The sequence below is a fragment of the Thermoleptolyngbya sp. C42_A2020_037 genome (assembly GCF_015272455.1).
Lineage (GTDB): Bacteria > Cyanobacteriota > Cyanobacteriia > Elainellales > Elainellaceae > Thermoleptolyngbya.
In genome coordinates this window covers 1-114,798 of the sequence record NZ_JACYLP010000051.1, presented here as the reverse complement: position 1 = coordinate 114,798, position 114,798 = coordinate 1, and the positions used below count along the sequence as shown (strand labels likewise).

96 protein-coding genes, 3 tRNA genes, 1 other RNA gene and 1 pseudogene are annotated in these 114,798 nt (G+C 56.5%); 44 read left to right on the top strand and 57 right to left on the bottom strand.

The window, feature by feature from the left end; genetic code table 11:
* Positions 1 to 327 precede the first annotated feature (327 nt).
* Entirely contained in the window at positions 328 to 918 is a 591-nt protein-coding gene (locus tag IGS16_RS18915) for a hypothetical protein (protein ID WP_297088113.1), read from the top strand.
* Positions 919 to 990: 72 nt separating this feature from the next.
* On the opposite strand, the gene IGS16_RS18910 is transcribed toward IGS16_RS18915, so the two are convergent.
* From IGS16_RS18910 to IGS16_RS18900, 3 genes are all read right to left on the bottom strand, one after another.
* Positions 991 to 1,959 carry a YsnF/AvaK domain-containing protein gene (locus IGS16_RS18910; RefSeq protein ID WP_297088111.1) on the bottom strand — a complete coding sequence of 323 codons (969 nt, stop codon included), beginning with the start codon at positions 1,957 to 1,959 and terminating at the stop codon, positions 991 to 993.
* Between the two features lie 173 nt (positions 1,960 to 2,132).
* A complete protein-coding gene (locus IGS16_RS18905; protein ID WP_297088109.1) occupies positions 2,133 to 3,194 on the bottom strand; it encodes a YsnF/AvaK domain-containing protein in 1,062 nt (353 codons plus the stop codon).
* Between the two features lie 1,900 nt (positions 3,195 to 5,094).
* Positions 5,095 to 5,394, bottom strand: coding sequence for a hypothetical protein (locus IGS16_RS18900; protein ID WP_297088107.1), 300 nt, complete (start codon positions 5,392 to 5,394; stop codon positions 5,095 to 5,097).
* Positions 5,395 to 5,796: 402 nt separating this feature from the next.
* Between IGS16_RS18900 and IGS16_RS18895 the strand changes: the two genes are divergently transcribed.
* Complete coding sequence (locus tag IGS16_RS18895; protein WP_297088105.1) at positions 5,797 to 7,368, top strand: AAA-like domain-containing protein; 1,572 nt, start codon at positions 5,797 to 5,799, stop codon at positions 7,366 to 7,368.
* Here IGS16_RS18895 and IGS16_RS18890 read toward each other — a convergent pair.
* On the bottom strand, positions 7,343 to 8,146 hold the full coding sequence (locus IGS16_RS18890; RefSeq protein WP_297088104.1) for a DUF6816 family protein: 804 nt from the start codon (positions 8,144 to 8,146) through the stop codon (positions 7,343 to 7,345). The two genes, IGS16_RS18895 and IGS16_RS18890, sit on opposite strands and share 26 nt — an antisense overlap.
* 707 nt (positions 8,147 to 8,853) lie before the next feature.
* Here IGS16_RS18890 and IGS16_RS18885 point away from each other — a divergent pair.
* Both IGS16_RS18885 and IGS16_RS18880 read left to right on the top strand, forming a co-directional pair.
* The gene (locus IGS16_RS18885) at positions 8,854 to 10,680 is read left to right on the top strand and encodes a diguanylate cyclase (RefSeq protein WP_297088102.1); all 1,827 of its coding nucleotides are present in this window, start codon (positions 8,854 to 8,856) and stop codon (positions 10,678 to 10,680) included.
* A 538-nt stretch (positions 10,681 to 11,218) separates the two neighbouring features.
* A complete protein-coding gene (locus tag IGS16_RS18880) occupies positions 11,219 to 11,506 on the top strand; it encodes a hypothetical protein (RefSeq protein ID WP_297088100.1) in 288 nt (95 codons plus the stop codon).
* 348 nt (positions 11,507 to 11,854) lie between these two features.
* Here the strand turns inward: IGS16_RS18880 and IGS16_RS18875 are convergent, their stop codons facing one another.
* Both IGS16_RS18875 and IGS16_RS18870 read right to left on the bottom strand, forming a co-directional pair.
* Complete coding sequence (locus IGS16_RS18875) at positions 11,855 to 12,838, bottom strand: alpha-ketoacid dehydrogenase subunit beta (protein ID WP_297088098.1); 984 nt, start codon at positions 12,836 to 12,838, stop codon at positions 11,855 to 11,857.
* Between the two features lie 189 nt (positions 12,839 to 13,027).
* Complete coding sequence (locus IGS16_RS18870) at positions 13,028 to 15,475, bottom strand: M48 family metalloprotease (protein ID WP_297088095.1); 2,448 nt, start codon at positions 15,473 to 15,475, stop codon at positions 13,028 to 13,030.
* A 446-nt stretch (positions 15,476 to 15,921) separates the two neighbouring features.
* On the opposite strand from IGS16_RS18870, the gene IGS16_RS18865 reads away from it, so the two are divergent.
* Positions 15,922 to 17,199 (top strand): efflux RND transporter periplasmic adaptor subunit, encoded by a 1,278-nt coding sequence (locus IGS16_RS18865; RefSeq protein ID WP_297088093.1) that lies wholly within the window; start codon positions 15,922 to 15,924, stop codon positions 17,197 to 17,199.
* Between the two features lie 127 nt (positions 17,200 to 17,326).
* Entirely contained in the window at positions 17,327 to 20,500 is a 3,174-nt protein-coding gene (locus IGS16_RS18860; RefSeq protein WP_297088091.1) for an efflux RND transporter permease subunit, read from the top strand.
* 55 nt (positions 20,501 to 20,555) lie between these two features.
* Here IGS16_RS18860 and IGS16_RS18855 read toward each other — a convergent pair whose 3' ends face one another.
* Both IGS16_RS18855 and IGS16_RS18850 read right to left on the bottom strand, forming a co-directional pair.
* Positions 20,556 to 21,266, bottom strand: a complete 711-nt coding sequence (locus IGS16_RS18855; RefSeq protein ID WP_297088089.1) for a Uma2 family endonuclease — start codon at positions 21,264 to 21,266, stop codon at positions 20,556 to 20,558.
* 114 nt (positions 21,267 to 21,380) lie between these two features.
* Positions 21,381 to 21,887 carry a thiol-disulfide oxidoreductase DCC family protein gene (locus tag IGS16_RS18850; protein WP_297088087.1) on the bottom strand — a complete coding sequence of 169 codons (507 nt, stop codon included), beginning with the start codon at positions 21,885 to 21,887 and terminating at the stop codon, positions 21,381 to 21,383.
* Positions 21,888 to 22,081: 194 nt separating this feature from the next.
* On the opposite strand from IGS16_RS18850, the gene IGS16_RS18845 reads away from it, so the two are divergent.
* Entirely contained in the window at positions 22,082 to 22,972 is an 891-nt protein-coding gene (locus tag IGS16_RS18845) for a 4-hydroxybenzoate solanesyltransferase (RefSeq protein ID WP_297088084.1), read from the top strand.
* A gap of 208 nt (positions 22,973 to 23,180) precedes the next feature.
* On the opposite strand, the gene IGS16_RS18840 is transcribed toward IGS16_RS18845, so the two are convergent.
* A complete protein-coding gene (locus IGS16_RS18840; RefSeq protein ID WP_297088082.1) occupies positions 23,181 to 24,188 on the bottom strand; it encodes an SDR family oxidoreductase in 1,008 nt (335 codons plus the stop codon).
* A gap of 254 nt (positions 24,189 to 24,442) precedes the next feature.
* On the opposite strand from IGS16_RS18840, the gene IGS16_RS18835 reads away from it, so the two are divergent.
* Positions 24,443 to 24,826 carry a helix-turn-helix transcriptional regulator gene (locus tag IGS16_RS18835; protein ID WP_297088080.1) on the top strand — a complete coding sequence of 128 codons (384 nt, stop codon included), beginning with the start codon at positions 24,443 to 24,445 and terminating at the stop codon, positions 24,824 to 24,826.
* 167 nt (positions 24,827 to 24,993) lie between these two features.
* Here the strand turns inward: IGS16_RS18835 and IGS16_RS18830 are convergent, their stop codons facing one another.
* On the bottom strand, positions 24,994 to 25,098 hold the full coding sequence (locus IGS16_RS18830; RefSeq protein WP_068507045.1) for a PetM family cytochrome b6-f complex subunit 7: 105 nt from the start codon (positions 25,096 to 25,098) through the stop codon (positions 24,994 to 24,996).
* 271 nt (positions 25,099 to 25,369) lie between these two features.
* On the opposite strand from IGS16_RS18830, the gene pdxA reads away from it, so the two are divergent.
* Together pdxA and IGS16_RS18820 are read left to right on the top strand one after the other, a co-directional pair.
* Complete coding sequence (pdxA, locus tag IGS16_RS18825; RefSeq protein WP_297088078.1) at positions 25,370 to 26,428, top strand: 4-hydroxythreonine-4-phosphate dehydrogenase PdxA; 1,059 nt, start codon at positions 25,370 to 25,372, stop codon at positions 26,426 to 26,428.
* Positions 26,429 to 26,672: 244 nt separating this feature from the next.
* Positions 26,673 to 26,894, top strand: coding sequence for a DUF4327 family protein (locus tag IGS16_RS18820; RefSeq protein WP_084781909.1), 222 nt, complete (start codon positions 26,673 to 26,675; stop codon positions 26,892 to 26,894).
* 155 nt (positions 26,895 to 27,049) lie between these two features.
* Here IGS16_RS18820 and IGS16_RS18815 read toward each other — a convergent pair whose 3' ends face one another.
* The gene (locus tag IGS16_RS18815) at positions 27,050 to 27,583 is read right to left on the bottom strand and encodes a tetratricopeptide repeat protein (RefSeq protein WP_068507054.1); all 534 of its coding nucleotides are present in this window, start codon (positions 27,581 to 27,583) and stop codon (positions 27,050 to 27,052) included.
* Between the two features lie 363 nt (positions 27,584 to 27,946).
* Here IGS16_RS18815 and IGS16_RS18810 point away from each other — a divergent pair, with 363 nt between their 5' ends.
* The 7 genes and pseudogenes from IGS16_RS18810 to IGS16_RS18780 all read left to right on the top strand — a co-directional run bounded on the left by IGS16_RS18810 (position 27,947) and on the right by IGS16_RS18780 (position 37,508).
* The gene (locus IGS16_RS18810) at positions 27,947 to 29,104 is read left to right on the top strand and encodes a histidinol-phosphate transaminase (protein WP_297088076.1); all 1,158 of its coding nucleotides are present in this window, start codon (positions 27,947 to 27,949) and stop codon (positions 29,102 to 29,104) included.
* A 349-nt stretch (positions 29,105 to 29,453) separates the two neighbouring features.
* Positions 29,454 to 29,603: a hypothetical protein gene (locus IGS16_RS18805; protein WP_297088074.1), complete on the top strand. Its 150-nt coding sequence runs from the start codon at positions 29,454 to 29,456 to the stop codon at positions 29,601 to 29,603.
* Positions 29,604 to 29,974: 371 nt separating this feature from the next.
* On the top strand, positions 29,975 to 31,357 hold the full coding sequence (locus tag IGS16_RS18800) for a hypothetical protein (protein WP_297088072.1): 1,383 nt from the start codon (positions 29,975 to 29,977) through the stop codon (positions 31,355 to 31,357).
* 119 nt (positions 31,358 to 31,476) lie between these two features.
* Positions 31,477 to 32,829: a hypothetical protein gene (locus tag IGS16_RS18795; RefSeq protein ID WP_297088070.1), complete on the top strand. Its 1,353-nt coding sequence runs from the start codon at positions 31,477 to 31,479 to the stop codon at positions 32,827 to 32,829.
* Between the two features lie 362 nt (positions 32,830 to 33,191).
* Positions 33,192 to 34,094, top strand: a complete 903-nt coding sequence (locus IGS16_RS18790; RefSeq protein ID WP_297088068.1) for a fatty acid desaturase — start codon at positions 33,192 to 33,194, stop codon at positions 34,092 to 34,094.
* Between the two features lie 183 nt (positions 34,095 to 34,277).
* Positions 34,278 to 34,967: an SDR family oxidoreductase gene (locus tag IGS16_RS18785; protein ID WP_297088067.1), complete on the top strand. Its 690-nt coding sequence runs from the start codon at positions 34,278 to 34,280 to the stop codon at positions 34,965 to 34,967.
* A gap of 161 nt (positions 34,968 to 35,128) precedes the next feature.
* Positions 35,129 to 37,508 (top strand): annotated as a pseudogene (locus IGS16_RS18780) (dynamin family protein).
* Between the two features lie 48 nt (positions 37,509 to 37,556).
* Here the strand turns inward: IGS16_RS18780 and IGS16_RS18770 are convergent.
* Both IGS16_RS18770 and IGS16_RS18765 read right to left on the bottom strand, forming a co-directional pair.
* A complete protein-coding gene (locus tag IGS16_RS18770) occupies positions 37,557 to 37,838 on the bottom strand; it encodes a Crp/Fnr family transcriptional regulator (RefSeq protein ID WP_297088061.1) in 282 nt (93 codons plus the stop codon).
* An 81-nt stretch (positions 37,839 to 37,919) separates the two neighbouring features.
* Positions 37,920 to 38,090, bottom strand: a complete 171-nt coding sequence (locus IGS16_RS18765) for a hypothetical protein (RefSeq protein ID WP_297088059.1) — start codon at positions 38,088 to 38,090, stop codon at positions 37,920 to 37,922.
* A 692-nt stretch (positions 38,091 to 38,782) separates the two neighbouring features.
* Between IGS16_RS18765 and IGS16_RS18760 the strand changes: the two genes are divergently transcribed.
* The gene (locus IGS16_RS18760; RefSeq protein ID WP_297088057.1) at positions 38,783 to 40,093 is read left to right on the top strand and encodes a pitrilysin family protein; all 1,311 of its coding nucleotides are present in this window, start codon (positions 38,783 to 38,785) and stop codon (positions 40,091 to 40,093) included.
* 24 nt (positions 40,094 to 40,117) lie between these two features.
* Positions 40,118 to 40,987 carry a fructosamine kinase family protein gene (locus IGS16_RS18755; protein WP_297088055.1) on the top strand — a complete coding sequence of 290 codons (870 nt, stop codon included), beginning with the start codon at positions 40,118 to 40,120 and terminating at the stop codon, positions 40,985 to 40,987.
* Positions 40,988 to 41,059: 72 nt separating this feature from the next.
* Here the strand turns inward: IGS16_RS18755 and IGS16_RS18750 are convergent, their stop codons facing one another.
* Positions 41,060 to 43,159 carry an amylo-alpha-1,6-glucosidase gene (locus tag IGS16_RS18750; RefSeq protein WP_297088053.1) on the bottom strand — a complete coding sequence of 700 codons (2,100 nt, stop codon included), beginning with the start codon at positions 43,157 to 43,159 and terminating at the stop codon, positions 41,060 to 41,062.
* Positions 43,160 to 43,428: 269 nt separating this feature from the next.
* On the opposite strand from IGS16_RS18750, the gene IGS16_RS18745 reads away from it, so the two are divergent.
* The 3 genes from IGS16_RS18745 (at position 43,429) to rimM (ending at position 45,375) form a co-directional block, all read left to right on the top strand.
* Positions 43,429 to 44,031 (top strand): peroxiredoxin, encoded by a 603-nt coding sequence (locus tag IGS16_RS18745; protein WP_172355573.1) that lies wholly within the window; start codon positions 43,429 to 43,431, stop codon positions 44,029 to 44,031.
* 290 nt (positions 44,032 to 44,321) lie between these two features.
* Positions 44,322 to 44,804, top strand: coding sequence for a hypothetical protein (locus tag IGS16_RS18740; protein ID WP_297088051.1), 483 nt, complete (start codon positions 44,322 to 44,324; stop codon positions 44,802 to 44,804).
* A 49-nt stretch (positions 44,805 to 44,853) separates the two neighbouring features.
* The gene (gene rimM / locus IGS16_RS18735; protein ID WP_367185825.1) at positions 44,854 to 45,375 is read left to right on the top strand and encodes a ribosome maturation factor RimM; all 522 of its coding nucleotides are present in this window, start codon (positions 44,854 to 44,856) and stop codon (positions 45,373 to 45,375) included.
* 108 nt (positions 45,376 to 45,483) lie between these two features.
* On the opposite strand, the gene IGS16_RS18730 is transcribed toward rimM, so the two are convergent.
* On the bottom strand, positions 45,484 to 46,830 hold the full coding sequence (locus IGS16_RS18730; protein WP_297088047.1) for an aspartate aminotransferase family protein: 1,347 nt from the start codon (positions 46,828 to 46,830) through the stop codon (positions 45,484 to 45,486).
* 257 nt (positions 46,831 to 47,087) lie between these two features.
* Here IGS16_RS18730 and ssrA point away from each other — a divergent pair.
* Positions 47,088 to 47,479: a transfer-messenger RNA gene (gene ssrA, locus IGS16_RS18725) on the top strand.
* A gap of 97 nt (positions 47,480 to 47,576) precedes the next feature.
* On the opposite strand, the gene IGS16_RS18720 is transcribed toward ssrA, so the two are convergent.
* From IGS16_RS18720 to IGS16_RS18710, 3 genes are all read right to left on the bottom strand, one after another.
* A complete protein-coding gene (locus IGS16_RS18720) occupies positions 47,577 to 48,209 on the bottom strand; it encodes an exopolysaccharide biosynthesis protein (RefSeq protein ID WP_297088045.1) in 633 nt (210 codons plus the stop codon).
* Positions 48,210 to 48,294: 85 nt separating this feature from the next.
* On the bottom strand, positions 48,295 to 49,569 hold the full coding sequence (ahcY, locus tag IGS16_RS18715) for an adenosylhomocysteinase (RefSeq protein WP_297088043.1): 1,275 nt from the start codon (positions 49,567 to 49,569) through the stop codon (positions 48,295 to 48,297).
* A 317-nt stretch (positions 49,570 to 49,886) separates the two neighbouring features.
* Complete coding sequence (locus tag IGS16_RS18710; RefSeq protein WP_297088042.1) at positions 49,887 to 50,135, bottom strand: hypothetical protein; 249 nt, start codon at positions 50,133 to 50,135, stop codon at positions 49,887 to 49,889.
* A 2-nt stretch (positions 50,136 to 50,137) separates the two neighbouring features.
* Between IGS16_RS18710 and IGS16_RS18705 the strand changes: the two genes are divergently transcribed.
* The gene (locus IGS16_RS18705) at positions 50,138 to 50,380 is read left to right on the top strand and encodes a hypothetical protein (protein WP_297088040.1); all 243 of its coding nucleotides are present in this window, start codon (positions 50,138 to 50,140) and stop codon (positions 50,378 to 50,380) included.
* Between the two features lie 23 nt (positions 50,381 to 50,403).
* On the opposite strand, the gene IGS16_RS18700 is transcribed toward IGS16_RS18705, so the two are convergent.
* Positions 50,404 to 51,366, bottom strand: a complete 963-nt coding sequence (locus IGS16_RS18700; RefSeq protein ID WP_297088038.1) for a homogentisate phytyltransferase — start codon at positions 51,364 to 51,366, stop codon at positions 50,404 to 50,406.
* 436 nt (positions 51,367 to 51,802) lie between these two features.
* On the opposite strand from IGS16_RS18700, the gene IGS16_RS18695 reads away from it, so the two are divergent.
* Complete coding sequence (locus IGS16_RS18695; protein WP_297088037.1) at positions 51,803 to 53,095, top strand: hydroxymethylglutaryl-CoA reductase; 1,293 nt, start codon at positions 51,803 to 51,805, stop codon at positions 53,093 to 53,095.
* Between the two features lie 50 nt (positions 53,096 to 53,145).
* Here IGS16_RS18695 and IGS16_RS18690 read toward each other — a convergent pair whose 3' ends face one another.
* Positions 53,146 to 53,559 (bottom strand): secondary thiamine-phosphate synthase enzyme YjbQ, encoded by a 414-nt coding sequence (locus tag IGS16_RS18690; protein WP_068513654.1) that lies wholly within the window; start codon positions 53,557 to 53,559, stop codon positions 53,146 to 53,148.
* 68 nt (positions 53,560 to 53,627) lie between these two features.
* A complete protein-coding gene (locus IGS16_RS18685) occupies positions 53,628 to 53,936 on the bottom strand; it encodes a hypothetical protein (protein WP_297088034.1) in 309 nt (102 codons plus the stop codon).
* Positions 53,937 to 54,227: 291 nt separating this feature from the next.
* Here IGS16_RS18685 and IGS16_RS18680 point away from each other — a divergent pair, with 291 nt between their 5' ends.
* Positions 54,228 to 54,626 (top strand): SpoIIE family protein phosphatase, encoded by a 399-nt coding sequence (locus IGS16_RS18680; protein ID WP_297088033.1) that lies wholly within the window; start codon positions 54,228 to 54,230, stop codon positions 54,624 to 54,626.
* 183 nt (positions 54,627 to 54,809) lie between these two features.
* Positions 54,810 to 55,925 (top strand): bifunctional diaminohydroxyphosphoribosylaminopyrimidine deaminase/5-amino-6-(5-phosphoribosylamino)uracil reductase RibD, encoded by a 1,116-nt coding sequence (gene ribD, locus IGS16_RS18675; RefSeq protein WP_297088031.1) that lies wholly within the window; start codon positions 54,810 to 54,812, stop codon positions 55,923 to 55,925.
* On the opposite strand, the gene cofG is transcribed toward ribD, so the two are convergent.
* Positions 55,910 to 56,917 (bottom strand): 7,8-didemethyl-8-hydroxy-5-deazariboflavin synthase subunit CofG, encoded by a 1,008-nt coding sequence (gene cofG, locus IGS16_RS18670; protein WP_297088030.1) that lies wholly within the window; start codon positions 56,915 to 56,917, stop codon positions 55,910 to 55,912. The genes ribD and cofG overlap by 16 nt on opposite strands.
* A 205-nt stretch (positions 56,918 to 57,122) precedes the next feature.
* On the opposite strand from cofG, the gene IGS16_RS18665 reads away from it, so the two are divergent.
* Entirely contained in the window at positions 57,123 to 57,953 is an 831-nt protein-coding gene (locus IGS16_RS18665; RefSeq protein WP_297088028.1) for a metallophosphoesterase, read from the top strand.
* 164 nt (positions 57,954 to 58,117) lie between these two features.
* Here the strand turns inward: IGS16_RS18665 and IGS16_RS18660 are convergent, their stop codons facing one another.
* From IGS16_RS18660 to IGS16_RS18630, 7 genes are all read right to left on the bottom strand, one after another.
* A complete protein-coding gene (locus IGS16_RS18660) occupies positions 58,118 to 58,555 on the bottom strand; it encodes a peroxiredoxin (RefSeq protein ID WP_297088026.1) in 438 nt (145 codons plus the stop codon).
* Positions 58,556 to 58,608: 53 nt separating this feature from the next.
* Entirely contained in the window at positions 58,609 to 59,871 is a 1,263-nt protein-coding gene (locus tag IGS16_RS18655; protein ID WP_297088024.1) for a SufS family cysteine desulfurase, read from the bottom strand.
* A gap of 29 nt (positions 59,872 to 59,900) precedes the next feature.
* Entirely contained in the window at positions 59,901 to 61,256 is a 1,356-nt protein-coding gene (sufD, locus tag IGS16_RS18650) for a Fe-S cluster assembly protein SufD (protein WP_297088022.1), read from the bottom strand.
* Between the two features lie 14 nt (positions 61,257 to 61,270).
* On the bottom strand, positions 61,271 to 62,056 hold the full coding sequence (sufC, locus tag IGS16_RS18645) for a Fe-S cluster assembly ATPase SufC (RefSeq protein WP_297088020.1): 786 nt from the start codon (positions 62,054 to 62,056) through the stop codon (positions 61,271 to 61,273).
* A gap of 46 nt (positions 62,057 to 62,102) precedes the next feature.
* On the bottom strand, positions 62,103 to 62,723 hold the full coding sequence (locus tag IGS16_RS18640; protein ID WP_297088018.1) for a restriction endonuclease subunit R: 621 nt from the start codon (positions 62,721 to 62,723) through the stop codon (positions 62,103 to 62,105).
* 19 nt (positions 62,724 to 62,742) lie between these two features.
* A complete protein-coding gene (gene sufB, locus IGS16_RS18635) occupies positions 62,743 to 64,179 on the bottom strand; it encodes a Fe-S cluster assembly protein SufB (protein ID WP_297088016.1) in 1,437 nt (478 codons plus the stop codon).
* 133 nt (positions 64,180 to 64,312) lie between these two features.
* Positions 64,313 to 64,666, bottom strand: coding sequence for a ferredoxin-thioredoxin reductase catalytic domain-containing protein (locus IGS16_RS18630; protein ID WP_297088014.1), 354 nt, complete (start codon positions 64,664 to 64,666; stop codon positions 64,313 to 64,315).
* Between the two features lie 139 nt (positions 64,667 to 64,805).
* On the opposite strand from IGS16_RS18630, the gene sufR reads away from it, so the two are divergent.
* The 3 genes from sufR (at position 64,806) to IGS16_RS18615 (ending at position 66,365) form a co-directional block, all read left to right on the top strand.
* A complete protein-coding gene (gene sufR, locus IGS16_RS18625) occupies positions 64,806 to 65,453 on the top strand; it encodes an iron-sulfur cluster biosynthesis transcriptional regulator SufR (protein WP_172355613.1) in 648 nt (215 codons plus the stop codon).
* Between the two features lie 240 nt (positions 65,454 to 65,693).
* Complete coding sequence (locus tag IGS16_RS18620) at positions 65,694 to 66,155, top strand: PPC domain-containing protein (protein ID WP_068513685.1); 462 nt, start codon at positions 65,694 to 65,696, stop codon at positions 66,153 to 66,155.
* A 137-nt stretch (positions 66,156 to 66,292) separates the two neighbouring features.
* Positions 66,293 to 66,365: transfer RNA gene (locus tag IGS16_RS18615), tRNA-Phe, on the top strand.
* 128 nt (positions 66,366 to 66,493) lie between these two features.
* On the opposite strand, the gene IGS16_RS18610 is transcribed toward IGS16_RS18615, so the two are convergent.
* Complete coding sequence (locus IGS16_RS18610; protein WP_297080670.1) at positions 66,494 to 67,033, bottom strand: LuxR C-terminal-related transcriptional regulator; 540 nt, start codon at positions 67,031 to 67,033, stop codon at positions 66,494 to 66,496.
* Positions 67,034 to 67,406: 373 nt separating this feature from the next.
* Between IGS16_RS18610 and IGS16_RS18605 the strand changes: the two genes are divergently transcribed.
* Positions 67,407 to 67,559 (top strand): hypothetical protein, encoded by a 153-nt coding sequence (locus tag IGS16_RS18605; protein ID WP_297088010.1) that lies wholly within the window; start codon positions 67,407 to 67,409, stop codon positions 67,557 to 67,559.
* A gap of 429 nt (positions 67,560 to 67,988) precedes the next feature.
* Here the strand turns inward: IGS16_RS18605 and IGS16_RS18600 are convergent, their stop codons facing one another.
* The 5 genes from IGS16_RS18600 to IGS16_RS18580 form a co-directional block, all read right to left on the bottom strand.
* The gene (locus IGS16_RS18600; protein ID WP_297088008.1) at positions 67,989 to 68,561 is read right to left on the bottom strand and encodes a LuxR C-terminal-related transcriptional regulator; all 573 of its coding nucleotides are present in this window, start codon (positions 68,559 to 68,561) and stop codon (positions 67,989 to 67,991) included.
* Positions 68,562 to 69,048: 487 nt separating this feature from the next.
* The gene (locus IGS16_RS18595; RefSeq protein ID WP_297088006.1) at positions 69,049 to 69,951 is read right to left on the bottom strand and encodes a DUF2232 domain-containing protein; all 903 of its coding nucleotides are present in this window, start codon (positions 69,949 to 69,951) and stop codon (positions 69,049 to 69,051) included.
* A gap of 114 nt (positions 69,952 to 70,065) precedes the next feature.
* A complete protein-coding gene (locus tag IGS16_RS18590) occupies positions 70,066 to 71,124 on the bottom strand; it encodes a polysaccharide biosynthesis/export family protein (RefSeq protein ID WP_297088004.1) in 1,059 nt (352 codons plus the stop codon).
* 197 nt (positions 71,125 to 71,321) lie between these two features.
* Positions 71,322 to 74,180 (bottom strand): EAL domain-containing protein, encoded by a 2,859-nt coding sequence (locus IGS16_RS18585; RefSeq protein ID WP_297088002.1) that lies wholly within the window; start codon positions 74,178 to 74,180, stop codon positions 71,322 to 71,324.
* A gap of 173 nt (positions 74,181 to 74,353) precedes the next feature.
* Complete coding sequence (locus tag IGS16_RS18580; RefSeq protein WP_297088000.1) at positions 74,354 to 74,632, bottom strand: hypothetical protein; 279 nt, start codon at positions 74,630 to 74,632, stop codon at positions 74,354 to 74,356.
* Between the two features lie 933 nt (positions 74,633 to 75,565).
* Between IGS16_RS18580 and IGS16_RS18575 the strand changes: the two genes are divergently transcribed.
* Positions 75,566 to 78,259, top strand: coding sequence for a DEAD/DEAH box helicase (locus IGS16_RS18575; RefSeq protein ID WP_297087998.1), 2,694 nt, complete (start codon positions 75,566 to 75,568; stop codon positions 78,257 to 78,259).
* 914 nt (positions 78,260 to 79,173) lie between these two features.
* The gene (locus IGS16_RS18570; RefSeq protein WP_297087997.1) at positions 79,174 to 81,213 is read left to right on the top strand and encodes an elongation factor G; all 2,040 of its coding nucleotides are present in this window, start codon (positions 79,174 to 79,176) and stop codon (positions 81,211 to 81,213) included.
* A 55-nt stretch (positions 81,214 to 81,268) separates the two neighbouring features.
* Here the strand turns inward: IGS16_RS18570 and leuS are convergent, their stop codons facing one another.
* The 5 genes from leuS to IGS16_RS18545 all read right to left on the bottom strand — a co-directional run bounded on the left by leuS (position 81,269) and on the right by IGS16_RS18545 (position 88,413).
* On the bottom strand, positions 81,269 to 83,839 hold the full coding sequence (gene leuS, locus IGS16_RS18565) for a leucine--tRNA ligase (protein WP_297087994.1): 2,571 nt from the start codon (positions 83,837 to 83,839) through the stop codon (positions 81,269 to 81,271).
* A gap of 204 nt (positions 83,840 to 84,043) precedes the next feature.
* Complete coding sequence (gene arsJ / locus IGS16_RS18560) at positions 84,044 to 85,297, bottom strand: organoarsenical effux MFS transporter ArsJ (RefSeq protein WP_297087990.1); 1,254 nt, start codon at positions 85,295 to 85,297, stop codon at positions 84,044 to 84,046.
* A 59-nt stretch (positions 85,298 to 85,356) separates the two neighbouring features.
* On the bottom strand, positions 85,357 to 86,391 hold the full coding sequence (locus tag IGS16_RS18555) for an ArsJ-associated glyceraldehyde-3-phosphate dehydrogenase (RefSeq protein WP_297087988.1): 1,035 nt from the start codon (positions 86,389 to 86,391) through the stop codon (positions 85,357 to 85,359).
* 100 nt (positions 86,392 to 86,491) lie between these two features.
* Entirely contained in the window at positions 86,492 to 87,619 is a 1,128-nt protein-coding gene (locus IGS16_RS18550; protein WP_297087986.1) for a PstS family phosphate ABC transporter substrate-binding protein, read from the bottom strand.
* Positions 87,620 to 88,092: 473 nt separating this feature from the next.
* Positions 88,093 to 88,413 (bottom strand): helix-turn-helix transcriptional regulator, encoded by a 321-nt coding sequence (locus IGS16_RS18545; protein WP_297087984.1) that lies wholly within the window; start codon positions 88,411 to 88,413, stop codon positions 88,093 to 88,095.
* Positions 88,414 to 88,880: 467 nt separating this feature from the next.
* Here IGS16_RS18545 and IGS16_RS18540 point away from each other — a divergent pair, with 467 nt between their 5' ends.
* Positions 88,881 to 90,308, top strand: coding sequence for a DEAD/DEAH box helicase (locus IGS16_RS18540; protein ID WP_297087982.1), 1,428 nt, complete (start codon positions 88,881 to 88,883; stop codon positions 90,306 to 90,308).
* 8 nt (positions 90,309 to 90,316) lie between these two features.
* On the opposite strand, the gene IGS16_RS18535 is transcribed toward IGS16_RS18540, so the two are convergent.
* The 3 genes from IGS16_RS18535 to IGS16_RS18525 all read right to left on the bottom strand — a co-directional run bounded on the left by IGS16_RS18535 (position 90,317) and on the right by IGS16_RS18525 (position 92,668).
* Positions 90,317 to 91,582, bottom strand: a complete 1,266-nt coding sequence (locus IGS16_RS18535) for a murein hydrolase activator EnvC (RefSeq protein WP_297087980.1) — start codon at positions 91,580 to 91,582, stop codon at positions 90,317 to 90,319.
* A complete protein-coding gene (locus IGS16_RS18530) occupies positions 91,507 to 92,142 on the bottom strand; it encodes a LysE family transporter (RefSeq protein ID WP_297087979.1) in 636 nt (211 codons plus the stop codon). Before IGS16_RS18530 ends, IGS16_RS18535 begins: the two co-directional genes overlap by 76 nt.
* Before the next feature lie 64 nt (positions 92,143 to 92,206).
* Positions 92,207 to 92,668, bottom strand: coding sequence for an Lrp/AsnC family transcriptional regulator (locus tag IGS16_RS18525; RefSeq protein WP_297087977.1), 462 nt, complete (start codon positions 92,666 to 92,668; stop codon positions 92,207 to 92,209).
* Between the two features lie 488 nt (positions 92,669 to 93,156).
* On the opposite strand from IGS16_RS18525, the gene IGS16_RS18520 reads away from it, so the two are divergent.
* The 6 genes from IGS16_RS18520 to IGS16_RS18495 all read left to right on the top strand — a co-directional run bounded on the left by IGS16_RS18520 (position 93,157) and on the right by IGS16_RS18495 (position 96,319).
* The gene (locus tag IGS16_RS18520) at positions 93,157 to 94,032 is read left to right on the top strand and encodes a M48 family metallopeptidase (RefSeq protein WP_297087975.1); all 876 of its coding nucleotides are present in this window, start codon (positions 93,157 to 93,159) and stop codon (positions 94,030 to 94,032) included.
* Positions 94,011 to 94,092: transfer RNA gene (locus IGS16_RS18515), tRNA-Leu, on the top strand. The genes IGS16_RS18520 and IGS16_RS18515 overlap by 22 nt, the downstream gene beginning before the upstream one ends.
* A 196-nt stretch (positions 94,093 to 94,288) precedes the next feature.
* On the top strand, positions 94,289 to 94,948 hold the full coding sequence (locus IGS16_RS18510) for a Uma2 family endonuclease (protein ID WP_297087973.1): 660 nt from the start codon (positions 94,289 to 94,291) through the stop codon (positions 94,946 to 94,948).
* A 23-nt stretch (positions 94,949 to 94,971) separates the two neighbouring features.
* Entirely contained in the window at positions 94,972 to 95,568 is a 597-nt protein-coding gene (locus IGS16_RS18505; RefSeq protein WP_297087971.1) for a Uma2 family endonuclease, read from the top strand.
* Between the two features lie 196 nt (positions 95,569 to 95,764).
* Positions 95,765 to 96,010, top strand: coding sequence for a hypothetical protein (locus tag IGS16_RS18500; protein WP_297087969.1), 246 nt, complete (start codon positions 95,765 to 95,767; stop codon positions 96,008 to 96,010).
* Positions 96,011 to 96,082: 72 nt separating this feature from the next.
* Complete coding sequence (locus IGS16_RS18495; protein ID WP_297087967.1) at positions 96,083 to 96,319, top strand: hypothetical protein; 237 nt, start codon at positions 96,083 to 96,085, stop codon at positions 96,317 to 96,319.
* 151 nt (positions 96,320 to 96,470) lie between these two features.
* On the opposite strand, the gene dusB is transcribed toward IGS16_RS18495, so the two are convergent.
* The 3 genes from dusB to gltX form a co-directional block, all read right to left on the bottom strand.
* Positions 96,471 to 97,529, bottom strand: coding sequence for a tRNA dihydrouridine synthase DusB (gene dusB, locus IGS16_RS18490; protein ID WP_297087965.1), 1,059 nt, complete (start codon positions 97,527 to 97,529; stop codon positions 96,471 to 96,473).
* A 95-nt stretch (positions 97,530 to 97,624) separates the two neighbouring features.
* Positions 97,625 to 98,332: a hypothetical protein gene (locus IGS16_RS18485; protein WP_297087963.1), complete on the bottom strand. Its 708-nt coding sequence runs from the start codon at positions 98,330 to 98,332 to the stop codon at positions 97,625 to 97,627.
* 55 nt (positions 98,333 to 98,387) lie between these two features.
* Positions 98,388 to 99,842 carry a glutamate--tRNA ligase gene (gene gltX / locus IGS16_RS18480; RefSeq protein WP_297087961.1) on the bottom strand — a complete coding sequence of 485 codons (1,455 nt, stop codon included), beginning with the start codon at positions 99,840 to 99,842 and terminating at the stop codon, positions 98,388 to 98,390.
* A 227-nt stretch (positions 99,843 to 100,069) separates the two neighbouring features.
* Between gltX and IGS16_RS18475 the strand changes: the two genes are divergently transcribed.
* The gene (locus tag IGS16_RS18475) at positions 100,070 to 100,363 is read left to right on the top strand and encodes a hypothetical protein (RefSeq protein WP_297087959.1); all 294 of its coding nucleotides are present in this window, start codon (positions 100,070 to 100,072) and stop codon (positions 100,361 to 100,363) included.
* 2 nt (positions 100,364 to 100,365) lie between these two features.
* Here the strand turns inward: IGS16_RS18475 and IGS16_RS18470 are convergent.
* From IGS16_RS18470 to IGS16_RS18455, 4 genes are all read right to left on the bottom strand, one after another.
* Positions 100,366 to 100,439: transfer RNA gene (locus IGS16_RS18470), tRNA-Asp, on the bottom strand.
* Between the two features lie 126 nt (positions 100,440 to 100,565).
* Positions 100,566 to 102,269 carry a TM0106 family RecB-like putative nuclease gene (locus IGS16_RS18465; protein WP_297087957.1) on the bottom strand — a complete coding sequence of 568 codons (1,704 nt, stop codon included), beginning with the start codon at positions 102,267 to 102,269 and terminating at the stop codon, positions 100,566 to 100,568.
* A gap of 388 nt (positions 102,270 to 102,657) precedes the next feature.
* On the bottom strand, positions 102,658 to 103,608 hold the full coding sequence (locus IGS16_RS18460) for a sulfotransferase (protein ID WP_297087954.1): 951 nt from the start codon (positions 103,606 to 103,608) through the stop codon (positions 102,658 to 102,660).
* 24 nt (positions 103,609 to 103,632) lie between these two features.
* Entirely contained in the window at positions 103,633 to 104,226 is a 594-nt protein-coding gene (locus IGS16_RS18455) for a DUF3177 family protein (protein WP_297087952.1), read from the bottom strand.
* Between the two features lie 644 nt (positions 104,227 to 104,870).
* On the opposite strand from IGS16_RS18455, the gene IGS16_RS18450 reads away from it, so the two are divergent.
* Positions 104,871 to 105,755, top strand: a complete 885-nt coding sequence (locus tag IGS16_RS18450) for a phosphate ABC transporter permease (RefSeq protein ID WP_297087950.1) — start codon at positions 104,871 to 104,873, stop codon at positions 105,753 to 105,755.
* A 101-nt stretch (positions 105,756 to 105,856) separates the two neighbouring features.
* On the opposite strand, the gene IGS16_RS18445 is transcribed toward IGS16_RS18450, so the two are convergent.
* Positions 105,857 to 106,162 (bottom strand): 30S ribosomal protein PSRP-3, encoded by a 306-nt coding sequence (locus tag IGS16_RS18445; RefSeq protein ID WP_367185824.1) that lies wholly within the window; start codon positions 106,160 to 106,162, stop codon positions 105,857 to 105,859.
* A gap of 136 nt (positions 106,163 to 106,298) precedes the next feature.
* On the opposite strand from IGS16_RS18445, the gene IGS16_RS18440 reads away from it, so the two are divergent.
* Positions 106,299 to 107,117, top strand: coding sequence for a TIGR01548 family HAD-type hydrolase (locus IGS16_RS18440; protein ID WP_297087948.1), 819 nt, complete (start codon positions 106,299 to 106,301; stop codon positions 107,115 to 107,117).
* On the opposite strand, the gene IGS16_RS18435 is transcribed toward IGS16_RS18440, so the two are convergent.
* The 6 genes from IGS16_RS18435 to IGS16_RS18410 all read right to left on the bottom strand — a co-directional run.
* The gene (locus tag IGS16_RS18435; RefSeq protein ID WP_297087946.1) at positions 107,099 to 108,349 is read right to left on the bottom strand and encodes a hypothetical protein; all 1,251 of its coding nucleotides are present in this window, start codon (positions 108,347 to 108,349) and stop codon (positions 107,099 to 107,101) included. The two genes, IGS16_RS18440 and IGS16_RS18435, sit on opposite strands and share 19 nt — an antisense overlap.
* Before the next feature lie 182 nt (positions 108,350 to 108,531).
* On the bottom strand, positions 108,532 to 109,656 hold the full coding sequence (locus IGS16_RS18430; protein ID WP_297087944.1) for a hypothetical protein: 1,125 nt from the start codon (positions 109,654 to 109,656) through the stop codon (positions 108,532 to 108,534).
* Between the two features lie 181 nt (positions 109,657 to 109,837).
* Positions 109,838 to 111,532 (bottom strand): hypothetical protein, encoded by a 1,695-nt coding sequence (locus tag IGS16_RS18425; RefSeq protein WP_297087942.1) that lies wholly within the window; start codon positions 111,530 to 111,532, stop codon positions 109,838 to 109,840.
* Positions 111,533 to 111,538: 6 nt separating this feature from the next.
* Complete coding sequence (locus IGS16_RS18420) at positions 111,539 to 112,900, bottom strand: hypothetical protein (RefSeq protein WP_297087940.1); 1,362 nt, start codon at positions 112,898 to 112,900, stop codon at positions 111,539 to 111,541.
* Positions 112,901 to 112,978: 78 nt separating this feature from the next.
* Complete coding sequence (locus IGS16_RS18415; protein WP_297087939.1) at positions 112,979 to 113,809, bottom strand: hypothetical protein; 831 nt, start codon at positions 113,807 to 113,809, stop codon at positions 112,979 to 112,981.
* Between the two features lie 71 nt (positions 113,810 to 113,880).
* Positions 113,881 to 114,798: hypothetical protein (locus IGS16_RS18410; RefSeq protein ID WP_297087937.1), on the bottom strand; the 918-nt coding region annotated here is incomplete at its 5' end.

The window sequence follows — 114,798 nt, the reverse complement described above, 5'->3', positions numbered from 1 at the left end:
AACATTTCCTAAAAGTTAGCTGGTTGCAGGCACTCCCATCAGGGGGTGCCTTTTCTTATGCCGATTCCTCGGTATCGAATGAAATACGGTAAACACCGTCACAATTTATAGATTTTTGCAAAGTTCCGCAAATCCTCGCCGTGCTTCTGCTGCTAATTTTTTAGAAAAAATTAATCTTTAGCCTTAATAATGTGATCCAGACAACAATGATGGGCATAATGCTAGTTAACATACGGTTAACCCTCCTATATACAGCAGTGCCTTAGCTAAGGAGGACTGCATCTTGGAGGTCGTTCACCTGACCGGACTGACTTAACTGTTGCAACGATGAAGTATCAAGACTTTGGTCTGATTACCGTAGGACAACGCCACACCCGATCGCTAGATGCAGAGGGAGCCGAGTTTACCTGGCGTTCCGACTGGGTAGAACTGACCCTAACCTTTCGCAATCCCTCCCTGGCTGAACAATGGGCCGTCGAGTCTGGCGTTTTTGAGGTTGCCCTTAACGTCGTCGAACAAGTTCCTTTTCTCTGCTTTCGGATTTTCCAGGTTGACAAGTACGCCGGGCCCGGACGAACAAAGCCCGCAACCCTGGTTCTCCCTTGGCAGGAATGCCCATTTCACCTCTGTCAACTCCATCCAGAGCAACTGCCTAACTTTGACCCTGTCTTGCACAATCCCAACTTTCAACTGCCCCTGGCGGTGGTGCTGACTGATTTGGAAACCAAGCGAGTGAGAGCTGTGCGGCAATTTGCCCTCGGTTCTTTTCTGTCTCGCTCCTTTGTGGAGGCTTTGCTAAAAACATTCCCTCACTACACTCGCCTCTCCTACCCAAACGCCGTTGACCGCATCCTGGCAAAGCATCAGATAAACACGATTGGTGATAGCGCCCGGATTCGATGTCGTTCAGAGCAGTAGCGCGGCAGAAAGCACGAATCGTTGCACGACAATGCCGCACAACGATTCACTCTAGAGGAGACGTTTCAGGTTCTAGCGAGCGCTACGAACTTTTTCCCAGGCGTAGTGAATTACCGCTTTGCTCTGATCCCAGGTGCCGGGGTTCTTCTCTTCCCAAATGCGGCGAGCGTCTTGCTCCACGGCAGACCAAGGGCTGCTGCGGAAGGGTTCGCGAGTAGCCAGGCTATAGCCATAATTCAGCGCCGGGCGGAGCTCATCATACTGAACGCCCTTGTTGGACAGCTTCTCGTTGTAGAAAGCGCGGAAATCGGCATCATAGTCAGCAAAAGGACGGGCTGCCGGGATTTCCTCGATCTCTACATCCTGACGACGAAGCGTTTCCTTGATGGTTTCAATCTTCTCGGCAACTTCCTTACCCAGAACAATCTCTTCAACCACCCGAGCAGTTTTGCCAACCAGGGCGATTTCATCCATCTCCACCATCTCGAAGGAGCGCTCCTGGAACAAATCAGGGCGAATTTCGACCTGGCGATTCACCGGGCGACGGCTGACGCGCAGGGTCTCATCGCGCAGAGCCACATTCTGAGAGACTTCACGCTCAGTGACAACAGAATAAATCCGCATCCGACCGCGCTCAACGGCAGTCTTACCAACTTGCAGATCTTCTTCGATCACTTCTAGAACGTTTTCATCCCGTGCAGGATCGCTGAGGGTCAGGTTCGGATTTACCTTCTTAAGCTCGGCAACGCGATCAGCAATCACAACCATGTTGAAGTTGGACATGATTTCGGCTGCGCGAGTAGCAGTACTGTCGGTCACGTTTGCAGTGATAATCGTGCCGCCTTGACGAACCCCTTCCAAATACACTTCGGCATCGGAAGCGGGTAGATTTCTGCGAAGATTCTCCAGCTTGGGCACGTCATCTTCGTCGTCGTTGGTCAGAATGTCTAGGTCTGCCAAGGCAAATCCTTCATCATGCAGAGCGGTATAAGCACGCATCCCTTCTTCGCGATCATCAAACAAACCAATAACAGTTTTCATGAATTCGTCCTTTCGTGACTAACGATATGGGGTCAAAACGTAACCGAATCCCCTGTTCTCGCTACAGAGGCTACCTTAGATAGGCTTACCCAGCCCATCTCAACCGCGGAGAAAGCTCGTACCATCGATCTTCTAAAAAACTTCTACTCTCACTAGAAACTGTAGAGGAATAGCTATTCGCCACTCTCCTCAACGCTGATCTGCTCGATATCTGCGACTTCATAGCGCAAAGTGATTACCTGAGGAATACTCTCCGTGACTCGACGCTTTGAAATTCGCACCTCTTCTCGAAGCAAAAGCTGCTTTCTGCTCACCAATACTTCTTCCAAGATGGGGATAATTTGTACACCGTTTTCTTCGCGAATTTGCGGTGGGTCACCTTGGATGGGCTGGTTTCTAGGAATATGTTCAACGATCAATTCCTCACGCATCACTGGTGATTCAAGGACTTGCTCTACTGTGTCAAATATTGTGTGTACCTGTACCTTGCCGCGAGTGACTTGTTGAACAGTTAAAGCCGCTTCTTCGGCCATTATCGGTATGACAATCTCTTCATCAGGAATAGCCTCACGATTAGAAACGGCATTAGAAATTGGAGGCTGATTGGACTGAAATGGCACGCTTGAAGCAACGGCTAAAGTCTCTTCGGGTGTTGTACGAACTTGAGTCTCTACTTGGGTTGCTGCTCCTGCTGACCGTGCTTCGTGATTGATTGAGGCATTCGTTTGAGGCGCTACTTGAAAGTCTACTGCGGGCTGAACATAGTTGGGTGGCTCATTCTCAAACGCGGTACGTTCAACTTCAACAGAGCCTCTTTGAACTGCTACTACTTGCTGGACGACCGTTGTAACCAGCCTTTTAGAGATCCGCACTTCTTCCCGTAAAATAAGCTGCCTTTCGGCAACAGCAACTTCCTCAAAAATGGGAATAATATGAACGTCGTTTTCATCCCTTTCTGTAGGGATCTCTCCCTCGATCACTCGATTGAATGGAACCCGCTCTACGATGACTTGTTCATGCACAAGGGGTGCATTGACTATCTCCTCGCGACTTTCTACTCGCTTATTAACTCGAATTTTGCCCCGCTCAACCTGCTGCTTGCTAACAGACACCTCTTCTTGAATAACCGATAGGACTTCCTGCTCAGCAGGAAAAACTTCTCGCTCAGTATCAGTACTGGAGGTAAAGTCAGGTGGTGTAGGAGTTAAATCGGGCAAGTTAGATGTTTCTTCCATGAGAGAGTTGATCGTAGAATCGCTTGCTGCGGACTGCTGACTGGCAGGCTGATGGCTGGAATAGGGAGCCTCGGCTGAGGAGTCTCTTTGCTGCGTATGTTGCCGTCGAGACCGTAGCAGAATGAGCAGCAATAACCCTAGAAAAGGTAACAGTAGCCATAGCCAAAAGGGGAAACCCACAAGTAGCTGATTGCTGGGGTCTGCGGGTAAAAACCTGCTCTGTGGACTATTTCCTGGTTCCATAGAAACTGATACGCCGTCCGTTGCTGGTAAATTTGCGATCGCCCAGGGAGCTATCTGCACCTCAGAAGCTTTTAGGAGGAGAGCTTTCCTTTTAAGAACAGTTTGATGCTTACAGCATTTTCTTGCGGGGTGAGGCACACGCTGCCCTCACGAGGCAAGGGCTTATTGACCATCCGTGTGCCTCACTAGCTTCAAAAATGCTGTAGCCTGATTCTGGAATACGAATGGATAGGTCGTCGCAATCACAGCTTCTAGCCCAGCGGAGCCAAGACGCACATTTGCAGATGTAAGCATTGCAGCCACATTGTCTTTGTAATGGGCGATCGCAGTAATGGAGCCATAAATCCTATAGATGCTTACCAAAGCTAGTAGGGACGCCGGCAACGGAATGAGATCACTGCTCCAACAGTCCACGCACACTCTTGTCGCACAACATCACTCCAAGGAGCATCACTGGCTAACAGTTAACCTGCTGCTCTATGGGATATGTCTATGGAACATGCAGGCTAATCAGTTGAATGGAATCTCGATATCAGCCCCAGACCAAGCCGTAATACTAAACCCCTGAAGTTTCCAGAAGGAACCAGGCTTCTGGCTCAAACATTCTAAACAACATCAGGACTTAAGAACCGTTCATGAAATCTAGCGAAACCAGAGTTGCTGAAGCTTTGAATATTAAAACCATACTTATCCTCAAGTGGTATGTTTTCCAGGCTACTTAAGAACAATCAAGGATCAGACTCGACAGCAGAACACCTCGACTGCACTACATTTCAGCGCTGCAAGTACGCAATGCAAAGACACCCTGAGAATGAAGCAAACTACGGTGTTCTCTTAAGGACTCCAAACCCTATTCGAGGCTAGCCTATTACGGCAAAAAAGCAAGGTTTGGTGGCGCACAATTTGTGAGTATGCACCTGCACATTTTGAGCAAACTTGTGCAGCAGCTAGCATTTCTCGCTCTGTAGCAAACTAAACTTGCCTGAGATCAAAGTCTTTCAGACAGGTGCATAAAGGTGGATAAAAATCAAGTTCAACGAGAGATCGCATAGTCGGAACCGGAGAACCGAGAACAGGGTGAGATGATTGTGATGATCTGAGACTGAATGGCTCTAATCAACCCGTAATAGACAAGGATCTGATACAGGGTTTGCGATATATCCTTGCTTCAAAAGCGCTTTTTTTTAGAATGTGACGAATGGAGGAATGATTGAGAGCTAAGCGAATTCAGCTTGAAACTAACGCGCCAGGGTTCAATTGTTTTCTGGCTCTATATTTTTGTATGGAAATGTGTAGAACTCTTGTGTTGTTGTGTTGGCAACTGGAACAGTCGTGTCAGACGTTTGTATTGAAATCCGTGCATCATGCGAGCCGTACTTGTTACGGGCAGAATTACGCCCAGAAAATTTTATTGTTTTAAGGGACTTCAAGCCTCCTTTACGGGCGCATCCCACTTTTGTAGCCCTCACCCTAAATCCCTCTCCCAAAGCGGGAGAGGGACTTCCAATCCAGCTCCCCTTCTCCTTATTTTGGGAGAAGGGGCTGGGGGATGAGGGCAGATTGAAAGTTGCACATTGCGTGGGATTTTGGATTTTGGATAGGCAGACTGAACCGCCAAAATCCAAAATCCAAAACCCAAAATCGACCTTATCTGTTCTTACTCATTCACGCCAGGGTTGCTCCGCATTTCGCGGTGCAGGCAGCGCAGCACTTCGCCGGGTTGCTCGGCATTGAGGACGATGCCGTTGGGCGGAAATTCCAGGGCACGGGTCCACTCGAAGCGTTCGGCATAGCGGAGCAGGTGCAGGCGGTCGATCGCCAGTTGCGCGTCTTCGGGCAGGCCGATGATGTAGTGGCGCAGGCGGCGACGGTGGGGCAGTTCGCAGGTGAGCGGGGGCAGCGAAAACTGGGTCGCCTCCGAGCGTGGGGACGACCAGGTGTATTGAACTGTCAGCATTTGGGGTTTCCTCCTGGAAACGAGTGGGGTAGGAAACCCCGAAATGTTGGCCGCCCCCGGAGGTGAAGCACTGGGACAGGGCGGCCTACAATGGACGCAGCCCTGAGACAGGCTGGATCTGTCGAGGGGTCAGGCGTTGGTGGGTGCTGGACACACCTGCCAATGCCGTGGATGACTAAACGACCAAAATTTCGGGGGAAAGGTAAGCCGCGCTGACTTGGGGTCATTCACAGCTTGATGGTTGATTGTAAGGGATGCGATCGCCCCTGGCAAGAATAAAGTTTCATAGGTTCAACATTAAGCACAACGAGTACAACATCATTGAGTAAACCTGTAATTAGTTGCCGCAGCGAGAAAATAGCTTGATACTGAAAGAGAATCCCGACGTGCTGAGACGCTGCTATGAGTGCCTCCTCTGCCTATGAATATCAGGTTGGCGGCAGGCTGCCCGCAGGCGCACCCAGCTACGTGGTGCGACAGGCAGACGACGAGCTATATCGGGCGCTCAAGGCTGGCGAGTTTTGCTATGTGCTGAACTGTCGGCAGATGGGCAAGTCTAGCCTGCGCGTGCGGACGACCCAGCGCCTCCATGCGGAGGGCTGGAGTTGCGGCGTGGTGGATCTGTCGAGTATTGGCAGCCGCGACATTACGCCCGATCAGTGGTATGCCGACTTGATTATGCGCCTGTTGCGGAGTTTTCAACTTGCCAAGCAAGTGCCCCTGCGGCAATGGCTGGCAGAGCGTCAGGACTTGTCGCCAGTCAATCGGCTGGGCGAATTTTTGACCGAAACGCTGCCTGCGCTGGTGCCATCGCCGATTGTGATTTTTGTGGATGAGATTGACAGCATCCTCAGTTTGTCGTTCAACACGGACGATTTTTTTGCGCTACTGCGGGCTTGTCATGATGCGGGGCAGTTGACCTTTGCGCTGCTGGGCGTGACGACACCCTCTGACCTGATTGCTGATAAGACGCGCACGCCGCTGAATATTGGTCGGGCGATCGCCCTCACTGGGTTCCATCTCGACGAGGCCGAGCCGCTGCTGATGGGGCTGGAGGGCAAGGTCGATCATCCCAGAGCCGTCCTGCGCGAAATCCTTGCCTGGACAGGCGGGCAGCCGTTTCTGACGCAAAAGGTGTGTCAACTGGTGGCCCAGCACAGCCAGCTAAACGCCACACCTGGCCGCGCCCCGTGGGAAGCGCCCGATTTGCAAACGCCGTTTTTGCAGCAGCTCGTGCGCGAAATTTTGATCAATCACGGCGCTGAGTCGGTGCAGGTGGCGGCAATTGTGGAATCTAAGGTGATTGAAAACTGGGTTGCCCAGGACGAGCCACCGCATTTACGCACCATTCGCGATCGCCTCTTGAACAACGAGCGGCGGGCGGGCCGCTTGCTGGGGCTTTATCAGCAGATTCTCCAGCAAGATCCTGCAACCCTGTCGGTATCCCCGCACTCTATGTTTTCACACCCAGGCGGCGGGCGCTCCACAACCCTGGCCGACGACAGCCGCGACTCGGTGGAACTGCTGCTGTCGGGGCTGGTGGTCAAGCAAAACGACCGCTTGCAGGTTTACAACCGGATTTATGAGCGCGTGTTTAATGCGGCCTGGGTCGAAAAGCAACTCTCGGCGCTGCGTCCCTACGCGGCAGCGCTGGATGCCTGGTTGCAGTCGGGTGGACTGGACGAGTCGCGGCTGTTGCGCGGGCAGGCGTTGGCCGATGCCCAAACCTGGTCGGCTGGAAAAAACCTGCCTGCCGATGACTACCGATTTTTGGCGGCCAGCCAGGCCCTCGACCAGCGGGATATGCAAACGGCGCTGCGGGCCGCAGAGCAGGCTAATGAAATTTTACAAACTGCCCAGTTGCAGGCGCGGCGAACGCTTCAGCGGGGGATTGTGCTGCTGCTTTTGGCAGGAGTGGGGTTGGCGGCAGCGGCGATCGCCCTTTCGGTTAGTCTATGCCAGGTTCGGGGCTAAACTCTAGCCGATATCGGTAGAGCGCAACGGGGCGATCGCCCGCCGCAAAGTAATCGGGGTCTTGGGGCGACAGATAAATTGCCGTCACTTGGTCAGCGGTGATGCGGGGCAGTTCATCGGGATGCAGTTGATAGGCCGTGCTGGTTTCTACCGTATTGAAGTAGATTTGCGACGATCCTAAAAACTCCTGCTGAAAGACCTCTGTCGTGATGAACTCCAGCGGGCTAGGCGTTTCCACTCCCCGCGCCACCACCGTAGACACCAGTTCCCTGGCCCCCAGCACGCTGTCTTCGGACTCGTCGCGCAACAGCGTAATCTGACGGTTGGGATTTTTGGGATCAACCTTCACCGCTAGCACTGGACTTTTTTCACCGGGCTTGTCCAGATACGCTTTGGCCAGGTTCAGCCCGTTAAACGCGCGATCGGCAACAATTTGCGGCTTGCCCAACAGCGACGGCGGCAGCGGCAGCCCCCCAAAGCGATTAGGCAGCGTTGCCACAAACCGCGCCTGAAATGGCACTGGCTGGTTGAGATACTGCCGATTGCCCTCAAACCCAGGGGTTGTGATCTCTGGGGCCAGCGGCGCGACCAGATCCACCAGCGTCGTGGTTACGTCCCAAGTGCCCTCAAACCAGTCGGGATAGACCAGATCGCCCTTGGCGCTGGGCAAGAGTGGCTTGCTTTGCCAGTCGGGAAACCGGGCCAGGCGATCGCCCAACGGCCCTGCCTGCGCGGTTCCCGCTGCTCCCAGCCCAACCCACAGCAGCAGCAGCGCCACCGCCAGCCCTATATATCGAACGCAGCACCGTCTCCTAAAAACTTTCTGGCCCGCCGCCGCTTTCCGGGATAAGAGGCCTGCTGGCGTTTTAAGAAGCCTCAAAGATTGCCCCCCTGCACGCGCGAATGCCCTCAGAGATTTTACGGAGGAGGGTATGAGGCGCAGCATGAGACCAGGTATCAGAACGAGTGTTAGCAATTTTGCGGAGACCCCTGCCAGAGGTTTTGCAACGCGGGGAGCGATCGCTCTTGGTTGAGATACCGGCTTGGCCGGGCACCTTCCTATGGGTATCGGCTTTTGGGGATAGGCTTTGTGCAAAGCTAACATACAATAAAAGTCTAAGTTTAAGGGGATTTTTAGCAGATTGTTAGAAGCTTCTGCAAGCGCTCTGGGTGCCTACGCTCAATGCAGAACGCTCGCCACAATTCTGGGAAGTTTTGAGAAACTCAGGATAATTACTGGGAGCATGACCCAGTAAATCTCAGCAACCGCTCGGCACATCGCCGATAAATTACCGAGATGAATCTAATCTGAGTATTAAAATCTAATTTTCTAAAATTCTGCCCAAATCGACTCTTTGGGAACAATACAGAAGAACAAGCTTGCTCTATATAGGAATTAAGGCTGCTTCATTCGAGCGAAGACGAGCGAAGATGCTGGATTAGTCGTTTTTATTACCAGGGGTATGTATCCGCCGAGTGCGGTCTATGAATCATTCTCAGTTTGAACAGTGGCTCCGGGCACTCTCGTGCGATCGCCCTCCTGATGGCAATCTAGCAAGTCCACTCCTGCAATCCGTTGCTGCTCTGGGTGACCCTTCGCAGGTGTCTGTATGGCTCGATCACTTGCCGCTGGGCATTGCAATTTATCAACAAGATGGCCGCGCTGCGTTTCTGAATCGAATGGCGCGGGAAATGCTTGGCGTGTCTCTAGACCCCTTTTCAGAAGACACCCGTCCAATCTTGCAGGCCGGCACAGGGCGGCTGTATGCGACCCAAGCATTGCCAAGCTCTCGCGCCCTGCGTGGCGAAAGCTGCACAGCCGACGATTTGGAAATACGCCGTGCAGAGCGATCGCTGCTGCTGGAAGCGCGGGCCGCGCCATTGTGCAACAGCCAAGGCGAGGTGGTGGGCTGCATTGTCGTGTTTCAAGACATCACCCTGCGACGGCAGATCGAGCGATCGCTCGTCACCCAAAACCACGCCCTGCGGTCGGAAATCACCCAAAAAACAGAGGCCTTGCAGCGCCAAGAATCGGAAACACAGGCCTTGCTCGATGCCATTCCCGACCTAATTTTTCGCGTTAGTCCCCAGGGCATTTATCTGAGTTATCTCAAGACGAATTATTTGATAGATATTATCCCACCAGATATTAACCCGGTGGGAATGCATATTTCCCAGCTTTTGCCGCCAGAGGTCGCCCAGCGCAAGCTGCACCACCTAGAAAAAGCCTTTGCCACGGCCCAGATTCAGGTCTATGAGCAGCAGGTTTGGTTTGGCGATCGCCTCCAGCATGAAGAAGTCCGCATTGTGCCCTATGGCCCCACCGAAGCGCTGACGATGATTCGCGATGTCACCGACCGCAAAGCCTCAGAAGACGCGCTGCGCCAGAGCGAGGCCAGGTTTCGCGCCGCCTTTGACCACAGCGCCGTGGGCAGTTCCATCACCGCTCTCAGCGGACAAATCCTGGCGGTCAACGCTGCTTGTTGCGATCTGCTGGGCTATACCGAAGACGAACTGCGATCGCTCACGTTCCAGGCCGTTTCCCATCCTGAAGACCTGCCGACTGATTTGGCCCTAGTGCAGGAATTAATCGACGGCAAGCGAACCTCTTTTCAGATGGAAAAGCGCTATATCCGCAAAGACGGAGAAATTGTTTGGGCACTGCTGAGTGTATCGCTGGTGCGAGATGCACGACAGAACCCGCTCTATCTGCTGGCGCAAATGCAAGACATTACCCGGCAAAAACAGGCCGAAGAGATGCTGATTCGAGCCAATCAGGAGTTAGAAGCCCTCGTCAACATTGACGGACTCACGCAAATCGCCAACCGCCGCCGCTTTGACCAGCACCTCAACCAGGAATGGAATCGGCTCTTGCGAGACCAGCAGTTTCTCTCGCTGATTTTGTTTGATGTAGACGAGTTCAAGCGCTATAACGATTGCTACGGTCATCAGGAAGGCGACGACTGCTTGCGAAAAATTGCCCAGGCAGCCAAGTGCTTGGTGCAGCGTCCAGCCGATTTGGTGGCCCGCTATGGCGGTGAAGAGTTTGGCGTGATTTTGCCCAACACAGATTTAAAGGGAGGGCGGGCGATCGCCGAAAAGATTCGCCTCGGCATCCAGGCGCTGGGCATCCGCCATGAGTATTCTCGCGTGGCCCAGGTCGTGACGGTTAGCGTCGGCGTGACCAGCCAGATTCCTACCTCTACGCAAACCATCGATGTCCTGATGGCGCAGGCCGACCAGGCGCTCTACAACGCAAAGCGACGGGGACGAAACCGCACGGTGGTCTATCGGGACTTCGACATGCCCTAATCAGGCTTCGCAGATGCAGCAACTCTAGTAGGACAAATGAGTACCGACGGTAGTATTTGCACAGATTGCTTAATTTAAGCGAACTCAAGTAAGCGAACTCAAGATATTACGAAGTTTATTGGTATTCGTGAAATTTATTTACAAATTGAAATATAAAACTTCGTGACGAAAATGAAAGCAAGGTTCCGATTTTTAGGGATTCATTTCTTAAAGAAACAAGTCTATATTGTTACGTTTCATCACTTCAGAGAAATCTTCAGAAGTCCTTGCGCCAAGACTGTTTCAGGCTGTTTGAAACCCCTCTTTTAGGAATTCATGCATTAAATCTTTTTGCAATCCATCGTTTGAGTTTTTGATCTGCGCTTGAATGAAAGCATTGAAGAGAAGCGCCGCTGCGCGGTCTCCCTGGGTGTTTCGCAAGCTCATTGGTTTTACCGTTGGTTCTACCGAAGGGTGGCATCAAAGAGGATTGGGCGATCGTTAGGGAGCCGTTGCAGGTGCGTCGCCTTAATAAGTCCATCTTTAGGGGTTCGCTGCAATGAACTGGTTTGCCCAACTCACTCGACTCATCCTCGACTTCTATCGAGAGAACCCGGCTGAACTACGACAGTTGCAGGGGCTAAAGGCATGCCGACTGTCTCGCCGCTGGGGCGTGCTGCGAATCGAGTGTCGCGATCGCCAGGTCGCTGAAACCCTCCTTGCTGCTCAAGACTTGCTCAAGGAGCCGATTTCGGAACTCCGCATTGCCCACCAGATTAACATTCTGGTGAAGGGGGTCTTGATTAGCAGCTTAGTCGTTGATCCGTCCAAGCTCACTTTTTCGTAGGCTGTTTCGATCTGGGGCTTTGTAGCCAGCCTTGTGGCAGTGTTCAAGGCTTTTTGATTCGTTCAAGGCTTTTTGATTCGCTAACCTCTCTAATGCTGTTCTTACTCGCTGGGCGATCGCCCCACCCACTCTGCGTTTCAGAAGCCACAAAAGGAAAACTCTGTTTGGGCGATCGCCCAACTGTCACTGCGTCGGGGCGCTGTCACACGCCAGTCTTCTTCTGCATTTCACCGGAATGGATCACGCAGACTGCCCTGAAAGCTTCTCGCTGCTCAAGCTTTCAGGACATACACAGGACATACGCTGTGGTTCTGTTTCAGTGGGTTGTTTTAGCAGGAAGCGCGATCATTAAACCTTCAGCGCTACCAGTTTTTGCACCGCTTCCACAATCTGAGGAGGCTGCACAATCGTCAGATTCTCCAGCGTGCCGTTGTAGGGCGTGGGGATATCCTGCGACGCAAGGCGAATCACAGGCGCATCGAGTTCATCAAAGAGGCGGTCGTTAATCGATGCCGTAATTTCTGCGCCGATGCCGCCCGAGCGCATACATTCTTCCACGATGATCACGCGATGGGTCTTGCGAATCGACGCACCAATCGTCTCAAAGTCCAGTGGCTTCAGCGAAATCAGGTCAATCACTTCCGGGTCAAACCCCTCTTTCTCCAGGGTCTTCACCGCCTGCATCACGTGGTGGCGCATCCGCGAATAGGTCAGGATGGTCACGTCGCTGCCTTCGCGCACGGTCTCCGCTTTGTCCAGCGGCAGCAGGTATTCTTCTTCTGGCAAATCCTGCTTCAGGTTATAGAGCAGCACATGCTCAAAGAAGATCACAGGGTTGTCATCGCGAATAGCAGACTTTAACAATCCCTTGGCATTGTAGGGAGTCGAGCAGGCCACCATCTTTAGCCCAGGCACGCCCTGAAAATAGGCCTCTAGCCGCTGGGAATGTTCTGCGCCGAGCTGCCGCCCCACGCCGCCCGGCCCGCGCACCACCAGCGGAATCTTGAAGTTGCCGCCGGAGGTATAGCGCAACATTCCGGCGTTGTTGGCAATCTGGTTAAACGCCAGCAGCAAAAAACCCATGTTCATCCCTTCGATGATGGGACGTAGCCCCGTCATCGCCGCCCCGACGGCCATCCCCGTAAAGGCGTTTTCGGCAATTGGCGTATCCAGCACACGCAAATCGCCGTATTTCTTGTACAGGTCTTTGGTGACTTTGTAGGAGCCACCATAGTGCCCCACGTCTTCGCCCAACACGAACACGGACGGGTCACGCGCCATCTCTTCGTCAATTGCTTCACGCAGGGCGTTGAACAGGAGGGTTTCTGCCATTGGAATTGCTAATTTTGGTAAATCACTCAATCTAGAATCATACCCTGGTTGTCTCTCATCTTTTTGCAAGCGATGCACTTTTAGACGAGAGAAGCGACCGAGGCTTGACTGGCTAGCCAAACTCGCCAATCCAAAATCGCCAATCGGTACAAGATAGATTCCCGCCAGCGTTGCCGCCTGCGCCGCGCTCTAGGCCAGCACCGACGGCAGCACAAACGCCAGCCCAATCAGCAGCGCCCCAAACAGCAGATTCCAAAAGCGGTGATAGCTGCGAACCGTCCACTTAGCAGGGCAGTCTAGCCGAATCAGGTCTACCCAGGGCATCATGCCGCGTCGGAACCAACCCAGCGCATGGACGGACTGGTGAATGAAGCTTTCGGCCTGACTTGCGCCAAACAAGAAGTTGCCCAAGGGCCCAAAGCGGGACGAATAGCGCAGCAAGATCATCCCCGTCGGGTCTTGCAGCTTGAGTTCTGAACCATAGGCATAGCCAGAGTCGCCTTTGCCAATAATTTCGCCCCTTAGCTTGACCGGACGACCCCGCAGCGGGCTGGCGTAGGGGTCAGACATGAGGGTGAGTATGTCCATCGCCGGGGCGCGGTTGAAGTCGGGATACATGACGAAGGTTTTGAACAGCAGCCCGATGCCGCCACCCAGCAGTGCAGGCGCGGCGATCGCCCCCAGGTTGCTCGCACCGCTTTGGTAGAGGGCGATCGCCACGATCAGCCCCAGCCCAAAGCCAATCCAGTCTGCCCAATACAGCAGCACATCCAGCACAAAGTTGCCATAGAGCCGCGTCTTGTTTAGCCCGCGCCCTTCACGCACCACCTGCGCCATGTCAAACTCTGCACCCAGCCCAAGCTGTTCGGCGTAGGTGCTGAGGGCGCGGACGCGCTTGCCCGTCAGCGGGTGAGTGGAATTTAGCTCCATCCAGGCCGCCCAGGGGTTAAACATATCCCAGAGAAAGACGCGCCCCACCTGCACCGGGCTTGCCGCCACACGGTAGGCCGTGCCCGTGAATCCGGCACTGCTGCTGTCGGCAATGCCCAGCGTGCGAGTGCCTTGCAGCACCTTGCTGGGCTGGGGGTTGCGCTGTCCCTCTTCCACAATGCCGTAGGCGATTTTCACCAGCGCCCGCGACAGGCCGTTGGGGTTGCCCGTCACCTCGGCGGCAAAATGGTCGGCGTAATATTCTCGCGTGCGCGACAGATACAGCACCAGATATTCGCCTAGAACATAGAACACGTAGGCGGCGATCGCCACACTCCGCGTCCCCAGCTTGAGCCGTCGCGCCATTTCGCTGTCGCCCAGCCAGTCCTGCGCCTCTCGCAGATACACGTAAATTAGATACGTAATCTGCACCAGCGTTGCCGCTAGCGTCATCACGGCAAAGTCCCAATGCACGACATGGCCCAGTTCGTGGGCGTAGACCGTGGCCACTTCGTCATCGTCCAGGTACTTAAACAAGCCCTGGCTCACCACCAGCCGCGCCGTGTTGGGCAGCGAGCCGTAGGTAAAGGCGGTGGGGTTGTCGTCGGGAATCAGCCCCAGGCGCGGCTGCGAAAGCTTCTTTTGCTGGCAAACGGTGCGGATGACGCGGCCCGCTTCTGGACTGCGCCGCTCAATATCCGACAGCGAGACCCAGCGCGTGCCATAGAGCCAGCCCTGCACCACATCCATAATCAGCGGCGACAGGAAAAAGATAATGGCGTTGAACAGCAGCGTCGCCCCCAGCGCCAGACCCAGCCCCGCCGTGGGGTTGTCGCTGCCATGCAAAAACAGCAGCGCCAGGCACAGCGCAAACACCATGCCAAACAGCAGCGTGATCGTCATGCCCGATGCCAGGGCCAGGCTGCTGGCCACGCCTTTCATCACCAGCGAGACTCCACCGCGAGGGGCGCGGGTTTTGGTGGGGCTGAGGGCGGACGGTTGGGCATCTTGGGTTTTGGAGTTTGGAGTTTGGATTTTGGGATGCAGGCTGGCTGCGTTGGTGAGGGGTGCTTCGAGTTGGGTTGCTTCGGCTTCGGGTTCGGGAGCCAGCGTGTTGAGGTATTGGCGGGCCCAGAGCTGCACGAATTCTTTTTCGTGGTGCAGCAATCGACGGCAGAGGGCGATCGCCGTCTCGATTTGCCCATTGCCGTTGTAGGCTTTTACCAGCCACATCTGCGCCTGGGCGAAATCTTTGTGATGGGGATTGGCGGATCGGCAGTACGTTTCTAAATGCTCGACGGCTTCGGCAAAGCGCTTGGTTTTCAGCGCATGGTTGCCCCGATTGAACAGGTCGAGGGCTTCTTCGGCGCTGAGCTGGGGCAGGTCGGCGGTGGGGGCATCGGTGGCGGCCGATCCAGCGGTGTCCGGGCCGATTGCAGGCGCAGCGGATAGCGTGGGCAACAGGTTTCTGGCCCAGGTTTGCACTTGGGGCGGCGCGTCGGTGCTGAGCTGCTGACAAAGGGCGATCGCCCGCTCTGCCTGCCCACTGTCGTAGTAAGCCCGTACCAGCCACATCTGCGCCTGGAAATAGAGCTTGGACTGGCGATCGGTGGACTGGCAGCAAGCCATCAGCGCTTGAATCGCCGCTGCATGTTGCTGCTGTTTGACTGCTTGAATGCCCGATTTCAGGAGGTTCTCGGCCGTCATGACTCGTACTCCTCAAAAAACAATGAGGTATCAAATTGAACACGACACCTCTAGGGTTCCCATCTGAGAATCTTCCGTATTCTTCATCGCCAAAACTTGCGTTCCCGGAGTCTGCCCCAACCCCAAAGCCTGATGGGAGTAACCCGATTGGAGGATGCCTCAGCAGGGCGATCCCGCTAAATTACTAAACCATTCCCGCGATACATGAACCCGTATTTAGAGTTTTCAAAGGAAATCCTGAAAATTGCTGTAAAGATGCCGAATGCATCGCTTTGAAGCTTCTGGGTTTGCAGGTTGTGAGATAGTTTCTGATTAATTTTCTGATTACTCTCTACTGATTGCTATTGATTGCTATGGCTTGAGGTTGGCGGCGCTGTGCCAGCAGCAGTTCACGTTTGGCAAGTTTGGGTTGATTTGGCTGATTTCGGGATTTAGCAGGTTTCAATATGAGCGTGAAGGTGTTGCGTCGGGGTTCGCTGTTTAGTGCCGCGCTGCTGCTGTCGGTGGCGGCTGGGGCCTGCCAGGGCGGCCCACCAGGAATGCAGGGTGGGCCGCCGCCGATGCCCGTAGAACTGCAAACGGTGCAGGCTAGCACGGTGGTAGAAACTTCAGAGTTTGTCGGAGCACTGGAGGCGGAAGATCGGGTTGTGCTGCGCCCCGAAGCCGATGGGCGTGTGGTGGAAATTTTTGTGCGTCCGGGGGATGTAGTGCAGGCGCGAACCCCGATTGTGCAACTGCGGGCTGATCGCAGCCGCGCAGAGGTGAGCGGGGCGATCGCCGATCTGGAAGCGGCACAGTCATCTCGAAATACAGCCATTGCACGGCTGCGAGCGGCCGAAGCAGATGTTGCCCGCGCAGCAGCGGATGTCACGCTGGCGGAGTCAGATTATCGCCGCATCGAATCGCTGGTGTCGGCCGGCGCACTGTCGCGGCAAGAGCTAGACCGAGCGCGAAATAACCGCGACACGGCGATCGCCAGCCGTCGGGCAGCCGAAGAAAACGTGCGGGCTGCCGAAGCCTCGCTGCGCGAAACCGAGTCCCAAATTGCCCGCGCCCAGGCAGATCGCAACGTTGCCGTAGAGGATTTGCAAGATCGGCAGGTGATTTCGCCAATTGCGGGCGTGGTGGGCAATATCCCGGTGAAGGTGGGCGATCTGGTAACACCTAGCACCACGCTCACCAGCATTATTCAGAACGGCACGCTGGATTTGAACATTGCCGTGCCCATCGAGCGATCGCGCCAACTCCGGGTCGGACTTCCGGTCGAAATGCTGGATGAACAGGGCCAACCTGCCCTGCGCGGTCGCATTAGCTTCGTTTCGCCGGAGGTCAGCAGCGGCGAACAGTCGGTCCTCGCCAAGGCCAGCTTTACGAACGACGGCAGCCTGCGCGATGGGCAACTGGTTCGCACCCGCGTCGTCTGGAGCAGCCAGCCCGGTCTGCTAGTACCCACTGCCGCCGTTACCCGCATCGCCGGACAGACCTTTGTTTACGTGGCTGAACAGGCCGAAGCCAATCCCGATCAGCCTGCGCCGGCCAATGGCGCACCCGGACAGCCGCCCATGCAGGTTGCCCGCCAGCGGCTCGTGCAACTGGGCAGCATCCAGGGCAACAGCTATCAGGTCATTTCCGGCGTGCAGCCCGGTGAGCAGGTCGTTGTGTCGGGCGTGTTAAACCTTACCGAGGGCGCACCGATTATGCCTGCTCAGGCGATGGCGCAGTAGGGGTTCAGGGTTTGGGATTCGGGGTTCGGTTTTGCATGAACGCTAGCATTCCAACCAGCCCAAACTCTCCTCTTGTTGCGACTTGTATGCCTGACCCCTGACCCCTGACCCCTCATTCCCACCCCTCATGTTTGCCAACTTTTTCATCAAACGACCCGTTTTTACGCTAGTTTGCGCCATCATCACGGTGTTTTTGGGGTTGGTGGTGCTGCCGACGCTGCCGATCGCCCAGTTTCCCGACATCACGCCGACGCAGGTGGTGGTGACGGCAAACTATCCGGGTGCAGATGCAGAAACGGTCGAAAGCGCCGTGACGAATATCCTGGAGCGGGAAATCAATGGCGTGGACGGGCTGCGCTACATGAGTTCTAGCAGCGGCAGCGACGGCACCAGTCAGATCACCGTCACCTTTGCGGCGGGGCAAGATCCGGACATTGCGGCGGTGAACGTGCAGAACCGAGTGGCGCGGGCCGAGCCTCGTTTGCCAGAACTGGTAACCCGAACGGGGATTACCGTAGAGCAGTCGTCCAGCAACTTCCTGATGGCGATCGCCCTCTACCCCACCAACGGCGAATACGACAGCCTCTTCCTCAGTAACTACGCCGACCTGTACATGGTGGAAGCGCTGCGGCGGATTCCGGGGGTGGGGTCGATCCAGATTTTCGGCGAGCGCAAGTTTGCCATGCGCCTCTGGCTTGATCCGGCGCGGCTAGCAGCACGGGGGCTAACGGTGCAGGATGTCACCAGCGCCATTCGCGAACAAAACCTCCAGGTGGGTGCAGGGCAACTGGGGCAACAGCCTGCTGATCCGAATCAGGAATATCAAATCAACCTACGGGCCGATAGCCAGCTCCAGTCCGTCGAAGAATTTGAAAACCTGGTCTTGAAAACTGGTGAAGGCGGCAACCTGGTACGTCTGAAAGATGTGGGTCGGGCGGAACTGGGTGCAGAGAATTATGGAACTTTCTTGACCTATAACGATGTCGAATCCATCGGTTTAGGCATCACGCAGCGTTCCGGTTCCAATGCGCTGGAGACAACGGCCGCTGTTCGCAAAGAGTTGGAAAACCTGAAGCGATCCTTTCCGCCTGGCATTGACTACGCCGTGGCGTTTGACATTACCAGCTTCGTGCAGATTTCCCTGCAAGACGTGGTGTATACGCTGATCACTGCCATCCTGCTGGTGGTGCTGGTGCTGTTCATTTTTCTGCAAGATTGGCGCACTACGCTGGTTCCGGCGATCGCCATTCCGGTTGCGCTAATTGGGACTTTCGTGTTCACTCGCATTTTCGGCTTCTCGATCAACACGCTGACCTTGTTTGGTCTGACGCTGGCGACGGGTGTGGTGGTGGACGACGCGATTGTGGTGGTGGAGGCGATCGCCGCCAAGGTGCAAGATCGCGGCATGAACCCATTCCGCGCAGCGGCCGAAACCATGAAAGAACTGTCTGGCGCGGTGATTGCGACTTCGCTGGTGCTGATGGCAGTATTCGTTCCGGTGGCGTTCTTCCCTGGCACGACGGGCGCAATCTACCGCCAGTTCGCACTGACGATTGCCTTTTCCATCGTCGTGTCTACCTTCAATGCGCTGACCTTTTCGCCTGCGATGTCGGCGCTGCTGCTGCGGCCCCGTTCCGACCACCAGGGCTGGCTGGGGCGACAGTTTGAGCGCTTCAACGGATTTCTGGACAAGGTGCGGCAGCGCTATCAGCGATCGCTCACGGTGTTGTCTCAGTTGAAGTATTGGGTGCTGGCCGGGTTTGTGCTGGCGCTGATGGCCACGGCCTGGGTCTATCGCACGGTTCCCGGAGCCTTTTTGCCAGAGGAAGATCAGGGCTATTTCATTACGCTGGTGCAGGCTCCCGAAGGCGTGTCGCTCAACTACACCAAGAAAATTCTGGATGAAGCCTCGGCTGAGGTACGCAAGATTCCTGAAGTAGAGTCGAACTTTGCCGTAACGGGCTTTAGCTTTGCAGGTGTTGCGCCCAACCAAGGTATTATGTTCACGCTGCTGAAGCCTTGGGAAGAGCGCAAAGGCCCGGGGCAATCTGTCCAAGAAATCATCGGGCAAATCCAGATGAAGTTCTTCGGAATGCCCAAAGCCCGAATTTTCTCGCTGAACCCGCCCTCAATTCAGGGATTGGGCAACTTCGGCGGTTTCCAGCTAGAAATGCAGGATCGCCGGGGCAATATGCCCCTGAATGAGTTTGTGGGCTATCTCTACGCGCTGATGGGGGCGGCGAATCAAAATCCCAATTTGCAGGCGGTGTTTTCTACCTATTCTGCCAGCACGCCGCAACTGGTCGTGAACGTAAACCGCGATCGCGCTAAGGCGTTGGGCATCGACCTGAATGACATTTTCTCGACCCTCCAGAGTTTCCTGGGGTCGGATTATGTCAACGACTTCACGCTGGATCGGCGCAGCTACCGCGTTTATGTGCAGGCCGATGAGCAATTTCGCGCCCAGCCGGAAGACGTGAACCAACTCTACGTTCGCTCTGCTGCCGGAAACATGGTTCCCCTAGGCAACTTGGTAACGCTGACCCCGACCACCAGCGCCCAGTCGATTACGCACTACAACCTGCTGCGGTCGATTTCGGTGCAGGGCGACGCGGCGCCGGGCAGAAGCTCTGGACAGGCGATCGCTGCGATGGAGCAAGTCGCCCAGCAGGTGTTTCCACCCAGCCTGGGGTTTGAGTGGACTGGCAGCGCTCTGGAGGAAATCGAGTCAGGCGGGCAAGCACCGCTGCTCTTTACCCTGGGGCTGTTGATGGTGTATCTAGTGCTGTCGGCGCAATATGGTAGCTTTGTCGATCCGGCAATTATCTTATTTGCCGTGCCGCTGGCGGTGTTGGGGGCGCTGGGGGCGCAGTTTCTTCGAGGACAAGCCAACGACGTGTATTCCCAGGTGGGTCTGGTGATGCTGATTGGTCTGGCGAGCAAAAACTCAATTCTGATTGTGGAATACGCCAACCAGTTGCGCGAGAAAGGTTTGCCGATTACCAAAGCGGCCATCGAGGCGGCGCAGGAACGGTTGCGACCCATTTTGATGACGGGCTTCTCCAGCTTGGTGGGCTTTTTCCCGCTGATGATTGCCACCGGAGCCGGAGCCGCCAGCCGCCGCTCAATTGGGACGGCTATTTTCGGTGGTTACCTGCTGTCTACGTTCCTCAGCCTGTTCATGGTTCCCGTGCTGTACATCATCGTGAAAAAGCTGACGGATCGCTTCATGCCTGCGCTGCCTGCACCGCCTGCCGATTTTGAAGATTTGGAGGAACCGCTGTCGGCAACGCAGAAATGAGAGTGTCGTGAAACGCGGTAAGTCGTGCAACTCGCTTTTCTTGCAACTCGCTTTTCTAGGTTGCACGATTTTTGGGCGATCGCCCCTCCAGTTCCTCCACAAAGGCCTGATGCACCGGATCAGCCAGCCCTGCCTGTAGCACATTCAGCACCTCGATCATCCGCCCCTCCAGCAGCGCGGACACCGCCAGCCACAGCCCTGGAAACACGCTGCTGCGAATAATGCCGTCTGCATCCGGCTCCAGCAGGACATACTCCTCTGCCTGCAAGCAAAACCAACTGAGCCGGTTCTCGAAGGTTTGCCAAACCAGATATTCTTGCACCCCGTTGCGGCGATAGGCATTTTGCTTGGCGCCCAGGTCAATCGCGGCGCTGCTGGTGGCAATTTCTGCGATGAGTTCCGGTGCGCCTTCGATATAGCCGTCATCGCTAATCGTGGAGGTTCCGCCCACCTCAATTCGCAGCAGCGCATCCGGCTGGGGTTCGTTGTCCATGTCCAGCCGAGTGGTCGTATTGTCTGAGCCGCTGACACCCGGCGTTGCTACGCTATAGACCCCTAGCCAAGTGATGAGATTGAAATGCGGGTTGCCATGAAACGTTCGGACTGGAGATGCCACGTAAACGACTCCTTCGATCAGTTCTGCTTTGAAATGCTCTGGGGTTGCCTGATAGCGGCGCTCAAACTCGGCGCGGGTGAGGCGATCGCCACTTTCTAGCGGCGGCATCGGCACAGAGCGGGCAGGCTGTTGAGGATGTTGCAACACCATTGGCTACTCTCTAGGGCACTCTTGAAGCGGCACTCTCGAAGCATCGAAGGAGATGGCGCTATTCTAACGAACGGCTTGGGCCATTCTAGATTTTAGATTGGCAATTTTGGATGGCTAGTTCGAGCTGCCGGCGGTGTCTGGCTGGGGTAGATCTGGCTGCAAGTTGCAGTCGCCCAGCCCGCAAATCGGATAGGCAGACTGATACAGGCGATCGCGCTTGCCAAACAGGGCATAGCGGTTGTCGCGGACTTGTTCATAGAGGCGATCGCCCGCCCACTTCACCCCTGGCAGCGCCCGATAGGCCGCGATAAATCCGTTGCCCAGCGGCAGCAGTCGCCCAATTTCTTCCGCCGCGTCGCTGCCCTGCCAGCGTACCTCCGGCGCATCCGCCCGCAGCAAAATCATCCCCAGTTCGCAATCCCGTGGAGTAATACCAAACTGCGCCAGCGTCGGTTCATCCTGCATTGGCGCATATCGAAACATCTGGCCGCGATCCAGCGATTCCAGCAGTTTCACCAGATTGACGCAGAGATTGCAGTTGCCGTCGTAAATCACGAAATAGGGTGCGCTGGCTGACGAACTCGTAGCATCTGGGAAGGAAGGATTGCGAACGTCAGTCATAGCGCTCCGATAACTTGATGAATTTGTCGTTATCTCTATTCTAGAAACTGAATATCTAGAAACTGAGTGGGGGCGAATCTGGTTCCAGACTGGATTCTCGACTTCCTCATTTCTTCATCTTTCCGCCATCGCCTGCGACCCTGTAGGCTAAGGATAAATGCATTCATTCCCCAACGCTCTTGGCAACTCAACCTATGGTGACTCATCCCTCGCCCCAACCCCAACCCACTTGGCTGAAGGTGGTACGCCTCTTGCGTTGGGACAAACCTGCTGGACGGCTGATTTTGATGATTCCGGCACTGTGGGCGGTGGTGTTGGCGGCGCGGGGCAATCCGCCGCCGATTTTAATTGGGGTGATCGTGCTGGGGACGCTGGCCACCAGCGCGGCAGGCTGCGTCATTAATGACCTGTGGGATCGCAACATTGATCCACAGGTGCAGCGCACCAAAACCCGGCCCCTGGCCTCGCGAGCGCTGTCGGTGCGGACGGGCATTGCGGTGGCGCTGGTGTCGATGCTCTGCGCCTACGGATTGTCGCTGTATCTAAACCCGCTCAGCTTTTGGCTCTGCGTGGCGGCGGTTCCGGTGATCGTGCTATATCCGCTGGCAAAGCGGGTGTTTCCGGTGCCGCAGTTGGTGCTGTCGCTGGCCTGGGGCTTTGCCGTGCTGATTAGCTGGAGCGCGGTAACAGGCACATTGGAGCCAGAAACCTGGCTGCTGTGGGGCGCGACGGTGCTGTGGACGCTGGGGTTTGACACGGTTTATGCCATGGCCGACCGGGAAGATGATTTGCGAGTCGGGGTCAACTCCAGCGCGATTTTCTTTGGGCGATATGCGGCGCAGGCGGTGGGCGCATGTTTCACAGCGACGGCGGTGCTGCTTGGAAAGCTCGGTAGCTTAATGGCGCTAGGCTGGGTCTATTGGATGGCGCTACTAGGGGCGATCGCCCTCTGGGTCTGGCAATACCTCCGCCTCCGCCACACCCGCACCGCTGCCCCAAACCCCGCTCTTTTCGGTCAAATCTTCCGGCAAAATGTCTGGGTTGGCTTTGTGCTGCTGTTAGGCATGGCCCTCGGCTTTCTTTGAGATTTTTGGTTTCGAATTTTGGATTTTGGATTTTTGATGGCCCGTCGAGCGTCTGTGGGGCTTCCGGCAAGTTCATTCGGAGTGCCCTAAGGAAAATTGAGATAACACCAGATAACTTTTGGGGCGGAAACCCCGAAAAGGGTTAGGAAGCTGATTCCCAACCCCCCTTCTGCGCGGGTGCTGCAAAGTGATGCCTTCTAAACCCTCACTAGGGCTTGGGTTCTTCGACTTTTTTGAAGGGCGATCGCTTCATTTTGCGCTTCATCGCCTTTTCTTTCGCCTTTTCCTTCTCGTATTCTGCCTCCTTCAGCTTTTTCATAATCAAGCTGAAGTATTCCTGCATATAGCCTTCCAGGGTCGTCAGTTCCTTCGGGTCAATGCCAAAGACTTGATAGGTTTCTTCCATCGGCGCGGTCAGCGGTTTGCCCGTTGCCAGCACTTCAGTAAAGGCGAGGCGATCGGCCTGGTTCCAGCCCCACTGAAAGAAGCGGGCAATCTTGCGGGCGGCCCGCAGCAGTTCCAGCGGCATCCGAGACACCTTGGATTCCTGCCCCGACAAACGCTCACACAGGCGGATAATCTCATACGCGCCCCAAGCCCGCGACCCCACGACTGGGAAAGTGCGGTTAGCGGTTTCCGGCACCTTCAGCGCCTGCACCGCAAACTTGGCTAAATCCTGCGTGTCGATGTAGGCGATCGGCGAGGTCTCCCCCGTCACCCAGACGGCCTGCTTTTCCAGAATGGGAATGGCATACTGCCCGATTAGCCCCTGCATAAAGCCAGCCGTCCGCAGAACCGTATAGTTCAGCCCCGACTCTGCCAAAAACTGCTCGGTGCAGTGCTTGATTTCCATCAGCGGCACGTCGGGATATTTCTCGGCATCTAGGATAGAGAAGAAGATAAAGCGCTCGACTCCGGCCGGCTTGGCCGCCTGAATCAGTGCCACCTGCCCTTCCCAATCGACCTGGCGCACGCTGAGGGAATCCGTCGCACGAGCCGTTGCCGCGTCAATGACCGCCGTTACCCCGTCAAAGGCAGGGGGCAATGTCTCCGGTTCGCACAAATCTCCCAGCACCAGTTCTGCGCCCCATTCCCTGAGAAACGAAGCTCTGCGGAAGCTTCGCACCAGACAGCGCACTGGATAACCTTCATCCAATGCGCGACGAACGACCTGTCTGCCCAGGGTGCCTGTTGCACCGACCACGAGTAACGTCATTATAGACTTCGTCCGAAATCGTTAACTTTTTATAAGATACACCTTTCATTCTCTAATATTTCGGCCCGCTAGAGAATCCGTTTTTTTGCGAGACGCGCTGAATAGCGAGCAAATTGCTAGGCTAGAGAGAGATTCACCTGTGTCTTGCAGGCGGCAAAGCGGCTTGCAGTTTGTCAAATCTTTATCAAAGCCCAGACCTCAGACCTATGCCCAAAGCAGTGTCCCAGAGGAATTCCTCTCCGATCCGAGCAGCGGTGAGCGAGTCTTTTCCTGAAAATAGCCCCAGTTGCGCGACGGAGCATCCGGTCGATCTGGAGCATGTGCGGCAGGCGCAGCGGGGGCTGCTAAGCGTCGAAAAGGCGCAGCGGATGGCAGAATTTTTTGCGCTGCTGGGAGATGCCAATCGGCTGCGGATTGTGTCGGCGCTGGCGCAGCAGGAGCTATGCGTCTGCGACTTGGCAGCGGTGGTCAAGATGAGCGAGTCGGCGGTGTCTCATCAGTTGCGATCGCTCCGATCGCTCCGACTGGTCAGCTACCGCAAGCAGGGGCGCAATGTGTTCTATTACCTGAAGGATAGCCACGTCCTCAATCTATACCGTGAAGTGGCAGAGCATCTGGACGAGCCGGAGGATAGCTAAGGCGCTGGATTTTAGATTTGCGATTTTGGGTTTGCGATTTTGGGTTTTGGGAAAGGTTGGGTAGGGCTGCCTGGCCTGGTTTCTCGTGGGCGGTGTTTCGTGACTAATCGACGGAAACCGCGCAATCTTCAAACGAACCAGGCCAGCCAACCTGAAATTACTCTAAATTACTCTTCGCCGCCCTGGAGCTTAAGCAGCGCAAAGCCTAAAGCCAGCCCCACCAAAATTAGGGTAAAGGACAGAAAGGTTGCATTCAGCATTTCACCGCTCATGTTTTCGGTATCTCCTTAATTAAGTGCGATTGAGTGGGTCTGGGAGCCTCTGGCTTGGCAGCAACTTGCCCGCAACGACCTTGAGCGAAATGCTGCATAAATAGAGCTGCCTGGATCAGGGTTCAGTTTTGGGCAAGTGTGCCAAGGCTTGCAACATGCATTTTAAGGCAGTTTGCAGCCCGTTTGGTGGATTGGTTTTGGGTTTTCGTCGGTTTTTGGAACAACGGTTGCCGTTTGGGGCAGGATTTGTAGCGTTTATCAGGAGAAGAAAATGGTGCAGCCAAGAGTGGCGATCGCCCTGGGAGATCCGGCGGGAATTGGTTTAGAAGTCGTCCTGAAGGCACTGATGGACTTGACAACCGAGCCACCAGAACAGCCCAGCAAAATCACGCTGGTCGGCAGCCGCGCTTTGCTGGAGCAGGCGTGCGATCGCCTTGTGCAGGCAGGATGTTCCCACCTCCCCGACCTCTCTACGCTCGACCTGCTGGAGGTGCCGCTCGACTCGGCGCTGATGTCCCAAATTGCGCCCGGAGCGGAAAGTGCTGCCAGCGGCGAGGCCAGTTTTCGGTTTTTGCAAACGGCGATCGCCCACACGTTAGCAGGTGAGTTTGACGGCATTGTCACTGCGCCCATTGCCAAGTCTGCCTGGAAAGCGGCGGGTCACGTCTATCCGGGGCAAACGGAGCTGCTGGCAGAGCAGGCGGGAGCAACGCGGTTTGGCATGATGTTTGTCGGGCGATCGCCCCACACAGGCTGGATGCTGCGGGCGCTGCTGGCAACGACGCACATTCCCCTGCGGCAGGTGCCCGATGCGCTCTCGCCCGATCTGATGACGCGCAAGCTGGGGCTGCTGATTGACAGCCTGCGGGACGATTTTGGAATTTTGCAGCCGCGAGTGGCGATCGCCGGACTGAACCCCCACAGCGGCGAGCAGGGCCATCTCGGGCGCGAAGAATTGGAGTGGCTGACCCCCTGGATTCATCAAATGCGGCAGCAGCATCCCCACCTGACACTAGACGGCCCCATTCCGCCAGACACGCTCTGGGTGCGGCCAGGGCAGGCGTGGTTTGGCTCGTCGCGTCCGGTGCAGACCCATGACGCTTACCTGGCGCTGTATCACGATCAGGGGCTAATTCCCGTCAAGCTGATGGCGTTTGATTGCGCCGTCAACACCACAATCGGGCTGCCCTTTGTGCGGACCTCGCCCGACCACGGTACAGCCTTCGACATCGCGGGTCGGGGCATTGCCGATGCCAGCAGCATGAAAGCGGCAATTCGGCTAGCGATCAGCCTATCCGCACAACGGCTGATCTTTCAAAATCAGTCTTGAATTTAGTAAGTTCGTATCACCAAAATGTTATGGTTTCGTGACTTTTTAACATTTTTTAATCTCATTACCGGGGAACTGGCGTGAGAATAGATATGGTTCAGTATACTGAAATACAAAAGGTAACACTGACTGTAAATAAACGCTAACTTTTGATACAGAGTGTTTCGTTGAGTGTTCCTACGTAGGTCAGTCATGCTTGAAGCACTCACGACGTTTCGATAGTTCTAGCGCAGAGGTCGAAATCATGCTCCAAACCGTTCAATACTCTATGGATCTCCTTCAAGACGAAGCCCGTCAACTGGTTCAAAAAGGGATTGTCAGCCGTCAGCAGCCCATCTACGTCCTCTGCAAATATATTCCTGCCCGCGAGTGGGCCTGCGTTGAGTGCGAGCTTGAAAAATGTGACTTTCTGTTGCGCGATCGCATCGGCGATCTACTTGGCCATGAGGAGTGGGACAACGACTAGGCAAACCTGGCTCCAGAACCTTCTGGAGTGGCCCTAGCGGCACAACCGTGTAACTACGGAACATAAAAAAGCCAACCGGGGATCTCTACGCATAATGGCGGAGTGCCCCGGTTTTTTGTTCAGCACGAAACGGAACCAAGTTCGGTCAGCACAGACTAGGCAGGCGTGGCGACGCGCCGCTTGAGGGACTCGGTGCGCCGCTTGGCAGTGCCGTTTTTCGGGTCAATGGCCAGCGCTTGCTCATAGGCCTCGATCGCCTGCGTGACCAACTGCTTTTTCTCGTAGGCAAAGCCCAGGTTATTCAGGGCAGTCACATACTTGGGCTGCTTTTCTAGAGCCTCTTTGTATTGGCGAATGGCCAGGTCATATTGCTCCTGAGCGGCGTAGGCATAGCCCAGCGCGTTGTAGACCAAGGCAGCGTTTTCGGGTTCTGTCAGGTCTTTGGACTTGAGCGCTTTTTGGAACTGGGCGATCGCCTGCGAGTAAAGCTTCTTATCCAGATAAATGCTGCCCAGTTCATAGTATTCCTGCGCTGTGCCAGGGCCCTTGGTGAGCTTGTTTTGCAGGCGCGTCAGGGCAGTTTCGACCTTGCGCGTTCTGAGCACCTGGCGAAACAGGAAGATACCCGCGATCGCCAGCAGCGCCACCAGCACACTGAGATAGACAACGGGCAGCAAGCTATCGTCCATAACCTTTAACTTCGACTAAAAGAAAACTAAAAGAAAACTAAAAGAAATTCAGATTCAACTCGATCGAGCGCGGCCATGATCAGGCGGCCAGTATCCGATTGAAACGCGGGTACAAAACCTCTTTACGAAACCGCTTAGAGACGCTCAGACCGCTTTCTTCAGCCTACACCATCGCGCCGATGCATCGAGGGGCGATCGCCGCTAATCCCTAAGATCTTTATGAGTAGGGGCTTTTCGGGTTCAGCGCTGCCGAGCGACCGTCCATCGCTCTGCATCAAGCCGAACGGCAACAGACCACTGCTCGAAAATCGTATGCTATGAGAGGTGGTTTTAGGCTGTGTGCTTGCAGCGGTAGGCGGGTTTATGCTTCCCTTTTTGCGATCCGATTTGGCTCAGTTGGTGTCCTATACGCCCCATCCCGGCGGTGCAGAGGCGGCGGTGCATGGCTCCCCGACGCAGCCTGCGCGGGTCGATCGGTTGGATACCAACGAAAGCCCCTACGATTTGCCAGACGACCTGAAGCAAAAACTGGCCTGGGCCTATCAGCATGAACTGGAGGCAAACCGCTATCCCGACGGAGGTCATGCGGCGCTGAAAGGGGCGATCGCCCAATATGCCAACCAGTCCGCGCACCAGTCTGCTCAATCCACCGCAAGCTGGGTCACCTCGGCCCATATTTCCGTCAGCAATGGGTCTGACGAACTCATCCGGTCGCTGCTGATTGCCACCTGCCTGCGGGCAGAAGGCTCGGTGCTGGTGGCCGACCCCACGTTTTCCATGTATGCCATCACGGCCAACACGCTGGGCGTTCCCGTGGTGCGAGTCGGTCGAAACGCGCAAACCTTTGAAACCGACCTCGCTGCGGCCAGCCATGCGATCGCCACGCCTGCCGCCGGACAGCCCGCCATCCGCGTCGTGTTTATGGTGCATCCCAACTCGCCCACGGGCAATGCGCTCACCCCTGCCGAGATGGACTGGCTGCGGAGTCTGCCCCCCCACATTTTGGTGGTGATTGACGAAGCCTATTTTGAATTCAGTCAGCAAACCGTGCTGGCGGAACTGCCCCAGCATCCCAACTGGGTGATTTTGCGAACCTTTTCTAAGGCGTTTCGACTGGCATCGCATCGCGTTGGCTATGCGATCGCCCATCCCGAACTCGCCGCCACGCTAGAGAAAATTCGCCTGCCCTATAACCTGCCCAGCCTCTCGCAACGCGCCGCTGAGCTAGCGCTGGCCCACCAGGATGTGCTGCTGGCCGCTATCCCTACGCTGCTGTCAGAGCGCGATCGCCTCTTCCAATTCCTTGCCACGCTACCAGGAATCACCGTCTGGCCGAGCGCCGCCAACTTCCTGTTCCTGCGGCTCCAAAATGATCCGGCGGCTGAAACGCTAGAGAACTTATTTCAAAGCCTGAAAGCTGCCGGGACGCTGGTTCGCAAGACCTGCGGTGGGCTGCGAATCACAGTTGGCACGCCTGAAGAAAACCAGCGCACCTGCGATCGCCTCAGCAGCCTGCTGTAGCAAGGGTCTGCGATCGCTCGGTTGATATCGCTCTGTTAAGCAAGCCGCTCTAGCGATGTCTGATTTGCTTGTGATCCCGCTTTAGCCCTGGGTTGGGGCGGCGCTTTAAGCCATTCATCCAAAGTTAGAAATCCTCGCGGTCATCTTTGGCGTGTCCGCGAGGACAATCGCCTTTGGCGCATCTGCCTTTGGCCCATCTATCAGGATGTTTGCCTCAGCGTGTCCACCAGGACAATCGCCTCTATCACCCTACCCATCACACCTATTCCATCCGGCAAAACGCCTGATTTGGCTGCATTTCAGGCAATGACTATAATTGTGGGCAGATGTTCGCTCCTCTGTGCTTTCTATGTCTCAGCAGCCCACCCACTGCCCCCACAACCCGCACCCGCTCTCGACGCTACGGACGGAACTGGTGTGGGAGGGCAAGGATGACGAGTATGGCAACCGGCGGGAGGTGTATTGCTGGGTGTGCCATGCCGTATTGCAGCAAGATTGAGAGCATTGATGAACCGCGAGAACCAGCGGTTTCTCGTGCTGCTACAGCGTGTGCATAGGAGGAGTGTTCTACAGAAAATTGTCACTCTAGATTTTCTTTGTCCACAGTGATAAAAGAAGGGTTATCTGTGGGCGTCAAAAGGGATTTTTGGCAGATTACCTTGATCGATCACTCCATCGCGAAAGGCTGCTGCCCCTAGACAGAACCCTGCAAACAGTTCATAATAAGGACGAGTTTACAAATCTTAAGAAATAGTTAAGAATTTTCCTTTCCATAAATCCGGTTAGGTCGCTGCGACCATTCACGACGATTCGCTTTCTGAATGCCCCATAGAAAGCTCTAGAAGGCTTCCTACCGCTTGAGGACGATCGATGCCCGGATTGACCCTGCCCCTTGCCCCCGCGCCGCCAAGTGCAGCCTTGCTGTCTCAGGCCGTCACCCAGTTTGGAGCGCCGCTTTATCTATACGACTTGGCGCTGATTGAATCCCGATTTGCGGATCTCAACCACAGCCTCCCTCAGAACTTTCGCCTGCACTACGCACTCAAGGCAAATAGCAATCTTACCCTCTCGCACCTGCTGGCGCGGCGGGGCGCAGCCGCAGAGGTTAGCTCTCTGGGTGAATTCATCGCCGCTCTGAAGTCGGGCTATCCTGCTGAGGAAACGGTCTTCACGGGCCCTGGAAAAACCAATGATGAACTGGCGGAGGCCCTCAATTACCATATTGGGCTGATTGTCGTAGAGTCGGCCAATGAAGCGCGACGGCTGAACCAGATAGCGGCGGAGCGGGGAAAACAGCAGCCCATCCTGCTGCGAATTAACCCCCAGTTTCGCACGCTGAATAGCTGTGATTCTGGCTGTGCGATCGACGCGAAGACGAATCGCGTTGTACATGCTGACGAGAATTTCAAAGCAGTTTCCGAAGCAATCTCTGAAACGAATAGCAGTCACAATGGCGACACGCTAAAACCCATTGCTATGAATGGGCAGGGCGCGAGTAAGTTTGGCGTAGATGAGGCGCAGGCAGCAGACGAACTGTTGCAGATTCAGTCGCTCAGTCATGTACGGCTTCAGGGAATTCATGTGTTCACCGAAAGCAACGTGCTGGATTATCGGCAACTGATTGATGCGTGGCAAAACACTGTGGCGATCGCCCACCGACTGCGATCGCAGGGCTTTGACATTAACATTATCGACTTTGGCGGCGGTATTGGTGTGCCCTACAACTCGGTCGATGCCGCGTTTGATGTGCCTGCGTTTGGGGCGGCCCTGCAAGCCCTGTTTAGCCACGAGCCGTTTCATTTCATTTTGGAAATGGGGCGCTATCTCGTTTGTGAGGCAGGGATGTATTTGACAGAGGTGCTGGACATTAAGGAATCGCAGGGCAAACGGTTTGCGATTCTCAACGGCGGTGTTCACCATCTCTACCGCACCCCCGCGATGCAAAACGCCAGCAAGTTTCTGCGCGTCCTGGGAAAAGAGTCATCCGACACAATGCCCACCACGATTGCGGGTCAGTTGCCAACGCCTATCGATGTGGTGGTGCGCGATGCGCTACTGCCTGTGGATTTGGAAATTGGCGATCGCCTGGTCATCCGCAACTGCGGGGCTTACGGCTTCAATCACTCGCTAACCAACTTTGCGCTACACCCTGCCCCCGCAGAGGTCGCCATTTGGGGCGATCGCTTGGAGCTAATCCGGGCCCGCAGTCGCTACGAGGACTTCTTCCAGCATCAGCGATTGATTCAGTTTTAAGTCTCTAGGTTTGAAACCGCCGAGTTGATTTTTGACTCGACTCTGTTGAACTCTTCGCAGGTCTAATTCTGCACTGAGATGTGCAAAATTCTGTGTAATGAACTGATTCAAAAGGTGTCATGACTGATCCAAGCTACGTAACAATTGGCATTCGTCGAGAGAATGAAGATCGCAAGTTTGAGGCTAGAGTTCCACTAGTTCCGACTGACATAAGCCGTTTGAAAGGGCAATTGGGCGATCGCGTTCGGTTTATTGTGCAGCCAGCGCGACTGCGGACGTTCTCTGATGCTGAATTTGTGGCGGCGGGAGCCATCCTTCAAGAAGACTTATCCGAAGCAGATATGATTTGCTGCGTCAAAGAGCTATACCCAGAGCAACTGCTGGATGGCAAAACGTACCTGGTGTTTGCCCATGTAATCAAGGGACAGCCCGACAATATGCCCCTGCTGCAACAACTGCTCGATCGCCGCATGACGCTGATCGACTATGAATGCATCACCGATGAAGAAGGGCGGCGGACGGTGTTTTTTGGGCGATCGGCTGGACAAACGGGGATGTTTGAGACGCTGCGAGCCTTTGGACAGCGCTGTGTGGCGTTGGGCAAGCCCTGCGTGTTTGCAGACCTGAAGCCTGTGTATGAGTACGTAAACCTGTCTGAAGCGAAGGCGCATCTACGAATTCTGGGCGATCGCCTCCAGCAAGATCCGGCGCTGCTGGGCGTGACGGACTATCCGCTGGTGGTGGCGATCGCCGGATTGGGCAACGTCGGCCAGGGCGCGATGGAGATTTTGCAACTGCTGTCGCCCCAAACAGTTTCGGCAGAGGCGTTGCCCGCGCTGTTTGCCTCTGGTCGCACAGGGCTGTTTCAGTGCCCCCTGCAAAAGTCCGACACGCTCCGCAATGGGGACGGTCTTTTCGACAGTGCCGAGTATGCAACCTTCCCTGAGCGCTACAGCAGCCGCATCCCCGATTTATTACCTTATGTATCCATCTTGCTGAACTGCGTTTTTTGGGCCCCGCAATATCCGCGCATCTTGCCCCACGATGCATTTCAAGCCGCATGGCGACGGGGTAATCATCGCCTGCAAGTTGTCGGGGATCTGAGCTGCGATCCGCCTGCGGGCAGCGTCGCCTGTACGGTGCAATCGGGTGATTTATACAACCCGGTGTTTGGCTATGATCCGATCTCGCGGGCAGTGCTGGAGCCATTTCCTGAAAGCGGTATAACCGTGATGGCGGTAGACAACCTGTCGGCTGGTCTGCCTCATGATGCGTCTGTTGCCTTTAGCGCAATGCTGCGCGATTGGATTCCGCCGCTGGTTGCTGCGAAGCTGAGTGGAGCCAACTGGGTAGATGCGCTTCCCCCGGCCCTACTGCGGGCTATGGTAACGCATCAGGGCCGCCTGACGAAGAATTTTCAGAGGTTACAGCCTGATCTGGAACGGTATGGTTCTGTCGTTCAGCCCGTGTAGCGTTTAGGAAGTTTAAGCAGCGATCGCCCGTGAAGATTTCTCGACTTCTAGCGTGCGATCGCTGCTCATTCCCACCTGCATTTATCTACCCTAATTACCTTCTCTAGCTTGACAAGTGTTCTGATTTGTCAGGTTTATTTTGCGTGAAAACTTGGCTCCTCTCAACATGCTGCCTCAGTGTTCTAAAAAATCCTAAAAAATTCTCGCTGAATGTTTTCTAGATATCATCGGAAGCGCTTTGGCTAATTCTAAAATTAAGATTAAGTTTTATTAAGCATTCACTATCATATTCACCGTCGATACGACTCGGCTTTTCAATTCTGGATTCCTTCTGAATCTTCCCGTCCGATGGAGTGCGTATCGTGACCCTATCTGTTTCTACTGCAAGCTTTCTGAAAAAGCTGGCGATTTATGGAGCGATCGCCGCTGTCACTATCCCCTGCATCCTCCTGTTCCCATTTCCGTTCAAGCTGCCGTTCCAGTTCGTGCTGGGCGTGATGTTTGCCCACGGGGTCGAGCTTTCTCATGAAATGATTCACCAGAAGCACTTTGGGCGACACTGGGGCGGGGCGATCGGCTTCCTGCTGGGGCTACCTATGGGAGTGGAGTTTACCCGCTACAGCATCACTCACAGCTATCACCACCGGGCCGTGGGCACGCCCGAAGACGAAGAATCCTTCTCCTATGACTTTGGTAAGCTGAGCGCACCGCTGAGCTTTTTGCTGCACCTGTCTATGCTGAGTCACTACCGCACGGTAGTCCGCGGCTTGCTGGGTTCTTTATTGGGCAATGAAACTGCGATTCGGGCCAGCATGGGCCCGGCAGGCACAACAGCACTCCGCTGGGCGATCGCCAACGTGATGCGTGGCTATCGAGTCATGGCGCTGCTGCTATTCGGCATGGGGCTAATAACGGCCGTTCTGCAAACTCCTGTGTTCGTTCATCTCTGGCTCGTGCCGCTGCTGTTTGCTGGCCCCGTTCATGCGCTGATCGAACTGCCGGAACACTGGGGCTGTCAGCGAGATACCACAGATATGATGGTCAACACGCGCACGATCTTACCGAGCCGCTTTGCCGACTGGCTGACCAATGGCAACTGCTGGCACGTCGAACACCACTACAAGCCTGCCCTGCCCATGGCTGACCTCCCTAGACTGCATGAGGCGATCGCCCCCCAGATTAAATATCTGAACTTGGGCTACGGCGAGTTTTATCGCGAGTTTTTCACCGAACTATGGAGATCGCCAGTTGCCCCAACTGATTGAAGCCTATCGCAATCTTGGTCGCCTGACATTTCGCCAAGCAGTGAGGGACTGGGTTGAACGACAGATAGAACAAGAGTCAGCACAGGATTATACCGTGTAATCCAATTTTTAGAGCCTTTTGCGTGATTTTTTTGTGTATGGCAGCGGTACAGGTTTAGCCTATCTCTGGAAACGCAAGAGCGAATGCAAAAACGAATTGCTATTACAGGCGTTGGGCAGGGGCTAGGGCGATCGCTCGCGCATCGGTTCATCACGCTGGGGCATACGGTCTGTGGCTGTGATCTGAATGGAGGGGCGATCGCCCAGTTGCAGCAGCAATATGCAGCCCTGCATCAGCTTCAGAACCACCAGTTTCAGAGCGTGGACGTAACCCGACCTGATCAGGTCAATACTTGGGCGGAATCGGTCTTAGAGCAGGGCGCACCAGATTTGCTGATTAATAATGCGGGCTATACGCCGCCGATGGCTGCTTTTTGGGACTTGCCCGCTGCCGAGTTTGACCGGACGCTGGCGGTCAACGTGCAGGGAGTTGCCAATGTGCTGCGGGCGTTTCTTCCGGCAATGGTGGCGCAGCGGCGGGGCATTATTGTGAATCTGAGTGCCCGCTGGGGCCGACAGGGAGCCGCCAACGCCGCCGCCTATTGCGCCAGCAAGTGGGCGATCGAGGGGCTGACCCAGGCGATCGCCCTGGAATTGCCGGCTGGGATGGCAGCGGTCACCTTTTCGCCCGGAGCCGTCCACACCCACGCGCTGGAAGTGGTTTACGGTGCAGAAAAGGCTGCGACCTATCCCAGTCCCGATGAATGGGCAGAGCAGGCCGCTGAAACCCTGCTGGCGATCGCCCCAGAACAAAACGGTCAAGCCCTGCCCTGAGCGCAAAATCCTGCCGCCAACTCAAAGATTTAAAGATTTTCTGGCAAACACCGTGATTTCCGAAGTGTGGCAATCCGAACTGATCGGGTTGCGAAGCGTTGCGAAATGGGAATCCTGTCGTTGGAATCCACCTATGTACCAATTACTGGATTGTCACAGTTATGACTGCTCCTTCACCCCAGGGCCAATCGCTACAAGTCCCGGTTACTCGTTTAATAGAATTGCTGCGCCAAGAGCCAGCGCTGCGATCGCACCTCGACACGACTCAGGCCGAAGCGTCGCTGGCAAAGGCGATCGCCCCGACGTTTGAAATCGTCTTTGCAGGAGCCTTCAGCGCCGGAAAATCCATGCTGATCAACGCCCTGCTAGAGCGCGAATTGCTCTATAGCGCCGAAGGTCATGCCACCGGAACGGAATGTCGGATTGCCTATGCCGAAGCGGGCCAGGAGCGCGTCGTGCTGACCTTCATGAGCGAGGCAGAAATCCGCGAACAGGCGGCGGCGCTGTGCCAGCGGCTAGGCGTGACGGCTCCGGCAGACATTCGCCAGCCCGATGTGGTCAGCCTGCTGCAAGGGCTGTGCCGCGACGTGATTGCCACCGAGGGCGGCGAGAGCAAGTCGGAACGGGCTAAGCAGGCCAGTGCGCTGAATTACCTGCTGGACGGGTTTGTCGCCAATGGCGATCGCATCCACCCGACGCAAAACCAGACCTATTCGATGGAGCAGTTCCAGTTTGCTACGCTCCAGGAAGCCGCCGCCTACGCCCGCCGGGGAGCCAACAGCGCCGTCCTCAAGCGGATTGAATACTACTGCCATCATCCGCTGCTGCAAGACGGAAACGTGCTGGTGGACACGCCGGGAATCGATGCGCCCGTAAAGCGCGATGCGGAACTGACCTACCGCAAGATCGAAAATCCCGATACGTCCGCCGTGGTGTGCGTGCTAAAGCCTGCTGCTGCGGGCGACATGACCAGCGAAGAAACGGAACTGCTGGAGACGACCCGCAGTAATCCCGGCGTGCGCGATCGCGTCTTTTATGTGTTCAACCGGATTGACGAAACCTGGTATAACACGCAGCTTCGCCAGCGGCTCGATCGCCTGGTGCAGGAGCAGTTTCAGGACACCAACCGAATCTATCGCACCAGCGCCCTTTTGGGGTTCTATGGCAGCCAGATTCGCAATACGAGCGCGGGCGATCGCTACGGGTTGGATTCTCTCTTTGCCGACAGCATTCGCATCAGCGGAGAGATTGAAGACACGCCGCAATTCGTGAATGAATTCAACCGCTACTGTGCGAACTCTGGCAAACTGCCTGCCGACCGCTTTCGCATTGACGTGCGGAGCTATGAATCGCCCAATGAAAACTACGTGCGAATCCTGAACGAACAGGGGCGATCGCTCATTGACCAACTGATTCATGACAGCGGCATTGAAACCTTTCGCAGTGCCATCACTCGCTATCTGACCGAAGAGAAGCGTCCCCAACTCCTCGCCACGCTGGCAGACGACTTGCAGCCCCTCTGCATCGCCCTCCGCAAAGCCTATCTGGACGCATGGCAGCATATCGGTAGCCAGCCCCGCGACCTGGAGGGCATCAAGGCAATGGAACTGCGCCAGCTGAGCCACGACCTGAAGCGCGTTGGCGAAGCCTTTCAGCAGGATATCGAAGCCTCGGTAAATGAAGCCGTTGCTAGCAGCCTCAACACTGCCTTTGAAGGCGCAAGCCAGCCACAAGCGCAATTCCGTCGTGCCGCTGTCGGGCATTCTGGCAGAGGCGTTCTATTACCTGGCAAACGGGCTAGAAGAGGTGCTGCTGGAATCGTCGCAAGACCTGATGGGGCGCTTCTTTCAGCGGCTGATCGACCGGGTGCGCCAGCAGGACTATTACCGCGATTTGTATCGACTGCTGGGCAACGACGGCGGCATCGAGCAAGCCCTGCGCCGACTGCGCGACCAAGCGACCTTGGCACTGGAAAACGAAGCCAGGACGGAGTGCGATCGCTATGTGCGGGAACGCCCGGAGTTCTACACCGAGGGCACCTGCTCGATCTGGCAACTGCGGCAAACGCTGCAACAGGCCTGTCGCGGCTACGACTACCAGACCATGATCGAGGCAGAACCTGCCATTCGCCAACTGCTCAAGCTCGACTTTGAGCAAAAGGTGAAGGACACTATCACCCGCACCTTCCGCCAGACGATTAACCAAACGCTGAACGCGCACCTGCTGCCCAGCGCCCAGCAACAGGCAGACCACATCCTCCAGCAATACGACGCGGCCCGCGCCTATCTGGCCCGCGTGCTGGAAAAGGAAGCCGAGGAAAAAATTCGCCAGCTCGATCGCCAAAAGGCAGACCTAGAGCAGCACATCGCCACCTACAACGAGGCGATCGCCACGTTCAACCAGCATCTAGAAGCCATGCAGCTTGACCGCAAGGCGCTGCCTGGTATCAGCGAGGCAGATCTGGTCATTTTGCCCGTCGAGGAACCCGCCGAGACGCTAGAAACACCGCAAGTTGCGGCAGAAGAAGGGGCGATCGCCTAACTTCAGCACTTTGGGGAACCCGGTCGTTCTAGACGGGCGATCGGGGTTCTACCCAGCTTTAGGGATTGATTTTTCACGTAAAGCTATCATCTCTTGCTCAAACTGATTGAGTAAGCGAGTCACTGTCACCCGTGTTGTGCCCAGTGCATCGGCTATGTCTTGATGGGTCAGTCGCAGATTAATTAGTTTCCCTTGCTCGTGTGTTTCTCCAAATTGATTTGAGAGCCACTCTAGCAAACGCTGAAGCCTCAGATGAATTTGTCCACTGCGAATACCAATTAGCTCTTGCGCTTGATGAAGATGGGAAAGCAGCGTTTGGGGCAAGTTCACGCAGTCATCCAGGGCGATCGCCCTAGCCTGCACCTCAGTCAGGCACTCCAATTCATAGGGCTGAATGCAGGTCAGATGCTGTCAGACCTGATTGCCTGCTCCCCAAAATCCCAAACCGACAATCGTGCCGTCTCCCATCAGCGTATAGGCTCGCACCGCACCGCTTTCTATCAGCCAGAGGTGCTGCGGACATGCGGGGAGAGACTCCCGACGCTTGAATGAGCGCTTGGTAGCCGGATTAAGCTTTAGCATGGTTAGGGTCAACGATAGGCGGGGCTGGAGCAAACGATTCAGTGGGCAACTGCCTGTTCAAGCAGTTCTGCTATGGAACTTAACTCAGTGAGCTTGCACCTGTTTCACACCCTAATGGCGCAGGGTGATCGCGCACCTTGGGCAGGATTCTCAATTGCTGGGGCAAAGCTCGGCATTTCTTGTCGGCAACTTGGACAGAACCAATACACTCCTGAGCTACGAAAATGGCGCAATAGGCTTGTGTTGCAGCAGAGACATCGGCTCATAGGCTGTTTACTCTTCGTGGGGCTTGTGAAATCGAGCAATGCGCCTAGGTAGACGGGTCACACCCAATCCAGAGATTGGCGCGACTTATTCACCCTATTTTTGACATAAATTCTCAATAAGTCAAGCGAAAGTAATCCAGACTCGCAGAGAAAACCTAGGCGAAAACTGAGACAAGGGCAGAGCAACAGGCTACCCTATGTGCCTTTCCCTAACCGCGAGTTTCGCTTCACGAAGTCCGAATCCCGCGAATTGCTGGATTCCCTGGAGCGCTCCGGAAAGTGAAGTCTGCTCAGGGATTGAGGTCAGCGATTGAGCGTAATTGAGAGGGGGATGGGTAGGATGAAACTAGGAAAACTAGAGCGGCAATGCTGTTTTCAATGGTTCAGACGATTAAGATAGATTAAGAACTGTTTGTCTGTTACCCAATGACTCCAATTCCGACTGTGCTAGAGGCGAGCAAACCGCCTCGTCTCAATGCGCCAACGGTTCACCAACTCCCGGATGGGTTAACCATTGTTGCCGAACAAATTCCTGTAGAAGCTGTGAACCTGAGCCTATGGCTGGGGGTGGGGTCTGCGGTTGAAACAGATGCCATCAACGGCATGGCGCATTTTCTGGAGCATATGGTGTTTAAGGGCACGGCCCGCCTCCAGAGTGGCGAATTTGAACGGCTGATCGAACAGCGCGGCGCAGTCACCAATGCCGCCACCAGCCAGGACTACACCCATTACTACATCACCACGGCTCCGCAGGATTTTGCAGCGCTAGCCCCGCACCAGATCGAGGTAGTGCTGAACGCCGCGATTCCCGATGAAGCCTTTGAGCGAGAGCGCCATGTGATTTTGGAAGAAATTCGCCGGGCAAACGACAATCCCCAGCGACGCACGTTCTACCGGGCGATGGAGATGACTTTTGGGCGATCGCCCTATCGCCGCCCGGTTCTCGGTCCTGCCTCTGTGATTGAAGCGCTCACAGCCCAGCAGATGCGCGACTTTCACCAGACCTGGTATCAGCCGCAATCCATGACTGCCGTGGCGGTCGGCAATTTGCCCGTTGAGCAATTGGTGGAGATCGTCGCGGAGGGCTTCGCGCAGACCCAGGCGCATTGGGCCCAGCCCGCCCCCCCGACCCTGCAAGAGCCGCTGCACACCGAGCCAGAGCCGCCGTTTCAGTCTATCCATCGCTATGAGCAGACCGATCCCACCCTCCAGCAAGCCCGACTGGTGATGACCTGGCGCGTGCCAGGGATGGACAGCCTGCCCCAGACCTACGCGCTGGATGTGTTGGCATCGGTGCTGTCGCAGGGACGAACCTCGCGGCTAGTGCGCGATCTGCGGGAAGATCGGCGGCTGGTGTCGGGCATTTCTGCCAGCAACATGACCTACACCCATCAGGGCGTGTTCTACATTTCTGCCCAGTTGCCCGCTGAGAATCTGGACGACGTGGAAGCGGCGATCGCCCAACACATCCGCCGCCTACACAGCGAACCCGTCACCGACTTCGAGATTCAGCGCATCCGCACGCTGGTCGCCAACCGCTTTATCTTTGGCAACGAAACACCGGGCGATCGCGCTGGGCTGTATGGCTACTATCATTCTGTCGTGGGCGATTTGCAGCCGGCCCTGCTCTATCCCACGCACATTCAATCTGTCGAAGCCGCAGACCTGAGGGCCGCCGCTCAGCAATACCTCTCCCCTGATGCCTACAGCGTGGTCATCCTCAAGCCCGAAGCCTAATTCCCAACTTCTGACCCCTCCTGCATGTGGAATGCGATCGCCGACCATATCCGCCAAGTTACCGGAGCGCCATTGGGCAGCCTGCGGCAGCGTCCCGTTGGCGGCGGCAGCATCAACCAGGGCTATGCGCTGACAGATGAGCGCCACGCCTATTTCGTTAAGCTGAACCAGGCAGCTCGCGTGGCGATGTTTGAGGCAGAAGCTTTGGGCCTGCGCCAGATGGCGGCCACCCAGACGATTCGCGTGCCGCAGCCGCTCTGTTGGGGCACAGCAAATGGCTCGGCATATCTGGTGCTAGAGTGGCTGGATTTTGGCTATGGCACGCACCGCAGTTGGGCGGAGATGGGGCGCAACCTAGCGGCGATGCACCGGGTTACGAGCGATCGCGGCTTTGGGTGGGATCTGGACAATACCATCGGCTCTACGCCCCAGCCCAACCCCTGGACCGCAAGCTGGGTGGATTTTTGGGCAGAGCATCGCATTGGCTACCAGCTTCATCTAGCAAAGAAGCGCGGGGGTCACATTCCGGAGGGCGATCGCCTGCTGGATGCAATTCCCAAACTGCTGCAAGGGCATGATCCGCAGCCTTCCTTGGTACATGGCGATTTGTGGTCGGGCAATGCCGCCGTCACCCAGCTAGAGGAACCCGTGATTTTTGACCCGGCGACCTACTTTGGCGATCGCGAAGTCGATCTGGCCATGACGGAACTCTTCGGCAGCTTCCCCAACGATTTCTACCGCGCCTACAACGAAGCCTTTCCCCTGGAACCGGGCTACGCCCAGCGCAAGACGCTCTACAACCTGTATCACATCCTGAATCACTTCAACCTCTTCGGCAGCGGCTATGAAGGCCAGGCGCGGCGGATGATGGAGGGGTTGCTGAAGTTGGCTTAATCTCGATTTTGGATTTTGGGGTACTCGTCCAGCGTTTGCAGGTTGGGTCGAGAAGGCAGGAGGAGTGAAGCCCTAACGTCCCACTCCCAGGTCATTCCAATGTCGCACCAGTTCTGCGACTGACCAGGCCTGGGCGATCGCCCCTTGCGGATCATGCGGCGGGTCGCCGTCAAAGATTTCGGAAATGGAGCCAAGGCAGGCCTGGTTTGCAAAGTGGTCGAGCAAGGGCTGGGCATCCCACGGCAGCGGCTCGTTGGGATAAAACCGCTGCCAGGCGCGAATGAAGGGCCCGATTAGCCAGCTCCAGACGGTGCCCTGATGATAGGCGTGGTCACGATGCACGGGGTCGCCGATGTAGCGGCCGACGTATTGGGGGTCGCTGGGGTCGAGCGATCGCAGTCCATAGGGGGTCAAGAGGCGATCGCGGGCGGTGACCAGCGCCTTTTTGCCTTGCAAGTCAGAAAATCCGCAGTGGGTGAGCGAGAGGGCAATCACCGCGTTGGGGCGAATTTGCGTATTGGGACTGTCGCCAGGGTCAATCAGGTCATAGAGGTAGCCAATCCGTCCGTTCCAGAACTTTTGCAGCGACGCTTTCACCTGTTCGGCCTGCTGCCCATAGCGGCGGGCGTGGTTGGCATAGTTGGCGGGTTCCTCGCCGTTGCCCCCTTGTTCGGCCAGCCAGTGGGCCCAGCGCTTCGCCCAGCACAGCGCCGAATACCACAGCGCGTTGATTTCCACACATTTGCCCTGGCGCGGCGTGGCGGGTTCGCCGTTCACCACCGCATCCATCCAGGTCAGCGCAAAACCGGGATGCTCCCAGGTCACCAGCCCGTCCATCGCGTCGATGCGGATATTGTAGGACGTACCCGTGGCGAAGGACTTGTGAATTTGCCGGACGACGGGATATTGCTGCACCAAAAAGTCCCAGTCTTGGCTGGCTTCCAGGTAGAGGCCCAAAACCTCGACCCACCACAGCGCCGCGTCGATGCTGTTGTAAATTGGGTGTGCGCCGTTGTCAGGGAAGGTATTGGGAATCAGACCGCCCTGGCAGTATTTGCCAAAGGATTCCAGCAGCCCCCGCGCCAGGTCAAATCGCTGCGTTGTCAGACATAGCCCTGGCAGCGCAATCAGCGTGTCGCGGCCCCAGTCGCTAAACCAGTGATAGCCCGCAATCACCGTCGGGCCGCCAATAGAGGCGCGATAGGCGATGAACTGGTCGCTGGCGCGGAGCAGGGCTGCCAGCATGGATTCTGTGGGGCTGAGATGGGGTGCAGCAAAGGTGACGGCGGGCGATCGCCCCCGGTCAGTCGTCTTCAGCATCGGCGTAAAGACCTGTCTGAGTCGCGCCTGCTCTGCCTGGAACGCGGTTTCAAACGTCTCGTTACTTGGCGGCACGAAGGGACGCAGTGGGTTTATGATGCGGACGCGGGCCTCCAGCACCAGGCTTTGCCCCGGATGGAGCAGTATTGCCAGATGCCCCGGACTGTACAAATCCTCGCGATCGCCCAGACCGCGCCGCGTCTCTTCGGGATAGCGATAGTCCCAATACCATGCGCCATCGGGATAATAGTCGCCCTGGCTCCAACTCAGTTGCCAGGACGTGCCCACCCAGTTGCCCCGCGTTGCCTGGATCGACACACGGTTGGGTTCCACCAGTTGCGAGAAGTTCAAGTCGGAAGCGGGTTCAGAACTGGCGTGCTGTTGATGGTGAAAGTTGCGATCGCCCACCAGCGGCCGCAGGTTCACCCAGACAGGCTCCCGGCCGGCATAGCGATAGCGAATGTAAACCTGATGTCGCAATCGGGGTTCGGGTTTGCCGTCGGGATTGGGCAACAGCCCGTGCGTCATCAAAATTTCGCGGGTCAGCGTCCAGTTTGACGTACCCCACACCCACGTCGGCACAGGGTCAATGGAAAAAGATTGCAGCAGCTTGTAGCCTACAGGCGACACCGACCCACTGCCCCAGTAGTTTGTGCCCAGCGGGTAGCCCTCGCCCGCAACATCCAGATAGGCTTCCACCCGCGACAGCAGCAGCGTCCGCTGGCCCGGCGGCGACACCGCTGCAAACAGCCAGCCGTGATAGGTGCGGGTGTGCGCGTCGGCAACCGTGCCGCTGGCAAAGCTGCCCAGGCCGTTGGTCAGGAGCCATTCGCGAGTGTCGAGAAAATCCATATGGGGTCTAAGGCTCAGTGAACCGCCAGTCTACTACAAGCTCAAGGGGCAAAGAATTAAGACTGTCTGAGGAAATAGGGGCAGGGGATTAAAGTTTTGGAACCGAGCTAAAAACTTAGCGACAAACTCTACTCAAAATCGTTATGACTATGATATAGTCGTAACAGTTCGCAATCTAGGAACTGCGGCGAGGCAATGCCGACCATTCCCCGCCAGATTATCTAAGGAAACTATAGACGCATTAGGAAGTTCTAAGGAGAGTACGTTTCATGACTCACAGCACCGAATGTCTTCGCGTTGGTCAAGCAGCACCTGACTTTACTGCCGAAGCGGTGGTCGATCAAGAATTTAAGACCATCAAGCTGTCTGACTATCGCGGCAAATACGTCGTTCTGTTCTTCTATCCTCTGGACTTCACCTTTGTCTGCCCGACGGAAATTACCGCTTTTAGCGATCGCCACGCCGATTTTAAAGCCATCAACACCGAAATCCTGGGCGTATCGGTAGACAGCGTGTTCTCTCACCTCGCCTGGATCCAGACCGACCGCAAGAGCGGCGGCGTGGGCGACCTGAACTATCCCCTCGTGGCAGACATTAAGAAAGAAGTGAGCGCTGCTTACAATGTGCTAGATCCTGAAGCAGGCGTTGCACTGCGCGGTCTGTTCATCATCGACAAAGATGGCATCATTCAGCACGCCACCATCAACAACCTCGCCTTTGGCCGCAACGTGGACGAAACCCTCCGCGTGCTGCAAGCCATCCAGTATGTGCAGTCTCACCCCGATGAAGTGTGCCCTGCCAACTGGAAGCCCGGCGATGCCACGATGAATCCTGACCCTGTGAAGTCGAAGGATTTCTTCGCCGCTGTATAGGTTTGACGTAAGGTTTGGCTGTCTCGGTGAGCGTTCAGCAATGAATGCTCTGTAATTGCAAGACTGGGGGTGCATTGCACCCTCTTTTTTTTGAAAAAGGGCGATTTTTTCAACAAAGCGCGGGTGCTGTTTCTCTCTAAACTAAAATCCATAGCATCGAACCATCAACGTTAGGACTTACGCAGTTGGACGATTTCTCACGGGCTGCGCCCGTGAGAAATCGTCCAAAACCCAGAAAACCTATCGCAAGTGCCTAAGTGCTGAACGTTTTTAAGCAACAGGAGTGAACCGTGAGGATTTTATATGGGATATCGGCGGCGGCACTGGTTATGCTAGGCGGCATAGGCACAGCGGGGGCCAATCTACCGCTTCAGGTGGGAGCGTATCAGGCGGAAAACCGCAGCGCCCGCATAGCAACGCTGAACGATCGCCTCTGTGTGCAGTTTTTTGCGCTGGGAACCATTGTCACTGCGTCGATTGACCGCAGACCCGATTCTCTGGGCGTTTACAGGATTGAGCGTTTGGATCAGGTGCTGGTGCAGCCCGACGTGCGATCGCTCCTAATTGGCCCGCCCCATGAACTGGTCGTCTATACACGAGTTGACGACGTGCCTCCCAGTATTAATTTCTTGATGCAAGAGTGCCTTACCTCGCGGCAAGACTATCTCAACCAGACCAACGCGGTTGGCAGTCTGGAGGTAGCGCCAGGCTCGACAGAGCTTTATTCAGAAGGGATTCTAGAGGACTGGGCGCATGGCATCGGAATCCGCTAAATCCACAAACGCTCAATCTACAGATGCGAAAGACCTGGACACAGAGTGGATGGAGGTCGGGCGCATCGTTGGGGCGCAGGGTCTCAAGGGCGAGGTGCGCGTCTATCCCGATTCGGACTTTCCGGAGCGGTTTCTGGAACCGGGGACACGCTGGCTGCAAGGGCCGGGAGAAGCCACGCCCAGATCGGTCAAGCTGGTCGCAGGGCGCTTGCTGGCAGGCAAGAATTTGTACGTGGTGAAGTTTGCTGAGGTGGGCGATCGCACTCAGGCAGAGGCCCTGCGCGGCGCGGTAATGCTGGTTCCAGCGGGCGATCGCCTCCCGCTAGCGCCAGACGAGTTCCACGTCCGCGACCTGATCGGGCTGGAAGTCTGGCACCAGGTCACGCAAACCCAGGTGGGCACGGTTATAGATTTGATTGCCGCAGGCAATGATCTGCTAGAAGTGAAACTGTTAGCGCCGCAGGGTAAAACGACCACCGTGCTGATTCCCTTTGTGAGGGCGATCGTGCCCGTGGTCGATTTGCCCAGTCGCCGCCTCGAAATCACTCCACCCGATGGACTCCTGCCTTAAAGAGGAGAGAAGCCTCAGAAGTCTTCTCTTACTTTCTCTTACTTAAGGGGGATTTAAGGATTGAGGGAGATCTCAGGGCGATCGCCTCACCAAGACTCAAACCAGCCCCTAAGCCGTTGCCTTCAGCAGGTCAGTCAGCATCGACACCATCTGGTCAATATGGTGCTTCTCGATCATCAGCGGCGGCGATAGGGCAATAATGTCGCCCGTGGTGCGGATTAATAGACCCTGCTCATAGGCCCGCACAAACACATCAAAGGCGCGGGCGGTCGGCTTGCCCGGAATCGACTCTAGCTCGATGCCGCCTACCAGACCCAGATTGCGAACGTCGATGACGTGGGGCAGCCCCTTCAGCGAATGCAGCGCTTCCTGCCAATAGCCCGACAGGTCGTTTGCCCGCTGGAACAGGCCGTCTTCTTCGTACACGTCCAGCGTCGCCAGCGCCGCCGCGCAGGCCACCGGATGTCCGGAATACGTGTAGCCGTGGAATAGCTCGATGGCGTTTTCGGGCCCGTGCATAAAGGCATCGTAGATATGCTTGCGGACGAAAACCGCGCCCATCGGCACGGTGCCGTTGGTAATGCCCTTGGCGACGGTGATCATGTCGGGCAGCACGCCAAAATAGTCTGCTGCAAAAGGCGCACCCAGCCGCCCAAAGCCCGTAATCACTTCGTCGAAGATTAGCAAAATGCCATACTTGTCGCAAATTTCCCGCAGACGCTGCAAGTAGCCGACGGGGGGAATCAGCACGCCCGTCGAACCGGCCACAGGCTCTACAATCACCGCCGCAATATTCGACGCATCGTGCAGTGCCACAATCCGCTCCAGGTCATCGGCCAGGTGTGCGCCCCATTCGGGTTGTCCTTTGCTAAAGGCGTTGTGTTCCAGGCTGTGGGTATGGGGCAGATGGTCTACGCCCGTCAGCAGCCCGCCAAAGAACTTGCGAACCGTAGGAATGCCGCCGACGGAAATGCCGCCAAAATTAACGCCGTGATAGCCACGCTCGCGCCCGATTAGCCGCTGGCGAGTGCCATCACCCTTGGCCCGATGATAGGCGATCGCAATCTTCAGCGCTGATTCCACCGCCTCCGAGCCAGAGTTCGCGAAAAACACATGGTCGAGATCGCCTGGCAGCATCTTCGCCAGCCGATCTGCCAGTTGAAACGCGCCCGGATGCCCCATCTGAAATGCCGGAGCATAGTCCATTGTGTTGACCTGGCGGCTAACGGCTTCGGCAATTTTGACGCGGCAGTGTCCGGCATTGACGCACCATAGCCCTGCCGTGCCATCCAGCACTTGCCGCCCATCAACGGTCGTATAGTGCATGTCCTTCGCTGCGACAAATAGCCGGGGCCGCGCCTTAAACTGGCGATTCGCCGTAAACGGCATCCAAAATGCCTCCATCTCCGCCGGAGTGCTGGCGGCCCAAACTGGGTGGGTCAATTCTTGCACCATAATGCTGCATCGCTCCTCGCCAAATGGCTTCAGTTAAATAGCCTTCAAACGTCTGAAATACTTACCATTCAGCCATTCTAGCGCCCGCCATCACTACCTACCCCCAATTATGTCCATCCATTAACACGGCGTAAGACGGAGGGGGCAATTGAGATTACTGGGATGAGGGAGATTGTTGGGCTTTGAACCTCCTACCGTGTCACCTCCATTCCTTTGTCCCCTTGCTATACTGTAAGCAGGCGCACAAGTGCCCTTATGGGGCTGTCACGGTTTCGACGTTTTGGCGAACACTACCTTGTGATGCAGGCCGAGAGCGGGCTACCTCTCGTTAATCAATGGCTCAAACCAACGTACATGCGAACAACATCGTACCTTTTGCTCGTAAGCGCGTAGCTGTTGCTGCCGCCTAACAACCTCCTTACGGTTCGAGCGTCTGCGATTTGACTCCGTTAAGGATTGCAGACCAACCCCCAACGGATGCTCCGGATGATTGCCTCTGGTCAATCTCCGGCTAAGACTCTACCAGAGCATCCCACTGTCCGGGATAAGTGACAGTCCCCGCCCTGAGGGTCATCAGGGCTAAGCCTGTGAATGAGTGAGGTACTAATACCCAGGACGGACAGGAGTTCGACTCTCCTCAGCTCCACTTCTGGTAAGAAGCGCAGAACCCTGAGGTCTTAGAGACTTCGGGGTTCTGTTATGGGAGCAGAACTAGTAGAAAAACTGAGGGCGATCGCCCTCTCCGTTCACCCGCCAAAATTCAACACAGTTTCCTTGAACAGGTCGATCGCGGCGCGGACGGCGGTGTACCCAAAGGTCAGCACAGCCGTGGTCAGCGTTGCGCCCATGACGCACAGCACCAGCCCGCCCAGACTGATTGCGCCATCGTCGTCTAGCAGGCCGAACCCGGTGACGAAGATACCCATCGCGGGCAGCGTGTTGGTCAGGGGGATAGGGATCATCATGGAAATGGCCATGAGGGCGATCGCCACGCCAATTGCCACGCGCCCCGGCAGGCTCGTACAGACAGGCGTGAGTCGGGGACGGGACAGCGCCTCAATTCGCCGCAGCCAGGGTAGCCCAGCATTTAGCACGCCCTGCACCTGCTTCAAATCGAGCGCGTGCTGCTTAAACTTTTCGGGAAACCAGGGCGTTTCTCGCCCCGCAATCAACTGCACTGCCAGCAAAAACAGCAGAATCCCGAAGGGGACAGAATAGCCCGGAGCCGGAATCGGCAGCGCCGACGGCAGCGCCAGCAGCACAAACAAAAAACCAAAAATTCGCTCACCCGCCAGGTTCAAAATATCGGCAAGCGTGACTTTTTCGGGCGGGTTTTCGTCAAAAAAATAGCGTTGCAGTTCGGTTGAGAGTCGAGCCACGTTTGGGGGAAGGGATGAGGGGTAGGGGTTTCCTGTTTCGGACGGGAGGCACCCGAAACAGGAACTAAACTTAGGCCTTTAAAGCCTAAGTGCCGGAGGTCCAGGAGTTAATGTACTCAATCTGCTCAGGGGTGAGCGCGTCGATGGCGATGCCCATTGCTTGCAGCTTCAGGCGGGCGATCTCTGCATCAATTTCCTGAGGAATCGAGTGCAATCCGGGCGAAAGCTTGCCCTTGTTTTTCACCAGGTATTCGCAGGCGAGGGCCTGGTTGGCAAAGCTCATGTCCATCACGGCGCTGGGGTGTCCTTCGGCGGCGGCCAGGTTGACCAGGCGACCTTCGCCCAGCACAACAACCGATTTGCCGCTGGCGAGCTTGTATTCTTCGGTGAAGGGGCGGACAGTTTTCACTTCGGCGGCGCGTTCCTTCAGGGCTACTAGATCAATCTCGATGTCGAAGTGTCCAGAGTTGCAGACGATCGCCCCATCTTTCATGCGGTCGAAGTGTTCGCCGCGAATGACGTGCTTGTTGCCCGTCACGGTGATGAACAGATCACCCTGGGGAGCGGCGATCGCCATCGGTACGACGCGGAAACCATCCATCACGGCTTCTAGCGCCTTGATGGGGTCAATTTCGGTGACGATCACGTTTGCGCCCATGCCCCGTGCCCGCAGCGCTGTGCCCTTGCCGCACCAGCCATAGCCTGCCACAACGACCGTCTTGCCCGCCAGCAGAATATTCGTGGCGCGGATAATGCCATCCAGCGTGGATTGGCCCGTGCCGTAGCGGTTATCAAAGAAATGCTTGGTGTCGGCATCGTTGACATTCATCGCTGGGAAGGTCAACACGCCATCCCGCAGCATCGCTTGCAGACGCACGATTCCCGTAGTGGTTTCTTCCGTTGTGCCAATCAGGTCAGCGATTTGCTCCTGGCGCTCCTGAATCAGCGTGGCCACTACGTCGCTGCCGTCGTCGATGATCAGGTTTGGGCGGTGATCCAGCGCGGTCTGCACATGGCGATGGTAGGTGGCGTTGTCTTCGCCCTTGATGGCAAAGACGGGAATGCCGTAGTCGGCGACCAGGCTAGCAGCCACGTCGTCCTGCGTAGACAGGGGGTTGCTGGCGATGAGCAGGGCATCGGCTCCGGCATTTTTGAGGGCGATCGCCAAATGAGCCGTTTCCGTAGTGACGTGGCAGCAGGCGACGAGACGAATTCCTGCCAGCGGCTTTTCAGCAGCAAAGCGGTCTTGAATCTGGCGCAGCACGGGCATTTCCCGTCCGGCCCACTCAATGCGCTGTTTCCCCAGGCTGGCTAGGGACAGATCTTTGACTTCGTGTTTTACCTGAGTTGTCGTGGTCATTGAGGTTCGAGGTTGAGGGTTTGCATGTAGAAATTTATGCCAGGACGATCTTAACGCTCTTGACCCCGAACACCTAAAAAGTTGGCGTGGAAGTTGGAGCAGAAGAGGCTTGCGCGGGTGGAAAAGCCTTAAAAACTACTGTCGGGAATCCGTATTTTTGTCCTTGTATCAAGTAGATACGCTATACAGCATAGTGAAAATAGATGGGTAAGCGCAGACAGGCTGCTAGCTTTGGTTTGTGTTTTACTGCCGTTTTCGAGCAGCTTAGCCTGGAGGATGATCGCAGATACGAGCAACGTTAATTGGTTTACGTAGCTTCAATAACTTTCTCTTATGAAAGTTTCGGATATGATAGTACCTAAGGACAGCGTGTTCAATCGCTCTTTCCCATTAAGCTGGGTAAGCGTCAGATCAGCGCTCTGGTTTTCCTGAAGTTGCAGGAAATCTGGGGGCTTCTCCGTTTCCCAGCGCCAGCCCAAACCCGGACTAGAGTTCTGTAGCTTCAAGGCTGCAACTCCACAGCTATTGAGGGTTTTAGGCTGTTTGTCGAGTTCTAAATTATTCATTTATGGAACCTGGTAGTCGAAACGACACCTCTCCTGAACCTCCGCTTTACCGCGCTGCTGAGATTGCAGGCACCTTCATCGCCGTGTTGACGCTGGTTGTTCCCGTTGCGGCGATCGCCTATTTTTCAACCCCGATCACGCCCTCCTCATTGCCGACTCGAACCATCCGAGCGCCTGCGGTCGCAGCACCTGCGGTCACTGAGTCATCAATTTGGAAGCGTCACCATCCTTTGCAGCCCAAGTGATTGACCGACCAGGGATGGGGATGCTACTGCTGGATGAGCCAGCAGGCAGAGGGAAAAATCAGGTATTCCAAGAAAAAGAGCTTCCAGATGAACTGATAGAATCGGGCGATCGCCCTGCGGTCGTCCAAGTTGACCCGTCGCTGCTGCCACCAGAGGGCCGCCAGCGCCAGTCCGTGCGTCGCCACCAGCCAGCCCGTAGAGGCGCGAGACAGAGCGGGTGCAGCCACAATGATGCCCCCATAGCAAGCGCTGATCAGTCCCAGCACGATGCGAAACACGGGGCGCTTGCCCAGGCTGAGGGCAAAGGTGCGGATGTGGTAGCGGCGATCGCCCTCCAGGTCGGGAATGTCTTTGCAAAGAGCGATCGCCCCCGTGAAGCCAAGAATGAACAGCGTCAGTGCCCAAACTTCTGCCGGGATGCCGCTGGGCAGCCCCAGCACGTTGCTAAAGTGCAGAAACAGCCCCAGGTTTACAATTGCGCCGCGCACCGTGAAGATGCACAGCGAGGCCCACACGGGAAACCGCTTCAGACGGATGGGCGGCAATGAGTAGGCTGTGCCAATCAGCAGGCTGAGTCCGACCGTCGCCAGCAGCCATGGCCCACCCCCCGCCGCCAGCATCAACGCCAGCAGCCCACAAGTTGCCACAATTGCCCAGCCCTGCTGCCGCGAAAACTCGCCCGATGCCAGCGGCAGGTGCGGCTTGTTGATTCGGTCAATATCCACATCCTCAAGCTGGTTTAGCCCGACGATGTAGACATTACCGCAGAGACAGGCGAAGAGGGCAATTCCCATGAGGATCGCTTCGCGAATCGCCACGGCTTCCCACGAGGCACTGAACGGTTGGGCAACCTGAGAGCGGGCGATCGCAAAAATTCCTGCCACGCTGAGCGTTGTCCCGATAATCGTATGGGGTCGAGAAAATTTCCAAAAAGCGTAGAGCGCAGTAGATGCGGTAGAAGCTGACTTGGGCGAACGATCATCCATTAGAAATTCATTAAGCGTGTATGGGTATAGCAGGTGCAACATCTGGTGCAACATCTGGTGCAACATCTGATGCAACTTCTGGCGCAACATCCGGTGCAACATCCGGTGCAACGGATCATGCAATCATGCAAAACATTCAACTCCCGCCTCCACCGTGCCGATCCTCGGTCAGCGGATCAGTGGAAATACGGGAAATCCTGTCAGGACTTAGGATAGTTCACCTGTTGGGCGATCGCACGTTCCCTGCCCAAAAGTCCCGTGGCCAGTCCGAAAAACTGACCCGCTTTTTCCCGACTCGCAAATTTGCTGCATAACCTGGGAATCAAAGGGTTAGGGGGCAGAAGGACGGAGCCAAGTCAGGACTGAATCGCTCAAAACTGCCGAGCCTGATTCCCTAGCCCCCTCACTCTCAACCCGCTCTCTCTCACCGCCACCCATGTCTACCTACGCCCAGCACGCCGGCCAACACCTCGCGCAACTGCTCAAGTCGCGCACCGTTCCTCAGCTTGAGCAAGCCCTCCAGCCCAAGCCCCAGGAGCCGCCGCCCCAGTTTCCTGGCGGGTCGCGGATTACGCCTGCTGCCGTCGATCGCCGCTGGAAGGCCCTGGGCGCAGCGGAGAACCTGCAAGCTGCCCTGCTCGATCCGCAAACGGCTGAGCAGATGGAGGCTTACCGCAACAACATTGAGAACTTCATCGGCACGGTCAAGGTTCCTGTCGGTATTGCCGGGCCGCTGCGGGTGAATGGCCTGTTTGCCCAGGGCGATTACTATGTGCCCTTGGCAACGACGGAAGCAGCGCTGGTTGCCTCCTATAGCCGGGGGGCACACCTGCTAACGGCGGCGGGCGGCTGCACCACACTGCTGCTGAATGAGGGGCTGGGTCGCGCTCCGGGCTTTGCCTTTGCCAATTTGATCGATGCAGGCAAGTTTGTCATGTGGGCGATCGCCCAGCAAGACACCTTCCGCCAGGTCGCCGAAGCCACCACGCGCCACGGCAAGCTGATCGACCTGCGGGTGACTGTCGAGGGCAACCACGTCTACCTCGACTTCCAGTTCACCACGGGCGATGCCTCCGGGCAAAACATGGTAACCATCGCCACCCAGGCCATTTGTGACTACATTCAGCAGCACGCGCCAATCCAGCCGCAGTATGCCTTCGTAGAAGCCAACCTGTCGGGCGACAAGAAAGCCAGCGCCCAGTCGTTTCTGTCGGTGCGCGGCAAGAAAGTCACCGCTGAGGCCACACTGCCCGCCGATCTGGTCGCAAAATGCCTGCACGCCACACCCGCCCAAATGGTGGACTATTGGCGGATGTCGGCCCTGGCGGGCACGCTGACGGGCACTATCGGCGTACAGGGCCACTACGCCAACGGCCTCGCCGCCCTCTATCTTGCCTGCGGGCAGGATGTCGCCTGCGTTGCCGAGTCTGCTGTGGGGGTTACTCGCTTTGAAGTCACCCCCGACGGTTCCCTCTATGCCGCTGTGACCCTGCCGAATCTCGTGGTGGGCACAGTCGGCGGCGGCACGGGACTGCCCAGCCAGCAGGCGTGTCTAACCCTGCTGGGACTGGCTGGTAGTGGTCACGCCCGCGCCTTTGCCGAAGTTTGCGCCGGACTGCTGCTGGCAGGCGAACTTTCGATCATCGGCGCACTGACCTCCGGTGAGTTTACCCGTGCCCATGAACGGCGGGCCCGGCGCAAGGGAACCGGAGAGGGAGAGCAGCAGTGAAGGAATGGGGCGGTTTGTACGTTCCTCGATACTCCACTCATGCCCAACCCTCACTCTCCCCAAACATGCACCACCAACTCCCGCGTATGGCTGTGGCGGCGGTGTTCCCAGATGTAGATGCCCTGCCAGGTTCCCAATAAGAGCCGACCGTTACCTACAGGGATTTGCTCGGAGGTATGGGTTAGCACGGTGCGGATGTGGGCGGGCATGTCGTCCGGCCCTTCGGCGCTGTGGATGTATTGATAGCCTTCAGGAACCAGTTTTGACAGAAAGGTTTCTAGATCCCGCAACACGTCGGGATCAGCATTTTCCTGAATGATTAGGCTGGCAGAAGTGTGGCGCAGGAACAGATTGCACAGTCCGGTGCGAATGCCCGACTCGGCGACGATCTGCGCCACCTGAGCCGTGACTTTTTGCAGCGTTTTGCCTTGGGTGGAGATGCGGAGAATTTGCTGGTGCTGCATGGTCGAGGCGGATTTATGTTGAGGCGGATTTATGTTGAGGCGGATTTATGTTGAGGCGGAGTTAGGAATCAGGAATCGGTGTGGAATTTGCGGGATTGCCAGACGTAGAGCCGCCAGATCAGCCGACACAGGGCGTATAAGGCAACAGTGAGCAAGACCACGCCCAGCGCCAGGAAGACGAATTGCAGCAGGGCACTGAGAAAGACGGCCGCGACGAGGGCGATCGCCATCAGGTTCACCACCCAGTCGAACGGGGTGCGGCGATGGGGGGCGATCGCCTCTGGGCAAAACGGCTGGGGATACAGCACCTCCGACCCCTCAGCAGACAGGTCTGAGCAGGGCAGCGGCTTGGCGAAGGTGGACTGGACGACATTCATGAATCGTCAAAAATTCGTCAGAAGCAACGCGAACCATTTTGACCCAAAGTGGGAAGACTGAGCAGTGTTTGCAGTGACACAAATGAGGGCTGACCGGGACTGACGTTGTTGAATGATTTCTCGCGGATGCAGTATAAAAATTTTCCTCTGATTCGAGTGAATCAGCCTTATAAACAGATAAACAGGGGGACTTTCGAGCTGCATCCCTCTGACCGACGTTTCCTCTCTCGCCCTTGATCATGACCTCAGTACCGATGCCCACCTATCCCCACGTCTTCATTCAGGATCAGCATGACGCTGGCACTGCTAGATTATGAATCAGGTTCGATTCGCCTCAGCGGACAGCATGAGGAAATGCTCGTCGTTCGTGATGGCGGCGTTGTCGAGCGCATTGACACGATAGATCTAGGATTTCCGGTGGGGCTGGTGTCGGAGATTACGGATTTTGTGAACCAGACCGAAGTGAAACTGAACCCAGGCGATGGTGTGGTGCTGTACACAGACGGCATCACCGAAGCCGCAGACCTAGATCGAAACCTGTACGGACTGGAGCGGCTGTGTCAGGTGGTGAGCCAAAACTGGCATCTTCCTGCGGATATGATTCGTCAGCGAGTCATTGAGGACGTGCAGCAGCATATCGGTCAAGATACAGCATTTTTGAAGCTAGTGAGGAACACGGATGGTCAATAAGCCCTTGCCTCGTGAGGGCAGCGTGTGCCTCACCCCGTAAGAAAATGCTGTAACAGGTTGCAAGATGACATTTCTCTGCTGGTCTTAAAGCAGAAACCCAGTCCTGGGCAGACACTGCTGGCTTAGGCACGGCTTTCCTACTTTAGAGAATTTTGGGAATTAATCTGACGCGCTGACTGGAGCATGGCATTGAATCAGGACGAGAGCGATTCGCGCAGCGATCCCTCCGGGAATCGCCCCATGATGCGCCGCTGTTTGGAGCTAGCCCAGCGGGCCCGCGGCCAGACTGCTCCAAACCCGATGGTGGGCGCGGTGGTGGTCAAAGACGGGCAAATCGTGGGCGAAGGCTTTCATCCGCAGGCGGGGCAGCCCCACGCCGAAGTATTCGCGCTGCGAGAAGCGGGCGATCGCGCTGCGGGGGCGACGGTTTACGTCAACCTGGAGCCGTGTAGCCACTTTGGCCGCACGCCGCCCTGTGCCGATGCGCTGATTGCGGCGGGCGTGGCGCGGGTGGTGGTGGGCATGGTCGATCCCAATCCGCAGGTGGCAGGGCGCGGGCTGGAAAAACTGCGGGCGGCGGGCATTGCCGTCATAGTGGGCGTAGAGGAAGCGGCCTGTCAGGCGCTCAACGAACCCTTTGTCTACCGCATCACGCACCAAAAGCCCCTGGGCATTTTGAAATATGCCATGACGCTGGATGGCAAAATCGCCACGACGACGGGCCATAGCGCCTGGGTTACGTCGCCCGCCTCGCGCCAGGTGGTGCATGAGCTACGGGCCGGGTGCGATGCAGTGGTCATAGGCGGCAATACGGTGCGGCGTGATAATCCGCTGCTGACCAGCCACGGGCAGGGTCACAATCCCCTGCGCGTGGTCATGAGTCGTCGGCTAGATCTGCCCGCCGACGCAAAGCTCTGGCAGACTGCCGAAACGCCCACCGTCGTTTTCACGGAAACGGGCGCAAATCCCGACGTTCGGCAGCACTTGCAAAAACTTGGCGTGGAGGTAGTGGAGCAACCGGATTTAACGCCCGCAGCGGTCATGGCGGATTTGTATCATCGGGGCGCAATGGCTGTGCTGTGGGAATGCGGCGGCACGCTGGCAGCAAGGGCGATCGCCGATGGGTCTATCCAAAAAGTCCTCGCCTTTATCGCACCCAAAATCATTGGCGGCGCAGCGGCTCCGTCTCCCGTCGGCGATCTGGGTTTAACCCTGATGACCGAGGCGATCGCCCTTGAGCGCGTCCAGTGGCGGACGATCGGGCAAGACCTGCTGATCGAGGGCTACTTGCCGCGTTGACAGTCAGCATCACGTTCGTCGGATTCCGGCTCGAACTGATTGATTTCTGAAATCCACTCCCTGAAACCCTGCACCCGTTCTCGAACCGCTGCACACAGCCAGCCGTCATATTGCGGATACACGGGCAAACGGGGTACGAGTTGCCAGCCAGCAGGCTGAATCTGCGCTGCTAATTTCTGGGCGTTTGGGTGGGCGTAGTCAGGATTCACTTCATCAATGGGGCTGATGCCGCCGAGATCGGTGGCTCCGGCGGCGAGGCAGTCCAGCAGGGTTTGGGGCGATACCAGGTTGGGCGGAATTTGGATCGCGATATCGGCGGGAAGAATCTGGCGGGCGATCGCCACGGTCTCTGTCAACCGTTCCGGCGCAAAGGGTTCGCCGATTTCTGCCTGCGAGGAACCGGGGCTGTGGGGCTGCAAAATCACTTCCTGGATGTGCCCATAGCGGCAATGGAGGCGGGCGATCGCCGTCAACGTGTCTACCCAGTCGGCCGCCGTTTCGCCAATCCCCAGCAGCAGCCCCGTGGTAAAGGGAATCCGCAGTTCCCCTGCCCACTCTAGCTGTTGCAGGCGGACTTCTGGCTGCTTGCTGGGCGCGTGGCAGTGGACGGTCTGCATCAGGGCGGGCGTGACCTGCTCCAGCATCAGCCCCATCGAGGCGTTCACCCGTTTCAACTGCGCCAACTCCTCATAGCTCAGCGGGCCCGCGTTGGTGTGTGGCAAAAAGCCCAGCCGCAGCGCCAGATCGCACAGGTCATAGATCCGCTGAAACCAGGCGGCGCGGCGACGGCTCTGGGGATGCACTTCGCCGCTCAGCACCAGCGCTTCGATCACGGAGCCACCGGGGAGCGATCGCAGCCTGGATTCTGCCTGTTCCAGCAACAGCCATCGATCGGTTCCGGGTTCGGCACGAAAGTTGCAGTAGGTGCAGCGGTTAAAGCATTCGTAGGTCGGAACGAGCGTGTAGGACGGGCTGTAGGTGACGCGGCGCATTTGGACGGACGCTGGCGATGAGATTGATCTAGATGAAGTTTGTAATACTGTGGACATGACCCATTGTGCGGCAGTGTCAGCATTAAGGGTCAGCGTTAAGTGTCAGCGTTAACAGCATTATTAATTTCAGCGTTAACCGAATCTGCTCCTGTCCGAAGCATCCCATTGTGCATCCCATTGTCCTGATATAAACCCTTTCCCCACAATGCATCCCCTGCTCACGGGCCCGCTCACGCTCGAAAGCGTCACCGTTCGCATTGCCGACCTGCCGCCCTCCTGCAACGGGCTGCGAATTGCCCAGCTTTCCGACTTTCATTACGATGGGCTGGGCCTGTCGGATGAATTGCTAGAAGAGGCGATCGCCCTCGTCAACCGTCTCCAGCCCGATTTGGTAGCGCTGACAGGCGATTTTGTCACCCATGACCCCAGCCCCATCGAGCCGCTGTCTGAGCATCTCAAGGCGCTGCACAGCCGACTGGGAAGTTTTGCGGTGCTGGGCAACCACGATTCCTATCGGCCTGGCGCGGCGGATTATATTACTCGCACGCTCACTGCGGCCGGCATCGAGGTGCTGCGAAACCAGATTGCCTATCCACTGGGCGAGATGTTTCCGGTAGTGGGACTGGCGGATTTTTGGTCGAAGGCATTTTCGCCCAAAGTGCTGGAGTCGCTGCCGCCCGACAGGCCGCGCCTGGTGCTGTCGCACAATCCCGACAGCGCCGCCCGCTTGGAGCCATATCGCGTCGATTTGCAGCTTTCGGGCCACACCCACGGCGGACAGATTGTGCTTCCTGGCGTGCGATCGCCCCAGCAGTTGTATTTTGACCTCTGCGCCAAGCTGCCCTGCGCCGTTCGCCGCTGGCTGCCCTTTGGCCATAGCGCCTGCGCCCGCGTCGTCGGCCATTGGGACTGGGCCCAGGGATTGCATTCCGTCGGCCGCAATCAGCTTTACGTGAATCGAGGTCTGGGTACTTACTTACCCGGCCGCTTTCTTTGCCCGCCAGAGGTGACGCTGCTCACACTCCGCACGGCTTGAGGAATGCTGAATCAAAGCAATCTGGAATCAAAACAAGACAACCAAAAAGCAAAGTGCTGCTCACGAAGGGCAACAGATCAGAGCAAGCTCTAAGATTCGTTACCACACGCCAAGCAGCACTCTGGGCGATCGCCTTAATGATGAAAACTGACACGTCAGCGAGATTACAGTCCCAAATCTGCGAGAATATCGGTTGCGTGAGTCTCAGTCTTTACCGAATCATATACCTTGGCAATCTTACCTTCACCGTCGATCACATAGGTCACGCGCTTGGAATAGCCTCCGCCGTCTACATCGTAGGCGCTGGTCAAGATGCCGTCCACATCTGCTAGCAGCGGGAAGGGCAGGTTGAACTTTTGCGTGAAGGCCTGGTGTGAGGCTTCGTCGTCGCGGCTGACCCCAAATACCACGATATCTTTATCCTGGTAGGCGCTATAGGAATCGCGGAAGCTGCACGCCTCCTTGGTGCAGCCGGGGGTGTCGTCCTTGGGGTAGAAATATAGCACGACAGTCTTGCCCGCATAGTCTGCAAGGGACACCGTGTTGCCGTTTGTATCTTTGACCGTGAAGCCGGGGGCGTGAGCGCCAACAGAAAGAGCCATACCAAAAATCCCTTAAGTGTACACTCCGTCACAGATTGTAAGGGTAAAATGGCTCATCCAAACACGCTGCCAAAAAACTCGATCGCCTCTTTTAGCGCCGCGATGAAGATGTCGATTTCTTCCTGGGTGTTGTAGAAATAGAGGCTAGCGCGGGCGGTGGATTGGGCTTTCACCTCGCGGTGCAGCGGTTGGGTGCAGTGGTGTCCGGCGCGGATAGCGATGCCTGCCTGGTCGAGAATGGTGGACAAGTCGTGGGGATGCACTGCGCCGGTGGTGAAGGCCGCTAGAGCGGCGCGGCCCTCCCCTTGGGCATCGGGACTAGGGCCGTAGGTGCGGACTTCGGGCAATTCTGCCAGCCGCTGGAACAGGTAGGCGGTGAGGTCGGCTTCGTAGGCGTGAATTTTGTCCATGCCGATGGCGCTCAGGTAATCGACGGCCGCACCGAGGGCGATCGCCTCTGCAATGGCTGGGGTTCCTGCTTCAAACTTGTGGGGAATGTCGGCATAGGTAGCATGGTCGAGAAACACATCGGCAATCATCTCGCCGCCCCCCAAAAATGGCGGCATTGCCCGCAGCACTTCTTTTTTGCCATAGAGGAAGCCAATGCCCGTCGGCGCACACATCTTGTGGCCCGAGGCCACCAGCCAGTCGCAATCCATCGCCTGCACGTCAATCGGCATGTGGGGCACGCTCTGGCAAGCGTCGATCAGCACCTTCGCGCCAACCCGGTGAGCAGCGGTGGTAATGTCCATCACGGGGTTAATGCAGCCCAGCGTGTTGGACACATGCACCACCGACACCAGCTTGGTTTTATCCGACAGCAGCGATTGGTAATGCTCGAAGTCAAACTCTTCCGTCTTCGTCAGCCGCACAAACTTCAGCACTGCCCCGGTCTTTTGCGCCACCAACTGCCAGGGAATCAGGTTGCTGTGGTGTTCCATCACCGTCAGGATGATTTCGTCCCCCGGTTGCAGCGTGTTCATGCCCCAAGCATAGGCGACGAGGTTAATCGCTTCGCTGGCGTTGCGCGTGTAGATGATTTCTTCCCGGTGGGCGGCATTCACAAACCGCTGCACCTTATCCCGCGCCCCCTCATAGGCATCGGTGGCCAGCCCGCTGAGGGTATGCACGCCGCGATGCACGTTGGAGTTATAGCGCTTGTAATAGTCCTCCAGCGCATTCAGCACTGCCAGCGGCTTTTGGGACGTGGCGGCGTTATCAAAGTAAACCAGCGGCTTCCCGTGAATGTCCTGGTGCAGGATGGGGAAGTCAGCGCGGACTTTGGTGGCGAGGGTGCGTTCTTGGGCGAGGGTCATGGCAGGGGTTTGGAATTAAGGGTCTGGAACTAGGAGTTTGGGCGAAGGAGGGATGAGGAGGCAAGCGATTCCCGCAGGGAGGCGATGGGAATCTTCTCCAAAATTTCGTAGGCAAAGGCGTATATCAGCAACCGCTGGGCGCTGGCGGCATCAATACCCCGGCTTTGCAAGTAAAATACTTCGTCAGCCTCAAGCTGGCTAACGGTTGCGCCGTGGGTGCATTTCACGTTGTCGGCGACGATTTCAAGCTGGGGCTTGGTGTCGATCCGCGCTTTGGACGACAGCAGCAGGTTGCGGTTCAGTTGTCCGGCATCGGTAAGCTGCGCGGCTTGCGGCACGAAGACTTTGCCGTTGAAGATGACATGAGCGCGATCGCCCACGATGTTTTTCTGCAACTGGCGCGTCGTACAGTAGGGACGGCTGAGGGCGATCGCGCTGTGCAGGTCGCTTTCCTGGTCGCCTGTGGCCACGGTCAGCCCGTTCAGCGTCACCTCAGCCTGTTCGCCCGTGGGATGCACCTCCAGGTGATGACGCGACAGGGCCGCGCCCAAGCTGAGGGCATTGCAGGTGTATCGGGCGCTGCGCTTCAGGGAGACGGCGGTTTTGCCAATGTGAACCGCGGTTCGGCTGTCGCGCTGGAGGCGGGTGTGGTTCACCGAGGCGTTTTCGCCCAGCCAGATTTCGGTGACGGGGTTGGCGAAGTAAGAACTGTCGGCTCCGTCGGCGATCGCCAGATAATCTTCCAGCAGCGTGATTGAGCTATTCGCCTCGGCGACCACCAGCACGCGGGGCTGGCTGAAGGTCGGCGGGTCTGCTGCGGTGGAGACAAACAGCAGCCGAATCGGTTCTGCGGCTTCCGTGTTCTTGGGCACAAACACAACCGCTACGTCGCTCAAGCCAGCGGTGTTCAGCGTGGTAAATAGCTCCTCGGCGTTGGGCTGCTGCGCCAAGTAAGGCTGGAGCCGTTCTGTCCAGGCAGCATCCAGTCCTGCCAAGTTGGCCACCGTCACGCCCGATGGCAAGTCCCCCAGCGCCGACAGATTCTCGGAATACACGCCGTTGACGAAGACTAGGCGGCGGCTGGCGGTTTCCGGCATGAAAAATGCTTCCAGATCGTCTAGTCGAACAACAGGATTGGCCGCAGCCGTCGTCAGCTTCAGGCTGAGCAGCGCCGACAAGTCGTTGAACCGCCATTCCTCATCGCGGCTAGTCGGAAACGCCTGCTCCTGAAGCTGACCCAGAGCGCGATCGCGCAGTGGCTCCAGGGCTGCAATCCGAGACGGAATCGCCTGCGCCAACTGCCGCAAGTGCTGAAGGAACTCGGCCCGCTGAGCAGCGGCTTGCAATATGGGTGTATTTACCTCTGGGGAAACTTGGACTGTCATCGTGCGATCGCCCCCTATGCCTTCACCGTCGAGTCTTCCAGCACCCACTCATAGCCGCGCTCCTCTAACTCCAGCGCTAGTTCCTTCGTGCCGGTGCGGATAATTCGACCATTCGCCATCACATGCACATAGTCGGGCACGATGTAGTTCAGCAGGCGTTGATAGTGCGTGATCACTAGCATGGCGTTCTCAGCGTTCGCAAGCTGGTTTACGCCATCCGCCACCACCTTCAGCGCGTCAATGTCCAGTCCCGAATCCGTTTCGTCCAAAATTGCCAGCTTCGGCTCTAGCAGCGCCATTTGCAGAATCTCGTTGCGCTTCTTCTCGCCGCCCGAAAAGCCCTCGTTCACACTGCGGCTGAGAAAAGATGCGTCCATCTTTACCACGTCCAGCTTTTCGCGCACCAGCTCATCGAAATCAAAGGCATCCAGTTCTTCTAGCCCCTGGTGCTTGCGCTTGGCGTTGTAGGCGACGCGCAAAAAGTCCAGATTGCTAACACCGGGAATCTCCAGCGGATACTGAAAAGCGAGGAAAATACCAGAGCGCGATCGCGCTTCGGGTTCCATCTCTAGCAAATTCTGCCCCAGGTAAATCACCTCGCCACCCGTTACTTCATAGTCCGGATGTCCAGCAATCACCTTAGAAAAGGTGCTTTTTCCAGAGCCATTCAGCCCCATAATGGCGTGAATTTCGCCCGCCCGAATTTCCAAATCCACACCCTTCAGGATCTCCGTGCCGTCCACCTCGGCCCTGAGATCCTTCACCGATAAAATCACCTCGTTACTGCCTTCTCGAATCACCGTCTCACCTCGTTACACCGTTAATGTCTGTTCATCTCAAGAATTTCTAACAGTCCCGGATCTTCTTCAAAATGCGAAGCACCTCGTACAGATCATTTCCTGGATTGCGAACTGCAAAATATCGAGAAGTCGCGTATACAGGAAAGTCCTGGCTCATGAACTTAATAAACAGAAAGTTCTCACCGTTTGTAACCAAACTGTAGCCTGGGCGATCGCTATCTGGTCTGCCCAATAAGTAAGAGAGTAACTGCGCCAGACCAGATTCAATTGAAAGCGCCGCGCGTTTCGATTCAATTACCAACAGCCACAGCTTCTCCTTTAACACCAGAATATCCAATGCGCCCGTAACAACAACGCCCTCATTTTCTTCGATTACTTCAATGACTTTTTCGGTTTTCACTTGATAAGGCGACAAGTAAAAATCTGCTAGCAGCAGCAAAGGAGAAACCATCACCAACTGAATAGGCTTTTCCAAAACAGGCGGATCAGTGACTAGGTTGAGATAGGCAGACTTTACCTTGTCTAGAATTTTTTGTTCCTCTGGCGAAATCTCTGGCAAATCGGTCTGCCATTCTGGAAAAAAAGACGCATCTTCGACATATCGCAAGTGGAACTTGTCGATCAAGTCGCGGAGCGTAATAGCGTTGGCAGATAAAACTTGCACCATAAAATCGTGAGGCATTCCTCTAGCCGACGCTGCCTTCGAGCTTCAGCGCTAGGAGGCGATCGGCTTCCACCGCAAATTCCATCGGCAGTTGGTTAAACACATCCTTGCAAAAGCCGCTAATCATCATCGAGATTGCGTCCTCAACCGAGATGCCGCGCTGCTGCAAGTAAAACAATTGGTCTTCACCGATCTTGGACGTAGACGCTTCGTGTTCCACCCGTGCCGTGTTGTTTTGCACCTGGATGTAGGGAAATGTATTTGCGCCTGCGGTGTCGCCAATCAGCATCGAGTCGCACTGGGAATAGTTGCGTGCGCCGTCTGCCTTGGGGCCAATTTTCACCAGCCCGCGATAGCTATTCTTCGACTTCCCTGCGGAAATGCCCTTGGAAATAATCGTGCTGCGAGTGTTTTTGCCAACATGCACCATCTTGGTACCCGTGTCGGCTTGCTGCATGTTATTGGTCAACGCAACGGAATAGAACTCGCCCACGGAGTTATCGCCCACTAGCACGCAGCTTGGATACTTCCAGGTAATGGCAGACCCTGTTTCGACCTGCGTCCAGGAAATTTTGGAATTCACACCCTGGCATAGGCCGCGCTTCGTCACAAAGTTGTAGATGCCGCCCTTGCCGTTTTCGTCTCCGGCATACCAGTTTTGCACGGTGGAATATTTGATTTCGGCATTGTCTAATGCAACCAATTCCACAACAGCAGCATGGAGTTGGTTCGTATCGAACATCGGTGCGGTGCAGCCCTCCAGGTAGCTGACGTAGCTCCCTTCCTCTGCAACAATCAGTGTCCGCTCAAACTGTCCTGATTCGCCATTGTTAATCCGGAAGTAGGTCGAAAGCTCCATCGGACAGCGCACGCCTTTGGGAATGTAGACGAACGACCCATCGGAAAACACCGCTGAATTGAGCGCAGCAAAGTAATTGTCTGCAACCGGAACAACGCTGCCCAGATACTTCTGAATCAGATCCGGATACTCACGCATTGCTTCCGAGATCGAGCAGAAGATAACCCCCTCCTTCGCCAGCTTTTCGCGGAAGGTCGTGGCGACCGAAACGCTGTCGAAGATGGCATCCACCGCCACGTTGGACAGCCGCTTTTGCTCCGACAGCGGAATGCCCAGTTTTTCAAACGTTTCTAGCAGCGTCGGATCGACCTCCTCCAGGCTGTCTAGTTTTTTAGCTTGCTTCGGTGCGGAGTAATAGACAATGTTCTGGTAGTCAATTGGCGGATAGTTCACAGCCGCCCAGTTGGGTTCCTCCATTCTGAGCCACTGGCGATAGGCCTTGAGGCGAAACTCTAGCATAAATTCTGGCTCATTCTTTTTGGCAGAGATGAGCCGCACCACGTCTTCACTTAGCCCACGCGGAATCGTGTCGGACTCAATCTCGGTGACAAAGCCGTATTTGTAGGGCTGATTTACGAGAGATTTGACAGAGGTAGACATGTTTGGGAGTAGTGGAGTGATGGATGAACGGAGCGGTGAAGCGGCAAGAGATCTGGGAGGTCAAGCCATGCTAGGGTCTTGTATTCTCTGATCTCTGTCCTCTAAACTCTAAATCCCTAGCTAATGACTAGAGCTAATACTGACCGGTAACAGAGCGAATCTCGTCGAGGCTGATTTCCTGCTTGTCGCCTGCAAAGTCGTTGTCAGGTGTAAGGAAGAGCATACAGTGGCATTCTTTGCGTTCGCGCATGGGGACGCAGGGGCAGTTCCAATAGGCTGCGGCCGCTTCGGCTTCTTTATCTTCGTAGTGGCGGCAGGGGCACAGCGGCGCGCCCAGATCGTCCTTATGCTTTGCGAGTCCTTCGATGACAACTGCCGTCACGCCTGGGTCAACACAGAAGTAGGTGCCAGTGCGCTTTGCATAGCTTTCTGCGAAGCTGCGCATGAGTTCTAGGTTTTTTTCCGAAGCTTGAGTTGGTTTTTCCATGAGTAGGGCGACAGCGCGAACAATTCATGCCTATAATTAAAACAACTTGAGGGTTGCTTTAGTTCTATTGTAAAGGTACTTTAGCAACACTTCAGTTGTCAAAGTTAATTGTAAGGCGTTTTGGCGCTTTTGAGGGACGATGACCGCAACTCAGCAACCGTCCACCAAGCAAGACATTCTGCACTACCTCGCCAAGCAGGGGCAGGTGAGCGCTCAGGCTTTGGCAGAGCATTTCGGAATTAGCCCCCAAGCGATACGCCGTCATCTAAAAGATCTGACGGATGAGGGTTTGGTGGAACACGAGGCTATGCAGGTAGGGATGGGTCGCCCCAATTATCTGTATAGGCTGAGTCGAGAGGGGCGCGATCGCCTGCCTGAGCGCTACGACGAGTTTGCTGTATCTTTGCTGACGACTCTGGCGGAAACCGTCGGCCCTGATCAGATGGGGTCCATTCTTCGCAAACAGTGGGAACAGAAGGCGCTGGAATATCGCAAGCAGGTCGGTGCGGGCACGCTGCAAGAGCGAGTCATGCGGCTGGTTGATCTGCGAAAAGCCGAAGGCTACATGGCCGAGTGGCATTTTGTTGAACCTGAAGACGGGGCGGAGCCGCAGTTCATTATTACGGAATATAACTGTGCCATTTCGCACATTGCTGAGTCGTTTCCCAGCGTGTGTGGTCATGAGCTAGAAATGTTTGAGATGGCGCTGGGAGACTGTCGCGTTCAGCGAACGCACTGGTTAGCCAATGGAGAACATCGCTGCGGCTACTTGATTCAAGCACAGTAGCGTCGGTTTTACGATGCATTTATGGGGTTAATGGGGCGATCGCCCGAGGGGTCTTGCTTCTGTCTGAGCTTCTCAGCACAAGTTTTTACGACTGTTGCAGGGTTGTTAAACCTGACGCTTTGCGTAAAGAGTTGGGGCATAATGAACGAAACTCTCCCAAGGCGAAATCTCACTCGCCTTCAGTTTTGCTCAGGCCTGCATTAGCCATCCGTCCCCCTCTTTCAACAACTCACCTTACTCATGACGCACTTTCGCTCGCTCAATGCCTCCCTGCTCCTGTCTGTGGCTTCTCTCCTAATCGGGCTGGGGACACCAGCCTACGCCCAGAGCGCCACTCAACAAGGCAGGACGATGTATAACCCCATTCCTCTGCCTTCCAGCAATGAGGTAACGGATACCCTCTCGGACAAGGATATTCCGACTGGATTTGGGGGCTTTGCCCGCGATTACGTCGTAACTTTTCAAAAGGGCGACCAAGTGGTGATGGATCTGCTCTCCGACGAGTTCGACACCATCATTACGCTGATTGCGCCTGACGGCACCACCATTGGCGAAAATGATGACGGCCCTGATGGAACCACAAATTCGCTGCTGTTTATGCGGATTAATCAAGATGGCAATTACATCCTGCGGGTGCGTCCTTACGGCGGCCAGGGCAGCGGGCGGTTCACGCTCAAGGTGACTCGGCTACGGCCCATCTAGCTGTGTTGATCCCAGAGAAAATGGCGATCGCCCTTCAAAAGGGGTTGCCAAGATCTCTCAAAGTCTGTTAGCTTAATTAAGCGCTGAAGTTTTCCAAAAGTGCTTGGCCTTCTCCAAGGCTTTAGGGAGCTTCATCTGCCGGGATAGCTCAGTTGGTAGAGCAGAGGACTGAAAATCCTCGTGTCGGCGGTTCAAGTCCGCCTCCTGGCATTGTTTCAGTATGCACATCTTTTTATGCATATCTTTTTCTATCGGAAAAGATGTTAAGAAAGGGTGCCTTTTGAGGGGCACCCGACGCATCAGGAAGATTTAGTTACGAATGTGGATTCAACCCGCCGCTATTCTTGCGCCCACTCGAAGGCTTCGCGCTTGGCGTAGATATTGCGGACATGCTTTTTCACGGTGTCTACGGTGATGTGCAGATTGGCGGCGATCGCCTTATAGGTCCAGTTGAGGTGGCGCAACAGCCACACCTCTGCCTCGCGTTCCGTCAGTCCGTAGCGTTCTCGTTCGGCGATCGCCCGTTTGCGGGCAGACTGCATCCGGTCCTCGATCGTCACGCGCAGGCACGGCCGCTCTACTGATTCCAGCGAGATCCACTCCACCCGAACTCGCAAAGGATTGTTGTTGCTGGTGAGGATTTCGTCTTCTAGAATCACGGTTGTATCCTGGTGTAGCGCTCGGTTATTCACCAGCATTTGGCAAATGCGCCAGATCTGGTTGGGCAAGCGCATAGTTTTCAACCCATCAGGCGATAACATTCGGCAAATTTCATGGGCTGAGCGATTGGCGTAGATGACCTCGCCGCGATCGCTCACAATCAGCACACCATCGATAAAGCTCTCGAAAATCGCTTGCAGTAAAAAGTTGCTGTTCATGGGGGCTTTCCAAAATACACTGCATTTGCCTCGGCGAATGAAAAAGTCAGTTTCCCTGATTCAGAGGTTTCTGGCTCATTGCTCTGGCGGAGCTTCGGGGCAAAGCACAAACGTCAGAGTCATTCGTTGAGGTCGCAGCATTTTCTCGCTGGGTGAGGGATATCTAAATCGCCCTACGTTTGGGCTTCGGAGTGCGATTGATGTATCTCACTGCTTCAAAAATGCTGTACCCCGATTGAAATCCACCGATCTTCTGTTCAGAAATGGCACTGTGCCACTATGCAAACTGCTGTTCCGGATGGGGCGTGTAGACGATAGAAAATCATGGATTGAGCGTTTGACTGAGTTGCCACACGGGAGATTGGTTGCTGGAATGAACTGGAACTACTCGGCGGTGTGGGGCAAATCACTGCGGATTGTGCAGGTGCAAAAACGCCGCCGAAAACACCTCACCCAGCGGTGCGCCATTGCGCCCCCTGGAGGAATCCTGAGGGCGATTGCAGCGGCATCCAGGCAGACGATGTGAACAGGACGCGATCCGGACGCGAAATCATTCCAAATGCCGAGTTGATTGGGTAGTGCTATTGCAGTTATCGGCTCTGTTTCCAGGTTTTACGCAGTGGATTTTGGGGTTAAGCTGGGGTTAGCTTCAGTGGGTGATTGGTCTGCAAAAGGGCGTAAAGCTCCAGATATGCCAGAGGCTTTTTACTCTTTCCTATCAGTGTTTCTGAGGGCCTACGAAAGGGGCGCATCCCAGTTCTGAAAGTTTGCCCTCATCCCCCAGCCCCTTCTCCCAAAAAGGGAGAAGGGGAGCCGAATTGGAAGTCCATCTCCCGCTTTGGGAGAGGAATTTGGGGTGAGGATTACAAAAGTGGAATACACCCTACGAAAGAAATTGCCAGAAGCCTCGCAGATGCACGACTGGCAATCCAAAATCTAAAATCCAAAATCGAGATCAGCTTGCTGCTTCCCAAGGTTCGATTTTGGCGCGGGCGCTTTTCAGGTGTTTTTTCACGGTTTCCAGCGTGATGTAGCAGAGGTCGGCAATTTCCTGGCGGCTGTGGCCAGCGCGGTGCAGTTCCCAAATTTCCGTTTCGCGTCGGGTGAGGCGAAAGCGACGGGCTTCGGCGCGGGCGGCTCGGCGGCGCAGGCTGTCCTGGTCTTCCAGAATCACCAGCAGATAAGGGCGATCGCCCTCAGCCAGGGTCATCCAGTGCGAGCGCATCCGAATTTGCTGGCGCGGTTCCACGAAATATTCGCCATCTTGAACCGTGAGTTTGTCAACGTAGCCAGTCGTGGCCAACTGGCACACCTGCCAGATATCACTCGGCACTTGGAGGGGCGATCGCCGCTCAGATTGAACCCGATGCCACAGCACCGCACAAATCTGTCGGGCGGCATCGTTTGCAACAATCAGCTCGGTTTCCGTTGCAATGAGAACACCGTCTGACAAACTCTCAAAAAGCGAAATCGGGGGCGTAATGGGAGGCGTGGTGGGAGGCGTAGTGGGAGGCGTAGTAGGAAACATATCGGGGGTCATATTAGGGGGCATCATTTATGACTATCTGCCGAAAACTTTCAAATCACGGTGCTGGAAATAGCGCCAGACAGCGCAACACCTCGACTTTCTGGGAAGTCCTTTATTGCAAATGTTGCAAGCAATTTTGAACCGACTGTCTGTGCTGTAGCGTTTAACAGGTGGCGCTGAATGGATGGATCTCAACTGCTAACAGATGAGACTCGAATTGAACGAAAACGACGAATTCAGGGGCTAGAGGCGATCGCATCGCAGGTCGTCAAATTGCACTCTACGCGCTACTCGATACGCGTTCTATAGGCTCTACAACCTGCTGACCCAGTTGGCGCAAAGTCATCCGGGCGATCGCCCAGGTGAAACAGAGTCGGCATCGTACTACAGGGTATTACACTCTCACGATAGGCTATTCCGGATACTCTGTCAATATCAATTCTTAGTATCAGGCTGGTGCAATGCCGCTGCAATGGGCGCGCTCCAGCTATTCTTCTTCTAGCAAAATCCGCACCCAGCGTGGCGGTTCAGGAATGGCATTTCCCAGTCGCCCCAGCAAGAGCCATCCCGCCAGATGAATTGTGAACACATACACCAGATCGCTCAGCAAAAACGCGCCGATCGTCAGCGCTTGCACCGCGGGCAGATTGATCTGTCCCAGTGCGCCCACGCCCAGCAGCCCCCAATCCACGAGCCGCGTCACCAGCCACTCCAGCAAATCGGCGATGCGCCGCGTCAAATAAACCCACAGGTCTTCGCCCACAAAGGCAGACGTTAGCGCGACTCGCGCAAACAGGCCCAGCGTCGCCAGCACTGCACCAATGCTAATTGAGATCGGCCAGCCCGCGCCCCGCCGCCACAAAAAGCCAAGCTGCACGCCTAGCAGGCCGTAGGGAATGATGAACAAAATGCTGAGAAACGGGCCCATCAGCACCGACAGCAATAGCCCCGTCACCAGCAGCGACATCCAGGCGGCCCGCGCTCCCCAGCGCAAATACACCAGGGCGATCGGCAGCGGAAACACGATCCGCATCCAGGGCACTAGGCTGAGATAGTAGCTCACCAGCCACAGCAGCCCCGCCGTGCTAGACAAAAATGCCGTTTCCACCAGCTTGAGCGGAGCCGGAGCTACATTCACCTGCACGGGCGAGGGATCAGAAGCGTCGGCGATCGCCAGTTCGGGTTCTTCACCCATTGCCCGCAGTGCTGCGTCCCATTCGGCATCGCTGGACGAAGAGGGGCAATCGGAGGGTGAACGGGAGGGCGATCGCCCTGTCCCCTGCCACCCCTGGGCATCATCTTCTGCTGGCACGTCATCTCGCAAGTGGCTCATCCCAGTTTCAAACCGCAGCTTTTCTACTATACTTGCCTGTCCCAAAACATAAATCACTGGGAAGCTGTATCCTCCCAGTGATTCATCTTCTAGTGAGCTATGCAGAGTCAGTCGCTGCGGAACTTCCCGATTTGGTTAGCCCAGAATGGGCGGGATCAGATTGCAGGTCTGTTAGTCATTGCCCGTGAGCAACCCGTCCACGCCATCCAGAATCCCGATGAGCGAACCCAGCGGATTGAGGACACGAGTCACCATTTGCAAGAAGCTGGTGTCTCGCCGCCTGGGCACAATAACCACATCGCCATCCTGAATTTCGTTGGCATCACTGAGGTTCCGCAGGTCGAGCATACGTCGCTCGACAACCCCCTGCTCGTTCATGCGAATAAAGGCAACGCGGCTGAGACGGGCATCTTCCGTCGGGCCTCCGGCGATCGCCACTGCGCTAGACACCGAGCTACCGGGCGGCACCTGCACTTCACCGGGCTTGGTTACTTCGCCCACCACGCGCACGCGCACCGTCGCAGGCGAGAAACTAGAGCGGGCTAGCAGTTGGCGATCCAAAACTTCGCCCTGGCCGAGTGGAGGAATGTAGATGCTATCGCCATCTTGAATCAACGGGTCAGCCGCAGTACTGTCACTGCTGATGGCTTCCCACAGATTGATTGTGTAAGACTGGTTGCCGCCATTGGGGCCAACGCGACGCAGATAGACTTGGCGGATATCTGCATTTCGCGTAACGCCACCCGCCGAGATCAGCGCGGCGCTGAGCGTGGGCGTGCCTTGCAGGTCTGTTCCTCGCACAGGGCCAGGTCGCATCACTTCGCCAGCGACGTTGACCACGATTGGGCGCGGAGTTAGCACGGTCACTGTGGCTGCTGGATTGACCAAGATTGCCCGCAGCCGCTCGGTCAGGTCTTGCTTGAATTGCTCGGTAGTCTTACCCGCTGCCTGAATTGGCCCAATCAGCGGCAGGGTGATGGTGCCGTCTGGCAGGATCGAAGTAGTCAGAGTGTATTCGTCGTACCCATAGACGGCAATGCTCAGTTCGTCGCCCGTGCCGAGAATGTAGGCAGGTTGCAGGAGCGGAGAGGCAGCGCTGACGGCGGTTACATTTGACACATTCTGCCCGGTCACCGTTTGGGCGGGCGTAAGGCTGGGCGAGGCGATCAGGATCGCTGCCGAGGTGACAGCCGAGTAGCCGATGCGCTTGACAATTTTCCAGGTCAGCATGGGTTGATAGAGAATAAAAAGGACGGAAAAGCTGGCGATCGCCCCCAGCCCGCCAGGGTGCAGGAGATCCCGTTCGGCAATCCAGTAAGGCTTTCAGTGGTATCTCTAGTATTGCGATCGCGCCCTTATGCTGGCTAGACCATTCAGTAAAGTTTCGGTGAGGGTTGACCGGAATTTTACGGGTTTCCAGGTCAAGATTACGTAAAGTCCTGAATTAGCTCCGTCTGGCTGAGCAATGCCTCCGCTGCTTCCGCGTCGATCGCCTTGCTAAACAAAAATCCTTGACCGCATTCGCAGTTCATCTCTTTCAGGCGGGTCACCTGTTCGGGATCTTCCACCCCCTCAGCGGTGACATCCAGCCCCAGGCTATGGGCCAGGTTGATAATCGTGCGGACGATGGCGGCGCTGTCCTTATCGGTATGCATCTTGGTGATAAAGGAGCGGTCGATTTTCAGCGTGTTGATGGGAAAACGATAGAGGTAGCTGAGGGAGGAATAGCCCGTGCCAAAGTCGTCGATAGCAAGCTGGATGCCGAGCGATCGCAGTTGATAGAGCATGTCGATGACGGCTCGACCGTTTTCCATAATCGTGCCTTCCGTAATTTCCAGCTTCAGGCTGGAGGCATCTAGACCCGTTTCGTAGAGGATGCCCTGGATTTGCTGGGTCAGGTCGGGCAGGGAAAACTGGCGGCTGGAGAGGTTGACATTGATCGTCAGCGGCGGCAAGTCGGGAAACTGCATCTGCCAGCGGTTCATCTGGCGGCAGGCCTGGCGCAAAATCCACCAGCCGAGGGGGATAATCTGCCCGGTTTCCTCTGCCATTGGGATAAATTTTCCCGGCGACAAAAAGCCCGTACTGGGGTGATACCAGCGAATTAGCGCCTCAAAGCCCACAATGCGGCGGGTGTCGAGTTGCACCAGCGGCTGATAGTGCAAAAATAGCTCTGGTTCTGGATTATCTGCGCCAATCATGGCGTAGCGCTCTTCTTGGGCGATCGCCCGCCGCAGGTCATTTTCCAGCTTCAGCCGGGCCAACATGCGGTTGTGCATGGCCGGGTCAAACACTTGGTGGCGAGCCTTGCCGCTGGCCTTGGCGCGGTGCAGCGCTGTGTCGGCATCTTGCAGCATATGCTCCGCCTGGGTATAGCGGGCAGAGCTAATGGCAATTCCAATACTGATGGTGATATAAACCTCTTGATCACCAACGTTGAATGGCCGGGCCAAGATTTGCTGAAGCTGTTCGGCTGTGCGCGTAGCTTCGCGCTCGTCTTCAATGTTGGGCAGCAGGATAGCAAACTCATCCCCCGGCAGCCGAGACACCACGGCTTCGCTGGGCAAAAACCCCTTCAGGCGATGCGCCGTGGCAATCAAAAGCTGGTCGCCAACGCTGTTCCCCAGGCTGTTGTTGACGACCTGAAACCGATCCAGGTCAATCAGCAGGACAGCATGAAAACAGAGCGGGTATTCCTGGGAAAAGGCGATCGCCTGCCGCAGTCGATCCAAGAAAAAGGCCCGGTTGGGCAGCCCAGTTAGATCGTCGTAGTAGGCGTTGTGCCAAAGCTGGTCTTCGGCCTCTTTGCGCTGGGTGATGTCGCTTTGGGAACCCGCCATACGATAGGCCGTGCCGTCGCGATGCTTGATAGCCACGCCCCGTGTCAGCATCCAGCGATAGCTGCCTTCACGATGAATCATGCGATGCTCATGCTCGAAATGGGCCGTGTGCCCGTCGAGATGCTCTTGGAGGGCGGCCTTGAGCGAATCTAGGTCATCGGGATGCACCCGCTCGTACCATTCCTCAAGGCGATCGCCCACCTCCGACTCCTCCCAGCCCAGCATTTCCTTCCAGCGAGGGGAATAGTAGACCTGATTCGTCATCAGGTTCCAGTCCCACAGTCCCTCATTCGACCCTTGCACCGCCAGGGCATAGCGTTCTTCACTCTGACGCAGCAGCAGGTTGGTTCGCGACTGTTCCCGCAGCGCCACCGCCGCACCCGTCAGCGTCACCAGCAGCACGGGCATCGCCACCGGAATCCAATACTGGTAATGAAACAACAGCACCGACAGCCCCAGCCAACCCAAACACAGCCCTAGCCACGCCATCAGTCGCCGCTCAAACGACCACCCCATCAGCCCAAAGCTCAGCACTGGCCCGCCCAACAGTAGCAGCAATCCTTGCCAGCCGTTGCCCAGCCGCCGCAGGTCATTCTGCTGAAGCAGGTTGCTAATCGCAGCCGCTTGCAGGTACATATCGCTGACCGGAACAGCCCGGTCAAACGGCGTTTGTAGCGAGTTCATCGGGGAGGTGGTAATGCCCACCAGCACAATCTTGTCTCGGAAAAACTGGAGCGGCACTTGCCCCCGCACTACATCTGCGTAGGAGTAGTGAGTCAATTCGCGGGCAGCAGCGGGCCAGTTGATCCAGAGTTCCTGGTTGGGATTCTCCACGACAATTCGCTCTCCCAGCGGACGCAGGTGGAGATTGGCCGCCACGAGCGATAGCGCTGGCACCCCATAGCGGCGCAGACGAATCTGGCGCACCAATCCATCCAGGTCTTCTCGCGAAAAGACGTGTCCGATATCAACTGCAACGGCTCGTAGGGGCAAAGCAGGCACGATCGCCGAGTCAGTATCAGTCCAAGACTGACCCAACACAACTTTTCCAGACTCTCCCATCGCCGCGACCAGAGCCATGTCCTGGGGGTCATTTTCCGGCAAGAGCGGGTTGAGGACGATGACGCTGGGCTGGGCGGGGCTGAGCTGGTTGATTAGGTCTGCGTAGCGATCGCGCGTCCAAACGGTTTGCCCAGCGCTCCGCTGGCTCTCTTCGTCAATTTCGACCACGACGATATCTTTGCTCCAGGGAATCGGCCCGCGCAGTGAGAACAGAGCGTTATACCCCAGGTGTTCCAAAGACTGCACCAGACCCAGATGAATCAGTCCCAGCACCAGCAACCCCGCCAACACCCCCGGCAAAATCCGATCCCAAACCGTCTTCACCAGCGGCAAGCGCTGAATCGCAAACGGCAGCTTAGCGGGCGGTTTTAACCAATGGAGCATGATAGGGGCGTGTATCCAGCGACTATAGGCATTCTTGGAAGTTTCGTGGCAGCATTTTGAGGCGGTCGTTCTGGCGGCTTTTGGAGGTTGTTTCAGGCAGCTTTTCCTTTGGTGAACGTTTGAGTTCCGAGTTCGGGACGTTGCCAAGAGAATGTTACGCCAACTTTAACGCTTTACCGCCCGACGGCTGAGGCGAGTTGCCCTGGCGCAAACTGCCTCGCCTCTGGAGAGTCGTTCGCCTGGGCCGAGCGTGTTCCAGCACGACTCGAAAGGGGTAGGCTGCTGACATTGTGAAACGGGTGAAACGGCGCAGTGCATTGCGCTGGGTGGCACCTGTCTAGCACTGAATTGGGCAAAATAGCCAGTTGAGTCAGCAGGATTGGAGGGGAAGAAAAGTGGTTGGAATGGGTGATGCAGGTAGACGGCAGAGCTATCTGGCGAGATGTCCTCATGGGGCGGCAGGGTGGGGCGCTGCAAAGACCGTGAGGCATCGTTTCTTTGAGACATTGTTTCACAAACCGAACCCAGCTTCAGTGATCCGGCAGATCGTGCTGGACTGAAGATGTCGTCAGAATTACAGGGCAATCCCCGTGATAACCATAGCATCAACCGCAAAAGGGGGAATGACATCTCTGGCAGTGACACTTTGGGCGATCGCCCTTCGCTGCACCCTTCGCCGCACTCTGCCCAGGCTCCAATCACCCGCTGGTTTTAGACTTGTTCCTAAGATGGTCAGAAAGATGGTCAGAACTTGCCTATCCAGTTGTTTTAACGCTAGACACGCGCCAGCAACCCCTGTGCCTTTACCTAAGTGGGTCATCATACTGCATAGTCGTGAACTTTCCCTGAAGGCTTTCACCCTGTTGTGGTTCTTCTGATGCAAGCTGGCAGAGTTCTGAAGTTTGCACACGACACGGTATCTTGTTGGGAATGGCAGAATTGGGAAATAGATTGAGTGGAACGCTCGAATGGAGAAATTGAGCAGCACTGCAAATTGAGCGATTATGAGCAACTTATGAGCAATTAAGCTGAACAATTTCAGCAACATTTACGGGAGAGATATTGCGTTGGCAGGGGCGATCGCGCGGATGGCAGAGTCCGCCCCAGATCCACAAACCCTGAGGGAGCAATGCTGGATGGATAGGCGTCTGATTGGTTATCTGATCTTTGAGTAGGCCACCCTCCGACAAGGCAGCAGCAATGCCCCGAACAACGCTTGTCCTGCGGTAGTGATCCCTGTTTCCTGAATCGCCCAAACAAACCATCCCGATCCGGCTAGCCGCAGGCAAATCCACAATTTCCTCAAGATACCGGAACCGTTCGATGAAATAGCCGATACAATTGTTTCCCATCCTAGACTCACCCTAAGTTCCCAGGCAAAACCCGTGGATGTTTCTTCTGCCCCATTTCAGCTCGATTTAAATCAAGTGTTCCCATTTGAGCTGGATGCCTTTCAACGGGAGGCGATCGCCGCCCTAGATGCCGGAAAATCTGTGGTGGTCTGTGCGCCGACGGGTTCGGGCAAAACGCTGATCGGGGAATACGCCATTATTCGAGCGCTGAAGCAGAACGAAGAACTAGCGGCTCAAGGCGGCAGACCATGCCCCCGTCGCGTGTTCTACACCACCCCGCTCAAAGCCCTGTCAAACCAGAAATTGCGCGATTTCCGCGATCGCTTTGGGGAGCAAAATATTGGCTTGCTCACGGGCGATGTGTCGATCAACCGCGACGCGCCGATTCTGGTGATGACGACCGAAATCTTTCGCAACATGCTCTACGGCACGCCCATCGGCGAAGTGGGCACGTCGCTTGAGGGGGTAGATGCGGTCGTGCTGGACGAGTGCCACTACATGAACGATCGCCAGCGGGGCACGGTCTGGGAAGAATCCATCATCTATTGCCCCAAAGAAGTGCAGCTCGTGGCGCTCTCGGCCACCGTCGCCAACAGCGACCAACTCACCGACTGGATCGACCGAGTTCACGGCCCCACCGCGCTGATCTATTCCGACTTTCGCCCCGTGCCGCTGGAGTTTTACTTTGGGTCGCCCAAGGGTCTGTTTCCCCTGCTCAATGACGAAAAAACCGCCGTCAACCCCCGCTTCAAGAAAAAGCGTGGCAAACAGCCCAGGGGTCGGCAAGAGCCAACGAAAATTTCCTTTCTAGTCAGCCAGCTTCAGCAGCGCGACATGCTGCCTGCCATCTATTTCATCTTTAGCCGCCGGGGCTGCGACCAGGCAGTGCAGGAAATCGAAAATTTATCCCTGGTGAATGAAGCCGAAAAAGCTCAGCTAAAAACCTTCATTGACCTGTTTCTGGAGCGCAACCCAGATGCCGTCCGCGCCAGCCAGATTGAACCACTGTATCGAGGCATCGCGGCGCACCACGCGGGCATTCTCCCAGCCTGGAAGGTGCTGGTGGAAGAACTGTTTCAGCGGGGGCTGATCAAGGTCGTGTTTGCCACTGAAACGCTAGCTGCTGGAATCAACATGCCCGCTCGCACCACGGTTATTTCCAGCCTGTCGAAGCGGACGGATCGGGGGCATCGCCTGCTGATGGCCTCAGAATTTTTGCAGATGGCGGGGCGGGCCGGGCGGCGCGGCATGGACGACCGGGGCTATGTGGTGACGGTGCAAACGCCGTTTGAAGGGGCAACGGAGGCGGCGTACCTAGCGACGCAGGGCGCAGATCCGCTGGTGAGCCAGTTTACCCCCAGCTACGGCATGGTGCTGAATCTGCTGCAAACGCACTCGGAGGAGGAGGCGCGGGATCTGATCGAGCGCAGCTTTGGGCAGTATCTCTCTACGCTGTATCTGCGGCCGCAGCAATTGGCGATCGCCGATCTGGAGGACGAAGTCGAGCAGCAACAGGCGCAAATCGCCCATGTCGATGCCGAAATTCTCAACAGCTACGAAAAGCTGCACGACCGGATCAAAGAAGAGCGCCGCATTTTGAAATATCTCCAGCAGCAGGCGCAAGAGTTGCAAGTGAAGGACATGCACGCGGCGCTGCCGTTTGCGATCGCCGGAAGTATTCTCTCGCTCAAAGGGAAATATGTACCCGTTGCCAAGCCCTTGCCTGCGGTACTGGTGGCAAAGACGCAGGGCGGCGGGCAGTTGCCCTATTTTGTTTGCCTGGGGCAAGACAACCGCTGGCGCGTGGTGACGGCAAACGACGTGGTGGGCCTTCATGCCGAGCTGCCCCGCATAGCGCAGGTGGATCATTTAACCGTGCCGCCAGAACTGCCGCCAAAACCGGGGCAAGTCCGCTCTGGCTCAGAAGAATCGGCGGCGATCGCCCAGCAGATTCCGCCCATCCCCGCCCCGACCGAGCAGGCTCCCGAAGTTATAGAACAGCAGGCAAAGGTGCGGGAGCTAGACCTAGAGCTACAGCGACACCCGGCGCGTCAGTTTGGCAATCCGGGACAAATTTTGAAGCGGCGCAAACAGGTCGAGCGGCTGTTGGAGGAATTGGGCGATCGCCGCGCCAAGCTAGAGCGCCACACCCATCGCTACTGGCAAGAATTTGTAAACCTGATGGAAATCTTGCGGCGGTTTGGCTGTCTGGATGGCGTAGTGCCGACGGAATTGGGACAGATCGCCGCCGCCATCCGGGGCGACAATGAACTCTGGCTGGGGCTGGCGATGGCATCGGGCGAGCTAGACGATCTCGATCCTCATGAACTGGTGACGGTCTGCGCGGCGCTGACGACGGAGGTGTCGCGTCCTGACGTATGGACGAGCTACCAAGTCTCTGCCGGAGTAGAGTCGGCGCTGGAAGGACTCCGCAGCACGCGCCGCCAGCTGATCAAGCTTCAGCATCAGTATCAGGTGGCGCTGCCCGTGTGGATGGAGTATGACTTTATTCCGCTGGTAGAGCAGTGGGCGCTGGGGGTGGAATGGCCGGAACTGTGCGTCAATACCAGCCTGGATGAGGGCGATATCGTCCGCGTGCTGCGGCGAACGCTGGATTTTATGTCGCAGCTTCCCCATGTGCCGTACCTGCCGTCTAGCCTGCGGGACAATGCCCGACGGGCGATCGCGCTGATCGATCGCTTCCCGGTGAATGAGGGAATTGAGTAAGGGCACGACCCTTGCCCCCTCATCCCTGCATCCTTAACTCCTGCCCCCCTTAACCCCTGCTCTATATCCGAGCCAACAGCCTTGGGGGATATCCCCCAAACCCCCTTTTGCAGGGGACGAAGCGTCCCCCACACCCCCTCCTAAGGGCGTGTCGGTGAGTGTCAGAGGTCGCTTCGCATTGCAGGAGTGACGGGGGCATCACCCAAAGCCCCTCAAGCGTCCCGCCACCTTGCTCCCTGTCACATACATCCGTACCACCCGTCGCACCCAGCACAGCGAGAACCTTAAACACCCACTGAGAAACGAGGTCGGAGGGGGTTTGGGGGACGCGCTTCGTCCCCCAAGCGGGGGTTTGGGGGAAAGCTTCCCCCAAGGCTGTCGGATCGGACGAGACAATCTTTTCCCAGAACTGTTGGCTCAGACAAAGCTAATGCAAACTGTTACCATCGGTAAATTTTTTTAACTGGGGATCATCGCCAGATTATGGCCAGGTTAATCTGAAGCTATGCAGTTGGGATCACTCATTGATCTTCATTGATCAAGGATTCCTGCCTGAACATATCTGCAAAGTGCCAATGCGAAATACCAGCGAATTCTTTGAGATTGATTAAGTTGGAATGGGGCGATCGCCCTCGCGCTTCTCTACACAAGCACGAGTCGTTTTATACCGCTTCTTGATACCCGAAGTGCCGTTTGAAAAACCTGTGGGAACGGTTAATTCTTGACCCTCTCTGATTCAACTCGTCAAGAGTTAATCGAGAGATTAATCAAGACTAAAGCACTTCAGTTTTTAATAAAACGCCCGGTCTTTCGTCTCAAAACTTCTCAACCACATCGGCAGAAATCCTCTGTTTTCAACTGCTTGAACCCTATCAGGGTGAGTCATCAAGCTGAAACATCAGGAGGAATATTTTATGTCTGAAACTGTTGGCAAAAATGCGGAAAGCCGTACTAGAACCGTGGCGATCGTGGGGCCCTATCTCAGCGGCAAAACGACGCTTCTCGAAAGTTTACTCTTTGTCACTGGAGCCGTTTCCCGCAAGGGCAGCGTGAATGACAAAAACACGGTCGGGGATGCGTCACCCGAAGCCCGCGATCGCCAGATGACCGTTGAAATCAATGCCGCCAGCACTCAGCATGGCGGCATTTTATTTACCTTTCTCGACAGCCCCGGCTCGGTCGAATTCGCCCAGGAAACCTGCAACGCCCTGATTGGTGTTGATGCGGCAATCGTCGTCTGCGAACCCGACCAGGCGCGAGTGCTGACGCTGGCTCCGCTGTTTCAATTCCTCGACGACTGGGAAATTCCCCACCTGGTTTTTATCAACAAGATGGATCGAGCCAACGACAGCTTTGCCGACATCCTGAACGCGCTAAAGCAAGTGTCGAGTCGTCCCTTGGTGCTGCATCAGTATCCCATCGGTCAGGGCGAACATTTGCAGGGTTTTATCGACTTGGTGACGGAGCAGGCGTATCACTATCATCCCGGTGCGCCCGCAGACCCCGTGCCGCTGCCGGAGGAACTGCGCGAGGCTGAACACGCCGCCCGTGTCGAAATGCTGGAAACGCTGGCAGATTTTGACGATCACCTGCTGGAGGAACTGCTGGAAGAAATTGAGCCGCCAGAAGAGGAAATCATCACTGATTTGAAAATGGAACTGGGCGCAGACCTGATTGTGCCCGTGTTCATCGGCGTGGCCGAGAAAGATTTTGGCGTGCGGCCGCTGCTGGCGGCGCTGCTGCGGGAGTGTCCCGAACCCAGCGTCATGGCAGAACATCGCGGCATCCCCGCAGGCGACGAGCCGCTGGCCCAAGTGCTAAAGACCTACTATACGCCCCAGGGTGGCAAGCTATCGCTGGTGCGCGTCTGGCGCGGAATGCTGACGGACGGCATGACGCTAAACGGGGTGCGGATGGGCGGCATGTATCGCCTGATGGGGCAGCAGCAGCAAAGCGTGCAGCGGGCCTATGCGGGCTGCGTGGTGGCGCTGGCGCGGATGGAAGGCGTGAAAACGGGCGACACCCTCAGCACCGGCGGGGTTGCCGTTGATGCGCTGCCCAAAGCAGGGGCGATCGCCCCCGTTTATGCCCTCGCCCTCACCGCCGAAAACCGCAACGACGAAGTGAAGCTGAGCAGTGCCCTGACGAAACTGCTGGAAGAAGACCCGTCGCTCTATTGGGAGCAGCATGGCGACACGCGGGAAGTCATCCTCTGGGGCCAGGGCGACATTCACCTGAAGGTGGCCCTCGATCGCCTGCGCCGCAAGTACGGCCTGCCCATGAGTACGCACCTGCCGCAAATTCCCTACAAAGAAACGATTCGCCGTCCTGGCAAGAACGTCCACGGCCGCTACAAGCACCAGACGGGCGGACACGGCCAGTTTGGCGACGTGTATATCGACATCAAGCCGCTGCCCCGTGGCGAGGGCTTCCAGTTCAGCGAGAAGATTGTGGGCGGCGTGGTGCCCCGACAATACATTCCCGGCGTGGAAATTGGCGTGCGGGAATACCTGGCTCACGGGCCGCTGGGCTTTCCGGTGGTAGATGTGGCCGTCACGCTAACGAACGGCTCCTACCACAGCGTCGATAGCTCGGAGCAAGCGTTTAAGCAGGCAGCGCGGCTGGCGATGCAGGAGGGACTGCCCAAATGCGAACCGCAGTTGCTGGAACCCATTTTGGCGATCGCCATCTCGATTCCTGCTGAGTTCACCTCGAAGGTGCTGCGGCTGGTGAGCGGGCGGCGCGGTCAGGTACTCGGCTACGACGCGAAGGAAAACTGGCGCGGCTGGGATGAGGTATCGGCTTACCTGCCCCAGGCAGAAATGCATGACCTGATTGTGGAATTGCGATCGCTCACGATGGGGGTCGGCTTCTTCCGCTGGCAGTTCGACCACCTGCAAGAAGTGCCCGATAAAGTCGCAGAGCGCGTCCTCGCCCGCACAAACGGCGGCTAGATGGGTCGCCCGTGTTTCAGTCCTGAATCCCCCTTTTAGGGGGGATTTTTTTGGGTTATTGCACAACGAAGTTGACCAGCTTACCCGGCACCACAATTACCTTCTTGATCGTCTTGCCCTCGATATAGCGCTGCGCCAGTTCTGATTCCGTCGCCAGTTTCTCCAGCGTTTGGGCATCGGCTCCCGCAGGCACCTGAATCGTGCCCCGCGTCTTGCCCATAATCTGAATTACCAGCGGAATTTCGTCCACCACCAGCGCCTCTGGATCGGCCACCGGCCAGGCGTGATGATGCACCGAGTCGGCATGTCCCAGCAGATGCCACAGTTCCTCAGCAATGTGTGGCGCGAAGGGAGCCAGAAGCGCCAGCAGCGTTTCGATGCCCTCCGCATAAACCGGAGACTCCTTGCAGGGAGCATCATTCAGCGCATTGCTCAGCTTCATTAGCTCCGACACTGCCGTATTAAACTGATAGTCGCCCTCCAAATCTTCAGTGATTTCCTGAATTGCTGTATGAATCGCCCGCCGCAGGTCTTTTTCGGGCTTGGTCAGTTCCCCAGAACCTTGCGGCTTTGCCCCCGATGCCTGGAATTCCGCAACCAAGCGCCAGACGCGATTCAAAAAGCGGAACTGCCCTTCCACATCGGCATCGTCCCATTCCAGATCCTTCTCTGGCGGCGCTTTGAACAGAATGAACATGCGGGCGGTGTCTGCGCCGTATTTTTCCAGCACGTCCTTCGGGTCGATGCCGTTGTATTTCGACTTCGACATTTTCTCGAAGACAACCTCTAGCTGATCGCCCGTGGCAGGATCGCGGGGATCAGACAGGTCGGCAATATCTGCTGGAGCGATGTATTTGCCCGTGATTGGGTTCTTGTAGGCGGCCGCCTGCACCATGCCCTGCGTCAGCAGGCGCTTGAAGGGTTCGTCGAAGTTGAGCAAATAGCGATCGCGCAGCACTTTGGTAAAGAACCGCGAATACAGCAGGTGCAAAATCGCGTGTTCAATGCCGCCGACATATTGATCCACCGGCATCCAGTCGTTCGTCTTGGCCGGGTCAAAGGCGGCATTCTCATTTCGCGCATCAGGATAGCGCAGGAAATACCACGACGAACAGATAAACGTGTCCATGGTGTCGGTTTCGCGCTTGGCAGGCGTGCCGCAAGTCGGGCAGGGCACATTCACCCAGTCCTCTAGCTTCGCCAAGGGCGACGGCCCGCGTCCCGAAAACTCCACCTGCTCCGGCAGCGTCACCGGAAGCTGGTCATCGGGAACGGGCACCGTGCCGCAACTTGGGCAATGCACCACCGGAATCGGGCAGCCCCAATAGCGCTGCCGCGAAATCAGCCAGTCGCGCAGGCGATAGTTGGCCGTGCCCTTGCCTTTGCCGTTGGCTTCCAGCCATTTCACAGCGGCTTCCACGCTCTGCCCCGCGCCCTTGCCTGCGGGGATGCCGTCCAACGGCCCAGAGTGAACCATCACGCCCTCGCCCGCATGGGCGACAGTCATCGTGTCGCCGTCCAGCGTCTCGCCCTCCGGCTGCACCACGACCTTCACCTTTAGCCCAAACTTGCGGGCAAACTCAAAGTCGCGCTGGTCGTGGGCCGGAACGGCCATAATCGCGCCTGTGCCGTAGCCCATCAGCACATAGTCGGCAATCCAGACGGGAATTTTTTCGTCATTGACCGGATTAATGGCGTAGCTGCCCGTCCACACTCCTGTTTTTTCGCGATCTTCCGCCGTGCGATCGATCTCGCTCTTGCCCGCGGCAGCGATTTTGTATTCTGCTACGGCGGCGGATTGGTCAGCCGTCGTCAGCGTGTCCACCAAGGGATGCTCTGGCGACAGCACCATAAAGGTCGCCCCCCACAACGTATCGGGGCGCGTGGTGTAAACCGTCAGGTCGTCGCCCGTTTCGGTCTTGAACACGACCTCTGCGCCCGTGGACTTGCCGATCCAGTTTTCCTGCATGAGGCGGACGCGCTCGGGCCAGCCGTCGAGCTGGTTCAGGTCTTGCAGCAACTGCTCGGCGTAGTCGGTGATTTTCAAAAACCACTGTTTTAGCAAGCGCCGCTCCACCTTTGCGCCCGATCGCCACGATTTGCCCTCACTATCGACCTGCTCGTTGGCCAGCACGGTCTGGTCGATGGGGTCCCAGTTCACCGCTGCTTCTTTTTGGTAGGCCAGCCCCGCCTGGAAAAATTGCAGAAAAATCCACTGCGTCCATTTGTAATAGTCGGGCGAGCAGGTGGTGACTTCGCGATTCCAGTCGTAGGACAGCCCCAACCGCTTGAGCTGGGCCCGCATCTGGGCGACGTTCTGATAGGTCCACTTGGCGGGTGCAACGCCGCGATCGATCGCTGCATTTTCCGCAGGCAGCCCAAAGGCATCCCAGCCCATCGGGTGCAGCACGCGATAGCCGCGCATCCGCTGCACGCGGGCGATCACGTCGGTAATGGTGTAGTTGCGGACGTGGCCCATGTGCAGGTTGCCCGACGGATAGGGAAACATGGACAGCGCGTAAAACTTGGGCTTGCTGGGGTCTTCCAGCGTCTGGTCTAGCCCTTGCGCGTCCCAGGCAGCTTGCCATTTTTCCTCAATCTCGGCGGGGTTGTATCGGGACTCCACGAACGCAACTCCTTGTGTGTCTTGGTTTGCAGGGATGGGGAACGGAAAGTATTCTCCATTTTAGGCCGAAATGCAGCTTGCCCGGAGGGTTGGACCATGCGGAGATTTGGAGTCGTCCGTGGGACACCCCGTTGAGCAGAGGATTGAGTACAGTGTGTGTCTAAGTAGGCGGGTGGGCAAGAGGGCGATCGCCCCGATTTGCGCTTATTCCCCGTCCGCTTTCCAGACGACGGCCGGCATCGGCTTAGGATCGGGCAGCTTTATCTCGATCAGCCATGCCAGTAGCACAAACAAGCTAGACACCCAGAGGCAGCCCACCAATCCGAAAAGCTGGTAAATTAATCCTGACAGGACTGTTCCCGCCAGTCGCCCCGCCGAGTTGGCCATGTAGTAAAACCCGACATTCAGCGCTACTTTGTCATCATCGGTGAACGCCAACACGAGATAGGAATGAACGGCTGAATTGAACGCAAAGATGATGCCAAAGAGCATTAGTCCCACCACAATGACTATATCTGGGGGAAGATCAGTGGTGAGACCGAGGGCGATCGCCGCTGGAACGGCTGTCAGAATCAGCGTCCAAAACTGAATCGTCGCAGCGCGGGGCGGCTGTCCGCCATTAAAGCGACGCAACAGAGTCGGCGCGAGGAACTGAATGATCCCATAGCCAATCACCCAGCAGGCCAAGAAGCCGCCCGCCTGAAAGAACGACCAGCCCAACACACTCCGCAGGAAAACCGGAAGCCCCACGACAAACCATACATCACGCGAACCGAACAGGAAAAACCGCGCCAGCGACAGAATATTGATCTCGCGGCTCTTGGAAAAAAGCTGCGTAAATTTGACCTTGGACTTGATCTTGCCCATGCCGCTGGGCAGGAAAAAGCCCGTTAGCAAAATCAGCGCCAGACCCGCCGCCATGATCCAGAGCGATCGCTCAAACCCAAACAGCGCCAGCAGCGCCGCCCCCAGGAAAAAGCCCACACCCTTCAGCGCGTTTTTGGAACCCGTTAGCACTGCCACCCATTTGAACAGCGACGACTGCGCCTCCTGCGGAACGACTAGCCGAATCGCGCTCTTGGAACTCATCTTGGTCAGGTCTTTGGCAATGCCCGATAGCGCCTGCGACACCATCACATACAGCACCGCAAACCACTGCGCCCAGTCGCGATTCAGCCACGACAGCATCAGCAGCGCCACCACCTGAAGCGCAATACCCGCATACAGCGTCACCTTTAGACCCAGTTGCGACCCGATCCACCCGCCCAAAAAATTGGTGACAATGCCAAAGATCTCGTAAAACAGGAACAGAAACGCAATTTCCAGCGGCGTATAGCCAATCTCATTGAAATATAGCAGCACCAGCATCCGCAGCGCCCCGTCTGTCAGTGTAAAGCCCCAATAGGCCAGGGTGACGAGGGCGTAGTTTTTGACGTTGGCAGCTTGGGTGACAGTCATAGAGAGTTGGGGTGACGGGGTGTGGGGAGTGAAGCTGACGATGGGTTTGGGACGCTCGATCATGTCCGCAGAACCGCTACCTTCCTTGCCAGTTCCGCCATCCGGTTCGCATACCCCCACTCGTTGTCATACCACGCCAGAATTTTGACCTGCGTGTCGTCGATGACCATTGTGGAGAGCGCGTCGATGATGCTGGAGCGGGGATCGTCTTTGTAGTCGATAGAGACGAGGGGGCGCTCTTCGTAGCCGAGGATGCCTTTTAGTGGGGTGGTTTCGGCAGCAGTTTTGAGAAGCTGGTTCACCTCTTCAACGGTCGTAGGGCGAGCGACTTCAAATACGCAGTCGGTGAGGGAGGCATTGAGCAGGGGGACGCGGACAGCGAGGCCGTTGAGCTTGTCTTTCAGTTCGGGATAGATGAGGGCGATCGCCGTTGCAGAACCCGTCGTCGTGGGAATCAGCGACATCCCCGTAGCGCGGGCGCGGCGCAGGTCTTTGTGGGGCGCGTCTACGATCGTCTGCGTGTTGGTGTGGTCGTGAACCGTGGTAATCACGCCGTGCTTGATCCCAATGCCTTCGTGAATCACCTTGACTACGGGAGCCAGGCAGTTCGTGGTGCAAGAAGCCGCCGTTAGCAGGTGATGCTCAGCCGGATTGTAGCGGTGGTCATTCACACCCATCACCACATTCAGTGCCCCCGTTTTCACCGGAGCCGCCACAATCACCTTCTGCACACCACGTTTGAAATATGGCTCCAGCGTTTCCACTGTGCGAAACTTGCCCGACGCTTCTAGCACCAGATCTACGCCATACTCTTCCCAGGGCACCTCGCCAGGGCTGCTGTATTCGCTAAAGCTGAGAGATTGGTCGTCAATGCAAATTCGGTCATTCCCTTCCGCCGCCACGTCATGTCCCCAGCGCCCATGCACCGAGTCAAACTTTAGCAAGTGTGCCGCGCATTCGGCTCCGCCTTTGACCTCATTGATGTGGACAAACTCCAGTTCGGGCCAACCCCACGCCGCTCGCAGCGCCAGTCGTCCAATTCGGCCAAAGCCGTTGATCCCAACTTTGATGGGGGAAGCGTGTGTAACAGTCATGCGGGGTCAGGGGTTGGGAGATTGCAGAGGAAGGCTTGAAATCAAGCGGGCACAGCTTAGCCATGAGACTAAACCGTGCCCGCGTTTTGTCGAGTGCTGCTTAGAAGGCGGCTTCTTTTTGCAGCAGGTCTTCCAGTTTCAGGTTGGTGGGGGCTGATCCAGCAAATACGGTTCCCACCTTGCCCGTTTGGAAGTGGGTCAGGGCAATGTTGTAGACCTCGTCGGGCAGGGGGATATAACCGACAACCCTTGCCAAAAATCGGCCGTTGTTGAGGTAGTACTCCACAAACTCTTTGAGCTTGGGATTCTTCTCAGCAGAATCAGCGTTGACGTAGATAAAGAGCGGGCGTGCCAGGGGTTGATAAATTCCTTCTCGAACCGCCTCTGCGGAGGGTTCGACTGGGCCCGCGCCATTGTCGATTGGCACGGCTCGCAGCAGGGTGCGACTTTCTTCAAAGTAGGCAAGACCAAAATAGCCCAGCGCATTGGGGTTGTTGCGAACGCCGCGCACCAGATCGTAGTCATCTTCGCTGGCAGTGTAGTCTTTGCGGCTGGCTCCGGTTTCACCTACGATTGCCTCGGTGAAATAGTCGAAGGTGCCTGAATCGCTGCCTGGGCCGTAGAGTTCCAACGGGCGATCGGGGAAGGTGGAACGCACTTGGTTCCAGCGCGTGATCCGGCCTTCGGCGCTGGGTTCCCAAATCTTTTTCAATTCTGCGACGGTTAACGAATCGACCCAGTTGTTGTCTCGATGAACGGCCAGGGTTAGCGCGTCGTAGGCGACGGGTAGCTCGTAGTAGCGAACGCCCGCAGCTTTGCAAGCGTCCATTTCGCGCCGGTTGATGGGGCGAGAGGCGTTGCTGATATCGGTTTCGCCAGCGCAGAACCGGCGGAAGCCTGCTGAGGTGCCCGAAAACTCGACTTTGACTTCTGGATGATCTTTGCGCTCGAAGGCGTATTCTTTGACAACTTCATCGGTGATGGGATAGACCGTGCTAGAGCCGTCGATGGTGATGGTTGTCTCGGCCGGGGCGACGGGCTTTCCAGTGGTGTCAGTCGCGGCGGGTACCCCTGGTGACTCCGTAATAACGGGTGGTGTGGGTACGCTGCACGCCGTGATGGTGATACTGGTGGCGATCGCCATCACTGAATATCGAACCAGAGAATTTTGAACCAGAGAATTTTGAATCTTAGAAAGATTGGTGAGCGCTTTGATAACTGTTTTCATGGATAGCCTTACTCCTGAGTTGCATCCAGGTCTAGACCAACGTTGGCCTGCTAGTGAACACGATTGTCCAATCGCGTAGCCAGGAAACCTTTGTCGGCAGGAACACAGATGCTTTAAGTTTTGTTTATGGCGATCGCAAAAAATTGCAAAAAACTTGTCTCAAACCTCAATTGGCTGGGTTAGCAGCCCACCTAAAACTTGACTTGAGAATCAGCCAGAGCTAAAACCTTCAACCAGTTCAGCCCATCGGCCTCAGCCTGCCAAATCAGCAGCCTAAGTCAATTCTGTGAAATAAACCTAGCCTGTGAAATAAACCTAGACAAACTAAGAAATATTGATACATCAAATAAAGTCGATGAGTCAAGCCTCAATGTGGCCTGCAACACAGAAACTTTCAACGATTTGTTAAATCACGCGCCTGAGCCAAAAACCGCTCCAGACGACCCCTATCCCTCCGTCAGCAACCCTCGCCGCTAGGCACAGGGACGACCCGGCCGCGCCTGGGCACAGCGACAAAAATCTGCCAAAAACTGCTCCAATAATGCAAATTGCGACAGATTGAGGCTGTAATATATCCAGCGGCCCTCTTGACGAGCGATGACCAGCTCTGCTTCGCGCAGCGCCTTGAGGTGAAACGACAGCTTGGATTGCGACACGTCTAACACGTCGCACAGATCGCACACGCATAGTTCCTGAGTCCGCAGCGCGTCGATGATTTGCAGGCGCAGCGGTTCCGATAGGGCGTGAAATCCGGCAATGGTTTGGGCAGGAGTGAGGGCGATCGCTTCAGCCATTCTGAAATTTCTGAAATTTAGGAGTCGTTGTGAAACTTGAGGCTCCTAGTAAACAGCACGACATCAGTGCCAGACTCAAGTCTTTCCATTCTAAGAGTTGTCGGACAGATACCGGATGCCAAAATGCTGGCTTGCGGCGATAGAGGGACTTATTTGGGGCAGGCGCTGGAGCTATCAGCCTCAGAAAGTTCAACCAGTTTACAGATTTCTACCCTGCACGCAAACGCCCAAACATAGATTCTGTTGTAGATCTGTTAAGATGCAGGTTCGCGGCACGCGATTCCAGTCTGAGGCCGCATTGGGCAATTCTAAGAGCATTTCTCAGATCCTTTAGTTTCAGAGCAACTGGTTTTAACCGACGGGTTTCAATACAGTGCGCCAAGAATCTGTCCTGAAATACCCCTTTTCTCGATTTGCGGCAGGCTGGCGTTTCAAACGGCGCAGATCGAATCTATTTTGGAGTTTTAATGTCCTTTTCCGATCTCGGTCTGACCGATGAAATCGTCCGTGCGGTGACTGCACGCGGCTATACTCAGCCGACTCCGATTCAAGCACAAGCCATTCCCGCCATATTAGCTGGGCACGACCTGCTGGCCAGCGCCCAAACGGGCACAGGGAAAACCGCTGGATTCACGCTGCCAATTCTGCACCTGCTAGCGGCATCGGGGCGTGGTGCTTCTCCTGGCAAGCCCATGCCGCGCGTTCCCGTGCGATCGCTCGTCCTCACGCCCACCCGCGAACTAGCCGCCCAGGTCGAAGAAAGCATTCGAGAGTACGGCCAGTTTTTGCCGCTGCGCTCCACCGTGGTCTACGGCGGTGTGGGAATGCAACCCCAGGTGCAGCGGCTGCGCGGCCGCGTTGATATCCTAGTGGCCACGCCAGGGCGACTGCTGGATCATGTGCAGCAGGGCACGGTAGATCTGTCGCGGGTGGAAATTTTGGTATTGGACGAAGCCGATCGCATGTTGGATATGGGCTTTTTGCCCGATATTCGCCGTATCCTGGCGCAACTACCCAAGCAGAGACAGAATTTACTGTTTTCCGCCACATTCTCCGACGAAATCAAGAAGCTGGCCAGCGGGCTGCTTCATAATCCTGTCACGATTGAAGTTGCGCCGCCCAACGCCACGGCTGACCTGGTGGCGCAAAAGGTGTATCCCGTCGATCGCCACAAAAAGCGCCAGCTCCTGACTCACCTGATTCAGCAGAACAACTGGTTTCAAGTTCTGGTGTTTACCCGTACCAAGCACGGCGCAGACCATCTGGTAAAGCATCTGGGCAATCATCAGATTCCTGCGATGGCAATTCATGGCAACAAAAGTCAGGCCGCCCGCACCCGCGCCTTGGCTCAGTTCAAAGACGGCAGCCTGCAAGTGCTGGTGGCAACGGACATTGCTTCTCGCGGCATCGACATTAGCGAACTGCCCCATGTGATTAACTTCGAGTTGCCGCATGTGCCAGAGGACTATGTGCATCGGATTGGACGCACAGGGCGGGCCGGCACCGAGGGCGAGGCGGCCTCGCTAGTCTGCGTAGACGAGCTAAAGCTGCTGGCAGATATCGAAAAACTGATCCGGCGATCGCTCCCTCAGGAAATCGTCCCTGGCTTTGAACCCGACCTGAACGCCAAGCCAGAACCCATCCCTAACGGGCGCAACCGTCAGTCGGGCGGGCGCGGGCGATCGGGCGGCGGGTTAGGAGGTGGCTCAGGCGGCGGGCAAGCCCGTTCGCATTCTGACAGAGCGCCGGGTCGTGCTGCTGCCAAGGCTGGTTCATCGGGACGGGGCGATCGCCCTAAACCCAGTAGCAACACAGACAGCACCGATCCCAGCCGCCGTCGATCTCGCCCTGGCTCTCCGGGTTCCCGTCGCTCTGCCCGTCGCCCCGCTAGCTAAGGTCGGGATTACAAATAATTCAGCGGGTCAACGGGTTCACCGTTTTTGCGGACTTCAAAATGTAGGTGCGGCCCGGTGGAAAAGCCCGTGGAACCCACAGCGGCGATCGCCTCTCCCCGGCTGACCGCCTGCCCTTCAGACACATACACACGGCTGGCGTGGGCATAGAGCGTGGTGATACCGTTGCCATGATCGACAATCACCGATCGCCCGTAGCCGCCATACCAGCCAGAGTAAATCACCACGCCGCTATTGGCAGCGCGAATCGGAGTGCCCGTCGGTGCGCCGAAGTCGATGCCCGCGTGGAAGCGGCGATAGCCCAGAATCGGATGGACGCGATAGCCAAAGCCACTGGTTAGCCGCCCATCAGCAGGAATGCTCATAATACCGTTGCCGCGAATTACAATCCGGCTGCGCGACGCGGCGGCGAGGCGCTGGCGAATCAGGTTTGCCAGACTGGCAGAATCGCGAGCCAACTGCTCTTCGGCTTCTTCTAGCGCCCGCTGATCCTGTTTGAGCCGGGTAATCAGTTCTTCCTGGGTGGCCGCCTGCTGCTGATATTCCGCCCTCTGAGACTGGAGTTCCTGGGTAATTAGGGCAATCTCATTTTTCTGGCGCTCGACAGCGCGATGCCGGGCCACTAGCTCATCCGACTGTCGCTTGAGATCCACCAAAAACTGGTTGTCTGCCTGATAGACCCGCCGGAGTTGATAGCGCCGTTCTAGAAATTCGTTCAGGTTTTGGCTTTGCAGCAGCACGGCCCAGCCGCTGCTGTCCTTTTGTCGCTGCAAGAAGCGCAGCCGCGCCACAGTGGCAAACTGCTGCTGCTGATAACGTTCCTCTGCTTGGGCCAATTCTTCCTGAAGCTGAACCAGGCGCGTGTTGGCATCTTTTAGCTTCTTTTCGTTTTGTTGAATCTGGGCAGTCGTCGTGTTGATGCGGTCTTCCAGCGAGTCGAGCTTCTGCTGGGCAGAGTTTTCCAGATTTTCGAGCTGGTTGCGCTGCTGGTTCAGGGTCGATCGCTTTTGCTCGACCTGCTGTCGCTGTTGCCGGAGAGTATCCACCGAGGGCGAGGCCTGAGCAAGGACTGTGGGCAGGGCGATCGCCCCCGATTGAACCGTCCCCGATTGAAGCACCGCAGATTGTGCCAAAACTCGCATTCCCGCACTTCCCAGCAGCAGCACCGCCAGCACCAGCGCTATCCCCGCAGAAGAGATGCCAGCGCGACGCTGCCAAAGGCGATTAAGACGATTCCAGACCCTCGATTGACCCACTGTAAGCTGTTGGTTTTAGAAAAGGATGCTCGAAACAGACTGACACCGCCGCTCAGCAGCAGCCACCACAGCGCCGACCCCAAAAACACACCCAGCACCGTTACCGTAGCCGCCAGCGGGTCACCGCTAGAACTCGCCAGCCCCAGCCCAGCAAACACCGCCGCAAAGGACATGATAGTTGCTGGATTTGTCAGCGTTAACAAAATTGTCGAAAGATAGGCACCCCATAGCCCAGCGGCCCGAATTTTGCCGTCGCTCGAAGCGGCCACTGTGGCTGGCTGGGCGAGGAAGGTCTGCACCCCCAGGTAAATCAGAAACAGCCCGCCGACGAGACGAAACCACCCGGCTTGACCAATCAGGATAGCAGAGATCAGGGTCAATCCGTACGCGGCGATCGCCCCATATATAGCGTCTGCTGTGGCCGCGCCCAAACCCGATAATAACCCCGCCAGTTGCCCCTGAGTCAATGTCCGCCGAATGCACAGCACGCCAATTGGGCCAACCGGAGCAGCAATCGAAAACCCTATTAGTAGACCACGGGCAAACAGGGAGAGGTTCATTGTCGTTGAGGGGTTAGGGTCATGGGCTGATAGGGAGTTGGGGTTGTTCTATCACGCCAACCCTTCATTCCGCCCGAATGGGCAAAACGCTCGTCTCTTTCACCGTGGACAGCACAATCGTCGTGCGGGTGCGGAGGAGACCAGGAAGGCTCTTGAGTTCGTCGCTGACGAGGCGTTCCAGGGCTTTGGTGTGCTGGCAGCGGACTTTCAGCCAGTAGTCATCCTCTCCGGCGATGTGGTGGCATTCCTGCACTTCGGCGAGTTGCAGGACTTTCTCCAGGAAGGGGGCGCGGTGTTCGGGGCGCTCCAGCGTAACGGCGATGAAGGCGGTGAGGTGACAGCCTGCTGCCTCCGGATTAACCCGCGCGGTGTAGCCCAAAATCACGCCGCGTTCCTCTAGCCGCCGGACGCGATCGCCCGCTGCCGGGGCCGACAGTTGCAGCACCGTCGCCAGTTCGGCCCAGGTCATGCGGCCGTTCTGCATCAGGTGTCGAATCACTTTGGAATCGAGGTCATCCAGGGTCATGTAGTTAACATAGCAAAGTTATCCTATAAAAAACTTTCTTTTCTAAGGTTTTCTGTGTCTCAAGTTTTTGATGCCAGCACGAAATTTAGCCACCTAGGGCTTGTCTTGCTTTTGCGCTTCTCTAGCGGGGAACTTCTCAGCCTTCAGCACTCGTCCTCTATAGCTGGAGACTCTTGCGCTCCAGGCCTGGGAGGTTGGGGGGCTAACCTTCCAGGCAAAAAATTTTCACCCACTAATCTGCATAGGGCAAATCGCACAGGCCAATTTGCGTAGGGCAATTTGCACAGGACAATTTGCATAGGGCAAATCGCATAGGGCAAATCGCACAGGCCAATTTGCGTAGGGCAATTTGCACAGGACAATTTACATAGGCTAAAGTCCGCCGAGCCAGCAGTCTACAGGCGGGCTTGTCGCTAGAATGAAGAGAACCCGCGCGATCGCCCCATTCAGCGAAGATTTGCGCGGAATATTGCTCTCTGCCTGTTGCCATGCCTGCCAAAACGCCGCTCATTGGTCTGCAATCCGCCCACTTTCGCCACCCGCTCGATTTGCAAGCAACTCAGGCATTGCAGCAGCTTCCGGGGCTGGATTTAGCGATTCGTGGGCTGCTGGGGCCCGTAGCAGAGCAGTTTTTTCAGCTAGAAAACCTGGCCTCGGGGATTTTGGTGAGCGATCGCCAGTTGCCCCAGCTTCATGAACTTCTGCTAGAGGCGTGCAAGATCCTCGACCTGGAGCCGCCGCAGCTCTACGTGCGGCAAAACCCCACACCCAACGCCTACACCTTTGCCATGCGCGGCAAGCAGCCGTTTGTGGTCCTCCACACCTCGCTGATCGACCTGCTGACCCCGGAAGAAATCCAGGCGGTGATTGCCCACGAACTGGGGCATTTGAAATGCGAACACAGCGTCTATCTGACGATGGCGAATATTGCGGTGCTGGCGGCGGGGCAACTGGGGCTGCCGCTGGGGCCGCTGGTGGCGCAGAGCTTGCAAGAGCGACTGCTGGAGTGGGTGCGCTGTGCCGAGTTTACGTGCGATCGCGCTGCGTTGTTGGTCGCGCAAGATGCCCGCGTGGTAGCCTCGGTGCTGATGAAGCTGACGGGCGGTTCCCCTGCACTAGCCAGCCAGCTTAACCTGGACGCATTTTTGGAACAGGCCCGCGCCTACGACGACCTCAGCCTCAGCGACATGGGCAAAATGCTGCGCGAAACCCAGACCGCCCAGCGCACCCATCCGGTTCCCGTGCTGCGGGCCCGAGAAATCGATCGCTGGGCCAGCAGCCAGGATTATGAAAAGCTGTTGCATCAGCGCCCAATCCCGTATAATGAAAAAGCTAAATCCCAGGGCGGGTGGCGAAACTGGTAGACGCACCACACTCAAAATGTGGCACCTTCGGGTATGCGAGTTCGATTCTCGCCCCGCCCATCTTAAAAACTCTGAAAGCGTCTGAAAAACAGTCTGAGGAGCAGAGAGCCTGAAACGCTGAATGGCTGCTAGCCTGAGCGCAACTACGTGGCTCAGTTCGTCGATCTTGACTTGATTTAAACCAATTCTCCCGACCCCATTCGATACACTGGAGGTCAGGAGATGAAGTTTCAGAGAAAATCCTCAGAGTTAATTCATGGTTGATGCGCTGTCGTCTTCGCCACGCCTGATCTCGAATGCCTGGGTGCCTGCGACCTGGGAGGTGTTTTTGGCAAGCTGCGATCGCCCAGAGGTTGAAAACGCCCAGTGCTATTACGATGCAGGCTGGATGAGGATCGAAACGATGCCAACGGGATCGGCACACGGGCAAGACAATTCGATTCTGGCGGCAGTCATTACGCTATATGGCACCCTGCGTGACCTTGCCTATACTGCTTTAATCAACACCAGCTTCCGGCAGCCGGGAGAGCGGGAGTGTCAGCCAGACTTGGCGTATTACATTGGTACAGATGCTGCCCGCCCACCCAAAAATAATCAGCCTGTGGATGTAACTGTTTGGGGTGCACCGACCCTAGCGATTGAAATTTCCTCCAGCACGCTCAGCGATGACTTGGGGCAGAAGCGGCTGCTGTATGAGCGACTGGGTGTACGGGAATATTGGGTGGTGAATGTGGAAGCAGCCACAATCATCGCATTTGAAATTGTGAGTGGTGGAAGTCGCCAGATCCAAGTTTCAACTGTGCTGCCAGACCTATCGCTGGCGATCGTGGAGGAGGCACTACGCCGCAGCCAAACGGAAGATCACGGTGCAGTGAATCGCTGGCTGTTGCACCAGTTTCAAGCCTTGAAGCGCTGACATTCAATTTGTAGGAACTTGCCATGACCCAGGCCAGAGCCACGTTTGCCAGCTTTGAGGAATACCTCACCTACAGCGATGCAGCGCCGCTGGAGGGTCGCTATGAGTTAATCGATGGGGAGCTAATCGAGTTGCCGCCAGAATCAGAGCTGAATAACTGGATTGCAGACAACTTGCAGTTTTTGCTGGCGATCGCCCATCTCTTTCCCCGTCGGTTGATTAAGACCCACGCTCTAGAACTCCAAGTGCCTGTGCTGCAACCCAAAGACGCAGCTAATCGCTATCCCGACCTGGTGGTACTGCGTCCCGAACATCTGGAGCTAACGCAACGACGGCTGACGATTACGCTGGAAATGCCCCCACCACGCCTAGTGGTGGAAGTCCTCAGCCCTGGTAAAACAAACCGCGATCGCGATGATGTGCGAAAGCGGGCCCAGTATGCAGCAGTCGGCATTCCCGAGTATTGGCTAATTGACCCGATCGCGCAGACGGTGACCGTGCTGTCGTTGGAAGGAAGCGCCTATCGAGAAGTCGGTACCTTTGGCACAGGTGAGGCGATCGCCTCCATTGAGTTTCCTGACCTGGCGATCGCCGTAGATCGTCTCTGGGACGAGGGTTAGGGGGATTCGCCCCTGATTTACCCAGGTATTTGCATCAAGGTTTATTAACTTATTGGCATCAGACCAGCGCTGGCATCTGTAATTTGTAAAAATGAATACAGAAATTTTTTCTGCTTTTTCTCGCTTTGGTGCGGGAAGAGCGCTTCTGTGTTGATTTTTTCTGCACTGATTTTTCATTGAGCCGGAGTCTGAAACTATGTCTCTTTACCCGACCGACACGGCGCGGCTGACGATAGACCTGGAGCAGGCGATCGCCCAGGGTTGGAACCCAGTCTGTCGCATCACCTACAACCGGGATACGTGGGTCAATCTGCTGCAACCGCTCAGTGCCTACAGCTTCAATGAAGCCAAGCTGCTGTGCCAGGAGGCTTCTGGGAGTTGGGTGGCATGGGTGCCGGATTATGGTGAGGTCGTGTTAGACCGGAGCGATTTCTACTGCTAGGGCGATCGCCGCTGAATCTGGTTTGAATCTGAATGCTTGAACCAGAGCCGTAGACCGTTACGAATACCAACGATGAACACCGACTCTGTGATTGACTGGGATGAGCTATTCGAGTATCTACCAGGAACGATGGTAGAACTCAAGGAAAAACCTGGCGTTTTATATCAAATTGAATCCTACGAAGCGCTCATGGTTCCCCCGATTTGGCTGGTGGGCGATCCGCGACCGCGCTATCCCAGTGATCTGAACGTCGTCTCACGGCGAGAGGTTCAGGTCTGTGAACTGGAGCCTCAGTCTACGCTGGGCTAGAATTGCCCTGCCACGGCACTTCGTTGCTTTACTTTTTATTACCTTTTTTTACTTTATTTATTACCTCATTGCGTCGCACCTGCGCTTTCCAGCAGGCGGGCAACCTTGGGGATAGCCCATCTGGTTCGCTTTTTCTAGAGCCGATGTCGATCTAAACTTCGACCAGTTCTGGTGCAGCGCCGGGCAGGTCGCTCCAATCATACTCAGACAATCGGGCGATCGCCCAGTCCAGCAGTTCCAGCCCTTGCTCCAGATTTTCGATGACGGCCAGCTTGCCGCGCAGCACCGCCGCATCGGGAAACCCCTTGGCATACCAGGTCATGTGCTTGCGGGCCTGACGAATGCCGCGATCGCCCTTATACTCCCACAGCATTTCCAAATGGTCGCGGGCACACTGCATCCGCTCCACCGGATTCGGCGGCCGACGCAACTCGCCCGTTTTCAGGAAATGATCCACCTCGCCCACTAGAAACGGATAGCCCAGCGTCCCCCGCGAACACATCACGCCGTCTGCGCCCGTTTCCTCCAGGCAGCGCACCGCCGCCTCCACCGAAAAAATATCCCCATTGGCAATCACCGGAATCGACAGCGCCGATTTCACTTTGCCGATCCACTCCCAGCGGGCGGGGCCGTTGTAGCCCTGGGCGCGAGTGCGGCCGTGCAGCGTCAGCATTTGTGCGCCTGCATCTTCCATCCGGCGGGCAAATTCCACCGCGTTGATTTCCTGATCGCTCCAGCCAATGCGCGTCTTCACCGTCACGGGCACGTTCACCGCCCGCACCACAGACCGCACAATTTCTGCCGCCAGCTCCGGCTGCCGCAGCAAGGAGGAGCCGCCGCCGTTTTTGGTGATTTTATTCACCGGGCAGCCCATGTTGATGTCTACGGTGTCTGCGCCTTCGTCTACGGCCTTTTGCGCGGCTTCGGCCAAAAAGTCGGGGCGACAGTCAAAAAGCTGAATGCTAATGGGGCGTTCGCTGGGGTCTACTTCCATAATTTTAGGAAGCTGCTTGACGTAGTGTAGCCCCGTCGCGTTGACCATTTCGGTGTACATCATGGAGGCAGGCGCATACCGCCGCACCAGCCGCCGAAACACCAAATCGGTCACGCCCGACAGCGGCGACTGCAACACGCGACTATTCACCTCAAAATTGCCGATCTTGAGCGGTGAGGCGAGGCGTTGCTGGAGTTCTGACGATAGGGTAATCATGGGCGGTTGACGAACGGCTGAGAGGGCGCTTTACCCAACGACGGGCGATCGCCCGACTTTTCCCATTATGGCAGGTGAATTGCGCCAACACGCCCTCACTCCGGCTGCTGCAACACCCGAATCACATAGGGAAAGTACCCGTTATTGCGATGGGAGCCGATCCAGATTTCGTAGCGACCGGGGAGCCACTGTCCGGCGATGCCGGGGTTGAGGCTCAGGTAATTGTCATTGCACCAGCTTCCGCCCGGCCCTTTGACGACGAGGGTTGTGTCTTCGGCGCTTTGCACCTGGAGGCTGAGAAACTCAAAGGGAGCCGTGAGCGTCAGAATATGGTCAGGCTGGGTGTCTACGAAGCCGAGGCAGGGCCCTGTGGCAGTTTCGGGGCGGCCGGCCACGTCGCTGGCTGGAAGGGGGCCGCCGCTGATGCCGCGAATCGTTTTGGGGCTAGGGTCTGCGCCGGGGGTGAGGGTGAGGTTTTCAAAAATCGTGCTGCCGCTGAACGGAGCGGGCGATCGCCGCTGGGTGCTGCGGGGAAACTGGGATGTGGGGCTGGGGGGCGCTGGCGCAGACTCCACGGGTGCTTCGGGCCGAACTCCAGGACTGGGCAATGCCGCAGGAGGTTCGACGGGCGCTGGCTCACCCGCATCTGGCTCCTCCGTCGGAAACGGCACCGCAGGCTGCAACGGGTCGGGCAGGGTGGGCTGAGCCTGGGCGATCGCCCCAGATGCAGAACCGAGAGCGGCGATCGCCAGCGGCAGCGCAGTCCAGACGAGAACCCGACGCAACGTTGCAGAATAAGGCATGGCAATTTGAGCGTTAAATAGCAAAGAGTCTAGGTGATTCGGGGCAGAGCGCAGGTTAGACAGGGGACTGGGCGATCGCCAGCGCTTGGGCCAGGCGGGCTTTGTCGATCTGCCGCTGATGCAGCAGCAGCCAGGATTGCACCAGGTCTGGCCCTTGCAGGTCGCCCGTCAGCGCTGCCCGCAGCGACTTCATCACCACGCCCTTTTTCACACCCGCCGCCTGCACGCCCTGCTGAATCACGTCCTGCACGGTGTCTGGCGTGAGAGCGGTCGTGTCTAGCGCCGTCAGGATGCCCTGAAGCGCCGTGCCCACGCTGGGCTGCTGGAGCTGCTGTGTCGCCGCATCGGTAAAGCCCACATCCGGCACGAACAGGTAGCGGGTCATCTCCACTGCGTCGTTCAGCTTTACCAGGCTGGGGCCGACGAGGGCAGCGACTTGTTCTAGCCAGGGGCGATCGCCCGTCGGGTCAAACTCGTAACCTGCCGCTTGCCATAGGGGAATCAGCAGGTCGGTCAGTTCGCCAATGGGCTTGTGATGCAGGTATTGGCTGTTGATCCAGTTGAGTTTGTCCCAGTCAAACTTGGCTCCAGCCTTGTTGACTCGATCAAAGCTAAATTGTTTCGCCGCTTCTTCCAGGGTGAAAATCTCCGACATGCCCTCCGGCGGCGACCAGCCCAGCAGCGTCATGTAGTTGGCGATTGCCTCTGGAGTATAGCCCATCTCGCGAAAATCAGAAATCGACGTAACCCCGTCTCGCTTCGACAGCTTTGCGCCCGCCGAGTTCAAGATCAGCGGCGTGTGCCCAAATTCTGGCACAGTCGCGCCCAGCGCTTCGTACAGCAAAATTTGCTTGGGCGTGTTGCCGATGTGGTCTTCGCCGCGAATCACCTGGGTAATGCCCATGTCGATGTCGTCCACCACCACGACGAAGTTGTAGAGTGGTGCGCCGATTTCGCCAGCCGCCGATGCGCGGGCAATGACCATATCGCCGCCCAGGTCGCGCCCCTTCCAGGTCACCGTGCCGCGCACCAGGTCAGTCCAGGAAATTTCCCGGTCGTCGTCGATTTTGAAGCGGATGACGGGCTGGCGACCTTCGGACACGAAGGCGGCTTCCTGCTCTGGCGTTAGATCCCGATGGCGATTGTCGTATCGCGGCGCTTCGTTGCGGGCTTTCTGGGCTTCGCGCATCGCGTCCAGTTCTGCGGGCGTGTCGTAGGCGCGATAGGCTAGCCCTTTGCCCAGCAATTCCTGAATTTTTTGGCGATATAGCTCGGTGCGCTGGGTTTGAAACACTGGGCCTTCGTCCCAATTCAGCCCCAGCCATGTCAGCCCATCGAGGATGTTGTCGGTAAACTCGGAGCGCGATCGCTCTAGGTCAGTATCTTCAATCCGCAGCACAAACTGGCCGCCATTGTGACGGGCGAATAGCCAGTTAAACACGGCAGTACGAGCGGTGCCGATGTGGAGCTTTCCGGTGGGACTGGGCGCAATACGAACGCGAACGGACATGTTTTAGGGGTTAGGGTTTAGGGATTGGGGGTTAGGTAGGCGACAGGGGATGGCGTGAGGGAATTGATGGCGATCGCCTCAGAACCACCCAACGACGCGCAGCAAACCAACCTTAAAGATTCTAGCGATTCATGGAACCAGACACCGACTCGTTTACCAAACTCATTTGAAGGGGTTTAGTGATATGAATTGAGTGGCTTTACACAGGTTGCCTCAGGACACTGGGAATGCCGAAATCTGAAACATTGGATAAACGCTATCCGCATCTCAGCCGATTCCTGTCGATTCAAGGCTGGATAGAAATTGGCGCTGATGAGTACAGCACCTCTTTCGTTCGAGCGTTTGATCCTGGCGGCATGATTCATGAAGGACAAGAAAGCTATGCCACGCTGGATGACGCGCTAGCAGACTTGAATCAGGGCGTAAAAAATATATGGAGGAGCATGGCATCTAGCCATAGGCCACTCCGAAACCTATACCTGATTCAATCTACCCAATGTGGTTTATCTTGCCTAATCTAGAACGGGACCGACGGGGCTCGAACCCGCAACTTCCGCCGTGACAGGGCGGTGCTCTAACCGATTGAACTACGGTCCCTTGCGCTTTGTGCGCCCTTTGAAAGACGCAACCTCTATTGTGTAGATCTGGGAGCCTTTTGTCAAATGTTTTGAGAAATTTTTGGATACTTTTTGGGAAACAGGTTGAGGCCAATCCTCAATGACCTTAATGTGCCTGAATTTCCTGCACTTTTTCAGTAATGAATGCCACCAACCAATCTTTGACGCGATGCGTGGCGCGGCAGTCGTCCTCGTTGTAGCGCAAGATTGATTCGAGAAACGCGCGATCGCCCGTTTGCAGCCATTGTGCGTACCAGAAAATCGACTGTGCGCCGTTGGCCTCGGCATCGCGCCAGTTGAACCCTAGCCAGCGGGCGATCGCCTTCAGCGCATAGCTCTCGACGGGCAGCAGCGCCACCTGCGTCACCCAATCGTGCAAATCTACAAATCGGGTCAGCAAATCTTCTACGATCTCTGGGGCAGTTCCAAATAATTCCCCCAAACGGCGCACCGTCTGCACCTCGTAGGGGCAAAAATGAAAAATCGGTGCGTCAGGATAGCGCTGAAACAGTTCCATCAACTGGTTCCAGGCAAGACACTCTGCTTCTGGTGTTTCCGCCAGCAGCGCATAAAACTGATTGTGCCCCTGCGCCCGATCCACCACCAGCACGCCATGCAGGTACACCACATTTTGCTCTGGCGCAGACTCAATATCGAAATACAGTTCGACCTCGGCGGTCGGCAGGCGGCGATGAGTGACCAGTTCCAGCAGCGCCCCATGAGACAAAGACGGATTCAGCAGCGCCTCCTGATTCAGCGTTGCCTGGGCCTGATACACCAACTTGTGCGCCACGGCCGGCCCAAAGCCAGGAAGCATTTCCAACTCCCGGACGGGCGTAGCCGCCAGCGCCTCCAGTGTAGTGATTTGCATTTGCTTGAGATAAACGTAGCGGCTGGGCGTAACGCCGGGGAGCAGGGAGAGGTGGCGATCGCCCGTCGCCAGCCCATAGCAAAAGCTGTACCAGTGGCAGAGGTCGCAGCGGTTGTGAGCGATAAACACCTCTGGCTCGCGCTGGGTGATCAGCATCTCAGCGCAGGCGTAGAGAATTTCTTCCATGCGTGGCACTAAATCTACCAGATCCACCGCGTAGGGGCCACGCTGCCGCAGCATCAGCCAGCTTGTGTCGCACCACGCGCCCTGCACCGCCGCCAGCACATAGGCATGAAACGCCGCCATCACCTGATAGTCCAGCTTAGGGCGCTTGCCCAGGCGGATATCCGTCGGCACATACATCCAGTCGCCAAAGACCGACTCTCCCGGCTGCCGCACCAGCAGATCGGGGCAACTGACCAGCATCACGCCGTCGCGGTATTCCGTCAACAGCACGCCGCGAGAAATCCGCTCTACCCCCTGCTGCATCAGCGCCAGCGTGGTCTCCGCGCCCGCCGCCCAGTTTGACCGAGGATAATCTGCTTCGTGAATCACCGCATCCTGCAAAATTTCGCGGCGGTGGGCCAGGCTGTCTTGCCGCAGCTTCAGCAGATAGTCGCTGGGTGCATCGCAATATTCCAGGTCGCCGTAGCGGTCGAGGTAGGCGCGGCGATGGCAGCGCTGAAAGCTAAACAGCAGTTCGTCAGTGAGCCAGATAGTGTGCGGACTGTGAGCAGCGTGAAATGCAGCGGGTTCTTCCTGTTCTGGCAACACCGGCTGCTTGCGGTAGGTGCTAGACGGGCGATCGCCCGCATATTGTGCCGTGTATGACCCGGTATACGACCCGGTACATGACCCGTTGTATTGCCCCGGATATTGCTTGCTATAGGCCTCCGCAGACGGTCGAAAACTCGCGTCAGATTTAACACTTTCAGGCACCGAAACCAGCGAGGCAGAGTATTCGCTCTCCGCCTCTGATCGTTCAAATCGCGGCGGATTAGCGGACACACTCCTCCAGACTGAGCAAGCAAACCAGCGGTCGCTGCTTCAGCCTTGTAGAAACCTGGGAGTGGATCGATCGACTCGATAGCATCATGCGGGATAGCCTGTGAACCAGGCGCAACGAGCGCAAAAAACAAAAGCTCTGACGGCGGACAGAGGATTCACCCAAACTGAAAAAAATCTCCGCCACAGTCCGGCAACCCTGAGAATTTTTTCCTATCTTCCATGACTCTACCCTGATCTGGAAAAATCTGCATCAAAAATCCGCATCGCGTTTGCCAGCAACCTTTAGGCCGCAGCCAGAAGCGAATCACTGCACCACTCTTCACCACTCTTCAGCGCGATAGAACCGATCCGACCAATCGCCCACCTGCGCTCGAATAAACGCAATTTCTTCCGCCGAAAGCTTTTCCTTCCAGGTGTAGGCATTGGCTTTGCTGTTGCGCTTGAGAGCAAACAGCGACGGCTCCACCGAGGGATTTTTTTCGTTGCTATAGTCTGTGATTTTGCGCTGCACGGTGTCGCTGAAATCCAGCCCCAATTGGTCAAAGATTTGCTGAAAGCCCGCCAGCGGCTCTAGCGACAGGTCTTCGTGCCGCACGAACTGCCAGTGGGGAAACTGCTCCCGGTAGGTGGCAATGCGATAGTGAATCAGCTTCCACAGCAGCGCCGCGTGTTCCAGAATCGATCGCCCGTGCCCGCCACCGGGTACTTCGTCTCCGGCGATGAATTCTTCGATTTCTGCGGCAAAGGGATGCAGATGGTCGCGCATCAGCAAGGGCTGGTCGAGAAAGTGGCGGAAGTTGTGGAACCAGCCCGCTTTTTTGAGGCTGTAGGCAAAGGCCGCGGGATGGCGAATCATCACCACCACGTCCATGTTGAAGCGGGTCGCCAGCCAGTCGGCAGAAAAGAGAGCGATCGGGTCTTTCAGCAGGGGACGACGGCCCGCCGCGCGGCTTTTGGCGAAAAATGCGCGATCGCCCCGCACTTTGCGGCGATATTCTGCATCATTCACCAGCTTCCAACTGGGAATCAGGTTATATTGCAGCCGCACCGTTTTCTCAAAAAACCGCCGATATTGAGCCTCGTTATCAGCGCAGATATATTGAAACCAATAGTCCCACTGTGCGCCGCAAAAGCCCAGGTTATGGTCCAGGTGAAACGGCTCGTGAATATAGGCGACTTGGGGCGATGCGCCAATCATCCGCCCGACCCAGGTCGAGCCAGAGCGATGGGAACCCGTCACCAGAATTGGTTTTTGCAAGACTTTGCCCATAGCGCTATGCACTGGCGGTACGGGCTATTGCTCGATGGCAGAACGACCCTGCCGCCCCAGCCGCACAATGACAAAGTGCCCAAAGTAAATTAGATAAATCACCAGCCCGACAATGCCCAAAAAGCCCAGGAAAGGCGGGCGATAGTTTGCATGGAGGACATCCTTGTAAATCAGCGGGGCTTCGCGCCACACCTGGCAAAAGGGCGTTTGGTAGCTTGCTTCCGAAAAGGCGCATTGCAAAAAGGGAATCGTGGCGATCGCCCCCAGTGTGCTGTAGATCGTCAGCGCCCAGCGCCAGGCACTAAACCCAAGTTTGAGCAGGCTAGAGCGCTGGTCGTCAATTTCCTCATTTAGGTCAACCCAGAACCACAGCCCGACGGGAATCAAAATCTGCGCCAAAAACGAGGCCAGAAAGCCGATCTTCAAATCCCCAATTAGCAGATAAACCGTAATCGCCAGCAGGCTGGAGACGCGCCAGTAAATAATCAGCAGCCGCTGCATGGCTTCAGCCTGTTTCACCGTTGCCCAGATCAGCAAAACCAGCGGCAGTAGCACCGCAAACAGCACTGCCAAACGATAGTCCATCCAAACCAGAGAGCGCAGAAGATCGGGAGACATGAATTCAAAGGTGGAAATGAACTGCAACGCACAGAGGGACTTGGGTCAAGCCCTGTTTTAGCCTAAGAACATCTCGGAGCCTTATCCAGTGTAAGACCTTACCGGACTTGTCCCGCAGATTTCTGCTGTGGCTCACGGTACATCGACCAGGATCGTGTCGCAGATTCAGAGGGTCAGTCTGATGGCTGCTAAATTGTAACCAGACTTTTAGCCAAACTTTAAAAAGAAAAATGCCTGACCCTATAAGCCCCCAAGGTCAGGCAGTTCACCTGTAAGGACGCCTTCTGAGCAGGAACCCTAACGATTCAATTGCCCCCTAATCGCTAGTGTTCCGAATGCGTTCTCCAGAGTTATCTATATTCTGCAATTTCTTGAATTCAATTCCCTTGAGATTTTTACTGAACTCTCCTAGGCAATTTGGCGAAAAGGTTCCAGTAGATACGGGAATTGCCATTGACAAGTTTACGATTGATCAGGTAACCGCTCAATCGTTTTCGGATGGTGCGGTTAGAAATGAGCCTGACGCACTCAGGAGTCTAAAAAATTTGAACCAATCTGCTCCTGCTTGGATGACCATTCCAGACGGACAAATGCTAGGCTCGAAAAAATGCTGCTTGTCAGGGCTTTGAGGTGCTGTGTTAAGGATGACACTGTGCCAGAAGACTGCTGAGGGCGATCGCCACGATTCAACCATGCTCACTCCCATCACCGAAGACGTTTTTAAGCAACTGATTCCCGCTGTCGCCACAGCGCAGCAGTATCGCTACTACTGGGGCAAGTTTCAGGATGTGCTAAGTCGCGTGCTGATTTCGGTCGTGGGGGCGCTGCTGGGGTTAGTGCTGCGGGCAATTTTGCCGCCCAACTTTTGGTTTGAGATTCTGGAATTCAGCGTGGCGATTATCGCAGGTCTGTACTGGTTGTGGGGGCCCGCCTACCAAGCTGGCCGCCGCAATGCGGAATATCGTCGCTATCCCTATGCTGGCTTTTGGCAGGGCGAAGTGTCTGATGTCTACATTACTGAAGATTTGGTCGGCACTGAGGAGCGGGTCAACAAGCAGGGCGAACTGATGGTCGTCGAAAATCGGCAGCGGCGGCTGAACCTAGAATTAGCCGATGAGGCGGGCTATCTGGGCAAAGTAAAAGTGCCGCTGGTGCGCGACCATCGGGTAATTCGTCCGGGCGATCGCGCTCAACTCGTGGCCATTTCCAACCGCCCCGACCTCGACCCAATCTTGGAGCTATCCGACGTGTATATGGCAGATTATGGGCTGTGGGTTAGCGACTATCCCTACTTGAACCGGGAGGTGTTTGCAGGCATCAGCCAGCAGCTCAGCCGTCGCGCTAGCGAACCCGGCCCAAAGCGCCGCCGCGACCCTGCCACCGACCCTGCCTACGACCCTGGCTTTTATGAAGCGCCGCCGCGTCCGACCGAGGAGCGTCCTGACCGCCCCCGCCAAACAAGCCGCTTTCGCCAAGCGCCGCCCCGCAGCCGCCCGCCTAAGCGCCGCACGCCCCGCCGTGAGTTCTGAGATTCGGTCTGAGCCACGCAAAATAGGGGGACTGCCCGCTCTGGTCGTGCAGCCCCCTGAACAGGTCTATGAATCGGGTCTATGAATATAGAGGTGAATGATCAGGCGCTGCCCGTAAAGGCAACTTCTGGAAACTTGCTTTGCGCCTCGGCCATAGACTTTTTCTTGCCCTCTTCTTGCCAGTAGTTGATGACTTCTGTGGCTTTGTTGAGCAGTTCTACCCGATCGGCTTCGGCAATCCAGTGCTTCGCCTCTAGCTCGGTCTTGAGCTGTTCCCACGCATCATTGCGGGGCCAGAAGAAATAGGATGTCAGCGGGCTGGTTCCCTTTCCGACGACTTGGTCTACTGCCAGAGCCACATTGTTATCTAGCCAGAGAACCTTGAGAATAAACTTGGACAATCGCACCTCCAGGACAGTCCGGGCTGCCTTCAAAAACTCTACAATCCTCTATAGTAAATTACGAACTGGCGCGATCGCCAATATTTTTGGTTAGATTTGTCCTGAGCTAATTTTTTCTAGAATTTTTTCCCAAACGATTCCTATGCAGCAGGCGATCGCCCTTCTAGTGTTTGATATTGACGGCGTGATCCGCGACGTGGGCAATTCCTACCGCCGCGCCCTAGCGGACACCGTAGAAGCCTTTACCGATGGTCGCTTTCGCCCCTCCCAGACAGACATTGACCAGCTCAAAGGGGAGGGACTGTGGAACAACGACTGGGAAGCATCTCAAGAATTGATCTATCGCTACTACGAGCAGCAGGGAACCGGGCGATCGCAGCTTGATTTGTCCTACGAAAAAGTGGTGGACTTCTTTCAGCGGCGCTATCGCGGAGCCATTCTAGACGATCCTGATCGGTGGGATGGCTACATTACGCAGGAGCCACTGCTGGTCGATGCGGCCCATTTGCTTGAACTGCAAGCCAGCGCCATTCCCTGGGGGTTCTTCAGCGGGGCAACGCGGGGATCGGCGACCTACGTTTTGCAGCGTCGATTGGGATTGCAAGATCCCATCCTGGTGGCGATGGAAGATGCCCCTGGTAAGCCCGACCCGACGGGGTTGCTGCAAACGGTGGCTCAAATCGAGGCTCGGTTTGGGTTATCTAACCTGCTGCCAGTGGTGTATGTGGGCGATACGGTGGCGGATATGCAGACGGTGACGGCGGCGAAAGCTGTGGCGGGCGATCGCCCCTGGATTGGCGTTGGCGTGCTGCCGCCCCATGCCCAGTCCCCCGCCGACTACGCCGCTGCCTACACCGACAAGCTCCACACCGCAGGCGCAGTCCGCGTGGTGAACACTGTCCGAGAACTGACCCCGCCCTCCGTTGCCGAACTGCTAGACTCTCACGGGCACCTGGGATAAAGCGACTTGGTGGGCGTGCGGCGAGGACTCAGCACCAGCACTGAATCCATAAACTGCCTTAGCTCGGTCTGATGGGCAGCAGAACTGACCGCTGCTTGCAGATGTCGCAGCACCAGTTGGATAAAGCGGCGACTGGCGGCGATCGCCGCACGGGTCGGCGTACTGCTCAGGTTAATATAATCCCGCGGATCACCAAAGAAAACCCGCCCGTTGGGTTGACGCATCGGCATGACGCGATGTTCGTGCGGATAAGATAGCCCGCCCATGCCAAAGTAGCGGATAAACCGGATGGCTCCTGCACCGCCGTTCTCACGCTCCGTGTGGGCAGATGAGTAAGAATCCTGAATCAGGTGCAGCGCCTCGCCTAGCCACTCAAAGGCGGCTTCGCGGGTGGGAGCCGCCATGATTCGCTGGTAGATAGCCACAAGCTGCTGTCGCGCTTCGGCGAGGGCTTCCTCTAGCGACTGGCACTTGTGGCGGCGCAGCATGTGGCGGCGCTGTTGCGAGGGCTTAAAGTGGTTTGTGATTTTTTCAAGATCCACCCGGCGCACGCCCCGATTCATGGCATTTAGTTCAGCAGGGGTGATGGGTAGTCCTTTGGCAGCCTCCCGATTCAGGGTTTCATGCCCCGGTGGAATGCGGCGTTTAATATCTTCCACAACGAACGGATCGGCTTCACGTTCGGCCGCCATTTCTTGCAGCGTTTCCAGATATTGCTGCTGCACCCGCGCATCGAATGAGCGTGGCGTATTAGATTCAGTTATCTGTTCCAGCTTGGATTCAACTTCCCATTCAAATTCAGATTCCAGTTCCCATTCTGCTTCGCGCTGTTTGGGTGGAGCAGTGCGGGCAACAGGCGGCAAATCTGCCCCCTGCTCTAGCGCCGTCACCAGCACAATCCGGTTGCCGTTCTCGCCGCCGGGCCGATAGACAATCGGTACGCCCCGCACCACGGCTAGGCGGGTGTTGTAGCCGGGGCGGGTTTGGCGGTAGTGCTTGGCGGCGCGAAACTCGCGGACGAAGGTGCGCGGATCGAACCGCACGCCTTTGGAGGCAAGCCGTTGCAAAAATCGCTGGGTGAAATGGAGGGTGGGCAAAAAGCCCTGGCGCTTGAGATAGGCGGCAAACCGCTGAGCGATGCTGCGTCCAGCTTGCCCCCGGCGGCCAAATTCATCTTCAAACTCCGGAGCGGCCGAGCCGTTCTGGAGCGCTTTAGTTGAAAACGAGTTCATAGTTATCGAGGGGGAATGGTGTGGATTTGGGATTTTGGGCTGGGTATTTTAGCTGGGTATCTTGGATTAGCGATTTTGGATTGCGATCACTCAGTCCTTATTCAATCCACAATCCAAAATCTAAAATCCAAAATCTAAAATCCAACCCGATCGAAGCGGCACATGACTGGGGCGATCGCCCTCTAGCCCTGCCCTGCCCTGAGCGGCGCGACGTTGCCGTTGCGGCTGGCGTTGATCGGGACGACGCGCTGGGTGTGGCCGCGAAAGGCAATGCCCAGCACCTCGGCACTGGTCAGCCACTCTTCGGACACATCGGCGATTTCCCGCAGCAGCGCTTCAAATTCCGCCCGCGAGCTGTTGAGGATATACTTTTGCGCCAGCCAGCGGATGATTGATCGCCCGGAGGTGGCCATGCGGTGTCGCTGGGAGGCGTTGACCTGTTTGTTGAAGTAGCGCAGCATCACCTCTTCCGCCACGTCCCAGGCGTTGTCTGCGCCAAACAGCTTGCGAACGTCTTCGGCTCCTAGAATGCGGAAGGCTTCGTCCAGCAGTTGCAGCGTCTCAATGCGAAATACGTTAACGTGTCCGTAAGAATTCCACTTTAAGTTATTTCGCAGATCTAACCCCGCGCGGCGCACCGTGGCGATGCTGCCAAAGCTGGGGTCGTAGGCGCGTTCGCGAATCACGTCGGAAATACGCTTGTCGCGCCAGAAGGCAGCCACACTGTTGATAAATTGCGTGAACATACCGTGGAACTGGGCGTTTGGCTTGGCGCTGGGCATGGGCGGCGTGGTGGTGTAGCCAAACACGCGGCGATAGGTTTGCATTCGGTTGCGTTCGGCATAGCGGAGGATGCTGCGGCGATCAAACCGATACAGCCCGTAAGCGCCTTCACCCGTCGAAAGGCGCACTGCGCCCGCGTCAAACAGTTCTTGCAGCTTGCGGATGGCGCGGAAGATGCCGACGGTTTCCATCTGATAGAGATAGTAGAGATCGGCAACGGATAAGATACGATCGCTCGCAACTTGTTCGTCATAATCTTCCACGCCTTGCGGCAGGCGCGTTTCGTCGATGCCCTTAGCTGCATCTTTGCCCAAGCCAATCAGGTCGGCCAGCCCGCCATCGGCAGGCACGGGCGCAGTAGCATTGGCGGCGATCGCCTGGGCTAACATATCTTCGATGCGCTGGGTCAGCGCGTCTGCAAGCTGGGGGTTTTGAATGAGCTGCGGGCCGAGTTGATCGACGAGCGTTTCTTTTAGCGCGGCAATGCGGTCGAGTAAACTTTGGTTTTCTCCGGTGGTGGTCATGGGAATTTCTCCTCGAACAAGGGCTTAGTCAGGGGTTAGTGGGTTAAGGATTGCGGTTTGCCAGCCTAGATTTTGCAGGTTTTGGCTGTCGCTATCGACTTGGCTAGCGATTCATTCTTACTGAGCGATTCGCCATTGCGTTTGCTGTTGCGTTTTCTGTCATCGGAGATCGCATCTGAGATCAATCGAGATCATCGGGTGTGTCGCCAGAGGGCAATGTTACTTGCTCCGCCAGTTGGCGCACCTGATAGAGCTGATAAGCCAAATCACGCAGCGCCCGAATCACCCCTTCGCGGCGGAAAGCGGCGTTGGGAATCGGCGCATAGGTGGCGGCTTGGGTTAGCACCATGAGGCGATCGCTCGTTTCAGAAATCACCCGAATGCCCAGCTTGCCGCCCGATTTCGCCAACATCGGCCCTTCCTCGCTGGCAAATCGCCAGACCCAGTTCAGAAGCCCCTCCACGCTCATCGAATCACCCAATTTAGCCGTTTCCTCAAATGGATATCCAGTGCCATCTGGTAGTGGAAAGGCAGGGCGAGGAGATTCGTAAGGAATTTCCATATCTTCTACATCGGCTTCAGCACGAGTGAAGTCGACGTAGACCGACAGCCGCTCCTCCGGCCCCAAGAAAAATAGCTCCATGATCCGGTAGACTTCCTGCACCGACTCGGCCACCACCGCCAGTGCTTGCGACAGCCGCACCAACTGTGTGCCAATGTAGGCTCCAGCGCTGGATTGCTGAGTGTGCTTGTAATCCACCCAACTCCGCCGCAGCGATTGCAGATAATCCTTCAGCGTCAGGAAGTTGCTGTAGTTTTGCTCCTCTTCGACGGTGTTGATCTGTCCGCGCACCAGCCCGAAATATTTCTCCAGTTTCTTGAGCTGTCCGTCTGGGCGCTGATTGCCGCTATCCACCTCTTTGCCCAGCAGCAGTTGAAACAGGTTGTCTACCCGCAAGATGCGCGGGCCGCCCCGTGCGCCCAGTTCTGCCAAAAGCTCCTGCATCTCGGTGCGGATGATGGCGCGGGTGGCTTCCATGTTTTCGCGGTCGGCAGAGGGCTTCAGCGGCGTAAGTGCATTTAGCAATCGAATGCCGTCTTGAATTGCCGTTTTTGCCCGGTGATAGAGGCTGGCCTGCGCTCCGGTGATGCCGCCACCCAGGTCAGACGCACGAACGCTGACGGATTGCGGATTCCAGTCATACACCGTGCGGCCATCGACCTGGCGAGCGGTGAAAGTCTGGGTTAGCGTGTTCACCAGGGTTTTGGGGTCGTCGGTTCGCTGGGTATGGCCCAAAATACCGCCCAGGGCACTCTCCACAATTCCTTGCAAATCGCCACCCCCAGCAGCAGGAGCCGAAACAGAGGCCATTCTGCCCGTTCGGTGAATCTGGTCGAGGCTGGGCAGCACGTCTACCACCTGCAACTGGCCGGGTTGGTCTTTGGAAGGCTGGGCAGGGGGGCGCTTGGATTGCTCAGGACTCGGCACCTCTAGCGCCACTAATTCTATGCTATAAGACGTTGCCTGACCCTCTTGCTTGACCTGATGCGGGCCTTGTCTGGGGTCTGGTGGAGTGACAGGGGTTCTCAGTGGCTCCAAGGAGAAATCGGGACGAATCTCTGTTTCTCCCAAAAATTCGCTGTCCCGAAAGAGTTTGAAATACACATCGGGTGTTGGTTCCGTTTCTCCCGGATCTTGGCGAAAGTCTTCCTTGGTAAAGGAGATTTCAAAGTAGCCCTGGGTATCCGTTCGAGAAATGCCAATCAGATCGTCGTATTGCCGATCTTTGTCGTGGAGTTCTACGCGGATGCCAGCTTCAGATTGGCTTTGGTGTTTGACCACACGCCCTCGAAGCGTGTATCTATCTCGGTTCATGCTGCGCTATCTCCTTGCTAAAGCTTTATAGAAGTTTTCAGTAATAAGTCCCGGCGCGGCCAGCCGTCGATCTAGTGCGTGGCGGGAGGCGCAGATCAGGAAGCGTTCGGGGACGATGCCCGGATCGTTGCCCTTGGCCAGCCGCTGTCCGGCTTCTTCGATGATTTGCTGATGGTGGGGTTTGAAGCCGGTGACTTCCGCCAGCGATCGCCCGCCCAGTTCGCTATAGGGCGTGTAGCAAATGGTATCGACGACGAGCTTGTGGGCCCGGTCGAAGGTTTGCAGCACGGCCGGCGGAATCGTGCCCGCGTGGGGATTGGGATACAGGCGCTTCCAGATGCGGTTGTAGTCGTTCGCCATTTGCGGAAACCCCATCCGCCGCAGCAGTTCCGTGCTGATGAACACGCGCAGGTAGGGCGTGGGGTGGGGCGCGCCGGGGTGAAAGAAGAGGGTGCTTTGGGGCGATCGCGAGGCAATGTCCATCAGCGAGGCGACGATGTAGGGGCCGCCCAGCAGCAGCCCCGACATATCCGCAAAGGTTTCGCTGTGCCATTTTGTCCACACGGCTGCGACATCCGGGGATAACCCCGCCTTCAGCAACCGATGGGCGATCGCCCTGGGCAGGGTTTGCCGCAGGCCCAGATCGGTTTGCAAGTTGTGGGCGACTTCGTGCAAAATCGCCCCCAGGGTCCAGGGATTCACCAGGCGATGATACGGCAGTTGGATCAGCGGAAACGGATTGAGCTGCTGACTTAGCTTGGTGAGGGGAATGCCGCGCCGGAAGGTGGCAGGCGAAAACCCCGTTTTGACGTAGGAGAAGGGCGGCGGCGCGGGAATCGACTTCGCCTTGCCCAGGCCCATATACACGTCCTGATAGCAGTCGAGGGCGATGCGATCGCACCCCAACAGCCACGGCGCAAACTGGCTCTGCCGTTGCCCAAACAGCTCAAAGTAAAAGTCCCAGATTTGCTCGATCTTCCGCACCAGATCATGAGCCTGATCCTTGCGGGCGATCATCTGCTGCAACTGAGCCGTTGCGGGCTGGGCGATCGCCGCCTGAGCGCTGCCAGACACAGTTTTGGACACGCCCTGGAGGTGCGATCGCAGACGGGCAATAAGCTGGTTTACCGCATCGATGTGGGCATCGCTGGGACTGGCTGCATCAGAGCCAAACTCGCCCTGGCGAAACGGACGCAGCGCTTCCACATGGCGCACCACGTTCACCGCCTGTGCCCGCAGCCAGGGGTCGAGGTTGGGCGGCTCTACCCCGCGAGTGGTTGGATAATCAGGCGTGGTTTCCTGATATAGCTCGGCGAGTGCCTGCCGCGTTGCCTGATACGGGTCTATCCCGCTCCTTGATCCGTTCATGAATCCATTCATGCCAAAACTCCCCGTTGCATTCCCATCAACTACACGCTGATATCCCTGAACCCGCAAGCCTTCCGCCTATACGCGGGCCCGTTTGCGTGCGCCGCAGGTGCATTGGCGGCTGTGAATCTGGCGCGATCGCTTCATGACGGCAGAAGCACGGCGCGGATTACCCAACACCTGCGCCACGTTGCCAGCCACCGTCCGAGCTGCTACGCGGGTGTTTACGGGCTGTCCTTTGGCCACGCGCTGCGCCAGGGTTGCCAGACTACTGCGAGCGATCGTCGGGAAGGTGCGAACCAGCGGGCGGGTTTGAGGATTCTGGAGCAGTGCCCGACCCGCCTGAGCCAAAGGACGAATCACCTGGGGAACCACACGAGAAATGACGGGTGCGGCTGCGCTGATGCCCCGCGCCACCATTGGAATCAATGCGCCAATGAAGGCTTCCGCTTCGGCTTCGCTCTGGCTATTAGCCGCCATGTGGGCCAGGTGTTCCGCCATCACTTCGTATTCGCTGGCCGGCGTGGTTTCAAATTCGGGCAGCACTTCCGGATGCTGCTCAAACTCATACTCAAACTCGCCATCGCCACCAAAGGCGCTGCTCAGTCCCCGCAGCAGATTGCCGATGAAGGGATCGCCTTCGTATTCACCTTCCAGTTCAAACTCGTTCATAGGGGTTTCATACTCCATCTCGAATTCGCGCTGGCCCCGGCGGCGACGACGGCGGAACAGCCCGCCAATTGCCTGAATCGCCATCGGTGCAGCCGCCTTGAGAATGGGAGCCAGCAGGGGCAAAAACTCTTCGCTTTCGTATTCGTACTCATAGGCGCGATCGCTTTCACCCAGCACGGCCGATTCAAATTCCGATTCCAGTTCCCGATCCAGGGTTTCAAATTCGTACTGATACATGAGTGTGGTCTCCTTTTTCAGTGATGTTTAGTTGAGGTATTGGGTTGAAAACAAGCAAGGCTCCAGCAGAACTAGCCCCGCACTTTCTTGCGGGCGACTGGAGCAGGCTGTGTCACTTTCTGCGCGACTTTGGCAGAATTGGCCACAATTCGAGCAGCGGTCATGGGATTTTTGAGTGCTTTGCGGGTCTGGGCGGCCATCACCTGGGCCACGACCGGGCGGGTAATCTGTTGACCCTGCGCGGCTTTCTGGGTCAGCACTTGCCCCGTCCGCATCGCCACCGTCGGCAAAATTCGCACCAGCGGGCGGGTCGTCGGGTTTTGGCGTAGCCCCCGTGTCAGTTGGGCGCTGGCTTTGACAATCGTCGGAATCTGCTTTTGCACCGCAGCAGACTTGGTGGGCAATACGCGAGTCACAGCGGCTCCAGCAAAGGCTTCGGCTTCGGCTTCGTTTTGGGCTTTGGCCGCAGCACCAGCCAGCGCTTCGGCCACGGCTTCTGTTTGCGGTGTGGCAGCGGATTCAAATTCTCCTGCCCACCCCCCTTCAAATTCCATTTGTCCAGCCGTTTCATACTCGAATTCGTACTCGCTTTCGCGCATCATCTGCCCCAGCGCTGCGCCAAGCTGCGGCCCACCGATGGCATTGCCGATCAGACGAGTGGCATGAGGAATAACTTTCGGCAGAATCGGTTTGAGCCGTCCAGCGAGACGACGCACCGTACTCAAAAAGGCTTCGCTTTCATACTCACTTTCGTACTCACCTTCGTATTCACCTTCGTATTCACCTTCGCCCAGTCCAAGGGCGTTCATTGCCCCGCCGATGAGTCCACCCAAAAATTCTTCACCTTCGCTTTCGTATTCGTGCTGAACTTCGTATTCGTTTTGAAGCTCATATTCAAATTCACTTTCAAACTCATTGGTGAGTTCGTGTTGCAGAGTTTCACCGTCCAACATTGCATCACTCCAATCGAAATGCAGTTCATCTCTAGC

Bases quoted from the DNA above. Each gene is read 5' to 3' on its own strand.
- IGS16_RS18915 (WP_297088113.1), top strand. From the start codon at position 328: ATGAAGTATCAAGACTTTGGTCTGATTACCGTAGGACAACGCCACACC.
- IGS16_RS18910 (WP_297088111.1), bottom strand. From the start codon at position 1,959: ATGAAAACTGTTATTGGTTTGTTTGATGATCGCGAAGAAGGGATGCGT.
- IGS16_RS18905 (WP_297088109.1), bottom strand. From the start codon at position 3,194: ATGGAAGAAACATCTAACTTGCCCGATTTAACTCCTACACCACCTGAC.
- IGS16_RS18900 (WP_297088107.1), bottom strand. From the start codon at position 5,394: ATGCTGACAGTTCAATACACCTGGTCGTCCCCACGCTCGGAGGCGACC.
- IGS16_RS18895 (WP_297088105.1), top strand. From the start codon at position 5,797: ATGAGTGCCTCCTCTGCCTATGAATATCAGGTTGGCGGCAGGCTGCCC.
- IGS16_RS18885 (WP_297088102.1), top strand. From the start codon at position 8,854: ATGAATCATTCTCAGTTTGAACAGTGGCTCCGGGCACTCTCGTGCGAT.
- IGS16_RS18880 (WP_297088100.1), top strand. From the start codon at position 11,219: ATGAACTGGTTTGCCCAACTCACTCGACTCATCCTCGACTTCTATCGA.
- IGS16_RS18875 (WP_297088098.1), bottom strand. From the start codon at position 12,838: ATGGCAGAAACCCTCCTGTTCAACGCCCTGCGTGAAGCAATTGACGAA.
- IGS16_RS18870 (WP_297088095.1), bottom strand. From the start codon at position 15,475: ATGACGGCCGAGAACCTCCTGAAATCGGGCATTCAAGCAGTCAAACAG.
- IGS16_RS18865 (WP_297088093.1), top strand. From the start codon at position 15,922: ATGAGCGTGAAGGTGTTGCGTCGGGGTTCGCTGTTTAGTGCCGCGCTG.
- IGS16_RS18860 (WP_297088091.1), top strand. From the start codon at position 17,327: ATGTTTGCCAACTTTTTCATCAAACGACCCGTTTTTACGCTAGTTTGC.
- IGS16_RS18855 (WP_297088089.1), bottom strand. From the start codon at position 21,266: ATGGTGTTGCAACATCCTCAACAGCCTGCCCGCTCTGTGCCGATGCCG.
- IGS16_RS18850 (WP_297088087.1), bottom strand. From the start codon at position 21,887: ATGACTGACGTTCGCAATCCTTCCTTCCCAGATGCTACGAGTTCGTCA.
- IGS16_RS18845 (WP_297088084.1), top strand. From the start codon at position 22,082: ATGGTGACTCATCCCTCGCCCCAACCCCAACCCACTTGGCTGAAGGTG.
- IGS16_RS18840 (WP_297088082.1), bottom strand. From the start codon at position 24,188: ATGACGTTACTCGTGGTCGGTGCAACAGGCACCCTGGGCAGACAGGTC.
- IGS16_RS18830 (WP_068507045.1), bottom strand. From the start codon at position 25,098: ATGAGCGGTGAAATGCTGAATGCAACCTTTCTGTCCTTTACCCTAATT.
- pdxA (WP_297088078.1), top strand. From the start codon at position 25,370: ATGGTGCAGCCAAGAGTGGCGATCGCCCTGGGAGATCCGGCGGGAATT.
- IGS16_RS18820 (WP_084781909.1), top strand. From the start codon at position 26,673: ATGCTCCAAACCGTTCAATACTCTATGGATCTCCTTCAAGACGAAGCC.
- IGS16_RS18815 (WP_068507054.1), bottom strand. From the start codon at position 27,583: ATGGACGATAGCTTGCTGCCCGTTGTCTATCTCAGTGTGCTGGTGGCG.
- IGS16_RS18810 (WP_297088076.1), top strand. From the start codon at position 27,947: ATGCTTCCCTTTTTGCGATCCGATTTGGCTCAGTTGGTGTCCTATACG.
- IGS16_RS18805 (WP_297088074.1), top strand. From the start codon at position 29,454: ATGTCTCAGCAGCCCACCCACTGCCCCCACAACCCGCACCCGCTCTCG.
- IGS16_RS18800 (WP_297088072.1), top strand. From the start codon at position 29,975: ATGCCCGGATTGACCCTGCCCCTTGCCCCCGCGCCGCCAAGTGCAGCC.
- IGS16_RS18795 (WP_297088070.1), top strand. From the start codon at position 31,477: ATGACTGATCCAAGCTACGTAACAATTGGCATTCGTCGAGAGAATGAA.
- IGS16_RS18785 (WP_297088067.1), top strand. From the start codon at position 34,278: ATGCAAAAACGAATTGCTATTACAGGCGTTGGGCAGGGGCTAGGGCGA.
- IGS16_RS18765 (WP_297088059.1), bottom strand. From the start codon at position 38,090: ATGCTAAAGCTTAATCCGGCTACCAAGCGCTCATTCAAGCGTCGGGAG.
- IGS16_RS18760 (WP_297088057.1), top strand. From the start codon at position 38,783: ATGACTCCAATTCCGACTGTGCTAGAGGCGAGCAAACCGCCTCGTCTC.
- IGS16_RS18755 (WP_297088055.1), top strand. From the start codon at position 40,118: ATGTGGAATGCGATCGCCGACCATATCCGCCAAGTTACCGGAGCGCCA.
- IGS16_RS18750 (WP_297088053.1), bottom strand. From the start codon at position 43,159: ATGGATTTTCTCGACACTCGCGAATGGCTCCTGACCAACGGCCTGGGC.
- IGS16_RS18745 (WP_172355573.1), top strand. From the start codon at position 43,429: ATGACTCACAGCACCGAATGTCTTCGCGTTGGTCAAGCAGCACCTGAC.
- rimM (WP_367185825.1), top strand. From the start codon at position 44,854: ATGGAGGTCGGGCGCATCGTTGGGGCGCAGGGTCTCAAGGGCGAGGTG.
- IGS16_RS18730 (WP_297088047.1), bottom strand. From the start codon at position 46,830: ATGGTGCAAGAATTGACCCACCCAGTTTGGGCCGCCAGCACTCCGGCG.
- ahcY (WP_297088043.1), bottom strand. From the start codon at position 49,569: ATGACCACGACAACTCAGGTAAAACACGAAGTCAAAGATCTGTCCCTA.
- IGS16_RS18710 (WP_297088042.1), bottom strand. From the start codon at position 50,135: ATGAATAATTTAGAACTCGACAAACAGCCTAAAACCCTCAATAGCTGT.
- IGS16_RS18705 (WP_297088040.1), top strand. From the start codon at position 50,138: ATGGAACCTGGTAGTCGAAACGACACCTCTCCTGAACCTCCGCTTTAC.
- IGS16_RS18700 (WP_297088038.1), bottom strand. From the start codon at position 51,366: ATGGATGATCGTTCGCCCAAGTCAGCTTCTACCGCATCTACTGCGCTC.
- IGS16_RS18695 (WP_297088037.1), top strand. From the start codon at position 51,803: ATGTCTACCTACGCCCAGCACGCCGGCCAACACCTCGCGCAACTGCTC.
- IGS16_RS18690 (WP_068513654.1), bottom strand. From the start codon at position 53,559: ATGCAGCACCAGCAAATTCTCCGCATCTCCACCCAAGGCAAAACGCTG.
- IGS16_RS18685 (WP_297088034.1), bottom strand. From the start codon at position 53,936: ATGAATGTCGTCCAGTCCACCTTCGCCAAGCCGCTGCCCTGCTCAGAC.
- IGS16_RS18680 (WP_297088033.1), top strand. From the start codon at position 54,228: ATGACGCTGGCACTGCTAGATTATGAATCAGGTTCGATTCGCCTCAGC.
- ribD (WP_297088031.1), top strand. From the start codon at position 54,810: ATGGCATTGAATCAGGACGAGAGCGATTCGCGCAGCGATCCCTCCGGG.
- cofG (WP_297088030.1), bottom strand. From the start codon at position 56,917: ATGCGCCGCGTCACCTACAGCCCGTCCTACACGCTCGTTCCGACCTAC.
- IGS16_RS18665 (WP_297088028.1), top strand. From the start codon at position 57,123: ATGCATCCCCTGCTCACGGGCCCGCTCACGCTCGAAAGCGTCACCGTT.
- IGS16_RS18660 (WP_297088026.1), bottom strand. From the start codon at position 58,555: ATGGCTCTTTCTGTTGGCGCTCACGCCCCCGGCTTCACGGTCAAAGAT.
- IGS16_RS18655 (WP_297088024.1), bottom strand. From the start codon at position 59,871: ATGACCCTCGCCCAAGAACGCACCCTCGCCACCAAAGTCCGCGCTGAC.
- sufD (WP_297088022.1), bottom strand. From the start codon at position 61,256: ATGACAGTCCAAGTTTCCCCAGAGGTAAATACACCCATATTGCAAGCC.
- IGS16_RS18640 (WP_297088018.1), bottom strand. From the start codon at position 62,723: ATGGTGCAAGTTTTATCTGCCAACGCTATTACGCTCCGCGACTTGATC.
- sufB (WP_297088016.1), bottom strand. From the start codon at position 64,179: ATGTCTACCTCTGTCAAATCTCTCGTAAATCAGCCCTACAAATACGGC.
- IGS16_RS18630 (WP_297088014.1), bottom strand. From the start codon at position 64,666: ATGGAAAAACCAACTCAAGCTTCGGAAAAAAACCTAGAACTCATGCGC.
- sufR (WP_172355613.1), top strand. From the start codon at position 64,806: ATGACCGCAACTCAGCAACCGTCCACCAAGCAAGACATTCTGCACTAC.
- IGS16_RS18620 (WP_068513685.1), top strand. From the start codon at position 65,694: ATGACGCACTTTCGCTCGCTCAATGCCTCCCTGCTCCTGTCTGTGGCT.
- IGS16_RS18610 (WP_297080670.1), bottom strand. From the start codon at position 67,033: ATGAACAGCAACTTTTTACTGCAAGCGATTTTCGAGAGCTTTATCGAT.
- IGS16_RS18605 (WP_297088010.1), top strand. From the start codon at position 67,407: ATGAACTGGAACTACTCGGCGGTGTGGGGCAAATCACTGCGGATTGTG.
- IGS16_RS18600 (WP_297088008.1), bottom strand. From the start codon at position 68,561: ATGTTTCCTACTACGCCTCCCACTACGCCTCCCACCACGCCTCCCATT.
- IGS16_RS18590 (WP_297088004.1), bottom strand. From the start codon at position 71,124: ATGCTGACCTGGAAAATTGTCAAGCGCATCGGCTACTCGGCTGTCACC.
- IGS16_RS18585 (WP_297088002.1), bottom strand. From the start codon at position 74,180: ATGCTCCATTGGTTAAAACCGCCCGCTAAGCTGCCGTTTGCGATTCAG.
- IGS16_RS18580 (WP_297088000.1), bottom strand. From the start codon at position 74,632: ATGAGGACATCTCGCCAGATAGCTCTGCCGTCTACCTGCATCACCCAT.
- IGS16_RS18570 (WP_297087997.1), top strand. From the start codon at position 79,174: ATGTCTGAAACTGTTGGCAAAAATGCGGAAAGCCGTACTAGAACCGTG.
- arsJ (WP_297087990.1), bottom strand. From the start codon at position 85,297: ATGACTGTCACCCAAGCTGCCAACGTCAAAAACTACGCCCTCGTCACC.
- IGS16_RS18555 (WP_297087988.1), bottom strand. From the start codon at position 86,391: ATGACTGTTACACACGCTTCCCCCATCAAAGTTGGGATCAACGGCTTT.
- IGS16_RS18550 (WP_297087986.1), bottom strand. From the start codon at position 87,619: ATGAAAACAGTTATCAAAGCGCTCACCAATCTTTCTAAGATTCAAAAT.
- IGS16_RS18545 (WP_297087984.1), bottom strand. From the start codon at position 88,413: ATGGCTGAAGCGATCGCCCTCACTCCTGCCCAAACCATTGCCGGATTT.
- IGS16_RS18540 (WP_297087982.1), top strand. From the start codon at position 88,881: ATGTCCTTTTCCGATCTCGGTCTGACCGATGAAATCGTCCGTGCGGTG.
- IGS16_RS18530 (WP_297087979.1), bottom strand. From the start codon at position 92,142: ATGAACCTCTCCCTGTTTGCCCGTGGTCTACTAATAGGGTTTTCGATT.
- IGS16_RS18525 (WP_297087977.1), bottom strand. From the start codon at position 92,668: ATGACCCTGGATGACCTCGATTCCAAAGTGATTCGACACCTGATGCAG.
- IGS16_RS18520 (WP_297087975.1), top strand. From the start codon at position 93,157: ATGCCTGCCAAAACGCCGCTCATTGGTCTGCAATCCGCCCACTTTCGC.
- IGS16_RS18510 (WP_297087973.1), top strand. From the start codon at position 94,289: ATGGTTGATGCGCTGTCGTCTTCGCCACGCCTGATCTCGAATGCCTGG.
- IGS16_RS18505 (WP_297087971.1), top strand. From the start codon at position 94,972: ATGACCCAGGCCAGAGCCACGTTTGCCAGCTTTGAGGAATACCTCACC.
- IGS16_RS18500 (WP_297087969.1), top strand. From the start codon at position 95,765: ATGTCTCTTTACCCGACCGACACGGCGCGGCTGACGATAGACCTGGAG.
- IGS16_RS18495 (WP_297087967.1), top strand. From the start codon at position 96,083: ATGAACACCGACTCTGTGATTGACTGGGATGAGCTATTCGAGTATCTA.
- dusB (WP_297087965.1), bottom strand. From the start codon at position 97,529: ATGATTACCCTATCGTCAGAACTCCAGCAACGCCTCGCCTCACCGCTC.
- IGS16_RS18485 (WP_297087963.1), bottom strand. From the start codon at position 98,332: ATGCCTTATTCTGCAACGTTGCGTCGGGTTCTCGTCTGGACTGCGCTG.
- gltX (WP_297087961.1), bottom strand. From the start codon at position 99,842: ATGTCCGTTCGCGTTCGTATTGCGCCCAGTCCCACCGGAAAGCTCCAC.
- IGS16_RS18475 (WP_297087959.1), top strand. From the start codon at position 100,070: ATGCCGAAATCTGAAACATTGGATAAACGCTATCCGCATCTCAGCCGA.
- IGS16_RS18460 (WP_297087954.1), bottom strand. From the start codon at position 103,608: ATGGGCAAAGTCTTGCAAAAACCAATTCTGGTGACGGGTTCCCATCGC.
- IGS16_RS18455 (WP_297087952.1), bottom strand. From the start codon at position 104,226: ATGTCTCCCGATCTTCTGCGCTCTCTGGTTTGGATGGACTATCGTTTG.
- IGS16_RS18450 (WP_297087950.1), top strand. From the start codon at position 104,871: ATGACACTGTGCCAGAAGACTGCTGAGGGCGATCGCCACGATTCAACC.
- IGS16_RS18440 (WP_297087948.1), top strand. From the start codon at position 106,299: ATGCAGCAGGCGATCGCCCTTCTAGTGTTTGATATTGACGGCGTGATC.
- IGS16_RS18435 (WP_297087946.1), bottom strand. From the start codon at position 108,349: ATGAACTCGTTTTCAACTAAAGCGCTCCAGAACGGCTCGGCCGCTCCG.
- IGS16_RS18430 (WP_297087944.1), bottom strand. From the start codon at position 109,656: ATGACCACCACCGGAGAAAACCAAAGTTTACTCGACCGCATTGCCGCG.
- IGS16_RS18425 (WP_297087942.1), bottom strand. From the start codon at position 111,532: ATGAACCGAGATAGATACACGCTTCGAGGGCGTGTGGTCAAACACCAA.
- IGS16_RS18420 (WP_297087940.1), bottom strand. From the start codon at position 112,900: ATGAACGGATCAAGGAGCGGGATAGACCCGTATCAGGCAACGCGGCAG.
- IGS16_RS18415 (WP_297087939.1), bottom strand. From the start codon at position 113,809: ATGTATCAGTACGAATTTGAAACCCTGGATCGGGAACTGGAATCGGAA.